Origin of the sequence: Pseudoalteromonas sp. 1_2015MBL_MicDiv (genome assembly GCF_002407505.1) — a bacterium.
Classification (GTDB): domain Bacteria; phylum Pseudomonadota; class Gammaproteobacteria; order Enterobacterales; family Alteromonadaceae; genus Pseudoalteromonas; species Pseudoalteromonas fuliginea.
On record NZ_CP012737.1, the window covers coordinates 1,211,103 to 1,326,445 of the forward strand.

A 115,343-nucleotide genomic window follows, 5' to 3' on the forward strand; every position below is an offset into this window, starting at 1 on the left:
CGCAGTCCGTACCAGTCGATTGTGCTTTAAGGAATCTAACTTTATAAAGCTTTGTTTGTAACTTTATGCGGCATATACTTCACTTGATTAGCTGTAGCCCAATGAATCCGAATAAGCTGACATAAAGTTACAGTTTACCCAAATTTCAATCGTTAATTTTAGCGTACAAAATAAAATGACATATTGCGCATTAAAAATCGTCATAAATTTGTTACCAAAAATAAATCTGCTTACCAATAAAACGACCTTTGGGCCTAATACCAACCTTCCTTTAAGCTTTACCATTAATGGCTATATTTGAAGCTTTATAAAGCGTGCCATAAGCATAATTAATTACACGATGCAGAAAATGTTTTGAATTAGCTGCAAAGCTTCAGAGGTATTTTTATAATGCGTTTAGCTAAGTTTATTTAAATAGATTATGTATGTATTGATGTTATTAGAGTCGATAATTCAATCTTGGTTACAATTTATCCTCTTGAAAATTAGTTATCTGCCCTAAGCTCTATTTGGTAAATGGTTTATAACATTTCTTAAGGAGAACATTATGAGTAATAACACAGTAAAACCCGCATCAAAACTCTCTGAGCTGATTGTAAGTAATACAGAGCGAGAACAGGTTGATATTACGCAGCGTATAACAGGTGCTCCATGGAAAATGATAGTTGTTTATCGAGGTCAGCATTGCCCTATGTGTACGAAGCAATTAAATGCTTTGGCTAAAATGACTCAAGATTTTAAAGATATTGGTGTTGAAGTTGTTGCTGTAAGTGGTGATAGCCACGCTCAGTTGGAAGCGCACTTTGAAAAGCTAGACGTTAATTTTCCTCTTTATTATAATTTAACGCTTGAGCAAATGACTGAATTAGGTTTGTATATCAGTGAGCCAAGAAGTAACACTGAGACAGATCATCCGTTTGCAGAGCCTGCAATTATTGTCCTAAACGAGCAAAATCAAGTGCAAGTTTTAGATAAATCAAACAGCCCGTTTTCACGCCCTGATATGCAGCAGTTACTTTCAGGTATTCAATATACACGCGAAAATGATTACCCTATTAGAGGAACATTTTCTTAAGTTGTTATGCATAAATTTAGGCGTGTTTAATAGCGCGCTTAAATTTATATTTTATTTTTTAATAAATTTACTTGAAAACAATTTTACCGTCCATATATAGTTAAGTAGGACGCCTGATGGGTCCTAAATTAAACTTAAACAATTGAAATTTATATTATTAATTATACTTTGCTTGAGCTTGTTCAATAGAAAAGCACATGCAAAATATCGCTTAAATATGAGGATATTATTATGCGTACAGTAGATTTATCACCACTTTATCGTTCATTTATCGGCTTCGAACATTTAGCATCACTTATGGATGCGGCAGCAAGTACAGACAAGCAGCCAAGTTTTCCTCCTTATAACATTGAAGCGCTCGATAAAGACAAATACAGAATTACTATGGCCGTTGCTGGTTTTAGTGATAACGAGTTGACCATTGAGTCAGAAAACAATACGTTGAAAGTCGCCGGTATTAAGGCTAATAAAGATGAGAATAATGAACGTAAGTTTATTCATCAAGGTATAGCGGAGCGTAACTTTGAGCGTAAATTTCAGCTTGGCGACCATGTAAAAGTACTTGGTGCAGATTTAGCTAACGGCTTATTGAGCATAGAGCTTCAGCGTGAAATCCCAGAAGCACTTAAACCTCGTAAAATCCAGATAGGGCAAGGTCATTTAATCGAAGATAAATAAACCCTGTTTAACCTTAGTTTCCCCTGATTGTTTAGCCGTCTCGCTTGAGACGGCTTTTTTATGCAATAAAGTTTTAAATGGTCTTGAATCTAGAACGTTCTCTTAATCTTGGCTAATTAACCTGAACTCTGGATAATAAATCCATCTCAAGCAGCTATTTTCAGTGCTAACTACGTTGAATTTACTGGCAATAGGCTAGCTATTGACGCGTAAATTCGCCTTATTTTCACTGAAAATCTCTTGCTAGAGAAAAAATTTAAATATCACGATTGTTCAATACGTTAGTAAATCTCTTGACCAGAGTTCAGGTTAGTTAAGTGCTTTTGTGTTTTTTTCAGCAGAGCAATTTTATCAATCGCTTCTTGAAGCTGCTCTTGCTTCATTCCTTGTTTACGCCCTTTAGCAAGTAAGTTTTCTAGCGTTGCTACTCTGCTATTAACAGCACTTACAAAGCTACTTTCTAGTGCGCGCCGCTTCTCTTGTTGAAATTGTTCGTAGGCTTTATGGTCGTCTAAATCCCCCTTGTATTGAACACTGCTTAGTTTACTTTTATTTAGCGGAGGTAAGTAATTTGGTTCGGTAATTGCCAGTTGAGCATACTCATTCAAGGTACTTTTTTTAATATTTGAAGAATGTACATCTTCAATTTTTTTTACGGTGTGTACTGTTTGCTTTATTGTAGGGCGCTCATCAGTTGGTTGTTTAATCGCTAGTACCATTTTTTTCTGCTCGGTGGAGCCAGATAAGTAGTATATGAGGGTGATACCTAAAGACATTATAATGAGTGCAGGGAGCTTTATTTTCATAACTTAATCTCATTTTGTGTGTGCCACGCAGCCCACTTTTGCTGGTATTGCTGATGCGCATTTTGTAACGCCACAGACTTAATCGCTTGATAGCGAACTGTTTGGCCCGTTGCTGCAAAATATTTATATTCATAGTCACTAGTTAACACCACAACCCATAATCCCGTTGGCGAACGAATGACTTCAGAAAGCTCATTCTCATTTTGCGTAAATGCAAGTTGTACTACCCACTCTTTTTTATGCTCTCGATTGATATTATTATTAAATTTACTATAAATATCATTCATATTAGCCGCTTTTAAAGCAACTTTGAAAGTACTCTTTGCCACTTCACTTTTAAATTTAACCGCGTCATTTCTGTTTCTAAATTCAGCACCTTGGGCTGTTATTTGGTATAAATATTTGAAGCGACTTTTATTTTTTTGGTAATACTGATTTATTTGTTGTTCGGAAACTTGTTTTTCTAATTGTTCGAGTATCGGGCTTTGTCCATGCATCATGTCTTTTACGCCAAACCAGCTTTGAATCGAAGGGCGCAAGATGTCACCTTGAGCAATGCTTTTTAAATTATCAATGTTGATATCTTTTGCTTTAAACGCGTTGGTCGCTTTTTCTAAATTTATAAAATATTGATGCTTTTTAGCTATTTCTGTATGAAATAACTGGTTATCGCCTTGATGCAATCTAAACCGTATTTGCATAGAAAGTGGTTTAATGAAGTCATAAACAGACATTGCAGGAAACGCAAAATTTTCAAGTTTTACTAAATTTAATGTGTTTTTTTGCGTTTCAGAATATTGTCCATTCGCAGGATATTCACCTAATGTGTTTGTAAGCCAGCTGGCCGTAAAATGTTTAACATTATTAGAAGCTTCGATGCTCGGTGGTAAATGTAGTTGATTTATAAAAAGGTTATTTAGGTAGCGCTCTACATGGTAACCGGTGGTAAAACCGACATCAGACAAGCGCGCTACCTTGTTGGGCATTAGGCGTTTTGCTTCACTTAGTAAAAATTGGTTCTCGTATAAACGATAACGTGTTTGCGAAAGACTAATGTCACTATTTTGCTGTTGATATATTTGATGCATCAACTGTATTTCAGCGGGTGTGTACTTTTCAACACTCGTAAATGCTTGGCTGCTGTAAAGCAGCCCAAACATTACTACACATAGGTAGACTAAATACCTCATTAGCGGGCAACCATGGCATGATTTAATAAATGTACAACCATTGCAATAGCATGAGGGATAACTTGTTTTGCGGTATCAACACGGTCGTAATGATCTTCCGAATTAAGCACAATACCGCCTTGAGCGTACGAAAAAGAGCCGCCTTGGGTTAGCAATGGACGTACATCCGTTGAGGCTTTATCTAACGGTGAAAAGGTATTTATTGCTTGACGTATTAAGCTAGGATCATTGAGTTGTTCTTGATCATAATAATCCTTTATCCAGCCTTCCCAGCTAGAGTGATTCAAATCTGAAGTTGTCCATGTGTGATGCGGCTGAAGTAAATCAGTTGTATGAAATACAAAGCCCAGTACCTGTGGATTACCACTGTCTAAATAGCTTTGAAACCAGTATTGGCCTAAGTTATCGATTGGTTGAAAAGGGATTTTTTCAAAATCATCATACATACTATAGTTTGATTGACTATCAATTCGGTAATGAGCTTCGGTAATGTCATAACTATTATATTTTGAAGAGTCAGCATTAAACCAGCCCGTTTCTCTTCCCTTTCCATCATCTAAATAGTCTCCTTTTAACCAAGCCGCAGCTAAGCTATCAATGGTGCCCCATACAGTGAGTTTGTCGTAGTTATAGCCGCCAAAATCATTACCATGCTGATCAGCGCCTTGCGTATGGTTTTGAAAGTGCCAATAGCTAGTATATTTTACAATGCTTTCAGCCGCGCCCCAAAGAGGAGCTTGGACACAAGAGCCGGTAATGGCACCACATAAAAAAGTATCTTCAAAATCATCAACATCATAGGCTGCTTGCCCTAGTAGCTCAGCCAGCTGTGAAACTGACATTTTATTTTGTAAAGCATATTGCGACAGCTCCGCATATTTCGTTGATTGTGGGTTTTGCTCCATATAACTTACAGCGTCAATAACAATCCGCTTATGGGTTTCTTGGCTAAATGCATGTGCTTGGTTGATACTTGTAAGTAATATAATTGCCGATGTTAATATTTTTTTCATTTTTATCTCATTGCTGTATTTAAAAATTAACGCTATTAAAAGATAGTGCTATTACATTACAGTGACAGAGAAATTAAACATTTAATTAACAAATTCACCTGTTTTATATATCACAAACTTTCTAAATCAATTAAATGCGCAGCTGCTTGTTTTAGCAGCGCTTTTTTTTGCTCTTCGGTTTGTCGGTCCCAGTTTTTATAAACCATGCCTATACGCGGGTTTTTTTCTAATTTACTGCGGTGGGTGTGCATAAAGTTCCAGTACAGGCTATTAAGGGGGCATGCTTTTTCTCCCACTTTTTGTTTAACATCGTATTGGCAACTCTTACAGTAATCGCTCATTTTATTAATATAGTTTCCGCTTGCTGCGTAGGGTTTTGTAGCAATAATGCCATCATCGGCAAATTGGCTCATTCCTCGAGTATTAGGCATTTCTACCCACTCGATTGCATCTATATAGACACCTAAATACCAATTATCTACGTCATCAGGATTAATTCCCGTGAGCATACAAAAGTTTCCAATAACCATTAAGCGCTGAATATGATGCGCGTATGAGGTTTCTAAACTTTGTGTAAGTGCGTGGCTTAAACAATTCATTTTAGTAGAGCCTGTCCAAAAATAGGATGGCATCTTATTATTGGCTTGTAGTTGATTTTTAGTTGCGTAGTCGGGCATGTTAACCCAATAGATGGCGCGTACGTATTCTCTCCAACCCAGTATTTGCCTTATAAAACCTTCAACTTGTGAAATGGATATTTCGTTGGGTCTTTGTTCATATTCAGCAATTACGCGTTTAATTACATAAAGCGGGTGTAGTATTTTTGTATTTAAAGCAAACGATAAACGGCTATGGTAAAGGCTAGTATTATGGTTACTCTGGTCAGTCATAGCATCTTGAAATTTGCCAAAATTAACGAGCAAATACTCACAAAAGTAATCAAGGCTACTAATTGCTTGCTTTCGCGTTGTTGGCCAAGAGAGTTGATTATCTATACTGCCAAAATAAGCGACTTTATGTTTGTTTAAGCGAGGTATAATTGACTTTACATCATTAGTAAATAGCTTTGGAGAGGGGATGTCGTGTATGTCGTTCTTAGAAAATTTATTTCTGTTGTTACTATCAAAATTCCATTTACCTCCCTCTGGCTTACCGGAGTCCATTAAAATATCAAACTGCTTGCGCATATCGCGATAAAAATGCTCCATCGTTACATGTTTGTTTTTTACAAAGCGTTTTTTAATTTGTGAAAAGGGGAACAAAAAATGTTCGCTATCCACAGCCCTCACACTTAGCATATGCGTTTTTTTAAATTGTTCTAATTGCGAGTGAAGTCTAAATTCATCAGGGTATTGATACTCTATTACCGAGCATTGGTATTGTTTTGCAATACGGTTAAGCAAATCGGGTAAATTGTTGTCGTTACAAGTCTCATCTAAGGTTAAATGCAATACATTAAAACCAGCATGACTTAACGCTGAAGCAAAGTTTTCCATAGCATGGAAAAAAGCACATAATTTTTGGATATGGTGTTTAACATAATGAGTTTCTTGTGCAAGTTCAGCAATAATATAAAGGGTCTCATTATCTTTTTGTTTAAACCAAGAATGCGATGGGTTTAGTTGGTCGCCCAAAATAAGCCTGAGTGTTTTATAGTGTTTTATAGTGTTTCATACTTAGAACCAAATATGTTTAGTACGCCAAAGTGTCGTAAAACGATCTTTTAAAGGTGTTGTAGTACCGCTTAATTATGCGTGGAGTTTTACAATAGCTGGTGTTTTTAATGCTCGATGAGCTAATTCTAAAAAGGTATTGAGCTTTGCTGGTTTTATAAGGGGCTGTTTTTTACTACTTAATGAAGCTTAACCGGCTCATTATAAACTTGAGTGTTGTTATGCTTAGCTTATATGTATTTCAATACCTACTTATATATAAGCGCATTTGTTATAAAAGAATGAGCAATAAATACAGGTTCTAATTGGTATTATTTTTTGTTTTGCTTATTCGTTGTTGAAGTGAAATAACGTTACTTATATTGAAAAGTGAACTGTTAGTGCAGTTTTCAAAAAAGGTTAGAAGTTCTTGCCATGCGGTTTGGCTTTGTAAGCAAAAATGCTGACCAAGATGAGCTTCTAAAGTAGCGTAAAAAATATCACACAATATTTTAATATCAGTTTGCTGAATATTACGTTTATTTAGGTGTTCTAAATAATGTGTTAAAAAAGGAGTGACAGAAGATGGATTATCTAAATGTTTAATTATGCGCTCTAGCACGCAGTAAAACGTATAACTTTTTTCGTTGAATTGATTTGCAGTTGGGTAATTCATTACAATACCTGATTCTGCTAATTTACGATGAAAGCGTGCTGTAAAAGCATGGAAATTCGGCTTAACAATCTGTAGGCTTTTTAATAATACTGATTGGTTTGTGTTCATTAAATGCCTCTTTGCATTAAGTGTGATTGTGATTGTTATTGCTTTCGTTGCTTTTATTATAGCTAGAGAAGTTGAAACCGCACGGGTTTATTGGCTTAAATAGAGGGTTTAATTAATAAGTTACTGATTTTATTTATTTTGTTTTTGTTAATGAGATTGATTATCTATTCATTGGGATGGCTGTTTAATATTTACTTCAATGCCACGATTGGGGTTGTTGATCTTTGAGGATTAAATCTGTTTTATCTAAGGACAGCGTATGTTTGGCATTTATGCTGTGCTATCGCTTATTTGTGAGGAATAACCACACATGATCGACACAGCCTTGCGTAGAAGCTAAACGGGTGCTTTAAATTTAGGCTCACAAGATAATGAGGCCCTAAAGGTTATTACAACAAATGTTAATTTGTAATACATTAAATTAACAACTTGACGAATTGCAAATTTTATAAACTTATTAGTTATTATGGTTGCTAATTATCCCGCACATCCTTATAATAGCCGCCATTGTTTAGTGTGTTGTATAACCGCTAACAGCGATATTAAATTAAGGTTTAATATCTATTGGCGCGGGATGGAGCAGTCTGGTAGCTCGTCGGGCTCATAACCCGAAGGTCGTCGGTTCAAATCCGGCTCCCGCAACCAATTCTACTAATAAGTGTAAGCTTATTAATTTATATCGCGCATTCTAAGTAATGCGCGTTTTGCGTTTAGGCTAATGTAGTTTAATTTGGTCAGTTACTGACTCGCAACCAAGCTCGGCCCTCGGCCACACAGTTTTATGCTTTATTGGTGTGACGCCCCGCTTGGTTCGGGGCGTTGTTGTATCTGCACCTTTCGATTTATGGCTTTTGTCATCAAATCAAAACTTAAACTCAGTATTTTAGGGCTATAAGCCCTTTTTTTGTTTGTATGGAGGATTTTCGTGACAAAACTTGAACAAGATTTAGTAACCATGTTATCGCCAGCGGTAGAAATGTTAGGCTTTGAATTACATGGTCTTGAGTTTGTACAAGCGGGTCGCCATTCTACCTTAAGAGTGTATATTGCTCATGAGGATGGGATCTCAGTTGATAACTGTGCGGATGCAAGTCGCCAAATTAGTGCGATTTTAGACGTCGAAGACCCAATTACAAATGAATATGATTTGGAAGTATCGTCTCCTGGTGTTGATCGTCTATTATTCAAACAAGATCATTACGAGCAGGCGCAAGGAGAGGAAGTACGCGTGCGTACTAAACTTCCACAGGATGGTCGCCGTAATTTTAAGGGCGACTTAGTAGCAGTTAGCAGCGATATGATCACACTATCTAGTGATGGTGCAGAGCATCTAATCATGCTTAGTAACATCGAACGTGCGAATTTAATCGCTAAGTTTTAAATTCGAGTGCGAAGGAATAGGGCAAGCGAGGCATTACCCATGGCAAAAGAGATATTATTGGTTGCTGAAGCCGTTTCCAATGAGAAAGCGGTTCCAAAAGAAAAGATTTTTGAAGCTTTAGAGTTCGCATTAGCGACAGCGACAAAGAAAAAGCATGATGGCGAAATTGAAGTACGTGTAGCAATTGACCGTAAGACCGGCGATTACGATACGTTCCGTCGTTGGCAGATTGCAGCAGTATTAGAAGATGGTTCTTTAGAGAACCCATACAGCGAAATTACGTTAGAAGCTGCGCAGGTTGAAGAACCTGATTTGCAGATGGGCGATTACGTTGAAGAGCAAATAGATTCAATTAAATTTGACCGTATAACTACACAAATGGCTAAGCAAGTAATCGTACAAAAAGTACGTGAAGCTGAGCGTGCTTTAGTAGTCGATGCATACAAAGATCAAGTTGGTGAGTTAGTAACCGGTGTTGTTAAAAAAGCAACACGTGATTCTATCGTTCTTGATTTAGGCAATAACGCTGAAGCTGTTATCTACCGTGATGATATGCTTCCACGTGAAAACTTCCGCCCGGGTGACCGTATCCGTGGTCTTTTATACGAAGTTAAGCCTGAAGCTCGCGGCGCACAATTATTTGTAACGCGTTCTAAGCCTGAAATGCTTATGGAGCTATTCCGCATTGAGGTGCCAGAAATTGGCGAAGAAATGATTGAGTTACGTGCAGCTGCGCGTGATCCAGGTTCTCGCGCTAAAATTGCAGTTAAATCTAACGACAAACGCATTGACCCAATTGGTGCATGTGTTGGTATGCGTGGCGCACGTGTTCAGGCTGTATCGTCAGAACTTGGCGGCGAGCGTGTTGATATCGTTCTTTATGACGATAATCCAGCGCAGTTTGTTATTAATGCAATGTCACCTGCAGAAGTTGCTTCAATCGTAATGGATGAAGACACTCACTCAATGGATATTGCAGTTGATGCAGATAACCTAGCGCAAGCGATTGGTCGTAATGGTCAAAATGTTCGTTTAGCAAGCCAACTAACAGGTTGGGAACTAAACGTAATGACTGTTGAAGACATGCGTACTAAAAATGAAGCTGAATCAGATAAGTTGCTTAACTTATTCACTGAAAATTTAGAAATTGATGATGAGTTTGCATCATTACTTATAAATGAAGGTTTCTCGACACTTGAAGAAGTAGCGTACGTACCAGCATCTGAATTTTTAGAAATTGATGGCTTAGACGAAGAAACAGTTGATCTGCTGCGCTCACGTGCAAAAGATGCATTAACAACTAAAGCACTTAAAACGGAAGAAAGCTTAGAAGGCGCAGAGCCGGCTGAAGACTTACTTGCGCTTGAAGGCTTAGAGCGTCACTTAGCATTTGTTATGGCAAGCAAGGGTGTTGTTACACTTGAAGACTTGGCAGAACAAGGTATTGACGAATTAGTTGATATTACAGAACTTTCATCTGAAAAAGCGGGTGAACTAATTATGGCTGCACGAAACATTTGTTGGTTTGCAGACGAGTAATTTATTAACGGAGGTATTACACACTATGGCAGAAGTAAATGTTGAAAAACTAGCCGGCGATATAGGTACAACTGTTGATAAATTGCTACAGCAGTTTTCACAAGCAGGTATCACTAAGCAAGCAACTGATAATGTAACAGAAGCTGAAAAAGCAACGTTACTTGATCATTTAAGCAAGCATCATGGCGGTACAGGTTCAGATGGTCCAGCGCGTATGACTTTACAACGTAAGAGCAAAAGCACATTAAGTGTGACTGGCTCTACGGGTAAAGCTAAAGCTGTTCAAGTTGAAGTTCGCAAAACACGTACGTACGTGAAAAAAAGCGCAATGGAACAAGAACAAGAGCAAGCACGCCTAGCCGCTGAAGAAAAAGTACGTCTTGAAGAGCAGCAAAAAGCTGAGCAAGAAGCCGCAGAATTAAAAGCGAAACAAGAGGCAGAGCGCAAAGCGAAAGAAGACGCTGACCGTAAAGCCAAAGAAGAAGCTAAACGCAAAGCAGATGCAGAGCGTAAAGCGAAACAAAAGCAGATGACCCCAGAGCAAAGTGCTAAGTCTGAGAAAGATCGCATAGAAGCTGAGCGTCTGCAAAAAGAAGCAGAAGAGGCCGCATTGAAGAAAGCTGAAGAAGAAGCGAAACGTCAAGCAGAAGAAGCAAGAAAGCTAGCTGAAGAAAACTCGGCACGCTGGAAGAAAGAAGAAGAAGAGCGTAAGAAACGCGAAGAAACAGCGGATCACCATCTTACGACTTCTACTTACGCACGTGAAGCTGAAGATGTTGCCGATGCTCGTGATGAGCAAGGTACACGCCGTGCTAAGAAAAAGAAAAAAGCGCCAGCAAAAGATAAATTTGCAGCGTCAAGAGGCCGTAACAAGTCTAAGTTAAAAGCACCAGCATCGCTGCAGCATGGTTTCCAAAAACCAACTGTTGATGTTAAAAATGAAGTGCGTATTAGCGAAACAATTACAGTAGCTGAGCTTGCATCACGCATGGCTGTTAAAGGCGCTGAAGTTGTAAAAACAATGATGAAAATGGGTGACATGGTTACCATTAACCAAGTGATTGACCAAGAAGCTGCACAATTAGTTGCAGAAGAAATGGGTCACAAGGTTATCATTGTTAAAGAAAACGAATTAGAGCAAACAGTACTTAATGACCGCCATGAAGATGGTAAGTCAGAGCCACGTGCTCCAGTAGTAACTGTTATGGGTCACGTTGACCACGGTAAAACATCGACTCTTGATTATATTCGCTCTGCAAAAGTTGCTTCAGGCGAAGCCGGTGGTATTACACAGCATATTGGTGCATACCATGTTGATGTAAACGGCAATATGATCACGTTCCTAGATACACCAGGACATGCTGCATTTACATCAATGCGTGCTCGTGGTGCTAAAGCGACAGATATCGTAATCCTAGTGGTTGCAGCAGATGATGGCGTTATGCCACAGACTAAAGAAGCGGTACAGCACGCACGTGCAGCTGGCGTTCCTTTAATCATTGCTGTAAACAAAATGGATAAAGAAGGCGCAGATCCAGATCGCGTTAAAAACGAACTAGCTGTACTTGACGTTATTCCAGAAGAGTGGGGCGGCGATACGCAGTATGTTCATATCTCAGCTAAAACTGGTTTAGGTATTGACGACCTTCTTGAAGCTGTGCTTATGCAATCTGAGCTTTTAGAATTAACTGCACCTACTGAAGGTATGGCTGCAGGTGTTGTTATTGAATCTCGTCTTGATAAAGGCCGTGGTCCAGTAGCATCAGTACTTGTTCAATCTGGTACGCTTAACCAAGGTGACATTGTATTATGTGGTCTTGAGTATGGCCGTGTTCGTGCAATGCGCGATGAAAACGGTAAAGACATTAAATCTGCTGGTCCATCTATTCCAGTTGAGATTTTAGGTCTTTCTGGTATTCCAGCTGCGGGCGACGAAGCGACTGTTGTTAAAGATGAGCGTAAAGCGCGTGAAGTTGCTTTATACCGTCAAGGTAAGTTCCGCGATGTTAAGCTAGCACGTCAGCAAAAAGCTAAGCTTGAAAACATGTTTACTAACATGACTGAAGGCGATGTTTCTGAAGTTAACGTGGTACTTAAAGCAGACGTTCAAGGTTCTATCGAGGCAATCTCTGATTCACTAACTAAGCTTTCTACTGATGAAGTAAAAGTGAAGATTGTTGGTTCAGGTGTTGGTGGTATTACTGAGACTGATGCAACCCTAGCTGCAGCGTCTAACGCAATTGTAGTTGGCTTTAACGTTCGTGCTGATGCTTCTGCTCGTAAAGTGATTGATACTGAAAACTTAGACCTTCGTTATTACAGCGTAATTTATGCCTTAATCGAAGAAGTTAAGCAAGCCATGTCAGGTATGCTAGCGCCAGAGTTTAAACAAGAAATCATTGGTCTTGCTCAAGTTCGTGACGTATTTAAGTCTCCAAAAATTGGCGCAATTGCTGGTTGTATGGTTACTGAAGGTGTTATCAAACGTAGCGCTCCAATCCGTGTACTACGTGAAAACGTGGTTATCTATGAAGGTGAGCTTGAGTCACTTCGTCGCTTTAAAGACGATGTTGCTGATGTTCGTAACGGCATGGAATGTGGTATCGGCGTTAAGAACTACAATGACGTACGTGTTGGTGACCAAATCGAAGTATTTGAAACAGTTGAAGTACAACGTACTCTATAATTGTTACTAGGGTGTATTGAACGCTTAAGGTTAACGCCCGGGCGTTCTACACGCTCTACGCTAAGATTTTAAATGGGGGCTTAGCCCCCATTTGCATATCCATTATTTAGTTAACTTATTATTTAATTTCAATAAGTTATTATTTTAGGACAAGTATAATGAGAGAATTTTCTCGCACTGATCGTGTTGCACAGCAAATCCAAAAAGAAATTGCTGTAATTTTACAACGCGAAATTAAAGATCCACGCTTAGGTATGGTGACAGTGTCAGCGGTAGAAGTATCGCGCGATTTATCTTATGCCAAAATTTTCATTACTGTGTTTAACACACAAGATGAAGATGCAGCAAAGCAAAGCGCAAAAGTACTAAATGAAGCAACGGGTTATATTCGCTCGTTACTTGGTAAGCGTATTCGTGCACGTATAATGCCTGAGTTAAAGTTTGTTGTTGATAACTCATTAATGGAAGGTATGCGTATTTCTAATTTAGTGGATTCTATTATCCGCGAAGATAACGCAAAGCATGTTGATGAAGACGTAGAAAGTGTTGATGCTGATGAAGTTTTAGATAGCGAAGAAAGTACTGAGCACGTAGACGATACAGATAGCGAAGAAGGCACTGATACAGATGGCAAAGCGCAGTAAAGGCCGTGCAGTTGACGGTATTTTGTTGTTAAACAAACCGCAAGGCATTTCATCAAATAAAGCATTACAGCAAGCAAAAGGTGTTTATTTTGCGCAAAAAGCTGGGCACACAGGTGCTTTAGATCCACTTGCTACAGGTATGCTGCCAATTTGTTTTGGTGAAGCGACTAAGTTTACGCAGTTTTTACTCGATACAGATAAAACCTATATCGTTCGTGCACAACTGGGTGAGCGTACAACAACATCAGATTCTGATGGCGAAATTGTTAGCACTAAAGATGTGAACGTAACGCGTGAACAGCTAACAAAAGAAATTGCTGCTTTTGTTGGTGAGTCTGATCAATATCCGTCAATGTACTCGGCACTTAAGTATCAAGGTAGACCGTTATATAAGTACGCTCGCGAAGGTATTGAAGTACCTCGCAAATGCAGAAAAATAAACGTGTTTAGCTTATCGTTTGACGAATTTGATGAACAAAGCAACGTATTACAAATGACGGCTCATGTATCTAAAGGGACGTACATTCGTACAATCGTTGACGATTTAGGCGAAAACCTAGGCTGCGGTGCACACGTTATTATGCTCCACAGAACCGCTGTTGGTCAGTATCCGGCAGATAAAATGGTATCGCTTGATGAAATTGAAGCATTACTTGCTAAAGCGAAAGAAGAAGAGCTTGCGCCTTCGACTTATTTAGACTCGTTGTTATTACCTATAGACACTGCTTTAACTGATTTACCCGTTGTTGAAATCACAAAAGAACAAGGGGGAATTTTTAGTCACGGGCAAGCTGTAGAATTACCAATCGCTTTACCTGATGGTGCAATTAAAGTTGTTGCGGATAATATATTTATTGGTACTGGTGAGCGCAACTCAAATGGACATTTAAAGGTTAAACGTGGTCTTGCTAGCCAGCAAGATGATTACGTAAAGCCGGAATAAGCAACTAATGTGCCCAGTAGTGGCTTATTAGTTGTAGATGGGGATAATTAACTTGTAGTTATTCCCACAGTTGGTAGAATACGCCCGCTTAATCGTTTTGGCTGAATTAGTGATCGGCTAAGACACCTTTTAAATTTAATTTTTGGAGTTACTATGTCACTAAGCAATCAAGAAAAAATCGATATCATTGCTAAATTTGCACGTGCAGAAGGCGATACAGGTTCATCAGAAGTACAAGTAGCATTACTTACTTATGATATCAACAAGCTTCAAGGTCACTTTGCTGATCACAAGCATGACTTCCACTCACGTCGTGGTCTGCTTCGTAAAGTAAGCACTCGCCGTAAACTACTTGATTACCTTAAAGGTAAAGATATCACTAGTTATACTGCACTAATCAAAGAACTTGGCCTACGTCGCTAAGAACTAGATTATAGAAAAAGGAGCTTTTTAGCTCCTTTTTTTGTGCCTGAAATTTGTGTTTTTAAATTAAGAAAATTCTTAAACCTATTGAATTGCAATATAAAACCCCCATTTCATAGCTTACCAAGAGCTATTGTATTTAACCGCTAAATAAGCCCAGCTGAAATCGAGTAGTTAGATTGAACAAATTTCAATCCGCAAAGAACAACACACCCTAGACTCGCATTTTGAAGTAGCTTTGGTATATACTATGCGCGTAGATAAAAAGGTTTATCTACGCTTATCCACATCATTGCCAATTGTAGTACTTAATTGATTTCCAACTGAATACAATTATGTACTGTAATTGGTACTTTGATGACAACTTATTAGAATACATTTAAGGAATATTTTAAGTGCAAGCAATTATTAAAGAATTTCAACTAGGTCAACACACAGTGACACTAGAAACTGGTGCAATCGCTCGTCAAGCAGACGGCGCAGTACTTGCAAGCATTGGCGATACTTCAGTTTTAGTCACTGTTGTTGGTAAGCGTGAAGCACAACCAGGCCAAGACTTTTTTCCACTAACAGTTAACTACCAAGAGCGTATGTATGCTGCTGGTCGTATCCCAGGTGGTTTCTTAAAGCGTGAAGGTCGTCCTAACGATGGCGAAACACTTATTGCACGTCTTATTGACCGTCCAATTCGTCCACTTTTCCCAAGTGGTTTTGTGAACGAAGTACAAGTTATTGCAACCGTTGTGTCTGTTAACCCTGAAATCCAACCTGATATGGTTGCGATGATTGGTACTTCAGCAGCACTTGCTATCTCTGGTATCCCGTTCAGTGGCCCAATTGGTGCAGCTCGTGTTGGTTACATCGATGGCGAATACGTACTTAACCCTACATTAAAAGAACTTGAAGAAAGCCAACTTGATTTAGTGGTAGCCGGTACTGATAAAGCGGTACTTATGGTTGAGTCAGAAGCTAATGTACTTGCTGAAGACGTAATGCTTGGTGCTGTTGTATACGGTCATGAGCAATCTCAAGCGATCATCACTGCAATCGAAGAATTTAAAGCGCAAGCAGGCAAGCCTACTTGGGATTGGACTGCACCTGAGAAAAATGTTGCACTTGAAGATAAAGTAGCAACTATCGCTGCTGATAAAGTAGGCGCAGCTTACTTAATCACTGATAAAGTAGCGCGTAAAGAAGCACTTGGCGAAGCGAAGGATGAAGTTGTTGCAGTATTAACAGCTGAACTTGCTGAAGGCGAGTCTTTAGACAAGCAAGAAATTGGCAAAATCTTCGGTTCACTTGAGAAGAAAATCGTTCGTGGCCGTATCGCTGCTGGCGAAAAACGTATCGATGGTCGTGAACCAGATATGATTCGTGCACTAGACGTAATGACTGGCGTATTACCGCGTACTCACGGTTCTGCTATCTTTACTCGTGGCGAAACTCAGGCATTAGTAACAGCGACACTTGGTACAGAACGTGATTCACAGTTAATCGACGATTTAACGGGTACTCATAAAAATCACTTTATGCTTAACTATAACTTCCCTCCATTCTGTGTTGGTGAAACTGGTTTTGTTGGTTCTCCTAAGCGTCGTGAAATCGGCCATGGTAACCTTGCTAAGCGTGGTATTTCAGCTGTAATGCCTACACTTACTGAGTTCCCTTACTCAATCCGTGTAGTATCTGAAATTACTGAATCAAACGGTTCTTCTTCAATGGCGTCTGTTTGTGGTACTTCTCTAGCACTTATGAACGCGGGTGTACCAATTAAAGCATCTGTTGCCGGTATTGCGATGGGTCTAGTTAAAGAAGACGATAAATTCGTTGTTCTTTCTGACATTTTAGGTGATGAAGATCACTTAGGTGACATGGACTTTAAAGTTGCCGGTACTGCTGCGGGTATTACTGCACTTCAAATGGATATCAAAATCGAAGGTATCACTCAAGAAATCATGCAAATTGCGCTTAAACAAGCAAAAGCTGCACGTTTACATATCTTAGAAGTGATGGATGAAGCGATTTCTGCTCCTTCTGAAGAGCTATCAATGTTTGCTCCTCGCATATACACAATGAAAATCCCACAGAAGAAAATCGCTGAAGTTATTGGTAAAGGTGGAGCAACTATTCGTCAGCTTACTGAAGAAACTGGTACAACGATTGAAATCGGTGACGACGGTACAATTAAAATTGCCGCTACAGATGGCGAAAGTGCAGCTAATGCGATTAGCCGTATTGAGCAATTAACAGCTGAACTTGAAGTAGGTACTATCTACGAAGGTAAAGTTGTACGTATCGTAGACTTCGGTGCGTTTGTAAACATTCTTCCTGGTAAAGATGGTCTAGTACATATTTCTCAAATTAGTACTGAGCGCGTTAATAACGTGGCTGATCACCTTTCTGAAGGTCAAGAAGTTAAAGTTAAAGTACTAGAAGTAGATCGCCAAGGCCGTGTACGTCTAAGTATTAAAGAAGCAATGGAATCAGCAGCACCTGCAGCTGACGCGCCAACTGACGCGTAATTGCTAATACTTCATCCAGATATTTACTGGATAATATAAAAGAGGGGCTGTTTAGCCCCTTTTTTTATGCTTTAATGAGGCTAATTAAATTTAAACAAAGATTATTCAAGGAAGCTAAATTACTCATAAATAGTGTTCAAATTTAAAAGTGACAAACTCACAACATAATTTTACCTAATTACTGAGCAGTTTACCTAGAGCAATAATAGTTCATCATTTGCTATGAACCTATTGAGACATCGTCTGTCATATTGCTACCTATCTTGGTATTAAGGATTTTAATGATACTCAAACATTTAGCTTTGGCATCTTTCGCTATTTTGTCTTTAAGCGCTTGCCAAACTACAACAGAATCAGAACCAACCCCGATTGTTAATGTGCCATTTACTGCACCTTTGGCCTCTGACTTTAGAAGTGAAATTGCTATTGCACGCTACTCAGAGTTATTGAATAGAGCAGATTTAAGCCCTGATCAACAAGCGAAGTTATATTATGACCGTGGTGTGTTATTTGATAGTTTAGGCATGACTACGCTGTCGCGTATTGATTTTAACCGCGCTGTAAAACTTAAGCCTGATTTAGCTGAAGTATATAATTTTTTGGGTATTCAACATACGCTAATGCAACAATATGAAAAAGCTTATGAATTTTTTGATTCGGCCCTTGAGCTTGATGAAGATCACGAATACGCCTATTTAAATCGAGGTATTGCACTTTATTATGGTGATAGGTCTGGTATTGCTAAAACCGATTTTAGTGCATTTTTAGCTCGCTCTCCAAATGACCCTTATCGTGTATTATGGGTTTATTTAGCAGATGCTAAGGTAAATAAGGAGCAAGCTCTTGTTGAACTTAAAACGAATGCAACAGCACTTGACGATTCACAATGGGCGTTTCAACTAATTTCGCTTTTTGCAGGTGATATGAGCGAGCATGCTTTTTTATCTGGCATTAGTGAGGGTGTTAAGTCGGAACAAGAATATGCTCAGCGTTTATGTGAAGCTTATTTTTACTTAGCTAAATTGCATCAGGCTGCTGGTGATAAATACTTAGCCGCTGATTATTTTAGATTAGCTCTAGCAACTAATATACATGAGTTTATTGAGTATAAATATGCACGTTTAGAACTTGAGTTAATGGCTGGTGACGACGCAAGTTAAGGCATTAAAATTGGCAGGTGTATTACTGTGTAGCCTTTTAATAACAGGCTCTGGTAATCACCTTGACGCGATTGGCTTTTGGCATGTTTTGAACACAAAGGCCAGTGTGTTAAAAGTCTATAGACGCTTCCCTAATTATTTTGCGGTTCATTTACCGCAACTACCAGATACCTCCCTTGCTATATTGGCTAGAAATCACATTCCCTCTGCACAATATGCTTATTCAATAAGACTTTTAAATAATAACGACAGTGATACGGCTAAACAATTTTGGTTGGCAGGTATAAATAAATTAAATGCAATTGAGCGTAAAGAGTTAGCTGTTCAGTTATTAGCTCAATCACGTTGGGATGATTTAAAGCTGTTAGCCGATATAAAGCAGTTACCAGAAGGGGATGTTTTTAATCACCTCAGGTTGCATTTATCTATAGCGGAAAATAATATACCGCGTGAATTTATACAAAATTTGGGTTTTTCTTTTTTAGAGGATATTGATGAGCCTAAAAAGCACTGTATGTTTAATGTAATTGTAATGAGCGATCACCGAAATGGTTTATATAAATTAGGTGACTTTATAACTACATACAATCGGCAGCCAGAGCCACGCGAAAATATATTTTGTTTTTCAAAGCCCGTTTATGTTGCGACTGCGCTCAATTGTAAAAGTAATATCAATAATGCTGCGCAATGTGATTGGCAGGCCTCTAGATTTAAAAATGAGCTTCTTAGCAATTATGATTTTTTAGTAATGATGCCAAAGCATGGCACTGCAAATGTCAGTAAAGGCAAAATGCTTATTAACTCACAGGCAAACTACAGTATATTTTTACACGAACTTATGCACTTTAACCGTTTTGAGGATGAGTATACTTTGCCTATATCAAAACAAGCATGGTTGTGCGCACAAAGTGGGTTTGTAGCACCAAATTTATATATTACACATGGTGAACCTGCACCAGAAGGTTGGCATAAAAGTGAAAGTTGTCAACAAGGAGGTATTGCTTATAAACCAAGTGAAAAGTGGTCTATTATGCAGTATCAACAATTAGGGCTCTCAACGCAATACAGGGAACTTTGGTTGAAGTATTTAGATATGACTAAGGGGGACTTCTACCGTCACTCAGATGAGCTTACGTCTATAAATAAGGCTATATTAAATTAACAATCGTCAGCAATGCTATATTGATTTTTTAGCTTGAAAAAATTGTTAGTTTTTGTTTTGAAAACATTCATATAACCCCGCTTTATATAGACAAAATTAGTGTTTTTCAGTATAACTATAACTATTAATGTCGTTAAAAAACAGGCAGTAAAAGCATCACTTAATCCTAAAAGAGTGACGCCCTGATAAACTTATGATTATAAAAGGCCCTACATTATGACTTTGCTCTGGATACCCTTGTTATCCTTAATTGGCAGTGTTATTTCTGCATGCACAGGTAAGTTATCCCGCAATTTAAGCACTAGTTTAACGGCTCTCGCGCCTTTGACGGCTTTGGGGATTACTCTATACCATGCACCTGCAGTTTTAGCGGGCGAAACCATTCGTTATTCATTAGCTTGGATCCCGTCAATAGGACTCGATTTATCTCTGCGGTTAGATGGCCTCAGTTTATTGTTTATGTTTATGATTTTAGGCATAGGCTTGCTCGTTATCCTCTACACGCGTTACTACCTAAGCGCTAACGATTCAATGGCCAAGTTATATAGTTACTTAATGCTATTTATGACTGCAATGCTTGGTATTGTTATGTCTAACAACGTCATTCAACTGTGGTTGTTTTGGGAATTAACCAGCATCAGCTCATTTTTATTAATTAGCTTTTGGTGGCATAAGTCCGAAGCACGCAAGGGCGCGCGCATGGCGCTTGCTGTGACTGGTGCTGGCGGTTTAGCATTACTTGCTGGCTTAATGTTATTGAGTGATATTGTTGGTAGTTATGACTTAGATGTTATTCTAGCGAGTAAAGCAATAATTCAATCTCACGATTTATACGAAGTAGCATTGGTATTGGTGCTATTGGGTGCATTTACTAAATCGGCACAATTTCCATTTCATTTTTGGCTTCCTCATGCAATGGCTGCACCTACGCCAGTGAGCGCGTATTTACATTCTGCAACTATGGTAAAAGCCGGTATATTTTTGTTAGCACGTTTTCACCCTGCTTTAGCCGGCACCGATACGTGGTTCTTGCTCGTTGGGTTAACGGGTTTAGCTACGCTGTTGTTTGGTGCTTATATAGCATTATTCAAACATGACTTAAAAGGCTTGTTAGCCTATTCAACAATAAGCCATTTGGGTTTAATAACGCTGTTACTCGGGCTTGATACTGAGCTTGCAACTGTTGCGGCAATATTCCACATCATTAACCATGCCACGTTTAAAGCGTCGTTATTTATGGCCGTTGGTATTATTGATCACGAAACAGGCACGCGCGATATGCGTAAATTAAATGGTATGTGGCGATACTTACCATACACTGCAACGCTTGCGATGGTCGCGGCGGCTGCAATGGCGGGTGTACCATTACTTAATGGGTTCTTATCTAAAGAAATGTTTTTTGCAGAAACGCTGCATCAGCAAGTACTTGGTTCTATGTCGTGGCTAATACCAGTACTGGCAACTGTTGCAGGCGCATTTGCGGTTGCGTATTCCGCACGCTTTATTCACGATGTGTTTTTTAACGGTGATCCAATTAATTTACCACGAATACCTCATGAACCACCACGTTATATGCGTGTACCAATAGAGATACTCGTTGTCATTTGTTTATTAGTAGGGATGTTTCCGCACTTTGCAATTGATGGCATCTTATCTGCGGCATCCTTAGCTGTATTAGGGCAAAAAATGCCACATTACGAATTAGCTATTTGGCATGGATTTAACTTACCTTTACTTATGAGTGCAATGGCTGTTGTTGGCGGCTTATTTATTTATGTTAATCGTAAATATCTATTTCAATTTCAAGCATCGTTACCACCTCTAAACGCTAAAAAAACGTTTGAACGTGTAATATTAAGCGTTATTGCTTGGTGTCAGTCAAAGGTAAGCAGTACAGAAAATGGATCGCTGCAGCGCTACCTTGTAATTATGTTAGCGGTAGTATTACTGTGTGCGGGTTGGCCATTATTTGAAATGCAACAACTTGCCGGTAGCATGCCACTTACGCCTGTTGATGTGCACAATGCAATTGGTGCAGGCTTATTAATTATTGGTGCTCTTGCCACCGTTATTTGGCATCGCTCTCGAATGGTATCGTTGTTAATGCTCTCAATTGTGGGGTTAATGGTGTCGGTTGTATTTACACGTTTTTCTGCTCCAGATTTAGCGCTTACGCAGCTAACCGTTGAAGTGGTTACTATTATTTTACTTATGCTGGCATTGTTTTTCTTGCCCCAACATACGCCAAAAGAATCAAGTTCATTACGTGTACTTCGAGATTTAGCAATAGCCTCTACGTTAGGTGTAGTTATAGCAAGTATTTGTTACGCGTTACTCACACGCCCATTAGATTCAATCTCAGACTTCTTTATTGCTAACGCTAAAATTGGTGGCGGTGGTACTAACGTAGTTAACGTTATTTTGGTCGACTTTAGGGGCTTTGATACGCTTGGAGAAATTACCGTATTAGGCATTGCCGCATTAGGTATATTTAAAGTACTTTCTCGAATTCCATTATTTATGCCTGCAAGTGACAGCGAAGGCCGCCCATGGGCTAAAGAACGTCATCCAATATTATTGGCGAGTATTTCACAAAGTTTATTACCGCTTGCGTTGTTGGTGTCGGCGTATATTTTCTTACGAGGGCATAACTTACCTGGTGGTGGCTTTATTGCAGGACTGGTAACGTCAATCGCGTTTATTTTACAATATATGGCGCATGGTACGGCATGGATAAACGAACGTTTTGATGTTAATTATCGTAAAATCATAGCTTCAGGCATTGGTATTTCACTGTTTACAGGTGTGGGTAGCTGGTTCTTTGATAAGCCATTTTTAACAACCTGGTTTGACTACTTTGATATTCCGTTTGTCGGTAAAACAGAGCTTGCCAGCGCGATTGCATTTGACCTAGGTGTCTACTTAACGGTTGTAGGCGCTACGTTAATGATTTTAGCAAGCTTAGGTAATATGACGGCAGATACCCAGAAAAAAGAGGTAAATATTTAATGGAATTATTGTACGCATCTTGCGTTGGAGTATTGGTCAGTTGCGGTGTGTTTTTACTGCTAAGAGCTCGTACGTTCCCTGTAGTACTTGGGCTTACTATGATTTCATATGCTGTTAACTTATTTTTGTTTTCAGCAGGTCGTCTTACTATTAATAAAGCGGTAGTACTTGGTACTGGTACAGAATACGCCGATCCTCTACCTCAAGCTTTAGTGCTTACAGCTATTGTTATTGGTTTTGCGATGACCGCATTCGTGGTTATTTTGGCAATACGTGGACGCGCCGATTTAGGTAGCGACCATGTTGATGGTTATGTGCCTAATACCTCAGCAGATAACAAGGAGCAAAAATGATCCAACATTTAGCTTCGCTACCTATTTTATTACCTATGCTTACGGCCGTTATTTTATTACTGCCACCATGTGGTAAAAGCGTTAAAATACGCCGCTTAGTTTCAATTGTAATGGCAATAGCTACTTTTGCCATTAGTGTGCTTTTACTTGTACATGTTAATAATACGGGTATGAACGTTTACGCTATTGGTAATTGGTCTGCACCATTTGGAATAGTCTTAGTAGCCGATATGTTGTCTACTTTATTGGTTACGTTAACTTCATTTTTAGGTTTGGGCGCTATTTTATATGGTAGTGCTGGCGATGATGAAAAAGGCAGCTTTTATCACCCACTTGTTCACTTTTTGATATTAGGTGTAAATGGCGCGTTTTTAACTGGCGATTTATTTAACCTATTTGTATTTTTTGAAGTGCTACTGATTGCATCATATGCATTGTTAATGCACGCAGGTGATAAACAAAACACCCGTGCGGCACTGCAATATGTAATATTAAATTTAGTTGGCTCAAGCGTATTTTTAATCGGTTTGGGTATTTTGTACGGTGTACTTGGTACGCTTAATATTGCAGATATGGCGCAAAAAGTATCACAGCTTTCGGGCGATGATGTATACCTAGCAAAAGCAGGTGGTTTATTATTACTCATTGTATTTGCTTTAAAGGCCGCACTATTACCTCTGCATTTATGGCTTCCAAATACGTATTCAAGCGCTAAACCTGTAGTTGCTGCATTGTTTGCGATTATGACCAAAGTAGGCGTTTACGCCATGCTTCGTGTTTACACGGTGATATTTGGCGAACAAGCCGGAGCGCTTGAACATATGGCGCAGCCTTGGCTTTGGGGCTTAGCAATTGCCACCATTATAGTGGGTGCCATTGGTGTTATGGCAGCGCAAGATTTACGTAAACTAACGGCTAACTTAGTATTAGTATCGGTAGGTACGTTGGTTGCGCTAATTGCATTGCAAAATGTAAATGCCACTGCTGCACTTTTATATTATTTAGTGCATTCAACACTTGTTAGTGCCGCTCTATTTTTACTAGCAGACTTAGTTTCAATCCAGCGCGGTAAAGTTGGCGATAGGCTTGTGGCGGGTCGCTCTGTTAAACAGCCATTTTTATTAGGTGTGTGCTTTATTATTGCGGCTTTAACGGTAGTTGGTATGCCGCCACTATCAGGCTTTGTAGGTAAAATTTGGATACTTAAAGCGACATTAAACAGTGAGCAAGCTTTACTATTTTGGCCAGTATATTTAGTAACAAGTTTTGCGTTGTTAGTAGCGCTTTCGCGCGCTGGCACAACCTTGTTCTGGGAGCATAAAAGTAAAAATAGTGAAAATGCTGAGTGTGTAAATGCGAACCCATTGCAAGTAATTGTAATTATAGGTTTACTTGCGTGTTCACCATTATTAGTAATTTTTGGCGGGCCCATTAGTGAATATATGCTGGGTGCTGCTGTGCAGTTACATGACATAAGCGGCGGCATTAATGCTGTACTTAAAGGAGGCATGTGATGAGATTACAAGCCCGTTTTCGTTGGTTACCAACGCCATTTCGTAGCTTATTTTTGTTTATGGTTTGGCTATTGTTAAATAATAGCGTGTCGGTAGGGCACTTAGTATTAGCGACTATTTTTGCAATACTTATCCCGATATTAAGTTTTTCGCTTCGCGAGCCTCAGCCGCTAATTTTAAAGCCGGGCTTGGCTCTCAAGCAGTTGCTTATTGTGCTGTACGATATTGTTGTAGCAAATTTACAAGTGGCTTTACTTATACTTGGGCCATCTAAAAATTTGCGTCCGGCCTTTATAAAAGTACCGATAGATTTAACCCATGATATGCCAATTACTATATTGGCCAGTTGTGTATCGCTTACACCTGGTACTGTGAGTGCAGAGGTTTACCCAATTGCTGAATCGTTACTTGAGGGTGAAGAGCCAACGCAACGCTACTTATTAATACATGTGCTTGATCTTAAAGATGAACAAGCACTTATCAAACAAATAAAACAACGCTACGAAGCTCCACTAAAGGAGATATTTCAATGTTAGATACTGTATTACTCATTGTTTTTTCGATGATTGGCTTATCATTATTACTTAATTTATGGCGATTGATCATCGGTCCGTCAGTGCCTGACCGTGTTTTAGCGCTCGATACTATGTACATTAACGTCATCGCACTGATTATTTTATACAGTATTAGTATGGATACAGGGCTTTATTTTGAAGCTGCACTGCTTATTGCTATGCTCGGTTTTATAAGTACAGTTGCAGTGTGTAAGTATTTACTACGTGGCGATATAATTGAATAAGGTGAAAACATGATCAGCGAATGGGTTGTATCAATATTATTGTTATTTGGTGGTACGTTTATTTTAATTGGCTCAATAGGCTTAATTAAACTACCTGACTTTTTTATGCGTTTGCATGGACCAACTAAAGCAACCACGTTGGGCATGGCGAGTATGTTAATTGCTGCTATGGTTTATTTTGCAAATTCAGGGCATGGCCTAAGTGTTAAAGAAATACTCATTACTATATTTTTACTAATTACGGCACCGATTAGTGGCTACATGCTAATAAAGTCAGCTATTCATCATAAGCTAAAAGCCAAAGAAGGCACTAAAGGCCTAGATAATGTAGAAGACGATTAGCATAAAAATATATTTATAAAAGGCCGAATAAATTTATTTTATTCGGCCTTTTTAATGATTACTTGTACCCTTTACAATACAAATTATTCATGTGACCATAAGTCCATTATTTATATGAAAGGATATTATTATGGGTAAGGTACTACTTTTATCATTACTGATTTTTTCTAGTAGTTTGTATGCTGAACAAAATTCTAAGCAGCAAAAAATAGATGAACTCATTAATGTAATGAACATGGATGCAATGGTTGATTCTATGTACGGCCAGGTTGAAGGTATGATGAAAGGCATGTCAGACCAAATGGGCGTTAAGCCTTCTGAACAGGCTATTTTTGATAAATACTACGGCGACATGACAACGGTATTAAAAACCGAAATGAGCTGGGCTAAAATGCAGCCAATGATGATTAGCGTGTACGACAAACATTTTAGTGAGCAAGAAATTGCCGATATGTTAGCATTTTATAAAACAGATACAGGGCAAAAAATACTTGAAAAAATGCCTGTTGTAATGCAAGAGTCTATGCAAATGTCACAAAGCTTAATGAAAGATGCTATGCCAAAAATTCAAGATATAGCAGGCAAGCTAAGCGAAGAGCTAAAAGCCTCACGCGAGCATGTTAACTAGAGACTGTTGATATTTGCTGGTTAAATTTAACCTTTAAAGAACAATAGATTCAATACTTTTACCTCTGTTATTTAAGCGCTCTAGCCAGAGCGCTTTCACTTTTTCGCTAAATCAGTTTCAGTAAATTTAAATTATGCTTTAATGCTCCTCTCTATTGACCTGTGTGTTGCACATAGGTTTATTATTGATCTATTGAAATTCCACGGGGCTAAATTATGTATGTTAAACAACTTGCCAAGTTAATGGGCGTGACTGCCGATACTGTTCGTCATTACACACGTATTGGGTTACTTAATCCAATACGCAGTGAAGAAAATGGCTATCAAGAATATACAAAGCAAGACCAGCAACGGTTAAAGTTTATTATTAGTGCGCGTCAACTTGGTTTTTCACTCAAAGATATTCAACACATTATAGGCGAGTCAGAGCAGGGGAATTGTCCTTGTCCGTTAACACGTAAACTCATTACTAAACGCCTAGAAGAAACCGAAGCACTATTTCAAGAAACATTAAAACTACGAAACAGAATGCATGCAGCTCTGAAGCAATGGGATACATTAGCCGATGGTGCAAATGCCAGTGACGTGTGTAGTTTAATAGAATCTTTTGTTGATCCAATAAACGATTCTGCAAATAAGGAGCAGCGTAATGACGACTAATACAAAAGACACCGCGCAAAACTTTATTATTGAAGGTGCTAATTGCGGCAGTTGTGTGGCTAAAATTGAAAAAGCCCTTAATAGCGTGCAAGGCGCGAAAAACGTAGAAATGAACTTTGCACAGCGTACTGTACGTGTAGAAGGTAAAGCCTGTGAAAGCACGCTTATTAAAGCAGTCGAAAACATTGGTTATTCAGCTAAGCCAATGAGTAACGAGTCTGATCAAGATGCACTTGATGAAAAAGCAAAGTCGGACGCGGCACATTATAAAAAGCTAATGCGTAATATGATATTAGCGTTAGGGGTCGGTGCGCCGTTAATGATATACGGGCTTATTTTTGACATGAGTGTGACCACCGACACACAACGAATAGCCTGGTTTTTAGTGGGTATAGTCACGCTTGTGGTTATGGCTATATCAGGTAAGCAATTTTACAACGGTGCTTGGCAGGCATTCAAAAACCATGCTGCCAATATGGATACATTAATAGCGCTTGGTACAGGTACTGCGTGGTTGTATTCAATGTTTGTGGTAATAGCACCAAACTTATTACCACAAGTTGCAAGACACGTATATTTTGAAGCATCATCGATGATCATCGGTTTAATTAGTTTAGGGCTCGCTTTTGAAGTAAAAGCACGTGGGCGCACCTCACAAGCAATTAAACGCTTAATTGGCCTGCAACCAAAAACTGCACGCGTAATTCGCGATGGGCAAGAGCAAGACATCGACATGAGTGATGTTGTAAAAAATGATGAAGTACGCGTACGCCCGGGTGAAAAAATCCCTGTGGATGGCGATGTTATTGAAGGCAGCAGTACGGTTGATGAGTCAATGCTTACTGGTGAGCCAATGGCCGTCCGCAAAAAAACGGGCGATAAAGTCGTTGCCGGAAGTATTAATAAAAGTGGCACTTTATTATTTAAAGCCACGCACATTGGTAGCGAAACCACACTTGCCAATATTATCAATATGGTAAAGCGTGCACAAAACTCTAAGCCATCAATAGGGCGCTTAGCTGATGTTATATCAGGAATATTTGTACCAACAGTCATGATTATTGCGGTGCTTGCAGGCCTTGCATGGTTAAACTTCGGACCTGAGCCATCAATTGCTTATGCCGTTGTTGCGGTTACCACTGTACTTATTATTGCTTGTCCTTGTGCGCTAGGACTCGCAACCCCTATGTCGGTTATGGTGGGTATTGGTAAAGCTGCAGAGTCAGGAATATTAATTCGAAATGGTGAGTCGCTGCAAACAACATCTAAAATCACTACCATGATTTTAGATAAAACAGGCACTATTACCCAAGGCACACCGCAAGTTACCGATGTAGTTACCTTTAATAACAGTGATGAAAATACAGTAATGCAACGTGTTGCAAGCCTTGAAAGTAGCTCAGAGCATCCACTGGCCCAAGCAATTACGGCACACGCTAAAAAGCAGGGCTTAACTTTAAGTAAAGTAGCTGACTTTAACGCAATTACAGGTAAAGGTGTAACTGGCAGTGTTGACGGGCAAACATTGTTGTTTGGCAATAAAGCGCTAATGGATAAATACGATGTAGCCGTTGATGATGCAACCGAGCAAGCTCAAACACTTGCCAGTGATGCTAAAACGCCCATGTATTTTGCAAGTAATAATAAGCTCCACGCTATTATAGCAGTAGCAGATCCTATTAAAGAGGATTCAGTTGAAGCTATTAAACGCCTGCAAGATAAAGGTATCCACCTAGTTATGCTAACAGGTGACAACAAAGCCACAGCACAAGCCGTTGCTAAGCAAGTTGGTATTGATGATTTTATTGCAGAAGTAATGCCCGATGATAAAGTAAACGAAGTAACAAAGCGCCAAGCAAACGGTGAAATAGTGGGTATGACAGGTGATGGTATTAACGATGCCCCTGCACTTGCGCAAGCGGATGTAGGGTTTGCAATTGGCACAGGTACCGATGTTGCAATAGAAAGTGCAGACATTACCTTAATGCGTGCTTCGTTACATGGCCTTGCTGATGCAATTGCAGTGAGTAGTGCAACTATTTTAAATATTAAACAAAACCTATTTGGTGCCTTTATTTATAACGTGGCGGGTATTCCGATTGCAGCCGGCGTGTTGTATCCATTTTTTGGCATACTACTTAACCCTGTTGTTGCAGGTGCAGCTATGGCACTTTCATCGCTAACAGTGGTAAGTAACGCTAATCGCTTACGTTTTTTCAAACCAAATAAATCGTAATTTAAGCTAAGGAGTACATTATGTTGATGATTAATATAGGTGGTGCACTGTTAATAGCCGCAATTATTTATTGGTTTTGGCTATACAAACCAGAGCAAACAAAAAGTGATGATAACAAAGTAACGATAGTCGTTGATAACGGTGTTTATAAGCCAGGACACATTAAAGTGGCAGTCAACAAAGAGGTTGTACTTACCTTTGACAGAAAAGACAGCGCGCCGTGCGCCGAAACCGTGGTATTTCCACAGCTTGATATAAGTAAAACGCTGGCAATGGGTGATGGCAATACAGTTAAACTACCCGCGCTTGAAGCCGGTGAGTATGACTTTCATTGCCAAATGCAAATGTACAAAGGCAAGCTAGTTGCAGAGTAATCTGAACTAAGTAGGTGTTGGGGTCGTATAGTTGCCTTATGTAAGTTACGAGTAGGAGTCGCTATATTAAATGAATAAATTAAACCCTAAAAAATTATTGAATAGTAAATGGACCGCAACACCTGCTATAAATAAAGAAAAACACTTCATTATTGTTGAGGTGGAATTTGATGAAGATGGCAACGTAATTGAATGTATTACCGAGGCTGTTATGTCAAAAAATCAATATCCAATTAGTTGGCGAGATTTAAAAGATAACCAAAAGTGGCTGCAAGGGTGGAAGTAGTTTAAATCTATATAATTTACCTCACTCCAATAGCGGCACACGATATAGGTTTGCTTAATTTAAGCAAACCTATATTTTACAATGCATTAAATTATGAGTTGAATGCTACAACTTAGCTTTAGCATTGAAACCTTCCTAAATAAATTCGCCATTTGGCAACAAAACAGTTAATTTCAAAATATCCTTCCAAAATTTTTATAATAAATCTCAAAAAATAATGTAACTTACTGATTAAAAATAAATTAATTATTTAGTAGCCGAAAATAAATCCTATGTCATTTCCATGTTCATATTCAGTTTATTTTGAAGGCTAACCTAAACGCCCCCTTTATTGGCTTTTTAGCCAAAGTGTGTCTTTTTAATTAAGCTTAACCAATTGATTTATAATGGTTTATTCTTTTTAGTCAAATGGCTGTTGCTAAATAGCAACAATAACACCTCCCCAAATTAAGCTTTTCTCGCTTTATATCATTTAACTCATTGTTTTTAAATAATAAATAAAAAGTGGCACCGAAGTTGTAATACCAAGAGTGTATTAAGCAAAACGTGATGAAAGCCAAAGGCCTTAATCGCAATAACCCAATGAAGGAATACTATTATGAAAACATTTCAATCAACATTAGTACTAATGGCGCTAGCTTCTTCATCAGCGGCTTTTGCAGCAACAGATTTTGATACGCTAGACGTAGATGGTAATGGCGCAATCAGCCAAGCCGAAGCTTCAGTAGATGCTGAGCTTTTAAGCAAGTTTAATGAACTCGATACAAACCAAGATGGTGAGCTATCTGAAGATGAGTTTTCTAAGGCCTAAAATTAAAGCCTTAAACAGTTAATGCTCTGTAATGTTATCTAAATTCTGAGTTGCCAAAGACAACCTAAGTAGGCAAGGGAGCCTACTAAAAAGAATAACCAGGAAGTGACTAGAGAGCACTATAGAGCAAATTTATTTAGGACACCGCATACTTTTGAAGGATTAAATTATGAAAAAGCTACAATCAACATTTGTACTTATGGCTATTGTTTCTTCGTCAGTAGTATTTGCAAACACAGACTTTGAAACACGCGATGCAGACGACAACGCCTCAATTAGTCGCTCTGAAGAATCGGCGCAAGTGATAGAGCAATTTGACGAGCTGAATGTTCAAAGTAGCGGTGGCCCGACAGAAAATGATTTTTTTGAATATTAATTTATAGACACTTTACCCCTAAAGGATCTTGGAAAAGGACTTCTTACCCCTAATCAGGCTCAAAGCCTAAGGAAACGATTATGAAAACATTACACAAAACTTTAGCACTTGTAGCCCTTGCTTCTTCTTCAGCGGCGTTTGCTGCGGTAGATTTTGATTCTTTTGATACAGATGGCGACGGCGTAATTAATAAAACAGAAGCCCAAGTAAACTCGCAACTAGTACAGCTTTTTGATCAATTAGATGCAGATGGAAATGGCGAGTTATCTAAAGAAGAGTTTTCGAAGGTTCAGTAATAAGCTCTATGTAGAACCTTACCAGTCATACTCACAAAGCAGCTAAGTAATTAATACTTAGCTGCTTTTTTGTGCATTTAATTTAATATATTACTTTTTAGTCACCAAAGTGGTGCAAAACTTGAGTTTGAATAGTGTCAAGTTACTGATTATTAAGTTATTTTATTGTTGGTTTTAAACTTGCAAATCTATTTATAACTTAGGTTAATGAGTATTTAAAATGGCGCGAATGAGTTATATCAGTAGTGTTGAGCGCTACCACGAATATGAGCATGTAATACACAGTTTACTTGAATCTATTTTAATGAGTATTGAGGACGGATTAACCAAAGAGCGTGATACCCGCTACCTGATTAAGCAGTACCCATTTTTAGAATTACAATATTGTTTAAATGCAGAAGGTTTGCAGCAGGGTAATAATGTCTGCTTTAAACGCGCATACAGCAAAAAACTAGGTGAAAGTGGTAATCAACAAGATTTAAGCGAGCGACCCTATTTTTTGAACGCTAAAGCAAGTGATAAAGTGTGCTTTACTGATCCCTACATTTCTATAGCGACTAACCATTTATGTATATCGGCGATTAAAGAGCTAAAAAAACCAATTAATAATCAGCATTACTTGGTCGTTGATGTGAGCTTAACGCAGCTTATTGAGTTTGTAATGGGTGATACTGCGCGCGCTAATATGTCGCCTTACTTCAAAGCAGGTTACGGTATTATTGTGGCGTGCTTATTTTGCTTAGTATTATTTTTATTGAATATCGTTTTTAGTGATATATACGCGCTATTAACCCATGTAGATACCTCATCAGACCCACTTGAGCCTTTTAGTATCATTATTTACATCACTTTGGCACTAGCAGTGTTTGATTTAGGTAAAACAATACTCGAAGAAGAAATCCTTATGCATAAGGATATTTTTAGGCACTCGTCTACGCGGCGCACTATTACACGGTTTATCTCTACTGTGTTGATTGCTATATCAATTGAGGCGCTGTTAACTATGTTTAAAGCGGCGTTGGGGCAATCGGAATATTTAATGCCTGCGATAGCGATGATGCTGGCAGTGGTAGGGCTTTTAATTGCACTGGCTATTTATGTTTATTTAGGGGCAAAGGCCGAAACGCTATTAATGCGCGCTCGTTTAAAACAAAAATCCTCCAAGTAGGAGGATTTTTATATTACATAACTCTATTTAATAGCTATTTATTGCTTATCTTGCGCGCGCTTGGCTTTAAAGTCAGACTCGCTCGTCCACTTTGGCCAATCGCCATTATTTGCAAGCTGTGTGGCTATATCAACAATAAGATCTATATCTTGCTTAACACCACCTAACGACCAATCAGCTGAGTAGTCGTCTGCTTCTTTATGGTATTTATGCGCAATGTACTCAGGATCGGTATCACCCAGACTCATAAATAATAAACTAGGCACGCCTTGCTTAGAAAGCGAGAAATGATCTGATCTAAAAAACAAGCCATTTTGCGGGCGAGGATCCATTTTAACAAAACGGCCTTGTGATTTTGCAGCTTTTGCTAAATAGTTTTCCATTGTCGATAAATCTTTACCGTATTGTAAAATGTAGTCAGTGCCATCAAGCACGTTCATGCCATCAATATTTAATAGACCGACCATTTGTTTTGTAGGTACAACCGCACCCGATGCAAATTCTTCAGAGCCAATTAACCCCGTTTCTTCTGCTGTAAAGTTAGCAAAAATAATTGAGCGTTTAAATGGCTTTTGCTTGTTCTTTTTACTCATTATACGTGCTATTTCAAGCGTGGCTGCAGTGCCTGAAGCGTTATCTACCGCGCCGTTATAAATCTTAGGGCCGGTGTCAGTTTGTTTAGTACCAAAGTGGTCCCAGTGAGCGCTAATAACAACGTATTCGTCAGGCGATTCGCTTCCTGTAATTTGTGCAACTACATTATGTGATTTGGCATGTGACACTTCGTTTTTAAAGGCAAGGTTTGCTTTTAAGTTAAGTGGCGTCGCTTTAAAGTCGTCATTTAATGCTGCTTGTTTTAAATCTTGATAGTTAAGCTTTGCGGCGTTAAACATTTTCTCAGTCGCATCAATTGTTAGCCAGCCCATAACCGGTAATTTTGACGCGTTTAAGTTGTTATCCATTAACGTGTATTTAGTGCCGGTGTTTGAACTTTCAACTACGCCCCAAGGATATGCCGCAGGGGCTGTTTCATGAACAATAAATACAGCCTTTGCACCTTGGCGAGCCGCTTCTTCATATTTATAAGTCCAGCGACCGTAGTAGGTCATTGCATTACCAGTAAAAAGCGTATCGTTTTGAGTCGCAAAGCCTGGGTCGTTAACTAGCACAACCACTGTTTTACCCGTTACATCAATATTTTTATAGTCATTCCAGTTATATTCTGGCGCATTAATACCGTAGCCCGCAAATACAACGTCAGAGCTTCTTACATCAATTAATGGCTGAAGTTGCTCGGTACGTGCGGTAAAGTCTTTACCTGATTCAAAGCTCAAATCACCTACCTTTAACTGCATATTCTGATTAGCTGTCACCATTGCCATTTTTACAGGCTGTAAGTATTTGCCTTTATAAGCGCCGGTTAACCCCAGCGCTTTGTATTGCTCGCTTAAATAGCCAACGGTTTTCACTTCACCATGAGTTAGCGGGCCTCGGCCTTGAAAGTCATCAGAGGCTAGCGTTTTAATATGCTGTTTAATATTGCTAAGGCTTACACCTGCTGTATTTTCTAATGGAGTTTGTTCGCTTGCAGGCTCTGAGCAGCCAAAGAGTGCAACTAGCAGGCTTAGGCTAGCGCTTTTTAAAAGAGTAGATGCCATAGTCTTCATATTGTTATTTAAATAGGCTTTCAATATAAAGGAAGCACCGCAGCGATGTCGAATTTTTATAGAGAACTTTTCATTCAATTGCAGATTAACTATCAGTCATTAGTAAAAAACCAGCGCAAGCTGGTTCTTTTAACTTTAAGTAATAAATTATTACTTAAGCATCCGCTAATTTCACGCGGATCTTACTTTTATCAACAGTAGATTGGTTAAGTGTAGTAATTGCGCTTTTACTTTCAATGTCGTTTGGCATTTCTACAAAGGCAAAACCTTTAGATTGGCCAGTTTCTTTATCAAGTACCAAGTTACAGGTAGTCACTTTACCGTGCTCTGCAAATAAAGTACGAAGCTCATGCTCAGTGGTAGCACGAGACAAGTTACGAACTAATAGTTTCATATTTAACCTAAATAATGGGTTCAGTAATGATTATCTCAAGTAAACGCCGATTGACCTAACGATAAATTGCGAACAGTAAAAATAGTATAAACTTAAGAGCTTAGTTTTGTAGTAAAGGGCGACTAAATGAATACGGTAATTACAGTTAGCAGTAGTGACAGCCGTTTATCAGTAATAGCGAAAAACAGATGCGCTCGGTTATATCAAGCATATTAGCATAATCCCGGGGCTAAATATTATTCACTAAAGGTTTTTGCGTGCATTTTAATGCCACTGATTGCGTGCATGAACGATACACTAAACAATTATTTTGTTGAGCTTGGAATACCTGCAGCTGCATTTTTAGATATTCCGCTAAGCCATTTTTCTTTTGAGAATGCTCTACTGGCTAAGCCTACTTTAGCGAGTGCTAATATCAGCCATGCAATTTTGTTAAGTTCGTAGTTTCACATGCAGCGTGCGCCTTATATATTTAACCATGTGCTGCCAACATTAAATCTAACTTTAGTCAGTGCTAAGGCACCATTACCAAGTATTAAATTAGTGGAGTAGGGTGCCCATTAATATGTAGTAGTGATTAGAAAGGAGGAAAATATTCGGTAGTTTATTTTACCTAAATTACCAACACTGACCATACAAGCAACTAAAGTAAGAGAATAACCTGCCGATAACTTGTAATAAATAACGAACAAGGAAAATGATATGAAAGTTAATTCAAATGATACTAATCTAGCATCGCAGTTTATATCGAACGGTTCAGAAGTGAAAGTTAATAAACCTGTAAATGGTAAAGAAAAAATAAATAGTGAAATGGAGCGACTAGCTAAGGACATATATCATAAAGAACAACCCAAAGAGCCTGAAGCGACCTATGATAAGCCAATGAATATATCAACAAATAATGTTGTATCAACAAGGGAAGCAGAAGAAAAAGCGTTAAATAATATTCGAATCGCTACTGTCAATCTTTATATGCCGGGTGGTGAAGTTTCCAACTCTGTTGAAAAAATGTTTACTCAGTATGACAATATTATGGCTGAAATAGCGGCCGAAAAACCATCATTAGCGAATAAAGACTGGGGGGTATCAATCAATCAGGTGAGCTAGAAGTTACAGGTTCCATTAATGATAAAGAGAAAAGTCTTATATCTGAAAAATTAAATGACAACGGGGATTTTGTGGCCGCAGCTAACGAGTTTAAATCGAGCTTTCTAGAGCACATTGACTTGGGAGTTAGGGGGTGGTCAAGTTACGACGTAAACGAAGGTAATTTCTCAAAAACATTTGATTTAAAAGAAATTCTGGATAATTCACAAGGAGGAGAAAGCTTTAAACAGGCTTGGAATAAGGACTTTAGTTGGCTTGAGTTAAACGATAATATCTCATCTCAACTTAGAAGAAATGCAATTAAAAATTAAAATGATTCAATTATTCTTATTACTTATGGGTAATAAACTACAACAAAAAAAGCCGTTAATGACTATTGTTCACTAACGGCTTGCCTTAATTTATAACAACGACTTATTTCACTTCTTTACCAGCTGCTTGTTGATCAGCATGGTAGCTTGAACGTACAAACGGACCAGAAGCCGCGTGAGTAAAGCCAATTTCGTCTGCATACGCTTTTAAGCCGTCAAACTCTACTGGTGGCACGTAGCGTTTAACCGGTAAGTGATGCTTAGAAGGTTGTAGGTATTGGCCTACAGTTAGCATGTCAACGTTGTGTGCACGTAAATCGCGAAGTACTTCTTCAATTTCGCTAATTTCTTCACCTAAACCAACCATTAAGCCTGATTTAGTTTTTACTTCTGGATGAGCTTCTTTAAAGCGACGAAGTAACTCTAATGACCATTTGTAGTCAGCACCTGGGCGAGCTAGTTTGTACAAACGTGGCGCAGTTTCAAGATTGTGGTTAAACACATCTGGTGGCGTCTCGATTAGTATCTCTAGTGCGCGGTCCATACGACCACGAAAATCAGGTACTAAAATTTCGATAGTGATAGTTGGATTATGTTTACGAATCTCGCGAATACAATCTGCAAAATGCTGTGCACCACCATCACGTAAATCATCACGGTCAACCGAAGTGATTACAACGTAGCTTAGCTTCATATCTTTAATAGTAAGTGCTAGCTTTTCAGGTTCAGTGGCATCAGGTTTTAATGGGCGACCATGAGCAACATCACAAAATGGGCAACGACGAGTACAAATAGCACCTAAAATCATAAAGGTAGCTGTACCGTGGTTAAAACATTCAGATAGGTTAGGGCACGAAGCTTCTTCACATACCGAGTGTAAGCCATGCTTACGTAGTGCTTTTTTAATACCGTCAATACGATCGGTTGATTTAGGTAAGCGAATTTTTAACCATTCTGGCTTACGCAACATTTCAGTTTTTTCTGTAGGTAAAACTTTTACTGGGATCAACGCCATTTTTTCTGCGTCGCGTAGTTTTACACCTGGTTCCATTTTGACTGGTTTATTCATTCGTTTTCAAACCCTTCAGTATGCTTAACCTGTGTTGCATTAAGCTTATTGATCATGTGTTTTACCAATCCTTCACCCGCACTTTCTAGGTTTTGAGGACCATCTAATTCTTTAGTTTGCACCATATTCATGCCCGCATAACCGCATGGGTTAATGCGTAAAAATGGACTTAGGTCCATGTTAACATTTAATGCTAAGCCATGAAACGAGCAGCCACGACGAACCCTTAACCCAAGGGATGCAATTTTGCTGTCGTTAACGTATACACCTGGTGCATCAGCTTTAGCATAAGCTTCAATACCATACTCGGCGAGTGATTCAATAATGCACTCTTCAAGCCACGTAACCAGTTCACGTACACCAATCTTTAAACGACGTAGATTAAATAATACATACATCATTTGCTGGCCAGGGCCGTGGTAAGTTACTTGCCCGCCACGGTCAACTTTAATCACCTCAATGTCGCCAGGAGCTAGTAAGTGTTCGTCCTTACCAGCCTGACCTTGGGTGAATACACTCTCGTGCTCTACAAGCCAAATTTCATCTGGCGTATTTTCATCACGGGTGTCGGTAAAGTCCTGCATTTTTTGCCAAATAGGCATATAACGCTGACGACCCAGTTGGCGTACGATCAAAGTGTTTTCGTTCACAACAAATCTCAACTATGGATTAAAGCATGTGGCGTACGTCATCAATATTGCTGATCACGTTGTAAATTTCTTCAATGTGTTTGCCACTAGTAACTGTTGCTACAAGGCTTACTGACTCGTAATTACCTTTGCTGCTTGGTTTTACTTTAGGGGCATAATCGCCAGGTGCTATTGGTTGTAACTTAGCTAAAATTTGATCAGTTAAGTTTACGTTAGCTAAACCCATTATTCTGAATGTAAATGGGCAAGGGTACTCTAAGTACTCATCAAATTTTGTATCTTTAACAGGTTGAACCACGACGGTGACTCCTCAAACAAATAAAGTATTGGCTCTGAGCAAAATGCTAGGCGCTAAACTGAAAGGGTTATGACAATCTTGAGCTAATGCTGCTTTTTTGGAGTGCCAAAAATAACAACTCAATATGATTGCTTTATATGGGGCGTATTCTAGCATTTTTCAAGCAAAAAAAAACGCCTCATAATAGAGGCGTCTCGTTTAACTTTCACAATAGCTGTGAGTTTATTTTTACGTCTACATTATTTGTAAACGTAAGTAGTCATAAATCTTACTAAAGAAGCTGCCTTCTTCCACTTCTTCAAGTGTTACTAGTGGGTATTGAGCAATGTCTTCACCCTCTAATTGTAAGAATAACGTACCTACTTTAGTGCCTTTAGCGAGTGGTGCTTCAAGCGTGTTATCTAGCTCAAAGTTAGCTTTAAGGTTTTTATGTTGACCACGTGGAATAGTAATTGGTGTATCTTCTAAAATACCTAAAGATACATTTTCTTTGTTACCCATCCAAATACGTTGCTCAGCAAAGCTATCGCCGGCCTTGTACGGAGTAATTGTTTCATAGAAACGAAAACCGTAGTTAAGTAGTTTTTTATTTTCCACTTTACGAGCACGTTCGCTTGAAGTGCCCATTACAACGGCAATTAAACGCATACCATTTTTAGTTGCTGAAGTGACTAAACTGTAGCCAGCTTCCGAGGTGTGGCCTGTTTTTATACCGTCTACGTCTAAGCTTTCATCCCATAATAGTGAGTTACGGTTATATTGCTTAATACCGTTATAAGTAAACGACTTTTGTTTATAAAGTGCGTATTCATCCGGTACGTCACGAATAAGTGCTGCGCCTAAGGTTGCCATATCGCGTGGAGTAGTATAATGCTCATTCGTATCAAGGCCGTGGCTATTGATAAAATGGCTGTTACTCATACCTAATTTAGTAGCATGTGCATTCATTAAATCAGCAAATGCGCTTTCACTTCCAGCAATATGTTCAGCCATTGCAACACAGGCATCATTACCAGATTGAATAATAATGCCGTGGTTAAGCTGATCAACACTAATTTGCTTACCTACTTCAATAAACATCTTAGACGATTCAGGGAAGTTTTTAGCCCATGCTTTTTCACTCACAGTTACCATATCTGTTGGTGCAATATTGCCGGCTTTAATTTCAGTACCAATTACATAACTGGTCATCATCTTAGTTAAGCTTGCTGGAGCTAGCTGCGTATCAGCTTCACCTTGGGCAATTACTTTACCTGTTGTAAAGTCTACTAAAAAATAACCTTTTGCATTAACTTGAGGTGGTGCCGGGATAATTTGGGCGCTGGCTGAAAATACGGCGGCTGTACAAACTAAGCCGCATACACCTTTGAGGATTTTATGTTTAATAGATTTCATCATACTCATTAATGGTTAAAGTTAAAGATTCGCGTTACGCCATTTTAAAGGTCTTACTGAGTGTAAAGCAAGAACGCGTTTTGAAATTGATTTTGTTTTAATTTTTTTAATACTTCGTCTGCATGAGGGGTATCTTTTATTGGCCCTAAATGCAGTCTGTAAATATCGTCTTTTTGCACGATATTTGTTGGTAATTTGTATTGCTCTCGCAATGTGCTGGCAAGCGCTTCAATATTAGCAAGTGTACTACCTGCAGCTACCTGAATATAGGTTTGACGGGCAGATGCACCCGCAAGCGTAACGGCTTCTAGCTTAACCCTTGCTGTACCATGGGTGTAATAGCCTAGTTTGTAAGCGGCAGCGTACGAAAGATCAATTATTCTATCGTCATGAAATGGGCCGCGGTCGTTCACGCGCACGATTACTGATTTACCGTTCGCTGTATTGGTTACTTTAACAAAGCTAGGTAACGGCAGTGTTTTGTGCGCAGCAGTCATGGCAAACATATCGTAGGTTTCACCATTAGAGGTGTGATAACCATGAAATTTACGACCATACCAAGAGGCAATGCCTTCCTCAGAGTAGCCTGACTCATCAAGCATTGGCGAATAACTTTTACCAAGCACTGTATATGGACGACTTGCACTGGCGCTTTTAGTAACATCAGTGATTATTGCGTCTTGCATTTCAAGTGCAGTTGGGGCTCTAAGTGGTGCTGAATCATGGCGCATATGGTAGCGGTTACTTGAACTACTACATGCACTTAAGGTGAGTATTAAAAAAACAGTTATTAGAACACGCAAAGTGAATTTCATTATTTTAAAAGCATCCTTTTATCTGTCGCTATTGACATAATAATGCCAAAGCCAGCCATGAGCGTCACCATCGATGTTCCTCCATAACTGATTAGAGGCAAAGGAACTCCTACAACAGGCAATAACCCTGATACCATACCTATGTTTACAAATACATAAACAAAAAATGTCAGAGTGAGTGCACCTGCCAGTAATTTACCAAATGCATCTTGCGCATTAACGGCAATGTACAAGCCTCGGCCAATAATAAATAAGTACAGGCTAAGTAAAACACATACGCCGAATAAGCCAAACTCTTCGCTTAAAACCGAAAATATAAAATCAGTATGACGCTCAGGTAAAAATTCTAATTGCGATTGTGTACCAAGCAGCCAGCCTTTGCCTTCAACACCACCAGAGCCTATTGCTATTTTTGACTGAATAATATGGTAACCGGAACCAAGCGGATCGCTTTCGGGGTCTAAAAAAGTAAGTACACGTTGTTTTTGGTAGTCGTGCATACCATAGTGCCAAAATGGCCATGCAGCAAGCGCAACAACAGAACTTAAAAAGCCGATTAAGCGCCAGCTTAAACCGGATAAAAACAACACAAATATACCCGAACTCGCAATAAGTATAGACGTACCTAAATCTGGCTGTTCTTTAATTAATAATGTCGGAAGCATTACAATCATAAAGCCAATAATTAAATGCAGTGGGCGAGGTGGTAAGTGGTTTCTGCCTATGTACCAAGCCACCATCATTGGGACGGCTAGCTTCATTAGTTCTGATGGTTGAAAGCGAGTGATCCCCAAGTTTAACCAGCGTTGAGCGCCTTTTGAGCTGACCCCAAATAAAAGTACACCCACCAGCATGAGTAAGCCAACACAGTAAAGTGGGATAACTAAACGTTTAAGTGTTGCTGGAGAAAATTGGGCTAGAATAATCATGCCTATAACGGCTCCGCCCATGCGAGTCATATGGCGGATCATCATTGCTGTATCTTGCCCGCTTGCACTATATACAACGGTAATACTGCCAATCATCATGATAAGCAAAGCGATGAGTAATGGTAGGTCTAGATGCATTCGCATCCATATGGATCGTTTATCGTGTAAAATGGTCATTATTTTATATTCCCTGCAAGTTCAACAGGATTAGCTGCAAAATAGTAGTCCATTAATTGACGAGCAATTGGCGCACCTACCGAGCTTCCGCCCCCAGTGTTTTCTACAACGATAGAGAGCACAATTTGTGGGTTGTTATAAGGTGCAAAACCAACATAAATGGCGTTATCACGCTGACGCTCTTTTAATGATTTAGCGTCGTAACGTTCGCCTTGGGCAATGCTAACTACTTGCGCAGTACCTGTTTTACCCGCCGGATCGTAGCTTACACCTTTAAAAGCTTTGTGTGCGGTACCTGTTACTTTTTTTACCGTGTTATGCATTGCATCAATTGCAATGCGCCAGTTATCAGGGTTTTTAAGTATTACCGGCGGTTTTTCATCACCGTTAATTTGCGTTACTTGATCTTCTTTTTTTGCAACTTGAGCTAAATGCGGTGGATGATTAATCCCTTTATTAACAAGAATATTCGTTGCGTTAGCAATTTGAATCGGGGTTGCCGTCCAATAGCCTTGTCCAATACCTACAGAAATAGTATCACCTCGCCACCATGATTCTTTAAAGCGGCCTTCTTTCCATTCTTTTGAAGGTAAAATTGCAGTGGTTTCTTCATGAATATCAATACCGGATAAATCACCAAAGCCAAATCGCGCCATAAAATCGCTTATTTTAGTAATACCTAAGCGATAAGCTGCATCATAAAAATAAGTATCGCACGACTCTTCAATCGCTTTATATACATCAACATGGCCATGACCCCAGCGTTTCCAATCGCGCCATTTATGTTCCACATTTGGTATTTCAAAAAAGCCAGGATCCCAAATAGAAGTGCTTTCACTTACAATATTTTCTTCAAGGGCTAAAATTGCCATGTGAGGTTTAACAGTCGAAGCTGGCGCGTAACGACCTTGTGTTGCTCGGTTAATTAGCGGGCGATCTTGGTTAAGCAATGCTTTGTAGTTTTTGCTACTTATACCATGTACGAATAAATTTGGATCGTAGCTTGGATTTGAATAAAGTGCGAGTACGCCACCATCTTTTGCATCCATAACGACGATAGCGCCGCGCATATCCTTAAGCGCATGTTGTGCTATTTGCTGTAGCCCAATATCAAGCGTAAGTACAATATCACTACCAGGCTTAGGTTGGATCATACTGAGTGTGCGAATAACGCGGCCGCGATTATTTACTTCTACGCGCTGGGAGCCTACTTCACCGTGTAATAATTGTTCATAATATTTTTCTATGCCTAATTTTCCAATATCGTATGTGGCTCGATAATTGGTTGCTTGACCTTCTTGATCTAGTTTATTAAGTTCTTTTTTATTAAGCTTTGCCACATAACCGAGTGCATGGGTTAGGGTATCGCCAAAGGGGTAGTAGCGGGCTAGGCGTGCTTCAATACTAAAGCCTGGGAATTTATGTTGATTTACAGAAAACTTAGCGACTTCAGTTTCGTTTAAGCGTGCTTTAAGAATTTGCGATTTGAAACGCCGAGTGTGTTTAATATCTTTTAAAAAATCTTCTTTCTCTTGCTCACTAATAGTAATTATTTTACTGACTTGATCGAGCGATTCGGTTAAATCGTTTACATCTTCGGGAATGACTTCAAGATTGTAAACTGGTTTGTTTTCAGCAAGGAGTACACCATTACGGTCGTAAATTAAACCACGGTTGGGTGCAATAGGAATAACTTTAATACGGTTGTCATTAGAGCGGGTTTGGTAATCTTGATGGTTCTCTACTTGAATTTTATATAGGTTTGACAGCAAAATAGCCACCATAGCTAATACAAAAACAAAACCCACAAATGCTCGCCTAGCAAATAAATTTGCTTCTGCGGAGTGGTCACGAATAGTGGGTCTATGTTTTAGCATGGCAAGGCATTACTCGCGATGATAAGGATGGTTGTTATTTAAGCTCCAGCCTCTGTAAAGGCTCTCTGCAACAATAATACGCACCAAGGGGTGCGGCAATGTTAAATTAGATAACGACCATTTTTGCTCAGACGCTGCAATGCACTCTGGAGCAAGCCCTTCAGGTCCGCCAATAAGTAAACTTACATCACGACCATCGAGTTGCCATTTTTCCATATTTTTAGCAAGTTGGTGAGTATCCAGTGCTTTCCCTGTTACCTCTAACGTTACAATACGATTGCCTTTTGGAATAGCCGCTAATGTTTTTTCACCTTCAATGTGTAAAATGCGCTTTATGTCTGCGTTTTTGCCACGTTTACCGGCAGGGATTTCAATTAACTCAAGGGCCATATCTTTAGGGAAACGGCGCTGATATTCTGCAAATCCCGTTTCTACCCATGCTGGCATTTTTGTACCAACAGCAATCATTTGTATTTTCACGTATTACTTCCAAGCATTGTCTAAAATGAGTGCGTGTTTAGCCCCATAGTTTTTCTAGATCGTAATAGCTACGTGCTTCGTTTTGCATCACGTGTACAACTACATCACCTAAATCAACCAGTGCCCATTCGCCATCGCCTTCACCTTCATAACCTAATGGTTCTGAATCTGCGTGACGCGCTTCTTTTGCTAAGTGATCGGCAATTGACTGCACGTGACGTTTAGAAGTACCAGAACAAATTACCATGTAATCTGTAATATCTGATGTCTTTGTTACGTCAATATGAACGATGTCACGTGCTTTCATATCGTCAATTTTATCCATTGCAAAGGCGAGTAGTTGTTTTGAATCCAAGGTTTTGTCTCAATTTAAAAATTTAATGGCGCGCATTTTAACACGCTAGGCGTTTTTAAGCATCAATTTGATAGAGCTGATGCTGTTCTATGTAATGACTCACTGCAGCGGGTAATAGTTCATTCTTTTTATTGCTTTTTTTCAGTTGTTCGCGAATTGTACTCGAAGCAGCATCGAGCATTTTACCCGGTAAAAAATAAAGTTTACCAGCAAGTGAGTGCTCAAGTAAGGTTGCTTCGTCTACATTCGCATCTTGCATATAGCCTTTTAGTTCACCACTTGCAGTACAATGTTGAGCAGGGCGCTGATATACCACAATATGACAAAGCTGCGTAATTGCCTTCCACTCAAACCATTTATCGAGATTGTTAAATGAGTCCATACCAATTAAAAATAAGATAGGTGTAGTAGGGTGCTCTTTACGAAGTTCTTGCAAGCTAAGTAACGAATACGATGGGCCGGCTCGGTTAAGTTCTCTTAAATCGAGTTTAAAATGAGGGTAGGGCACAATAGCCGCGTTTAGCATATTAATACGGTGCTGCGTACTAATACCAGGCGCTGCTTTATGCGCCGGTAATGCACAAGGCATAAAATAAAGCGTGTTTAAATTAAACGCATTAACACATTGCTGCGCCATATTTATATGGCCTAAATGGACAGGGTCGAAAGTGCCACCAAAAATTGCGATCATTTAACACCTATTAGCTATTTATTAATTAACCGCGTGGCACGGCATAGGAATGTTGAGCGGCTGGCAAAATTTAATACAAATATGAGCAAGCGCTTGGTAAGGGGCAATTAAATTACCTTGCTTATAACTGGCATCAAACAAAGCTACATCACTATTTATTTGTTCAAGTGTGTGTATGTTTAAGCGGTTAATTGCGTTTTGAACTGGCCCTTGCTGGTTTTTCCAAATAGCATTTTGTTTAAATAAATTAGCGATTGGTTCGCCATTTAATAAACCAAGTTGCACATTTATTAGCGTATTAAGCTCTTTGGTTATAGCCCATAAAATACTCACCACTTCGGTGTTATCGCTGGCAAGTTTGTTTAATACTTTTATAGCTTGTTTAGCGTGGCCATTTAATAGTGCATCGCTTAAATCAAAAATATCAAACTTGGCTTGGTTTAACAGCCCTTGCATTACTAATTGCTGAGTAATTAATGCATTGCCGTGCAGTAGTGAGAGCTTTTCAAGCTCTTGGAAGCACGCTAATAAGTTACCTTCTGTGGCATTTATTAAACTCAGTTTGGCATCGTTTTGCATGTTGAGCGATAAGCGTTGGCACTGTTCATCAAGCCATCGTTTTACATGCGTGCCGGTAAGCGGGTAGCAAGGTACAAATACGCCTTGCTTATCAAGGGCTTTAAACCATGCACCGCGTTGTACTTCTTGGCTGGCTTTAGCGCCTTTAACAATTAAAATAGTATCTGGATTAACCAGCTCAATTACTTTTTTAAAGGTGTTGCTGCCAATAACGCCTGGTTTTTGTTGGTTTAAATCAAGCTCAATAATAGTGCGCGCGCTAAATAGTGACATGCTTTGATATTGAGCTATGATTTCTTGCCAATCGAATCCTTGCATTAAAGTAAACTTAATTACTTCGTCAAAGCCTTGTGCTTTAGCACTGTCGCGAATTTGTTGTACGCACTGTGCTTCTTGAAAAGGCTCTTCCCCAAACACTAAATAAAAGGGCTTTAGCCCTTTATTTAATTCACTCGGTAGTTGATTAGCATAACAGCGCATTATAGTTGCGACAGCTCTCTAACAATACGACGACTGGCTTGCTCACGGATCTCGCTAATGAGTAGCTCAAGCTCTTTTGCTTTAGCTAGCGCATGATCTGGATCGTCTTGGTAATTACGGTAAAGCTCAAAGCGCTTTTCAATGGCTTTTTCGCCAGGGCGTTTAACTACATACGATACGCCATAAGCGAGTTCGTATTCAGCTACTTGACCATTTTGAAATAACGATAGTGTTTGACGTTCAATACTTTCTTTATACAAATATAATTGGGCTTTATCTTTAGCTGCTGATATTAGCTCTACATTACTCGCTCTTAGCTCGTTTTTAAGGCTTTCAAATAAGGCTGACTTTTCATCATCACCTACAAGAGTTAGCTGTTTTAGGTTATCAGGCATGCTAGAGGCTTTTTTTAGATGAAACCCGCAGCTAGTTATCAAAAAACAGACTAGCACTAAGGCTAGTCCGTTTTTAATGGCGTTAAATGCAGCCATATTAGTTAGCTACCACGTTAAGTAGCTTGCCTGGTACGTAAATGATTTTACGAATGGTTGAGCCATCAGTAAATTTAGTTACATTAGATTCTGCAAACGCAAGGGTTTCTACTTGCTCTTGCGTTGCATCAGCTGCAACGGTTAACTTAGCGCGGAGCTTGCCGTTTACTTGTACGATGATTAGTTTTTCATCTTCAACAAGTGCCGACTCATCAACTTTTGGCCATGCAGCATCCAAAATCTCACCTTCTTTACCTAACTCTTTCCAAAGCTCGTGCGATAAATGTGGCGTAATAGGTGCAAGCATAATAATAAGCGCTTCTAATGCTTCGTTTGCAATTGCTATATCTTGGGTATCTATTAAAGGTGCTTTTAATAATTTATTAGAAAGCTCCATAATAGCTGCAATGGCGGTATTAAAGGTTTGACGACGTTCAACATCATCAGTCACTTTAGCAATCGCTTTGTGTAAGTCGCGACGTAATACTTTTTGTGGGTTTGTTAGCGCTGATTTATCAAGTGCTTGGTAACCTACTGTTTTAACGTCTACCGCGTATTTCCATACACGTTTTAAGAAGCGATGCGCGCCTTCAACACCTGAGTCTGACCATTCAAGCGTTTGCTCTGGTGGTGCTGTAAACATCATGAATAAACGCACAGTATCTGCACCATATTGGGCAATTACATGTTGCGGGTCTATACCGTTGTTTTTAGACTTGGACATTTTGCTCATGCCTGATGAGAAAACTGGCTCACCGTCCTCTTTATGCCATGCTTTAGTCACGCGGCCTTTATCGTCGGTTTCAGTGTTTACATCACTTGGCGAGATCCAAATATCGCCGCCTTTTTCATCTTTACGATAAAATGTTTCAGCAAGCACCATACCTTGACAAAGTAAGCGGTCAAACGGCTCGTCTGAATTAACTAAACCAAAGTCACGTAATAATTTATGGAAAAAGCGCGAGTACAATAAATGTAAAATAGCGTGCTCAATACCACCAATGTATTGGTTTACTGGCAACCAGTAGTTAGCAGCCGCGGGATCTAGCATGCCTTCGTTGTAGCGTGGGCTACAGTAGCGTGCGTAGTACCAAGAAGACTCCATAAAGGTGTCAAACGTATCCGTTTCGTGAAACGCAGGTGCGCCATTAACTGTTGTTTTAGCCCACTCTGGGTCTGCTTTAAGTGGTGAAGTTACACCGTTCATTACCACATCTTCAGGTAAGCGAACGGGTAGCATATCTTCTGTTGCTGCAAGCTCTTTACCATCTTCGTCGCTAAGCATTGGGATTGGTGAACCCCAATAACGTTGACGGCTCACACCCCAGTCACGCAGGCGGAAGTTTACTTTGCGCTCACCAACACCGAGAGCTTCTAATTTATCCGCAATGGCTTTAAAACCAGCGTCAAAATCAAGGCCGTTAAACTCACCTGAATTTACAAGTACGCCTTTATCAGTAAACGCTGATTCTTTAAGGTTTACTTCAAGGTCTGAACCTTCAACCGGTGCAATGACTTGTTTTATATCAAGACCGTAAGCGGTTGCAAACTCAAAGTCGCGTTGATCGTGTGCAGGTACTGCCATTACAGCGCCTGAGCCGTAATGCATTAATACAAAGTTAGCAACCCAAATTGGTACTTGCTCGCCCGTTAATGGGTGAGTGGCGTAAAAGCCTGTTGCAATGCCTTTTTTCTCCATTGTTGCCATGTCTGCTTCGGCAACTTTGGTGTTTTTGCATTCTTCAACAAACATTGCAATAGCATCGCTATTTTTAGCCGCTTCTTGCGCAATAGGGTGACCACCGGCAACAGCAACATACGTAACACCCATAAAGGTATCTGGACGAGTTGTGTATACGCTAAATGTTTCGTCGTTATCGGTGCGTTTAAATTCAATATCACAGCCTTCAGAGCGGCCAATCCAGTTGCGCTGCATTGTTTTAACTTGCTCTGGCCAATCTTCCAACTGATCTAAGTCGTCTAGTAGCTCTTGTGCATAATCAGTAATTTTAATAAACCACTGTGGAATTTCTTTTTGCTCAACCACAGCGCCTGAACGCCAACCGCGACCGTCAATAACTTGCTCGTTAGCTAATACTGTTTGATCCACTGGATCCCAGTTAACTGTCGACATTTTTTTATACACTAGGCCTTTTTCGTAAAGCTTAGTGAAAAACCACTGCTCCCACTTGTAGTATTCTGGATGACACGTCGCAATTTCGCGATCCCAGTCATAACCAAAACCTAATTGTTTAAGCTGTGTACGCATGTAATCAATGTTTTCGTATGTCCACTTAGCTGGTGCTGTTTTGTTTTTAATAGCGGCGTTTTCTGCAGGTAAACCAAACGCATCCCAACCCATAGGTTGCATTACGTTTTTGCCTTGCAGGCGCTGGAAACGAGAAACAACATCACCGATGGTGTAGTTACGTACATGACCCATATGCAGTCGACCACTCGGATAAGGAAACATAGAAAGGCAGTAATACTTTTCTTTATTCTCATCTTCAGTGACTTTAAATACCTGGTTTTCTTCCCAGTAGCTTTGTACTTTTGACTCTATATCTTGCGGGTTATATTGCTCTTGCATCTATGGTTCCAGACTTCTTGCAAACTAATAAAAAATTGCCGTTAGGATACCCCAAATAAAACACTATTCACAGCGTCAAAAACATGCTTTTATTAAATTGTAACTTTCAGTGCAGGTTAACCTGCTTTTTTATAATGTAGTTAGCTAAATACATAAGTTACAGACTGATTTAACAGCAATTTTGAAGGAGTAAAAAATGACTGATTACAAAGCATGGCTTAGCAGTTTTACTAGTTGGCTAAAAGATGTAAAAGATCATGGTGTAAAAGATGTAGTTACTGGGTTTGTTGAATCTGAGCAAGCAATCAAAGATTTAAGTCAAGAAAGGTATGAACTTTATAAAAGTTACTTAAAGCATGATATTGAACACATTATTGAGCACGAAGCTTATTACAATTCGCTTGCATGGCAAGAACTTAAAGAATCTTTATGGTTTGAACTCTCGCACATAGAAGATAAAACACAACTAGAGTGGCAATCTTTAAGCCAAGATTTTAAGCACAATGGGGTGTATCACGCAGGCGAATGGATAGCCATGGGCACATTAGTATGTAAGAATTGCAACCATAGCCACGACATTTATCACGCAACGCAAATAATACCTTGCACGCAATGTGATGGAATCTACTTTAGTCGTAAGGCGCTGAACCCTTAAATATTGGTATTAGGTGGCTGCGTGCCACTTAATACGCCCAAAAGCCAGTGAATATGCTGGTAAACAAAGAAGTTAGAATGACGAAAAAATTGCTGCCACTATCTGTTTCAAAGCTCGCACCGAGTATTTCTAGTAATCATGTACATACATGCATGAGTAACCCGTACCCAGAGCAACTTACTTTTATAGGCCAACAACGTGCCCAAAGTGCGCTCGACTTTTCATTAGGTATGGATTTACCTGGCTATAATGTTTATGTAATGGGCGAAGCGGCTCATGGACGTTATACGCTAGTCAAAGATAAACTTAAGCAACACGCAAAAGACAGAGCAACGCCTAATGAATGGTTGTACGTAAATAATTACGCCGATCACCGTGAGCCTATCGCACTTTTTATGCAAGCAGGGCAAAGTAAGCAACTTAGCGACGACATAGACTCATTCTTAGATGAAGTGCTCGACACTTTTCCAGCGGCATTTGATAATCCAGCGTACCAACGCAAGAAAAAATCAATCGATCGCGAGTTTAACGACGCTTACGACAGCGCAATTACCGCAGTTGAAATCGCAGCACTTGAGCAAAGTGTTGCTCTAGTAGAAGAAAAAAGCTCAGTGGGTTTTGCACCACTTGTTGATGGAAAACAATTGAGCGACAGTGAATTTGGTGAGCTTGAAGAAACATTGCGCGAAGAGTTTTTTGAAAAAATCGAAAAGCTAGAAGATGCATTAATAGAAGCGTTAATAGAGCTACCACGGTGGAAACGCGAATCAAAAGAAAAACTTCGTAATCTTAAAAAATCGACCGCAGAGCAAGCCACTAAACCACTTTTAAAAGACTTAGAACATAAGTACGCGACACACATTGGCGTACTGCGTTATTTAAAAGATATTCGCGTTGAAATTATCGACGCGGTACTTGAATGGCTAGATGACGAAGACGAAAGCGAAGAAAGCAAAGAAGACTTTGACCGCAAAGGTATGCTTACCGACTTTTTTGCACCTAACATTTTAGTTGAATTTAAAGAAGACGACGCAGCGCCAGTCGTTTATGAGCCAAACCCAACCTTTGGTAATATATTTGGTAAAATTGAATACGCTACATCCCAAGGTACATTGATTACGAGTTATCGCTCAATTCAGCCCGGTGCATTGCATCGTGCCAATGGTGGTTACTTAATAATGGATGCCGAAAAAATAATGGCTAATCCACAAGTGTGGGATGGTTTAAAGCTGTGTTTAAAAACACATCAAATAAAAAATGATTTACCCTATCAAGACAGCACAGTCGGGACAAGTTTTACGCTTCGCCCGCAACTTATTCCACTTGATGTGAAGATTATTTTATTGGGCTCGCGCGAGTTGTACTACACCATAGGTGAATACGACGAAGAATTTGCTGAGCTATTTAGAGTACTTGCCGATTTTGATTACTACTTACCAAGTAGCGATAAATTACAGTACCAGTTTATTACCAAAGTGACTGAGTATTGCGAGCAAACATTAAAATGCACCGCTACAGAGGCTGCTATGGTACGGTTACTTAAATTTAGTTACCGCCAAGCTGAGCATCATAATAAACTCTCGGCGCGCTTTGCTGATGTGCTTGAATTAGTTGCTGAAGCGAGTTATTACGCGAAACAAGATAACTTAACGGTTATTGATGCATACCATATTGACGAAGCCATTGAAGGCAAACAATATCGTACCGGTCAGATCAGCGAAAACATGCTTAGCGATATAAAAGAAGGCCATACACTTATTGCAACCGATGGCCAAGCTATAGGTAAAGTAAATGGTTTAACAGTACTACACATTGGCGATACCTCGTTTGGTACACCTGCGCGTATTACGGCAACTGTTTATGCAGGAGCCGATGGCGTAATAGACGTTGAACGCGAAGCCGAACTAGGTAAAGCTATCCACTCAAAAGGCGTGATGTTGCTTACCGGCTATTTAGGCAATAAGTACGCACAGCAGTTTAGCTTAACGCTTAGTGCTAATATTGCCATAGAGCAAAGTTATGGTTACATAGATGGCGATAGTGCATCTTTAGCAGAGCTTTGTGCGCTTATTTCATCTATTACAAGCCTCCCTATTAGCCAATCTATCGCGCTGACAGGCTCTATTAACCAACATGGTGATGTACAAGCTATTGGTGGCGTAAACGAAAAAATAGAAGGCTTTTTTAAACTGTGTAAAATGCGTGGTTTAACCGGTTCGCAAGGCGTTATTATTCCTAAATCAAACCAAGTTAACTTAGTACTTGATGACGAGATCCTCAACGCGGTAGAGGCGGGTAAATTTAATATTTACGCAGTTGAAACCGTAGATCAAGCGCTTAACTTATTAATGGATATAGAAGCAGGCGATATTATTGATGACCAGTATCCAGAAAACTCAGTAAACGGTATTGCGCTTGCGCGTCTAAAAGAGATTGCCGACATTGTAAATGGCGATAATGACGACGAAAAAGACGAAGAACTAGATAACGAAAAAGGTTAATAATGATCAATATAATTTTGGCGGTGGTTATCGCCATTTTTTGTTTTTTAATATTTAAAAATAGTAAAAAAGCAAAACAACAAGCAGGCGTAAATGCGCAAATAGGGGCAGATTACTTAGCCGCTAATTCAAAAGTAGAAGGTATAGTAGAAACAGCTTCTGGCTTGCAGTACAAAGTAATGCATAAAGGTGAGAGTGAAAACACACCAAGCTCAACAAGTATGGTTAACGTGCATTATCATGGCACGCTAATCGACGGCACAGTGTTTGACAGCTCAGTAGAGCGTAAAACACCGATTAGTTTTGGTTTGCACCAAGTGATTAAAGGTTGGACCGAAGGCCTACAGTTGATGAGCCCAGGCGATAAATACACGTTTTATGTACCGCATCAATTAGCGTATGGCGAAAAACGTGTAGGCAGTATTCCACCTGCCTCAGTACTTATTTTTGAAGTAGAGTTACTGGCAATTGAATAGTAATTTTATTTGAAGTAATAAACTACTAAGCCCTACTTTAATAAAGTGGGGCTTTTTGTTTTTAGCTAACAATAAAATTTACTCAAGGATTTTAATACGAGGTCGATACCTATAAAAGAGGCAAGCTATTTTAGGGACAAAATAATGAAGATTTCAGCGGCTCCCATTCCATACCAAGTACATAGCTCAAATACTCAACCTTTAGCGCAATCAGATAAACTAGCTGTTGAAAAAGGAAGTGAGGAAGAGAATGAGGAAGAGCCAAAATATGTGTTATCAAAGTTTTTAGATACCAAAGCGCAAAAATACAGTGAAGATAACGCAACATTTGGCGATCAGTATAAAAATCTCGAAAAAGTATATAAACACTTCACTGGGCGAGTTATTGCGTTGCAAGAGCAAATTAATAAACTTAAACAAAGCCCCGTACAACGTAGTTTAACTATAAATACTTCTGTAAGTGAGCTAGATGAAAGTGATGCGAGTTTAACTTTAGACGCTGAGCACCTAGGTTCTAAAAAATATAAAAACACGCAACAGCAAGAGCAAATAGATATGTTAGAGCTGCAATTAGGGGAGTTAAAATCAGAGCAAGCGGCAATAAAGCAACAAATGGTTGAGCTGGTTATTAGTGAAATGAAAAGGCGGGGCGATCACGACTATACTGTATAGCGCCACTAACATGCTGGTGGGTTAGCTTTTAAATTCGATTTTACTCACTTCAAGTTTAAATTTACCTTCTTGCTTGCCTGCAATCATAAAGCCTAGCTGTTTTATATCATCAAAATCAATAATAGGCTGTTGCTCAAGCACTCGTCCGCGATACGTTAAAGTAAAATCACTCGGGGTAAAGTCGATTTCTACCCATTCGCTTTTTATTGTTTTAAATGAGTGGATGTACGCTGCGCCATCAAGGTAAGTAGTTGTTCTGAGCCTAAGCTGATAGATTTGCCCATCGCCTTTAACACGCAGCGCTATAGTTTTTGAGTTTTGACCTTGCGTGTCAATTTCGGTACGTATTGATGCAAAACCGCCGTTATTATCAAGCGAAACATTGCCTGTAAACAGCAAGCTATCTTGTGTTTTTGTTACTTGGCTATTAGATACGCCGCCCATTACAGAGTCGCTAATAACATACCATTGCTGATTTGCATTGGCCTCGCTTGTCGCTAAGACTAAGTTAAATACAAACAGTGACGAAAGCTGTTTAGTGGTCATGGTCGATCCTAATGAATTAACACTTTATTGATACGACTAAAAATATTAATAGTTCACAATGCTGAAAATCAAAAACTAGTATTGATATGCGCGAAATAACTTACTTTTATTTGATTAAGTCAATTTTGTTCAATACCAGCCTCTATTTAATGTAGATACTCACCATCAGTTTGAATTAATTAGAAAGTGAACCATGACTTTATCTTTAATTATGTCAATGTCGTTATTTGCATTAGCTGCGTCTTTATCGCCAGGGCCAGTTAATTTAGTTTCATTGAGCAGCGCACGGTATGGGCTAAGAAATGGCTTAATATTTATAACCGGTGCAACACTTGGGTTTATTTTTTTGTTTTTAGTTATTGGATGGGGTTTAAACTATCTTCTTGATAAATTGCAATGGATCACTGAAGTATTGCAATGGGCTGGTATTACTTTTTTACTTTATTTAAGTTATCAATTATTTGTAGATAATGGTGAATTAAACTCAGACAGTAATAAAAGTTCACCTACCTTTATTACTGGGGTAATCATGCAATGGCTAAACCCAAAAGCATGGTTAGCATCACTATCGGGAATTGCGACTTACATCCCTAATGCAGAGCTATTTGAAGTGTTTACGTTTGCCAGTGTGTATTTACCAATTTGCTGGTTGTCGCTGAGCGTGTGGGTATGGATAGGTATAGTGCTAGGGCAGTACTTTCAAAGTCCTGCAAAAATACGTTTTATGAATAAAGCATTGGCAGTGTTACTTGCCGGGAGTTGCTTTCTTATTATAAGTTAATGTGTTTTTATTCTAAATACAGCGTCGATATTGTGCTGGTGTTGCAGCAACCCGCTGTTTAAATACACGTTGAAAATGAGCTTGATCACTAAATCCTGCATTTTGAGCCACCGTTGAAATGGCATCGCCTTGCTTAAGCGCTTGTTGACTTAGTTGTATACGCAGATTTATCCGATAAGCATGTGGACTCATATTGAAGTGGCGTTTAAATGTACGTATCAAGTAGCTAGTATTAAAGCCAAATTTTTTGCTAATAACCTTAATTGGTTCGTCATCCTGACAATAAAGGGCGAGGTAGTTTGCAACTTTATACAGCCTATTAGGAGGTAGGCACGTATTTTCTTTAATATCAGTGCTATCGATGTATTCAAATAACGTAATCAAATACTGGCTAAGTAAAGACTCTTTTTCTAAAGAAGACAGCTTATTCGACATAAGGTTTCGGCAAACTAAAACAAACTGCTGGTAAAATACAGGGGTTGTTAATGTATCAGGTTGGCTATTACACCAGTGGTTACTTGCCCTTATATTAAACTTAACAAGCAATTGAGCTAACCAACTTTTATCTACATGCATCATATAATAAGCCCAGGGCGAGTTTTGGTTGGGGTTGCATGCGTGTACAGCATCGGGGTTCATTAGCACTAAAGTGCCTTTATCTATTTGGTAAAGTTTGTCTTCACAAATAAATTCACTTTGGCCCTCTAAAATAGCACCAATTGACCACTGAGCATGAGAATGGGCGGCGTAAGTTACTTTTCGACCATCCAAAACTTGCCTTAGTTCTACATAAGGTAGGGCGTTATCTCGCCAAAAAAGAGGGTATGTTGAAGGAATCATAATGAATCTTTTAATGAAGACTTACCGCCAGTATAGCAAAGTTGTAGTATGAAATTCACGCTATATAAAACACCTTTCCATAACTATTAAAAGTATGCTTAATTGCACGCAACTTGTTATGATAACTATTCTTATTAATGGTTAAGATAATAATATGCATGATCTAACTCGTGGCTCCATACCGAAGCATTTAATCAAAATGGCTATTCCTATGATGATAGGAATGATAATTCAAACATTGTATTTTTTAGTTGATTTATATTTTGTAGGTAATTTAGGTGGAAATGCTTTAGCAGGACTCAGCTTAGCGGGTAATGCAATGTTTTTAATTTTTGCACTCACGCAAATTCTTAATGTGGGAACAACCGCGTTGATTTCTCATGCAGCGGGTCGAAAAGATGCCAAAGATGCAAATGCAGTGTTTAATCAAAGTATGATGCTGGCTAGCTTAATGGCCTTGGTTGTCATGTTTTTAGGTTATTTAGGGTCTGATACATACTTAACTAGCATTTCAACAGACCTTGCAACAATTGAAGCGGGACAACGTTATTTGCATTGGTTTTTGCCGGGTATGGCATTGCAGTTTCCTTTAGTTGCAGTTAGTGCTGCGTTAAGAGGAGCCGGTATTGTTAAGCCAACTATGTTGATTCAAACCTTGTCTATTATCGTCAATATTATTTTATCTCCTATTTTAATTATAGGTTGGGGAACTGACTTTCCAATGGGTATAGCCGGAGCTGGGTTGGCAAGTACTATTTCGGTAGTTGTTGCGGTAGTAATGCTATGCGTATACTTTGTTAAGGCTGAAAAGTTCGTTACCTTTAAAGTCAGTTTATGGCGCGTAGATAGCGCTATTATAAAGCGCTTATTAGGGATTGGATTACCCGCAGGAGGTGAATTCTTTTTAATGTTTGCATATATGGGGTTAATTTATTGGTTAATTCAACATTTTGGACCTGAAGCCCAAGCTGGCTTTGGTTTAGGTTCTCGCATAATGCAGTCATTGTTTTTACCTGCAATGGCAATTGCGTTTGCTGCACCAGCCGTCGCGGGTCAAAATTTTGGTGCAAAGCAATTTGACCGTGTCCGAGAAACCTTTTTTTGGTCAGCCCTAATGACATGTAGTTTAATGGCAGTGTTAAGCGTAGTTTGCTTTTTTATTCCAGAATTACTAGTGCAAGGGTTCTCTGATGATCAAAATGTTATTTTAGTTGCAGCTACATTTTTACAAATTATTTGTATTAACTTTATTCCTACGGGCATAGTGTTTACGTGTTCGGGGCTATTTCAGTCTCTCGGTAACACACTCCCTTCACTTTATAGTACTACACTGCGGATTATTTTATTTGTTTTACCAGCTCTTTTATTAAGCCAAATGGATGGCTTTAATTTAACGCAATTGTGGTATTTATCGGCAAGCACAGTTGTTGTTCAGGCAGTTATTAGTTTTATGTTATTACGCAGAGAGTTTAGGTATCGCTTACCTAAAAGTGAGCCTATTGATGAGCGCTTAGTAATTTTAAAGTAAATAAATTTATGTAATATAAAAAAGGAGCTGTATGAAATCATAAAGCTCCTTTTTAGTTTATTTATTTACTTTATTGAAGCTATAAATTCTTCATCAGCGTATAGATTCGTAAGCAATTTTTGAACTAATTCTACATAACTTCGCTGCCCGTTTGGTATTGCAATTGCTCCGAGAAAAGAAGAGTCGAAAGTGTGTTCGGCAGATATTACCTTATCAAATAAAGTAATATCGCCATCTGATACAGTAAATTTAACTTTTATAAACGCACTGCCTTCAGAGAAACCTGTTACATCAATGTCTTGCTCAATTACTTTTCCCGAGACTTGCTTTGTTGCAACGCCAGACCATAGTTTTGCTAGTTTTAATTCTTGTATCAAAGCGCTCTCAATATATTCACCATAGCTGTTGCCTACTGATGAAACAAGAGGTGAGCCTCGAAGCGATATCTTATTTAATTTTTTTTCAGATTCAATTTTTCCGACTGAGACTGGTGTATTAGACTCTTCTTTTAGTTTAGAAACGTTGCTGATATCTGCACTATAAGGTGGAACTTGAATGGTACATGCACTTAAAAATAAAGCCGCGATTAAACCCAGTGAACTTTTATATTTCATTTTATTTCGGTCCTTATTTATAAGTTTGATTGATCAAGCTCTATAACTAGTTTGTTGAATGCTTCTTCTGTTGCACGTTTTGCAGATAAAGAAAAATCATTTTTAAACTCATCAAATTCAGCTTTGCCAAAACCTTTAACTTCACTATTCCATGCTATATCGCCATTGTTATTTAAAGTTTTACAGTTTAGCGTGAAAGTAAATTCTGTAGGAGGCCATGTGAATAAGCTATCTGAGCTAGATTCCGTTGTTATTGTCGGTATGAATACATACTCAATTTTTTTATCTTTTAAAAATGCACTATTAGTTAATGATTCAAGCTTATAAACGTTTTCAAATTTATTAGAAAGCACAGTATACAGCGCTGCTTCTGTGTCTTTATAAGGTTTGTAACTAACATTATCGCCACCACCACCAGGTGTTTTTACTTGCTTTTTTATATCATCTTCAGAAATATAATAACCTACAGCTGATGCTGATTTATTTTCTGTAACTTGAAGTTTTTCAGTGTCTGGATTTAAACTTATTTGGTGGGCACAGCCACTCAAAATAAGGACAGAAAACAAGAAAAACACGTTAGTTAATAACTTCAAAATATACTCCATGTATTTAATTTTAAGGATGAAAGAAATTCGAGCATTAATATATGTTCAATAGGTACATTTGTAAATGATGTTAACCTAAAGTTTGTAATTTGAGGATTATATTTCCTTTTATCCCATTGGCCGAGACGATACTTTTAGTAAATTGGGGTAAAAGTTAATGTTGAGCAAAAAATAAAAAACGCGTAAGTTAACCGGGTTACCTATTTTAATAACAAGAAAATAAATGAAAGCCAAAGAGATAGAACAATTAGAATTATCAAATTCTGAAACCCGAGAAGTTGTTACCCCCTACGCCTTTAAAATTGACAGTGCTTTACTGGGCTTGCCTTTAGCTACGCCAATTCGGCGTGCACTAGCGATTATTATTGATGTTGCACTGATATTTTTAGCGGCCAAGCTTAGCGCGGCTTTAATAGCATTTGTTGCTGCAATGGCTTTTTATAAAGGTACGGCACAGCAATACCTTCCAAAAATGTCGAATGTGTGGCGAAGAATCTTAAAAATAACGGCAGCAAGTATTTTATTTGTAAGCGCACTTACTGTGCTTTCAATTGGCATAGATTACCTAGAAGGCGATAACGCTGATCAAGGTTTAGCTGTTCAGGGCGTAAAAATACAAGATGAAATACAGCTTACCGCCACAGAAAAACAACGGGTAAATACTTATTTAGCGCAAACAGCCGATGACAGCTGTGAGCAACCTTGCCAACAAAACGCGCTTGATAATTTAATAGGGCAAGTTCCCAAATTAGCAGAAATGGATGACCTACAAAACCCACAACTTGCTACCGTACTTTTACAACTTTTAGTACTCAGTGAAAATAACGAAATAAAGCCTGCGCAGTTAATAGAAGAAAAACCTGCACAAACAACCACAACCAGTATTTTGCAGTGGAGCAAAGGCATTATTCAAGACTTAGGCTTAGGGTTTGGCTGGGCTGCTGTTTACTTTACGTTGTTCTCGTTACTTTGGCGCGGGCAAACACCGGGTAAAAAGGTTTGTAATATTCGTGTGGTTGCCTTAAGCGGCGAGCCATTAGGTTTATTAGATTGTTTTGGCCGGTACGGCGGCTACGGAGCAGGCTTTGCCACCGGGTTATTGGGATTTTTACAGATATATTGGGACCCAAACAGGCAAGCAATTCAAGATAAAATATCAGCGACTGTGGTTATTAAAGGTAACTTGAATCAAGTTGTGGATGTTGAAACAGTTATAGATGCAGTGAAAGAGTAAAAAAACTAACAAGATTATAAAAAAGAATAGCTATAAATAAAAAAAGGTCTAAAATTAGGACTTAATTTAGTTCTTTTTGGGTGTTTTATGAGACAAGTTTTAGCTGATTGTTCGGCAAGTATTTCAGAACTTAAAAAAAATCCAACAGCGCTTTTAAATGAAGCAGATGGCGCTGCAATAGCCATATTAAATCATAACAAGCCTGCTGCTTACTTAGTACCTGCAGCAATGTATGAGCTACTTATGGAGCAACTGGATGATTATGAACTAGCTAAAGTTGTTGAGAGCCGCAGAGGCGATTTATCTCAAGCGATTGCAGTTAGTATAGATGACTTATAAGCTAAAGTTTTTACCTGCGGCGTTAAAGGAATGGGGGAAGCTAGCGGCCCCACTTAAAAGTCAGTTTAAAAAGAAGCTCATTGAACGCTTAGACAACCCACATGTGCCTGCATCCAAGTTGCGAGGCTTTGATAATGTTTACAAAATAAAATTGCGCACGGCAGGGTATCGCCTAGCTTACGAAGTTATTGAAGACGAAATTGTGGTCTATGTACTTGCAATTGGTAAGCGCGATAAAGATGCGATATATAAAAAGCTGATGAAACGTAGTAAATAAATGTCGCAAGGATGGATGGAAATCGCATTGGATATTTCGTGCGCTTAACTTATGCGTTATTATTTTTCCAAATCAGCTTGCTAATATCACTTAAAAATTCATTAGAAATACGAAAATCCTCGCTTTGCGAGACTAGATCCTCGCGATTCATTGTAATTAGTAATGATGCAATTATCTGTCGATGTACCTTAGCATAATATAGGGGGTTATCTTTTTTAGTACAGATTCTTGCTCCACCTTGAATAGATATTAAGTCTTCTTCAGGGATTTTTAGAAATGAGTCAAATACAGGATCTTTAGGCCCCAATATAGAGAGATCAACAAAGGTTTGGTTTATCCAGCTTTCTGTTAATTGCTTTCCTTTAGTTTTATTTCTAACATCATGGCCTCTTTGAATTATGTCTTTATAAAAGACTTGAAGTATTTGATTATGCGATTTTATTTCTTCAACTTCCTGATTACTTGGTTGATATTTCCCCCTGATAAATCTGCCGGCTGATAAATACTCAAGTATTAATCCTTCAGTGTAAATGTTGACCTTCATTTCTTCTTCAATTTTTTTTATTCTTTTTTCAAACCTTTCATATAACTGATAAAACTCTTGAGATTGAAGTTGCTCAGCTTGCGATTGAAAGACTTTTTCACTTAAGTCATTTGCTTGTTTTGAAATTAAGTAAGATTTATTCGCAATCAATATCGAAATCACAGACGTTAAAAACATTAACACGCTAATAATTGCTGAAAGAATATGCTCAGGTTTAAGTCCAAGTTCATTATCCACAATTAAGGCACTTGGGAAAAATGCAGCAATAAATACCAACATCAGCGCACAGCACATCAGCAGTGAAATGGTATTAGAGTTTTGAGCAATTGATTTAAAATACGGCACTTCTTCCATCCTTGAAAACGATGATTATTATCCATTAACTTGTTGGGTTTCGTGGCACTCAACCCAACCTACGAATAAACTGGCTTACGGCTTACGGCTTACGGCTTACGGCTTACGTCTTCTAGCAATACCTATAACTCCCAACAACAACACAAATCCCCACACAAACATGTTTCCGTATTGGCTGTACACGCTGTCGCCTTTTATAAGCTTAATGTTGGCTTTTAATATGGTAGCTTCAAACTGAGGCATAGTTTGTTGTGTGTGGCTTATAGGGTCGTATACGGCGCTTACCCCATTGTTGGTAACGCGCACAAGAGGGCGTTGTAGTTCGAGCGCGCGCATGCGGGCTATTTGCATGTGTTGCAATGGCCCAATAGAGTCACCAAACCAGGCATCGTTACTTACTGTAAAAAGTAGGTCTGAGTCGCTTTTGTAATTACCGCGTACTAAATCGGCAAATACTATTTCGTAGCAAATAGCGGGTAGTAGGTTAAAGCCATTGGCGCGTAAGTTGTTTTGCACTTTGTCGCCACGGGTAAACGACGACATAGGTAAATCGAATAATGGGGCAATAGGGCGCAAAAAATCTTGAAACGGTACAAATTCGCCAATAGGTAACAGCTGGTGTTTTTGATAGCGGTTTTTATCAAGGTAATGATAATGCCCGTGCTCGTCGGCGCGCTCTTTATTACCGACAACAATTAAGGTGTTAAAGATATTTTTGGTATCACGCTGGTAATCAACAATACCGGTTACAAGGGCGGTTTGATTAAACGAGGCGGCGCTGTCTAAATTGGCTAGGTAGGAATCAGCAAGCATTTCTATTTCAGGCACTGCGGCTTCTGGCCATACTATTAAATCGGCATCCCAATGTGGGCGTGTCATGTCTTGGTATTTGCTCATTGTGGTCCAAAACTCACTTGGCTCAAAGCGCAGGTGTTGCTGTATGTTCCCTTGTACGAGCAATACTGACATGTTTTTATCAGTGTAATGAATACTGCCGGTGGTGCTTGCGCCTGCAAAAATAAGCGCAACAGCTGTCGCAGTAACCGCCGGGGTTTTAAAATCCTTTTGGGTAAGTCTATACAGTGCAAAGCCAATAGCGACACAAGTAAGTGTTAAGCCAAACTCGCCAATATAAGGGGCAAGCAACCTTAAAGGTCCATCGGTTTGTGTGTAGCCAAAACTTAACCACGGGAAACCGGTAAGTACGGTGCCACGTAAATACTCACTAATTGCAAAGCTGGCAATTAGTAATGCGCCAAAGCTTTTAGGGCCTGTGGCAAAGCGAGTAGTTGCCCAAAAGGCAAGTGCGGGAAATAACGCTAAGTATGAACACAGTAAGGCCATTAACGAGAGCGACGCAATAAGCGGCATGCCGCCAAATGTGGCAATAGAGACATGTACCCAGCTTATACCTGCACCAAACCAGCCCAGGCCAAATATAAAGCCATATTTAGCAGCGGTTTTTGCGTGTGCTTTACCGGTATTATTTGGGTTGATGCAAAAAATTATGGCTGCAAGGCTAATAAATACGATGGGCCAAATTTCAAAGGGGGCATAGCCAAAAGTTAAAACAAGGCCCGCAACGAGTGCGAGCCATGCTTTTTTATCTTTTGCTAATACGGTAAGCCTAGTTAGCAGTTTCTTCACTGTCGTTATCATCAGCCTTAGGAACGGTGACTTGCAGTTGCAAAATACGACGATTGTCGGCGTTGGTTACTTTAAATTGGTAACCTTCTATGTCAATCGTTTCACCACGGCTTGGCATGTGGCCAAATGCGTGCAGTACAGTTCCGCCAATAGTGTCGGCTTCGTCTGTGCTGTAACCTGTTTTAAAGTGCTCGTTAAAGTCATCTACAGGTGTGAGTGCTTGCACTACGTGAACATGTTTAGCAAGTTGACGAATATCTTGATGTTCTTCTTCTTCGTCGTGCTCATCTTCGATTTCGCCAACAATTATTTCAAGAATATCTTCAATCGTTACTAAGCCCGATACGCCGCCATATTCGTCAATAACAACGGCCATATGGTAGCGCTGCTGACGGAATTCATTTAGCAATGTATCAACACGTTTGCTTTCTGGCACTACCATAGCTGGGCGTAAATAATCGCGTATTGATGGTAAGTGCTCGTCTTTATTTAAGATAAGCGGTAGCAAATCTTTAGCGAGTAAAAAACCTTCTACATGGTCTTTGTCTTCAATCACCACTGGAAAACGTGAGTGAGTTGAATCGACCATCATTGGAATTAGCTCTTCAAGCGGGCTGTCGATCTCAAGAGTGATCATTTGTGAGCGCGGAACCATTATGTCTCGCACTTTAAGCTCAGACACGCCAAGCACACCTTCTATCATCTCTTTTGTTTCAGGATCGATTACGTCTCGTTCTTGCGCATCGGCAATAACTTCGACCAGCTCTTCTCTATTCTGGGGTTCCCCTTGCAACATTTGGGCTATTCTGCCCAACCACGTTTTGCCAGAAGAACCCTGGCTAGATTGCGAGTTACCGTCGCTCATTGCGTCTAATTGCTCCGTTAATTTAAATATCGTCCCGGTATGGGTCTGCTATGTTTAGCTCTGCAAGTAATTGCTTTTCGATGCTTTCCATCTCTAAAGCATCGTCACTCTTTATATGGTCAAATCCAAGCAAATGCAAGCATCCGTGAATAACCATGTGGGCAAAGTGGTCATGAAATGACTTCTCTTGCTCAATTGCTTCAGCTAATACAATGGCTGGGCAAATAATTAAATCACCAACCAAAGGAATATCTATTCCCGGTGGTGCTTCAAATTCGAACGACAGTACGTTGGTCGGTTTATTTTTACCGCGATAGTCGTTATTAAGTTGTTGCGATTGCGCTTCGTCGCTAATAACGATGCTGAGTTCTGACTCGTCACGGTATTGGCTAAGGGCTTTGTCGGCCCATAGTGCAAATTGTTCTTCGCTTGGGAGGTTGTCAAACTCACAGGCTATTTGTAAATCAAGTTCGGTTGTCAAAGTATTACTCTTTAGTAGTAGGCTGTTGAAGAGCTGCAAGTGCGTCTTTTGCATTTTGCTTTTCAATGCGCTTTAGTCGCTCGCTTTCGTCGTTACGCTCGTAGGCTTCAACTATACGAGCTACAACAGGGTGGCGTACTACGTCTTGGGCTTTAAAGTAGTTAAAGCTAATTTCGTTTACGCCATCAAGTACTTCCATTGCATGGCGAAGACCTGAACGTGTACCACGAGGTAAATCAACCTGTGTTATATCGCCAGTAATAACCGCTTTTGAGTTAAACCCTATACGGGTTAAAAACATTTTCATTTGCTCGGCGGTGGTATTTTGGCTTTCATCTAAAATAATAAAGGCATCGTTTAAAGTACGTCCGCGCATATAGGCAAGCGGGGCAACTTCAATGATATTTTTTTCGATGAGTTTTTCTACTTTTTCAAAACCTAGCATTTCAAAAAGAGCGTCGTAAAGAGGGCGCAGGTATGGGTCTATTTTTTGACTTAAATCACCGGGTAAAAAGCCAAGCTTTTCGCCCGCTTCTACAGCAGGACGCGTTAATAATATGCGGCGTATTTCTTGGCGCTCAAGGGCGTCAACGGCGGCAGCAACTGCAAGGTAGGTTTTACCAGTACCAGCAGGGCCAATACCAAAGGTAATGTCGTGGTTTAAAATATTAGCCACATAAACACCTTGGTTGTCGTTACGTGGTTTAATAACACCACGGCGGGTTTTAATCACCATTTCTTTGCCGTAAGCGCTGCTGGATGCATCTTGCTCTAAGGCTTTTGATTCGGTAATAGCTAAATGAACGGCGTCGGGTTCTATTTCGCCTAAAACACCACGAACTGGCTGAGTATCAACATAAAGGTTTTTTAAGATTTCTACAGCGCCGGCGCAGTTGTGTAGCTTACCCGTAACTTTAAAAAAGTTGTCACGGTGAATTATTTCAACAGCCAGGTGGCGTTCAATTTGTTTGATGTTTTCGTCAAACGGGCCACATAAAGAAGAAAGGCGTTTGTTATCGGCAGGTTCTAAATAAATCTCTAATGTTTTTAACTGATTACTCAAAATTGCTTCCTATCGTACTGCGCCAGCGTTAACTGGCGCTAATTGTGTGACTAAGGAACGAAAGTAGCTACGCCAATTTCGTTAACAGTATCTGGTTTTGGCTCTGCAGCTGCGGCTTTAGTTAAAATAGCTGAAGGAGCGACTTCACGTCGTAAGTTCATTTCTGATTCTGTACGAATTAAGTCACCACGTAAAGAGTTAGGCAGTGCTTCGGTAATACGTACATCAACAAACTGTCCGATCACTGTGTGCGGGCCAACAAAGTTTACTACACGGTTGTTTTCGGTACGGCCACGTAATTCCATTGGGTTCTTCTTAGAAGGACCTTCAACAAGGATACGTTGCTCTGTATCGAACATTTGACGGCTAATTTGCTGCGCCATTTGTGTAATACGGTTTTGTAGTAAGTATAAGCGTTCTTTTTTCTCTTGCTCTGTTACGTCATCTGGCAAATCTGCCGCTGGCGTACCTGGGCGCGCACTGTAAATAAAGCTAAAGCTCATATCAAAACCAATGTCGCTAATAAGCTTCATGGTTGCTTCAAAGTCTTCTTTACTTTCGCCTGGAAAACCAATAATGAAATCTGACGACATGCTTAAGTTAGGGCGAATTTTACGTAACTTACGAATTGTCGATTTGTATTCAATTGCCGTATGGCCACGTTTCATTAGGTTTAATATACGGTCTGAACCACTTTGTACTGGTAGGTGTAAGTGATCTACAAGCTCTGGTACATCGGCGTAAACCTCGATTATATCTGGGGTAAATTCTACCGGGTGCGATGTGGTGTAACGAATACGGTCAATACCATCAATAGCAGCAATAAGACGAATTAAATCTGAGAAGTAACAAATTTCGCCATCGTGCGTGTCTCCGCGGTAGGCGTTTACGTTTTGGCCTAATAGGTTAACTTCACGTACGTTTTGCTCAGCAAGCTGTGCAATTTCAAGTAATACGTCATCGACTGGGCGACTAACTTCTTCGCCGCGAGTATAAGGTACAACACAAAAAGTACAGTATTTAGAACAGCCTTCCATAATTGATACAAACGCAGATGGGCCATCAGCTTTTGGCTCAGGCAGGCGGTCAAATTTTTCAATCTCTGGGAATGAAATATCAACTACCGATGAGCCTTTGTCGCCTTGCACTTGTTTAATCATTTCTGGTAAACGGTGTAGTGTTTGTGGGCCAAAAATAACATCTACAAATGGCGCACGTTGGCGAATAGAATCACCTTCTTGTGAGGCAACACACCCACCTACACCAATTATTAAATCTGGCTTGTCGTCTTTTAATAACTTCCAGCGACCTAATTGGTGAAATACTTTTTCTTGTGCTTTTTCACGAATTGAACAGGTGTTGAGTAAGATTACGTCGGCATCTGTTGCATCTTCAGTTAGCTGGTAGCCGTTAGTGGCATCTAAAAGTTCAGCCATTTTCTGAGAGTCGTATTCGTTCATCTGACAACCCCAGGTTTTAATATGCAGCTTTTTGCTCATTGAAATATAGCCTCGTGTTCAATTCGATAGTGGCACAAAAATGTGCTTGAAACAGGATTAAGGAGCAAGCATGCTCACTTAAAGGACGCGTATTTTAGCTGGATACCCGCCCAGATCCAAGTATAGTTTTCATGTTTGTGATCTCAAATCAATACGAGGCCAGTTTAATGTGCTGTTAGGGATATCCTCTGGTATAAAACAAATTAATTTTGATACAATCAAAACAGACTCAAGTAATAATAAAATGATGAAAAACATGACTAAAAATAATGTGATAGTGGTTGGTGGGGGCATGGTTGGCGCGGCTATGGCGATAAAGCTTGCTCAGCAAGGCTTTGGCGTACGAATAATCGAAAAACACCTAATAGACCCATCACAGCTTCTTAGTAGTGATAAGGTGGATATTAGAGTGTCGGCTATTAATCGTTTTTCAGAAAATTTGCTTGATGAATTAGGTGCCATGCCGCTTTTAAGACAAAACCGCATAGCGCCTTATCAGCAATTAGAGGCATTTGAGCGCGGTGGTGACAATTTGTTATTTGATTGCGCCGATATAAATACCACGCATTTAGGTCATTTGATTGAAAATAATTTAATTCAAGCCTGTTTGTGGCAGCAATTTGCACAATACAATATTGAAGTTATTGAGCAAGCCACACCGATTACTAAAATAGAGCAAACCAGTGATTTAATTACGCTTGTGTATGGAGCTCAAACCTATACCGCTGATTTAGTAATTGCAGCCGATGGTGGGCAGTCGCAATTGCGTGATAAGGCGAATATTGGTATTACGGGGTGGCAGTACCAGCAGCATTGCATGGGGGTGTTAATTAAACTCGATGCGCCGCAACAAATTAAAACCTGGCAGCAGTTTACGCCAAGTGGGCCACTCGCATTTTTGCCAATGCAGGCACCGTACGCTAATTTAATTTGGTACGACGATGCAAATACACTGCAAGCATTTAAAGGGCTAAGCCCAACTCAGTTAAAAACGCACATACTTAATAAATTTCCAGAGCTTGCTGGAGACTTTGAAGTACAAACCCATGCGATATTTCCGCTTACTCGCCAACATGCTAACAATTATTCGCAAGGGCGTTTGGTTTTAGTGGGCGACGCTGCACATACAATTAATCCGCTTGCAGGGCAGGGTGTAAATTTAGGTTTTCAGGACGTAGTGGCACTTGCTGAGGTTTTAGACAATGCAGGGGATATAGGGTGCCCGCTAAAACTTAAAGAATATGAGCGAGCTCGCCGTAAGGCTAATTTGTTAATGATGAGCATGATGGATGCCTGTTACTTTGGCTTTTCTAACCAAGTAGCGCCGCTTAAATGGGCACGTAGCCAGTTTTTAAAAATGGCTAATAATACAGGGCCAATAAAAAACTGGGTGTTAAAATATGCCATTAGCGGAGAGCTAAGTTAGTTTCTAAAAAGATTACCCCCCTAATAAAGCGATTAACAATACTGTTAATCGCGCCCTTAAAAGTTATAACCTCTTCATAAAACAACAATCATATTTGGTAAGTGGGCTACCCTGAGCTTTTTAATGTATTTTATTTCGTTATTAGATTTATTAGCCATACTAAATGTATAACAAATTGCATTTAAAGAGTGTCTGTGGATAGGCCATTTATTTTTATGATTATAATAGGGATATTACTGTTAACTGTAAGTATCAAACCAACAATACAAGTATGCAAAAAAACGAATCGGTTTGCATGGAGCTTATTGCTTATTTTAATTGTGCTGTTTATTTTTGGCTACTGTTGGGTACTTTATTATTTTATTTTTTATGGTAGTGAACCGTTTGTAACAACTAGTGTTTCATTTATTTTAGTTGGTGGCGGCACATTTGTTTATTTAGTTGTTAGGTTAAGCCTCAAAAGTATCTTAGAGCTAGAGCGCTCAGCTCAACACCAACAATTTCTAGCTGAACACGATAGTTTAACTAACCTACCTAAACGTAAAAAATTCTTTAATGTACTCAATGAGAACATAGAATATAACCAACCTTTCATTTTGTTTTTAATAGATTTAAATAACTTTAAACGTGTAAACGATACTTATGGAAATAATTTTGGGGATTTGTTGTTGTGTGCATTTTCCAAAACATTAAGCCAACACTTATCCGAGATTGCTAAGTTATATAGGATTGGGGGAGACGAATTTGCATTGCTTTTAAACTCAGCCACTCAGGATAAGTATGATTTATGTATTCAATTAATAAATAAGGCTGTACAAAAACCTTTTTTAATTTATGAACAAACTATACGCGTTAAGCTAAGAATTGGAGTGAGCTATTACCCCAAACATAGTATGCAAAATAACGAACTATTCAAACAGGCTGATTTAGCGCTGCATGAAGCAAAAAAGACACAGCAACAGATTGTTATTTATTTTAAGGATTTGAGCATTAGGGCGGATAATTTATTTGATATGTCCTTACTTATAAAGCAAGCATTGAAAAATGAAGAGTTTGAGCTTTATTTACAACCAATATTTTCTTCTAACCTTAATGAAATGCATGGAGCTGAAGCATTAATACGCTGGCCACAAAGTGATGGTTCATTTATTAGCCCTGAGGTGTTTATTAAAACAGCTGAGCAAATGGGGTTAATTTTAAATATTTCCAAGTGGGTGGTGTTAGAAACTATAAATCATTTAAAGTCGTTAAAAGCTTTGGGGTTTATCGGGGCTATTCACGTAAATTTATCAACAAGGGATTTAGAGAGCCAAGATTTTTATGAGCTTATTGAGCAATTAATCAGTGTCGATCCGACGCTGAGTGACTCAATAATTTTTGAAATCACAGAGGGTGCTATGATGACAAATATAGAAGCCGCTCGCACTATGATGTACAAGCTTAACGACCGCGGTTTTGAGTTTAGTGTAGATGATTTTGGGACTGGATTTTCTTCGTTATCATTACTAAGAGAGTTACCAATCAACCAAATAAAAATAGACCGGTCATTTATTAAAGATATGCTAACACAACCCGCTGACTATGCGATTGTAGAATCAACGTTATTTTTAGCTAGCAGACTTAATTGTAAAGTAGTGGCAGAGGGCATTGAAAATAAAGCGCTTAGAAATACACTCACAGAAATGAAATGTGATTATTTACAAGGGTATTATTATAGCAAACCTATTAAAATTAATGATTTTATACTGAAGTACTTAAATTAAGAAATAGGTGGGGTAGTTTAACAAATTGGCTGGGATACCAGGATTTGAACCTGGGAATGCCAGGATCAAAACCTGGTGCCTTACCGCTTGGCGATATCCCAACTATAAATTTGCATTAGTTTTAGTTCTTAATAAGAACATGGTGCGGAAGGAGAGACTTGAACTCTCACAACCTAAGTTACTGGAACCTAAATCCAGCGCGTCTACCAATTCCGCCACTCCCGCATCACTAATTTGCTCGTTTAAACTCTAAGTGAGAGCTATTCTTTTATCCAACTTTCCTTGGTATAAGAAGTTGGCTGGGATACCAGGATTTGAACCTGGGAATGCCAGGATCAAAACCTGGTGCCTTACCGCTTGGCGATATCCCAACAAAGAATTATTTGATAGGTTTAGTTCGTATCAAGAACATGGTGCGGAAGGAGAGACTTGAACTCTCACAACCTAAGTTACTGGAACCTAAATCCAGCGCGTCTACCAATTCCGCCACTCCCGCATCAACAATTTGCTCATTTAAACTCTAAGCAGAGCTATTCTTTATGTCCAACTTTCCTTGGTAGAAGAAGTTGGCTGGGATACCAGGATTTGAACCTGGGAATGCCAGGATCAAAACCTGGTGCCTTACCGCTTGGCGATATCCCAACAAAGAATTAATTGATAATTTTATTTCTTATCAAGAAATGGTGCGGAAAGAGAGACTTGAACTCTCACAACCGAAGTTACTGGAACCTAAATCCAGCGCGTCTACCAATTCCGCCACTCCCGCATCGTTTGTGTAATAAAACACAGGTAGTTATTTTAAACTCTTCATTGAGTGCAATTTAACTCTTGCAGAGCCACTTCTAAAATAAGAAATGGTGGCTAAGACGGGATTTGAACCTGTGACCCCATCATTATGAGTGATGTGCTCTAACCAGCTGAGCTACTTAGCCATTGTTGGCTGGGATACCAGGATTTGAACCTGGGAATGCCAGGATCAAAACCTGGTGCCTTACCGCTTGGCGATATCCCAACAATAACAATTGATAGTTTTAATTCTTATCAAGAATTATGGTGCGGAAGGAGAGACTTGAACTCTCACATCCTAAGATACTGGAACCTAAATCCAGCGCGTCTACCAATTCCGCCACTCCCGCACACAAGGTAGTTATTTTAAACTCTTCATTGAGCAACAAAAAAATAATGGTGGCTAAGACGGGATTTGAACCTGTGACCCCATCATTATGAGTGATGTGCTCTAACCAGCTGAGCTACTTAGCCATCTTTTTTTGTTAGCACTTCATCGCTGAGTGCGGGGCGTATTATGCTGATATGACCCAAATTCGTCAACACCTTTTTTGCAAAAAAACACTTAACAGTGTTTGTTTGCAGGAAAATTAAGCTAAGCGGCTAACTTTTAATAAAAATGATGATTTTTTGACTGCAATTCACATACAAAATTTACCGTCAAATAAAAAAGAGCAAAAGCCTGTAATTTAAAACTGTTTGATAATCAAACAAATTATTGGGAGCTAAGCATTAACTTGTCGATGAGGTATTTTTTATTGAGGTTAAATCTTCGCCGCAGTGTCTTTTTTAGATTAAACGCTGGCTTTTAGCTTGTGATTACATCAATTTTATAAGTTTATAAAGCTGGGGGTACAAAAAAGGCTCGTAAAAACGAGCCTTTAAAAATTATTACCAATCTAAATTGGTTTAATTTGTACTTATACGTTGAACAAGAAGTTCATTACATCGCCATCTTTAACAATGTACTCTTTACCTTCTTGACGCATCTTGCCTGCTTCTTTTGCGCCACTCTCACCTTTAAAGGCAACAAAGTCGTCAAAAGCAATAGTTTGCGCACGAATAAAGCCACGCTCGAAGTCAGTATGGATTTTACCCGCTGCTTGTGGCGCTGTCGCACCTACAGGGATTGTCCATGCACGCACTTCTTTTACGCCAGCTGTGAAATAAGTTTGTAACTGTAGTAATTCATAACCACCACGAATAACAAGGTTAAGACCTGGCTCTTCTAGACCAAGATCAGCCATAAACTCAAGCTTGTCTTCGTCATCTAGCTCTGAAAGTTCAGACTCGATAGCGGCACATACAGGAACAACAATCGCATCTTCAGCTGCAGCAATAGCGCGTACACGATCAAGGTATGGGTTATTTTCAAAACCATCTTCAGCAACGTTTGCAATATACATTGTTGGTTTAATCGTTAAGAAGTTAATAGAGCTGATTGCTGCTTTTTCTTCTTTAGTAAGTGCTAGACCACGTAAAGTTAAGCCTTCATCAAGATGTACTTTTACTTTTTCAAGGACAGCATTTTGCTCTTTAGCGTCTTTATCGCCACCTTTTGCTTTTTTTGCATTACGGAAAAGGGCTTTTTCAGCGCTATCCATATCAGCAAGTACTAACTCAGTGTTGATTACGTCAATATCGTCAGCAGGGTCAATAGTACCTGCTACGTGGATGATGTTTTCATCTTCAAAACAGCGAACTACGTGGCCAATTGCATCGGTTTCACGAATATTAGCTAAAAACTGGTTACCAAGGCCTTCACCTTTAGATGCGCCTTTTACTAATCCTGCAATGTCTACAAATTCCATACTAGTGGTAAGAATTCGTTGAGGATTAACAATTTTAGCAAGTTCGTCTAGACGAGGATCTGGCACAGGTACCACACCTGTATTAGGCTCAATGGTACAAAAAGGAAAGTTAGCGGCTTCAATACCCGCTTTAGTTAGTGCATTGAAAAGCGTTGATTTACCAACGTTAGGCAAGCCAACGATGCCACATTTAAAACCCATAGTAAGATACCTTGTTTAGAATTCGTTTAAACGGTGTACTTGGACCCAAGTTACTAGGGTTTAAACGAATGTAGTCTGTTTTGTGCTTTTAACACACCATCTTTTGCAAGTATTTCCATGCAACGAACTGCTTCATCAACAGCAGCATCCATTTTTTCTTGGTCTTCTTTGGCCGCTTTTCCAAGCACCCAACCAGTTACCATTTCACGATGCCCCGGATGACCTACACCAATGCGCAAGCGCATAAAGTCTTTTTGATTTGCCATTTTTGCAATAATGTCTTTTAAACCATTATGACCGCCATGCCCGCCGCCTTTTTTTAATTTGGCAACGCCTGGGTCTAAATCCAATTCGTCATGGGCAACTAAAATGTCCTCGACAGGGATTTTGAAAAAATTAGCTAAACTACTGACCGCTTTACCACTTAAATTCATGTAAGTAGTGGGGATCAATAATTTGAATTCTTGGCCTTGAATTATCACTTTGCCTGTAAGGCCGTGATACTTAGGATCGTGTTTTAGAGTGCAGTTATAGCGTGCAGCGATTTGCTCGATAAACCAAGCACCTGCATTGTGGCGTGTGTTTGCGTATTCGGGGCCTGGATTAGCCAGGCCCACAAGCATTTGAATAGAATTCAAGGTTGCGAGACCTTAAAAATTATTCTGCTGCTGCAGCGTCGTCTTCAACTGGAGCTGCTTTGTTTGCTTTGATAGTCAGGATAGACTGATCATGGCCTTCGCCTTTACCTAAATCTACAGAGCTAACGCCTTTAGGGAAAGTAAGGTCAGAAATATGAACAGAATCGCCAACAACAAACTTAGAAACATCTACTTCAATGAATTCTGGAAGTGCTTTTGGAAGACACGTAATTTCAACTTCAGTTAACTGGTGAACAACAGTTGCGCCAGCTTTAGTTACAATCTCTTCACCGATGAAGTGTAGAGGAACTTTAGTTTGAAACTTATGAGTAGCATCTACACGTTGGAAATCAAGGTGAGTAAGCTTAGGCTTGAATGGGTGACGTTGGATATCTTTTAAGATTACTTCAACAGCTTCGCCATCTACGTTAAGCGTAAGGATATGCGTGTAAAAGCCTTCGTCTTCTTGTGCTTTGATCATATCTTTATGAGCAAAAGTAAGTGATAAAGCTTCTTTATCAGCTCCGTAAAGGATTGCTGGAACTTTGTCTTCGCGACGTAGGCGGCGGCTCGCACCAGTACCAGTTTCTACGCGAAGTTCAGCGTTATAAGTGTAAGTTTTGTTAGACATGATGTCTCCAATAATTAAATGTGTAGGGCCTTTGCGACCAAGGACCCCAGCCAAAAGGCGCGCTATCATACCACCACACGATTTTAAAATATACATCGCTTACAAAAAAAGCGCCTAAAGGCGCTTTTATATTCAGAAATGTTTGATTTTAGTGCTCGAACATCGCTGAAATAGATTCCTCGTTACTAATACGACGAATAGTTTCCGCTAACATATCTGCAAGCGTTAATACCTTAATTTTATCAAGGGCTTTAAGTTCCTCAGATAATGGAATTGAGTCAGTTACAATAACTTCATCAATTACTGAGTCACGTAAATTTTCTGCTGCTTTACCTGAAAGAATCGGGTGGGTAGCATAAGCAAATACACGCTTTGCACCATGTTCTTTAAGTGCTTCAGCTGCTTTACACAAGGTACCACCGGTATCAATCATATCATCGACGATAATACAATCACGGCCTTCAACGTCACCAATAATATGCATTACTTGAGAAACGTTTGCTTGTGGGCGGCGTTTATCAATAATAGCTAAATCAGTATCATTTAGTAATTTTGCAATAGCGCGAGCTCGTACAACACCACCGATATCTGGAGATACAATCACAACATCATCAAAATGACGCTCTTTCATATCTTCAAGTAATACAGGGCTGCCGAATACGTTATCCACTGGTACATCAAAGAAGCCTTGGATTTGCTCTGCGTGTAAATCAACCGTAAGAACACGGTCAACACCAACGCTTGATAAGAAATCTGCAACAACTTTAGCAGTAATTGGTACACGGGCAGAACGTACACGACGATCTTGACGGGCATAACCAAAATAAGGAATGACGGCAGTAATACGACCTGCAGATGCACGACGTAGTGCATCAACCATAACGATAAGTTCCATAAGGTTATCGTTTGTAGGGGCACAGGTTGATTGCAATATAAAAACATCCGAGCCACGAACATTTTCATTTATTTGAACACTGATCTCACCGTCGCTAAAACGGCCAACAACAGCATCGCCTAATTCAATATATAAACGTTTTGCAACTTTTTGAGCTAACTCAGGTGTTGCGTTACCAGCGAAGAGCTTCATGTCAGGCACGGTTGGGTTCCTCAGGCACTGAAATTTTGGACTAACGGGCAATGATAAATACCACTGCGAGTTAACTTATTATTACTTGTACGTTACTTCATTGATCGAATATGGCGGCTAACTCCGTATGAGCAGGGGAGATATTAACGCTTGAGGCGATAAATCCCTGCCAAGTATGGGGGAGATTAGCAAGTACATCTTGTGCTTGAACCTGACTCGCAAATTCTACAAAACAACATGAACCTGTTCCGGTCATCTTCGACGGAGCGTATTTTAGCAACCACTGGAGGGTCTTTTCAACCTCGGGACAGAGCTTTTTAACTAAAGGCTCACAATCGTTGGTCAAAGTATGGTGTTTCCAATCGCCTAAAATTTTTGGTGTATCGCGTTTTAAATCCGGATGCGTAAATATTGTAGCTGTACTTACATGTTGATTTGGGTGTACGACGCAGTACCATTTTTGCTCAAGTTCTACTTGGTGTAATTCTTCGCCAATCCCATGTGCTATGGCGCTTTGACCTCGAACAAATACAGGAACATCAGCCCCTAGTTGTAACCCTAAACGTGCTAATTCATCTAAACTACGCTCAATTTTCCAGAGTTTATTTAAGGCCAATAACGTGGTCGCAGCATCAGACGAACCACCGCCAACACCGCCACCCATTGGTAAACGTTTTATTAAATTTATTTTTACACCCAGTCGTGTTTTACTCTGAGTTTTTAATAATAAAGCAGCTTTATAGATTAGATTATCGGTTAATGGTATGCCTTTAGTATCACCTGTTATAAAAATGTCGGGTGTATCTATCAGCTCAAAAGTCAGTTCGTCACCAAAATTTAAAAAAGTAAATAACGTTTCTAACTCATGATAGCCATCTTCACGGCGACCATTAATGTGTAAAAATAAGTTGAGTTTTGCCGGAGCAATAAGTGTAAAAGACGTCGTGTTATTCATATTTAATTAAATTGCCAATCGTAGAGTTGAATTTTGATTTTAATTTTTTGGTGTTTTAATGTTATTTTTGTTGGCAGCCAATATCCTGCACTTTGTATATAGCTGGCATACTCTATTTGCCACTTTTTACCTATGTCATCGAACCACAGTACTTGTGTGGCACGACCAAGTTCATCGACTTTTAAACTTTGCGCGTCAATTGTGCCTTTTAACCAATTTTCAGCATTATTAACAGGGAGAGTAAAACCAGTTAAACGCTTAAGAAGTTGTGCGGCATTTGTGTCGTAATACTTATCGCCATCAAATTCTAGTTCTGCGCCTTCGCTTGTTTGTTTGAGTTGCAAAATACGCGTACCAATAAATGAGGTAAGCACTAAATTGTTATTGTTTTTGGTTTGTTGCCAATTTAAATTTGCAGATCGGCGCTCATCTGGGCTTATAAAAGCCAATTTACCTTTTACATGCCAAGTTTTTTGATCTGCTAGGTGAGCTTTCCAATTGTCATAAAGTATTGTTTTAGATGTTATTTGTTGGGCGCAACCGCCTAAAAATAAAAAAAACATGAGTAAAATAAAATATTGTCGAATCAAATGTTGTTCCTTACTTTCCATATTCCGCTGATTTTTGATAAAATTGCCGCCTTTGAAGTAGGGCTCAGCAATATTTGGCACATATGACCATAATAGCACTCGGTATTAATCACAAAACCGCTTCCGTAGAATTACGTGAGAAAGTGGCTTTTTCGCCTGAGCAAATTTCAGAGGCGTTGCAACAATTAAGTGGCCACGCCGACTTTAATGAAGCTGTAATTGTTTCTACCTGTAATCGAACTGAAGTCTATTGTAGCCTTGCTCAGCAAAATTCCCAAACACTGTTGAGTTGGCTTGCCAGTTTCCATGGTTTGGATGAACTTGAACTGATTAAGAATATATATTGCTATGAAAATAACGAGGCAATAAAGCACTTAATGCGTGTTGCTTGCGGGTTAGACTCTTTAGTTTTGGGTGAACCGCAAATTTTAGGGCAAATTAAGCAAGCCTACAATAGCGCCAAAACGCATGATGCTGTAGGTGTTACATTTGATCGGTTGTTTCAAAAAACATTTTCGGTTGCTAAAGAAGTTCGTACAGAAACCAACATTGGTGCAAGCGCTGTTTCAGTGGCGTTTGCCGCCGTTAACTTGGCAAAACATATTTATGGCAAACTCGACAAAACCAATGTTTTATTAATTGGTGCAGGCGAAACAATTGAACTGGTAGCTAAACACTTATACCAAAATGAGCCGCAAAATATCACCGTTGCCAATAGAACAATTGAACGAGCGCGTAGCTTAGCTGATGAAGTGTCTGCGGATGTTATTGCATTAGCGCAACTGCCTGAACGTTTATATAAAGCGGATATCGTGATTAGTTCTACCGCCAGTACATTACCAATTATTGGTAAAGGGGTTGTTGAGCAAGCGCTTAAACAGCGACGCCATAAACCTATGCTATTTATTGATATTGCGGTTCCGCGCGATATAGAAAGCCAGGTAGGAGAACTTGATGCGGCCTATTTATATTCCGTTGATGACTTACAAACCATTGTAAGCGAGAATATGGCGGCACGAGAACAAGCGGCTGAACAAGCACAAATAATTATTACTGAACGCACCAAAGAATTTGCAATGTGGATGCGCTCACTCGATTCGGTAGATTTAATTCGCCATTATCGAAATGATGTACAAACAATAAAGTCGGAATTAGTAGAAAGAGCCGTTAGTCAGCTTTCTAGTGGTAAAGACGCAGAAAAAGTAATTTTAGAGTTGGCCAATAAATTAACCAATCGCTTAATGCACGCGCCTACCCGTGCAATACAAGATGCAGCGAAAAAAGGTGAAGTGGCGCAGCTAAACCAGTTGAAAAAAATGTTAGGTATTGATCAGGAATAACCGTTAAATGAAAGAGTCTGTTTATAATAAATTAGAAACCTTAGTAGAGCGTTACGAAGAAGTACAAGCGCTGCTAAGCGACCCGTCGGTCATTAGTGATCAAAATCGTTTTCGTGGGCTTTCAAAAGAATACTCCGAGCTTGAAGAGATTGTAAAAACGTTTTTAACTTATAAAGAAACGCAAGACAATTTAGCCAGTGCAGAAGAGATGCTTAAAGATTCTGACCCTGAAATGCGTGAAATGGCGCAAGAAGAATATAAAGAAGCTAAAGCACAAATTTTGGTAATTGAGGATCAAATTCAAGTATTAATGTTGCCAAAAGATCCGCGAGATAACAATAATGTGTTTGTTGAAGTACGCGCTGGAACAGGCGGTGATGAAGCGGCTATTTTTGCTGGCGATTTATTCCGTATGTACAGCCGCTATGCAGAAACTAAAAAATGGAAAGTAGAAGTTGTGAGCACCAATGAAGGTGAGCACGGTGGTTACAAAGAAGTGATTGCGAATATCAGTGGCGAAGGCGTCTACGGTCAATTAAAGTTTGAATCAGGTGTACACCGTGTACAACGTGTGCCAGAAACTGAATCACAAGGGCGAGTGCATACCTCTGCGTGTACTGTTGCGGTAATGGCGGAAGTACCAGAGGCCGAAGCGATACAAATTAATACCGCAGATTTAAAAGTTGATACATTTCGTGCATCAGGCGCAGGTGGTCAGCACGTTAACAAAACCGATTCTGCTATTCGACTTACACATATACCTACCGGTGTTGTGGTTGAGTGTCAGGATCAGCGTTCGCAGCATAAAAACCGCGCTAAAGCGATGTCAGTACTTGCAGCACGTTTGCAACAAGCTGAAGATGAAAAGCGCCATGCGGCAGAAGCATCTGAACGTCGTGACTTAGTTGGTAGTGGCGATCGTTCTGAACGTATCCGTACTTATAACTACCCGCAAGGTCGTATTACCGATCACCGCATTAACTTAACACTTTATCGTTTAAACGAAGTGGTAGCGGGTGATTTAAGCTGCGTTATTGACCCATTAATGCAAGAGTATCAAGCTGACTTATTAGCGGCTATGGGCGACGAGTAATCGTGAGCCAAACTCTTGAACAAGCAATTGCTGCAGGCGCTAATTTATTAGCACCTAGCAGCGAAAGTGCTAAATTAGACGCACAAGTTTTACTTCTACATATTCTTCAAAAACCTCGCAGTTACCTTTTTACTTGGCCAGAGCATGAACTTAACGCTAAGCAACAACAGCAATTTAATACATTTTGCCAACGACGTTTAAACGGTGAACCTGTTGCACATATTACAGGGCAACGTGAGTTTTGGAGTTTATCGCTTGAAGTTAACGCAACAACCTTAATACCTCGCCCTGATACTGAAACATTAGTAGAACAAGCACTTGAAGTGGCTGTTCCTGCTACAGCTAAAGTACTTGATTTAGGCACGGGTACTGGTGCAATTGCGTTGGCACTGGGTAGTGAAATGCCTGATTGGCAAATTATTGCAGTAGATAGAGTAAGCGATGCCGTTGCACTTGCTACACGTAACCAGCAGCGATTGGCAATTAATAATGTGCACGTTAAACAAAGCAACTGGTTTAGTGAGTTGCACGGTGAAAAGTTTAATCTAATAGTCACAAACCCACCTTACATCGAAAGCAACGATATACATTTAAATCAGGGCGATGTGCGTTTTGAGCCTTTATCGGCATTAGTGGCTGATGATTGCGGAATGTCTGATATTAAACAAATAATTACACAATCACGTGACTATTTGCTATCTAATGGCTATCTTTTAATAGAACACGGTTTTGAGCAAGGTGAAGCTGTTCGTCATTTCTTTGAAAAAATGGCGTTTGTTAATATTAAAACAGTGAAAGACCTTGGTAATAATGACCGTGTAACGCTCGCACAGTGGCCTTAAATAGTAAAAATTGTCTACTTGTGTATTAAAAAATGCTGCGAGGAAATTTTAGCTATGATGGATGATTTCTTATTTTCAGATGAGCCTCAAGAGCCTGTTAGTAAAATAGAACAGGGCACCTGGAAAGTATTAATCGTTGACGACGAACCTGAGGTTCATGCTGTAACAAAATTGGCATTAAGCGATTTTGATTTTCAAAATAAACGATTGGAGTTTGTAAGTGCATACTCTGGTGCAGAAGCGAAAAAGTTAATAGACGAGCATTCTGATGCCGCCATAGTTTTGCTTGATGTAGTAATGGAAACGGATGATGCGGGTTTGCAAGTCGCTAAATACATTCGTGAAACAGCTAAAAACAATCATATTCGAATTATTTTACGAACGGGTCAACCGGGTCAAGCACCTGAAAGACAAGTTATTGTTGATTATGATATTAATGATTATAAATCGAAAACGGAATTAACGGCGCAAAAACTATTCACTGTTATTATGTCTAGTCTTCGTTCATATCGCGATATTATTTCTATTGAACAATCACGCGAAGGGCTAGAGAAAATAATAAAAGCCTCAAGGGATATATTTTCGGCTCATTCAATAGATAGTTTCACTGAGGGCGTAATGCAGCAACTTACCTCGTTATTAGGTATTGCAGATCAAGCAATGTACGCCACTACATTAGTTGCTCAAAATCCAGAAGAAAACAATAACAAAAAGCTTATTGTTCGTTCAGGTACAGGGGACTTTGAACAAAGTGAAGGAAAAGAGTTAGAGCTGGTTCTTAAAAGTGAACAACTTGCAGCGTGTCAACAAGCATTAAGTGACAAAACAATCGTATATAAAGATAATTACCTATTTGCTTACTGCAGTAGTCAATATAATCATAACTCAATGTTATTTATATCAGGTATCCCAAAATTATTAACGGATACGCAACGTCATTTAATTGAGATTTTTTCGCAAAATGTGCAATTAGCATTTGAAAATGTGCAGTTACAATCAGAAATAGAAGCAACTCAGCAGGAATTAGTTTATAGATTGAGTGAAGCGGTAGAGCAGCGCTCAAGTGAAACAGGTAATCATGTTAAGCGTGTGGCTAATATTTGTCATATATTGGCTGAGGGTTATGGCTTATCTAAGCGAGAAGCCGATTTAGTTCGATTAGCATCGCCTTTGCATGATGTTGGAAAAGTAGGTATACCGGATGCTATTTTAAATAAACCAGGAAAGCTCGACGGCCAAGAGTGGGAAGTGATGAAAACCCACACAGATAAAGGTTATAGCATTTTAAAAGATTCACCGAGGGAAATTGTTAGTGCTGGTGCAATTATAGCAAAAGAACACCATGAAAAATGGGATGGCTCTGGCTATCCGAATGGATTGAAAGGTGAAGAAATAAATGTATTTGGCCGAATAGTCTCTCTTGCTGACGTTTATGATGCACTTCGCCATAAACGCTGTTATAAAGAGCCTTGGTCACTGCAACGAGTGGTTGATGAAATCAATTCACAAAAAGGATCGCATTTTGAGCCTAAACTTGTTGAAGTGCTTAACGATAAGCTTAATGAAATAGAAATAGTATTAACTCGTTTTCCAGATTAATATCAAAAATATAGAAGTACAGGGGCATATGGATTATTTAGCAGTAAAGCACTCACACATGGCAATTGCTATGCTCAGTGTTATTTTATTTTATGTTCGCTCTTTTTCGCGAATTGGTAGTGGCAAAATAGCTAAGAATAAGTTGGTACTTATTGGTAGTCATAGCATAGATACACTACTGTTGGTTTCTGCTCTTACACTTGTTTTTATGGCTAAAATTAACCCTTTTGAGCAGCTATGGTTGTTAGAAAAGATAATTTTAGTTGTTGTGTATATTGCGATAGGGGTTAAAAGTTCAAAGCAAACTAACACCCTTGCTAAAATTATTTACATTGTAATTAATACCGTTGTTGTTTTAGCGATAGGTTATTTAGCGACGTCTAAATCAGCTTTGTTGTTCTAATAAAGTAAACCTTAATAATTTGAGCTTTACGGTATTGTCTGTAAAGCTCGTTCTTCCACCTCGCTGCAAATATTCAAAAACATCACTATATTGGTATATAGCTTTAAAGTTAGGTAAACTACGCCTTCGTTTTCTAAAATGTTGCAGTATTGATGACCACCCTCGGGTTTGATGAACACGATGAATCTTATGTTGATGATGCTTTTGATGAATTTACCCCTGTGGCAATTTATCGTTGTATTAAAGCTGAGTCTAAATGGGATCCTCAATTAGATTTAACAGCAAGTTTTGACATTCTCACCGACTTTGAGCAACAAATAAATGTTTTGTGCTTAAAAGTCAGCGACGATCACGATCGCTTAGAAAAATTATTAGATACTTTTTATAGTACCTGGCTATTTAGTGCCTCAAGCTTAAAAGTGCCTGAGCATAAACTAAATAGTTTAAGTTATACCTTAACCATGCGTAGTGGCTCCCCAACTACATTAGCTATTTTACTGTGCCACTTTTTACAACACGCTAAACTCGATGCTAGCATGAGCTTAAACCAAGGCGATATTGGTGTGCATGTCGCTATTAGCGATGAGGAAGGCTACATAATTGAACCAAGTAGCGGTCAACAAAGTTGGTATATTATCCCTGAAAATGCGGATGAGGATGATGGGCAAGAACAGGAACCACTAGAACTTATTTTTGATGATGAAGTATATAAATTGTTCTTAGCTCAACAAAAATGGTCTTTTATTAGCGAAAATAAATTTGGCCATGCTTTAACGTGTGTAGAAATGTTGATGGAATTAATTGGCAACGACCCGTATGAAAGACGCGACAGAGGCTACTTATTAAATCAACTCGATTGTCCTAAAATGGCACGAGATGATTTACAATTTTTTGTCGATGAATGTCCTGACGATCCTGCTATTGAGATTATTCAACATCAGATAGAAGAATTAGAAGATAATAATAAAACTCACCATTAAGAATAGGAAAAATTATGGTTGAAACTCAAAGTGCATTAATAACCAATGATGCCGTTGTACTTGGTTTACTTGCTGTTATTTTGGGGTTTATATTTAAAACCTCAAACAGTGAACGCCCAGCACTAAAAAGATTTTATAAATACGTACCGGCCTTGTTACTTTGTTACTTTTTACCGTCACTACTGAATACATTTGGTATAGTTGATGGCAATAAGTCCAATGTTTATTACGTAGCTTCGCGCTACTTACTGCCAGCTTGTTTAATACTTCTTACCATTAGTATTGATTTAAGAGCCATACTTAATTTAGGCCCTAAAGCACTTATTATGTTTTTAGTAGGTACCTTGGGTATTGTTATTGGTGGACCTTTGGCTATTTTAGTCGTCAGTGCTGTTGATCCTAGTATTGTTGGTGGCCATGGTCCTGATGCGGTATGGCGCGGTATGACAACTGTTGCGGGTAGCTGGATTGGTGGCGGTGCGAATCAAGCTTCGATGAAAGAGATGTTTGAAGTTGGCGGCGATATATTTTCGGTGATGGTTACTGTTGATGTAATAGTCGCTAATATTTGGATGGCTGTTTTATTGTTAATGGCAGCAAATCATAAGAAAATTGATGCGGCAACAGGTGCCGATACTAGCGCAATTGAAGATTTAAAACGCCGAGTAGAAACATATCACGCAGAACATGCTCGCATGCCTACTCTTAACGACTACATGACATTACTTGCTATTGCATTTGGTATTACTGGTTTAGCACATTTTTGTGCTGATTTTTTAGGTCCTTATTTTGGCACTACTTATGAGTGGGCAAAAGAGTACAGCCTAAACAGCAAATTCTTTTGGTTGATTGTCATATCGACTACGATTGGTATTAGTTTATCTTTTACTAAAGTGAGACAAATAGAGGCGTTTGGTGCTTCAAAAGTGGCCTCTAGCTTTTTATATATTTTAGTTGCATCGATTGGTTTGCATATGAATGTAACCGCCATTTTTGATAATCCCGGCTTATTTTTAGTGGGTGCTATTTGGATGCTTGTACATGCAAGTTTAATGTTGCTAGTTGCTAAACTAATTAAAGCACCGTTATTTTATATGGCAGTGGGCTCGCAGGCTAATGTGGGCGGTGCAGCGTCTGCACCTGTTGTAGCATCAGCGTTTCATCCGTCATTAGCGCCTGTTGGTGTTCTGTTAGCTGTACTGGGCTATGGTGTGGGTACGTATATGGCTTATATTTGTGGATTAATGATGCAAGCAGTTGCACCGTAAGGAATTTAAATGAAAGACCAAATTATTAAAATTAATGAAATTGAACTAGCAAACAACAAACCGTTTGTATTGTTTGGTGGTATTAACGTATTAGAATCTCGCGATTTAGCTATGCGTGTTGCAGAGCATTACGTAGAAGTAACCACTAAATTAAATATTCCTTATGTATTTAAAGCGTCATTTGATAAAGCTAATCGATCTTCAATCAATTCGTACCGTGGTCCAGGTATGGAAGAAGGTTTAAAAATATTTGAAGAGATTAAAAAAACGTTCAATATTCCGCTTATTACCGATGTACATGAACCACATCAAGCGGCCCCTGTTGCTGAAGTTGTCGATGTTATTCAGTTACCTGCATTTCTAGCACGTCAAACTGATTTAGTGGTTGCTATGGCAAAAACAGGCGCGATCATTAACGTGAAAAAACCACAGTTTTTAGCACCACACGAAATGCGTCACATCATTACTAAATTTAATGAAGCGGGTAATAACAACGTAGCACTTTGTGAACGAGGCTCTAGCTTTGGGTATAATAATCTAGTGGTTGATATGCTTGGCATGGATGACATGAAAGCAATGGCTCCTGTGATTTTTGATGCAACACATGCGCTACAACGTCCAGGCGGTCGTACAGATTCGGCTGATGGTCGTCGTGCACAAGCAGCTGAGCTTGCTCGAAGTGGTATGGCATTGGGTATTGCTGGTTTATTTATAGAAGCGCACCCAAATCCTAACGAAGCGAAATGTGATGGCCCTTGCGCGCTAGCACTTAGCAAGTTAGAAGGTTACTTATCGCAAATGAAAGCGGTAGACGATTTAATTAAAAGCTTTGAACCGCTTGATACAAGTGCAAATGACTTATAATTAAAAGCTTAACAATTAAGTGAAATGTTAGAAAAGCGACTTAGGTCGCTTTTTTTACACCTTAAATATACTCTTTCTCAGCATAGGTATATAATTCACCGCATAAGAAAAACTAATTCTAAGCTTGGTCATCATGTCAAGACGAGTACCTCCATTAAACGCATTAAAAGCTTTTGAAGCCGCTGCGCGCCATTTAAGTTTTACAAAAGCTGCGGAAGAGCTTTATGTAACTCAAGCGGCTGTCAGTCATCAAATAAAAACACTTGAAGAACATTTAGGTTTGAAATTGTTTTTACGTAAAAATCGTTCGTTATTATTAACCGAAGAAGGGCAAGGCTACTTCCTCGATATTAAAGAGATTTTTACGCAACTAATTGATGCAACCGAAAAACTATTAGCGCGTGGTGCTAAGGGCTCATTAACAGTTAGCTTAACACCAAGTTTTGCAATTCAATGGCTTGTACCTCGTTTAAGCTTATTTAATGAGTTACATCCTGAGATTGACGTGCGGATCAAAGCGCAAGACCAAGACGAAAACTCATTAACAGATGATGTTGATGTGGCTATTTATTACGGGCGAGGTCATTGGAGTGGTGTGCAAGCTTATAAATTACATACCGAGTATTTAGTCCCTTTATGTAGCCCGATGTTGTTAAGTGGGATAAAACCGCTTGACCAACCAAGCGATTTAGTACATCACACTTTACTACATGACACTACCCGTAAAAACTGGAAAACATGGATGAAAACGGCTGGTGTGCGCAATATTCAAGTTAACCAAGGTCCTATATTTAGTCATTCGTCGATGGTGCTGCAAGCAGCAGTGCATGGCCAAGGTGTGGCAATTGGTAACAGCGTGCTGGCAAAGCCTGACATTGACGCTGGTCGCTTAGTGATCCCATTTAATCACAGTCTTGAAAGTAAAAACGCCTATTATTTAGTCCTTAGAGAATCACAAACAGAGCTAGGTAAAATAGTATCCTTTAAAGAGTGGATGTTGAGCTTAGTAGAGCAAGAGCAAGAGTATTAATATGATTGAGTGGGTTAAAAGTAGTCAGCAGCCAGCAATAGCGCAATTTATATTTGCCCATGGAGCTGGTGCCGGTAGTGATTCAGACTTTATGCAGCATGTGGCAAAACTAATCAGTGAACAGGGTGTTGATGTTGGCCTATTTGATTTTGAGTATATGCAAATAGCCAAACAAACGAATAAGCGTAGGCCTCCTGAGCGAGCACCTAAATTACTTAGTTATTACGAGCAAATACTTAACCATACACAGCCAAACATTCCGCTATTTATTGGCGGGAAATCAATGGGCGGACGAATGGCATCCATGCTTGCTTGTACGACAGAACAACCTGTTTTAGGTGTTCTTGCTTTTGGCTATCCGTTTCATCCACCATGCAAACCTGAAAAGCTGCGTACCGATCACTTCGCAGATATAGTCTGCCCTTTTTTAGTATTACAAGGTGAGCGAGATACGTTTGGTACTCGCCAAGAGCTTGCAACAATGGTTATGCCGAAACAGCCACAATACATATGGCTTACAGATGGGGACCACTCACTTAAACCTCGTAAAAAAAGTGGTATGACTGAGCTACAAAATAGAGAAACAGCTGCTTTGGAGGCTGTTGAATTTATTAAAAACTGTGTGGATTTAAATTTAGAGGGTAATTAATGATTAAAGTATTTTTAATGATGGGCAGTATTTTTTGTATGCTTTCGGTCATGTTAGGTGCATTTGCAGCACATGGTTTAAAAAGCCGTTTAACAGAGTATTCGCTTGGGGTTTTTAAAACTGCTGCTGAATATCAAATGGTGCATGGACTTGCGCTTATTGCGGTTGCTATTTTAATTAAATGGGGCATAAATCTGAGCTGGGCTGGTGGTTTTTTTATAACAGGCACACTACTTTTTAGTGGCAGTTTATATTTACTCGCATTAACTGGTATGAAGTGGCTGGGGCCAATAACACCAATTGGTGGGCTGTGCTTTATTATTGGTTGGGTAGTTATTTTAGTGCAAGTTGCACGATTTAAGTTTTAAAGAGTTTAAGGGTTTATATGTCTAGTGTTGTGATTTACTGTCGTAGTGGGTTTGAAAACGATGCCGCTGCTGAAATAACGTTTCACGCTGCAGAGCAAGGCTTTGCGGGTTATGTAAAAGCAAAGCCAAATACGGGTTACGTTGTTTATGAATGTTTTGAAGCGCATCACAGCGACGAAATAATCAAAAAAGTTGATTTTAAAAATATGGTGTTTGCACGCCAATGGTTTGCCGGTACATTACTTGAAAACATGCCTGTGGAAGATCGCGTTGGCGCGGTAGTTGAAGCTGCAAAAGAGTTTACATTGTGCTCAGAGCTACGTGTAGAAACCCCTGACACAAATGAAGGAAAAGAGCTTTTAACGTTTTGTAAAAAAATCTCAACACCACTTAAAAAAGCCCTCGAAAAACAAAATACAGTATTGCGCGAACCCAAAGCAAACCGTCCTGTAATGCATGTCATGTTTTTAACAAACAACACAGCTTATGTAGGTTACTCATATAGTTTTAATAATTCTCCATTTTTTATGGGTATTTTACGTCTTCGCATGCCAAGCGATGCACCGAGTCGATCAACATTAAAGCTTGATGAAGCGTTTAATGTATTTATTCCTGAACAACAGCGCGAATCTCGTGTTGCAGCAGGTATGCGCAGTGTCGATTTAGGCGCTTGCCCTGGGGGCTGGACATATCAGCTTGTTCGCCGTGGTATGTTTGTAAGTGCAATTGACAATGGTCCGATGAATGATGATTTGATGGAAACAGGCCAGGTTAAACATTTTAGAGCTGACGGTTTTAAATATCGCCCTGAAAAAAGAAATGTTACCTGGTTAGTATGTGATATGGTGGAAAAACCCACTAAAGTGACGACCTTAATGATTGATTGGGCTGTGAGTGCCTACGCTAAAGAGTTTATATTTAACTTAAAACTTCCAATGAAAAAACGTTTTGACAGTGTCTACGAATGCCTTTCGATGATTAGAAAAGAGCTAGATAAACAAGGTATTAACTACGAGTTGCAAGCTAAGCATTTGTATCATGATCGTGAGGAAATAACCGTTCATTTAAACGTTACTAAGGTGCCACAAAATCTATACAGCTAAGTTTTATTAGTAATAAAAAATGGGTCTGATGACCCATTTTTTGTATATTTAACTTCGATATTTGGGCCTGTAATTATCAACCCATAAACGCGTAGCCCCACACACAGCGACAGGCATTACTATTAAGTTTATAAATGGTATTGCTGTTAATAGCATAACGGCAAAGCCAAACCCATACGATAGACCTTGTTTACTTTTTAAATCGTCTTTCATCTGTTTAAACCCAATTTTATGGTTATCGAACGCATAGTCTTCGTATTGCACTGCGAACATCCAACATGTAAATAGGACCCATAATATTTGACCAATGACGGGGAGTATCCAAAGCAGTATAAAAAAACCTATAGCGCGAGGAAGGTAATAGCATAACTTTGTCCACTCGCGGGCTAGCATACGAGGTATGTCTTTTACTAATTCAGCAAAGCCATCATCGTTAATCTTTTGGCCTGTTAAATAAAGTTCTACTTTTTCGCTTAACAAAGCGTTGAAGGGGGCTGCGATAAAATTAGTGATCACTGTAAAGAGCATACTGTAGCTAAATAAAACCATTAATATAGCAATTGGCCACATTAGCCATTCAAGCCAACTTAACCATTGTGGCAACATATCATTGATGTAGCTAAAACTGTCACTTAGCCAACCGAATAAGAAAAATAGCGAGCTACCAAAAAGTAAAATATTAATTAATAATGGAATAAAAACAAAACGTTTTAACCCCTTTTGAGTAATTAATTTAAAACCTGAAAAAAAATATTCCATACCTTGTACTATCTGCACAGTAACCTCAATAAATGTTTACCACTGTAGCTAGTATAAATAGCTGAATTTTTTTGAACAGCGTTTTTAGGTAACAAAGTGTTTAAATACTAGGCTTGTTTATCTTTCGAGGTTAAGTTTTCAGCAGTGTGCTTGGTATTTAGGCAAAGCAGAGCCTATGTAGTGTGGTTATTCTCCATAAATAGGCGATAACGTAGAATAAATGCCAAGTATGCGCTGCCCGCGGAAGCTTGGCTCGGTTTTTACTTATTCTTACATGGATGTAAGCCAGTAGATTAATACAGGAGCAGTTACCGAGCCCACTAGGTTACAAACCTCACGCCGCGATTAAATAGCCCATAGATTGAATGAATTTTAATTCTGAAAGGTCAACAGGCACTAATAATGCTATAAAGTGGCTTAACTTAATGGTGATTTATCTATGGCAGGGAATTAAGTTACTTTTTTATAGAGAGCTTAGGCTGATTCTGTTCAGCTCCCTAACGCATGCAGTTTTAGTGACATTATTTTAAAAGCGAGTAATTATAGATGGCTAAGATCTTTGTGATTGGGTTGCCCAGAACTGGCACTACTAGCATAAGTGTTGCGCTACTAGAAATGGGCTTTTCGGTGGCGCATACCGCTTTTACAAAGCAAGCATTTGAAATGTCTGATGCAATATCTGACGCACCTTGCTTTAGTGACTACACATAGGTTGGATCTTAAGAAAACTTGAAGTTGAACTCTGTTAATGATCAAATAGTTACGCCAATAAAAACATGACTAAAAACAGAGTTCACATGCAGATTAACCAAGTTTCAAACCAATTAAAAGCCCTTATCTCAGAAAAACACCTCATTGAGCTTGCAAAAACCTCTGGATTTCAAGTTCGACACCGTTGCCTGTCGATCGTTTCTCTGCTCAAAGCCGTGTTTAAAAGCTTATCTTGCCTGCAAGACGCTAACTTGTCAGATATCCATCAAAACTTGCGAACGCAGGCTAATTGCACGATAAGTTATAAACCCTTTCATAATCAAATTCGAAAACCAGCCTTGACTGAGCTTGTCCGTGAGCTCGTTATTCAAGCGATGTCTAAATTGACTGTAAACACGCTGGATAAAACCTTTTTTACCCAGCGAGGAGTACAGCGAGTGTTATTGCAAGATGGTTCTTCATTTGCTCTACATGATGAATTAGCGCAGGTTTTTGCTGGTCGTTTTACTGCTGTAAGTCCTGCCGCAATTGAGTTGCACGTTACCTATGACCTATTTAATGAACAACCCTGCGAAATAGATATTCGTCCTGATGTTGAAACTGAGCGCGCCTTTTTACCAGGTAGCCACACACTTGAAGATACGTTATTACTTGCTGATGCTGGGTATTTTGACTTAGATTACTTTGAGCAAGTAGCTCAAGATGGCGGATATTTTTTGATCAGAGCAAATAAAAACATTAACCCAATCGTTACATCAGCTTATTGCGCGGGTATAGAACTTAAAGAAAAGAACATTAAAATCAAAACGTTACTCGATAAATTCGCAAGCCAACCACTTGAATTAACAGTACGTTGGAAGAAAAATGGGCCCGAGTACAGGCTTATCTATTTACCGAATGAAAAGCGCCCCGTTTTCCTTGTTACTAATTTAAAAGAGGCACAGTTTAGCTTTGACGAACTACTCGATATATATGCAACTCGTTGGCAAATTGAGTTGTTTTTCAAAGAACTAAAGTCATGGAATAACCTTAAAGGGTTCATCACACGAGATCCTCATATTGCCGAATCATTGGTTTGGCTGAGCATACTGCAAACACTTATCAAGCGTTTTATCTGCCATAGTGCAGCGGGTATGTTTAAGTGTGCGATCTCGACATTTAGAGCGAGTAAGTGCAGTTATCTTTGGTTGGATGATATTCTGGATTGCATAGAACAAACACGGTGCAGCCATAAGATACATCGTGTATTTGAGCTACTAGCGGTAAATTGTAAGCGGCAAAGCATTGAGAAAAACAATGATATTTGCCGTTTTAAGATAGGAAGTCACACGGTCTGTGTTCCTTAAGAACTAAGCTATGAGTGACTACATGCATTTAGACGAGTTATTCCCAAATGCTAAATTTATATACTTAAGTCGAGAGCTAAATAAATGGGTGCCTTCAATTACTATGTTGCTCGAAAAAATGGCGCCTCATTTAGATTTAAATACAGGTAAGTTTAATCCTATTTTAAAGCGTAGTTTTCATCGTACGTTCTCTGATGTATTACCCTTATCATCGACAGCGTTAGCTGGTTGTTATTTAAAGCATGAACAAGCTGTTTTTTCGTATTTCAAAAATAGTGACAATTTTTTAGCAATAGATATTAGTGAACCTGATAGTTTGTTAAAACTAAAACAGTTTTTAGGCGTGGAGATACAAGGAAATACCTGTTTCCCTAAATTAAATATAGGACGTCAAGTCGCCAACTGGAAAGAATATAAACATCCAAATAAAATTAACTCTAATTTAGCTGGAAAAGAACATAGAAAATACTTTGACTATTCGCTGACCCCATTAAAGTGAATACGAAATATGACTTTTCTGTTATTAAAATTTTTGCATCGACCAAATAAAATAATTGAGCTGGTAGCATGTGCTATTTTTAGAGGCCTACACTGAATTTAGCAAGTAATTGCGTTTAATCATGAGGGCATTCTTTATTCACGTAAATTACTGGGTTTATTTAAACGTTTAAATAAGTAGAACGAGGTTGTTCATTTTTTACAATTCGGTATAGTTTGCCAACACATATTTTTAATATATATTGAGATGTTCTATGCAGTTAGTTGATTTAAAACCGAATGACCAGGATGTGATTAATGTTTTTTCTGATATCGACCGACTAATAAACTCTCTATATCCAGTTGCCACTGCACAGTCTCTTACGTTAAATGAATTAAATGAGCCAAGTGTGTATGCGATTGGTTTAAAGAATGATGATGGTATTATTGCGTGTGGCGCTATTGTAAAGCTGTTTGATAAAACGCCCTATGGTGAAATTAGACGGCTTTATGTAAGCCCTAGTTATCGTGGTAAAGGGTTATCTAGGCGTATCATGCAGATACTTTTACATCACGCAGGTGAGGAGAAAATCCCACTGATCAGGCTAGAAACAGGGCCAAAGCAAATTCAATCGATTAAGCTATATGAAAATCTTGGTTTCAAACGATGTGCTAGTTTTGGGCCTTACCTCGAGAATCCACAAAGTGTATTTATGGAGTTAGGCCTAAGCCAGTAACAAAGCGCATAAAGGTTAACAGCTTCACTCTAAGTGACCACACTAAATTATTTAAGTAGCTATTAATTATAGTTTTTTATAGCGTATAAATTAAACTATAATGAATTGCTACTTTCAAATATACCCAAAGTTCATTAGTACTATTATATATTGTCTGTTAAAGATCATTTCAAAAATGCCCTCTTAAAATTAACAAAAGCAGAATACTGTTTTTGTTGGCTATAATCGTATAAAATCCGTCATTTACTATGCTCCTTAAAATACTTCAAACCATAACGTTTAAATAGCGAGACTTTCTTATCCTTTCTAAAAATGACACTAAACCAATGACAGACATAACAGTAGTAACCCACAATGGTAATTTTCATGCAGATGACGTTTTTAGTATTGCGGTACTTAAACATGTTTTGCCAACGTTTAAACTGGTACGTACTCGCGATAAAGCGCTTATAGAGAGTGCCGACTTTGTAATTGATGTAGGTGGGGAATACGACCCTGAAACTAATCGCTTTGATCATCATCAACGCGGTGGTGCAGGCGAGCGAGAAAATGGCATTCCTTTTTCATCATTTGGATTAGTGTGGAAGAAATACGGCTTAGCGCTGTGTGATGATAACCAAGCCGTTGCTGATAGAGTGGATTCAGGCTTAGTTTCAACTATTGATGCCATTGATTGTGGTCATGTTGAAGGTGTATCAAAAGGGATAAGCTTGAGCCAAACAATTTCAATGTTTAACCCTACATGGGAAGAAGAAAGTAACTTTGATACCTGCTTTGATGAAGCCGTTGAATTTGCAGCTCGCATGCTCATTCGTTTTATCGCCTCAGCTCACGGTAGTGTTAATGCAAAAGAGATTGTCGCCAAAGCAATTGAAAATGCAGAAGATGCTAGAGTAATCGTGCTTGAAAAGTACACACCGTGGAAAAAAACAGTGCATATTTTATCAAGTGAGGCGCTATACATGGTTTACCCATCGCATTCTGGGCAATGGATATTGCAAACAGTACCCGTTGAGCCTGGCTCGTTTGAAGATAGAAAACCGCTTCCTAAAGCGTGGTCTGGTTTATCTGATCAAGCGTTTGTAGATGAAACAGGTATTGCCGATGCCGTGTTCTGTCACAACGGTTTATTTATAGCGGGTACCAAGTCGTTTGAAAGCACAATGAAACTTGCCACTATGGCGCTTAGCGAATAACAACGCACTAAGCATAACAATTTATATAGATTGTTATGCTTGTTATTTTTGCGCGGAGCATTATGTTTGAATTAAAAACAATCGCACTTTTTATTATTACAGCCTTAGCTGAAATAGTGGGGTGCTATTTGCCCTACCTTTGGCTAAAACAAGATAAAAGCATTTTACTTTTAATTCCTGCAGCTTTAAGTTTGGCACTATTTGCATGGTTGCTATCTTTACACCCTACTGCAGCAGGGCGGGTATATGCAGCTTATGGCGGCGTATATATTTGTGTTGCGCTATTATGGTTATGGGTTGTTGATGGCGTAAAGCTTACTATGTGGGATATTATTGGTGGTCTAGTTGCACTGCTAGGTATGGCAATAATTATGTTCGCCCCAAAGTCTATTTAATTCAAATGCATGCCAAAGCTTACTCATAATGAAATTACCCTTGAACTACCCGAAAGCCGATTTTTTGAAGATATGTTTGGAGTAGACTATCCAGGTTATCTCCCTTATTGGCTTGCCTATATGAGCCCAAAAGACAGGCAAGCGTACCTCCTAGCTACAAAATCTGAGTATATGGATATAGTTGATGAAACGTATAGCGAAAGTTTTAATTGACAGGAATGGCTACCTTACCCTTATTAAAACATCGCAAATTGTAATACCAAACCAGCACTCATATTTTAATGGAATAAAAGATTGAATATTTTATACCTTGTGATTATTTTTATATTTATAGCAGCTAGCTTCCTATTTTTTGCATTTTTAATTTATAGACTACCAAAATCCCAGCAGCAAAAATGTATTGAAGGTGAAATTGTATTTGTTTTTATTGATAAAAATACATGTTTTAGACACTTTCTTGAAACTGTTATTTTAAGAAATAAAGTAGTTACTTTAGCTGATAATAATACGGCCTTTTATGTAAGTGTAAATGACTATAAAAAACTCTGGGAAGTTAGCCCACATAAATTATCTACAATAGGCAATACTTACAAGTTGAGGTTAATTACTACGACTTTACTGTTTGGTGGGTATGGTTTATCTACGGTTGAAAATATGACAGAGATAGATAAAAAGCCAATAATAGTTAAATAAAGAGTCAGTTATACAATACTCATAAGTAGTTGTGTGCGGTTATTGGTGCTGGTGGATGTATGCTAAGCGTTTTTGACGTGCAGTTTTTATTCACTTTGCAGAATACATAGGTAATACTTGGTCACAACACGTTGGCTAAATAGCAGTAATTTGAGGTGTTGAGAACACCTTACTCTAATCCATCAAAAGTAAATTTTATAAACAAAGTAACTCAAGATGAATTTTATTGAATGAGCTAACTCATTTTTGCTAATAAAATTTATAATGAGTCATTTAAAAACAGCCATTTTTTATAACTTTTCTTATCTTTAAAAATCATCAAAGTCCTGTTTTATATATGCTAGCGGGCAATAGTTGTTTGGTTATTTTTTTAACATCAAAAATCACTCGTTACGAGTAAAAATACTTGTTGGACTTGAATCTCTATTTTTCTTTTAATGCGCGGCACTAGCCGAGTCGGCGTTAATTAAATAAAAGAGAAAGATAAATGAAAGAAACAACATCACTAGAACAAGCTCGTACGAGCTACAATGTTCGTCATTGGAGCCAAGGTTTTTTTGGTATTAATGATCAAGGTGATGTGTATGTTGCGCCCAAGGCTCATGCCCCAGAGCAAACCATTGCATTAACTGATATCGCAAAGCAGCTCCAAGATAAAGGTTTAAGCTTACCTGCTTTAGTTCGTTTCCCGCAAATTTTACACCATCGTGTACACAGCTTATGCGGCGCATTTAATACTGCGATTGAAAACTATGGTTACCCTAAAGACTACCTATTAGTTTACCCAATAAAAGTAAACCAACAACGTGAAGTGGTTGAAGAAATAGTAGCAAGCCAAGCACAAGTAGAAAAAAAACAACTTGGTTTAGAAGCAGGCAGCAAGCCTGAATTACTAACGGTACTAGCACTGGCTGAAAAAACCAGCGCTGTTATTGTATGTAACGGCTACAAAGATAAAGAGTACGTACGTTTAGCACTTATTGGCGAAAAGCTAGGTCATAAAGTGTATATCGTACTTGAAAAGCTTTCTGAGCTAGACATGGTGCTTAGCCAAGCAAAAGAGCTTAACGTAAAACCACGCATTGGTATTCGTGTACGTTTAGCGTCGCAAGGTAAAGGTAAGTGGCAAGCGAGTGGCGGCGAAAAATCAAAATTTGGTTTATCTGCATCGCAAGTTTTACATGTAGTTAATCGTTTAAAAGGCGCAAACCAGCTTGATTTATTGCAGCTTGTGCATTTTCACTTAGGGTCACAAATGGCGAACATTCGTGACGTACGTTTAGGTGTAAGCGAAGCTGCGCGTTTTTACTGTGAGCTACGTAAACTAGGCGCAGAAATTGAGTGTCTTGATGTAGGCGGTGGTTTAGCTGTTGATTACGACGGCACACGTAGCCAGTCGCATAACTCTATGAATTACAGCTTAGCTGAATATGCGAATAACATTGTGTACACCATTGGTGATACATGTAAGCAATATGAGCAACCAATGCCGACTATTATTTCTGAGTCAGGTCGTGCGCTTACGGCGCATCATGCTGTGCTTATTTCTAATGTTATTGGTACTGAAAGTTACACGCCAGAAGAGTTAGTAGCGCCAGCGGCAGATGCACCTCTGTTATTAAAAAATATGTGGGCATCGTTTGTACAGCTAACTGATTTAACGGATGACCGTGCGTTAATTGAGATTTATCACGACAGCCAAGGTGACTTAGCTGAAGCGCATAACCAATTTGCACTCGGGTTACTTGATTTATCGCAACGTGCATGGGCTGAACAAATTAATATCCGTATTTGTTATGAACTCAACAAGCACATGGATAATAAAAACCGTTTTCATCGTCCGATTATTGACGAGTTAAACGTACGTTTAGCCGATAAGTTTTTTGTAAACTTCTCGTTATTTCAATCGCTTCCAGATGCATGGGGCATTGATCAAGTGTTTCCGGTATTGCCATTAAGTGGCTTAACTGAAGCACCAAAAAAACGTGCCGTATTACTTGATATAACCTGTGATTCAGATGGCGCACTTGAGCATTACGTAGATGGACAAGGTATTGAAAGCACATTACCTGTACCAGAATTTAGTGCTGATAAACCTTATTTAATGGGCTTTTTCTTGGTGGGTGCTTATCAAGAAATTTTAGGTGATATGCATAACTTGTTTGGTGATACGCACAGCGCAATTGTTAATATGGATGAGCAAGGCGTTGCAAGTATTACCGAGATAAACCAAGGTGACACTGTTGCCGATATGATGCGCTATGTACATTTAGATGTTGAAAGTTTTCAGCAATCATACGAGCAGTTAGTAAGCACTAAAATTGAAAAACACGAACAGCAAAGCGTTTTAGACGAGTTGCAAAGCGGCCTTGATGGCTACACTTATTTAGAAGAGTTATAAGCAATGTCAACTTTGTTTGGTCACGCAGATCACTCATTGTACTCAAATGGGATGACGTTTTTACGTCGTCCTATGGTGCAAAACATTAATGCAATTGATGCAGACGTAGTGGTTTTAGGCTTACCATTTGATTTAGCGACCTCGGGCCGCCCTGGTGCGCGCTTAGGCCCTGATGCAATTCGTCGTGCATCGGTTCATTTAGCATGGGAAGACACTAAATATCCGTGGACTTTCCCGTTGTTTGAGCGCTTAAAAGTGGCAGATGCAGGGGACTTTACTTACCCTGTCGGGGATCCTGAGTATTTTACTGCGCAACTAGAAATGGCTGCTGATCAAATACTTCGCCAAGGTAAAACACTATTAGGTTTAGGGGGCGATCACTTTGTAACGCTTCCGCTATTACGTGCTCATGCAAAAATACATGGCAAAATGGCGTTAGTGCATTTTGATGCGCACACCGATACCTATAGCAATGGCTCGCGTTTTGATCACGGCACTATGTTTTATCATGCACCAATGGAAGGGCTGATTGATGTTGAGCACAGTATACAAATAGGTATCCGTACAGACTTTGATCAAAGTAAACATGAGTTTGCTGTGATTGATGCAATGCAAGCCAACGATTTACATGCTAATGATATTGCAGCGCAAATACTTGAGCGAGTAGGAGACCTACCTGTTTACTTAACGTTTGATATAGATTGTTTAGATCCTGCGTTTGCGCCTGGTACAGGCACTCCTGTGTGTGGTGGTTTAACGTCAGATAAAGTACTTAAAGTACTGCGTGCGCTTAAAGGCATAAACATGGTAGGTATGGATGTGGTAGAAGTATCACCTTCGTACGACCAAAGTGAGCTTACCGCTATTGCCGCAGCAACCATTGCGAGCGAATTACTGCATTTGTGGACGCATAAAAATAAGTACTAATTATATAACTTAAGTACTACAAAAAAGGGTATGCGCTTGCATACCCTTTTTTTATTTAGAGGTATCGATTATTCAACTGCTTAATTTCTTTTAACCAAATAACGCTTAGCCCAATAAGAGGCAGGTTAGTAGTTACAGGGTTAAATGCTTCAATAAGCAATTGTGGCTGCACTGCAACTACAGCGAGTAGAAGGCCAATTAATGCTAAAATATTTAAAATTACTAGGTGTTTATTTTTATAAAACACAAATAAACACAAGCCAAATATAATTTCGCCGACTCCCGCTGAACGTGTAATTAAATCAGACACTTCTGCTGAAAAACCAGCACTGCCAGTCATTAATTTTTCAAGTGGAGCTACGTGATAAAGCTTTGGGAAAAAGCCGTGAATGATACTAACCCAAATAACTATTTGAACAATTTAACGATCTAAATCAATTACTAACGTCGTTAAAAAACTTTTATTTAGAACCACTAAACACAAAGTTTTTTGCCTAGTTACTAAATGATTTATTTAACGTTAAAATAGCCCCCATAGTTAATTGAATTAGTATATCCAACTTAAACTCACTGTAGCGAGCAAGTTGAATATAACCGCGATTATTTCCTAGCATTGTCAATACGCTCTTGTGCACTTGGGTGGCTAGATAAGTACTCTAATAAGTTATTCACTTTTTCGAGGTGCTCGTTTTCGCTAGTATGACTTTCTTGCAGGGCTTCTATTGCATCAGCAAAGTCATTACTCGAATACCCAAGCGACTCTAATTGAGTGAGTGCAAAGGTATCTGCCTCGCGTTCCATATCTCGTGAAAACCCTTGCTGAGCAAACGATGCACCTGTACCTAACGCAACTTCTGCAACCCCCTCTAAATCACCAAATATAACCGCTAACACAATAGTACTTGCGGCAGATTGTGCTGTAATGCGTACGCTATGCTGGTGGACTACATGGCCCATTTCGTGTAGCAATACCGCTTTTAGTGCATTGGGTTTATCGGCAAGTAAATTTGCTAAATCATCGGTGACCACGATACGGCCATGGGGTAGTGCAAACGCGTTAGCACCAAAGCTGCCTGATTTATAAAACGATAATCTATAAACCGATTGATCAAGCGATAACGCATTAAGCATACTTGTAAAATGTGCTTGTACTTTAGCTTGCTGCTCTGCGGGCAGCTCACTTGGGTCAAGCGCAATCTTTTTAATTAGTGTAAAGCTTTGCTCCCCCATTTGTTCCACAACATTACGTGGCAGAGTATCAACACTGTAAACAGCAATGGCGGGTACTGCTTTATAAAGTACTAACCACATAAAAAGTGGTGTAAATATGACTGCGGCTAAAATTACCCATTTACTTTTTTCAAGGCGCTCCATTATGTGATGGTTATTTTCTTTAAATGGCCATCTGTAATTTACATCAAGAGGGATAAAACGACTGCCATCTTCAAAGTTTAGTTCGTCGGCAAGTCCGGCCATTCCCGAACTTAAATTAAGACTTGAGATTGCGTGGCGAGCTATAACGTGTTCATCGTTGATAATTTCAATGTGTGTGTCGCTAATAGTTGCAACACACACCTGATAATTACTCGATGCGATGGGAAAAAAATGTCCCTTTACATGCATAGTGAGCTCTTAAGTTAGAGAAAGGTCAATATCAAATACGTTTGCAGCTTCTTCAGCAAATGATGATTGCTGTTCTTGCGCGGTATCGATTAGGTTTAATGCACCAGGATAAATAGTGACGTTAGTTACATCAGCGAGCATTTTTGATGTACGTACTTTTGTCCATGGGTATGCAAGGCCTAGCGAAAATACGATAGCCAACATATTAGTTAATAGTAAAACAGCGAAAGGAATTGGTTTTAGCTCTGATTTAAATGTGGCAACGCCTTCAAAATGGCTGTTATCAAAAATGTGATTTCTAATAGCGGCGTGCCATACAGCAGAAACAATGGCAATCATTAGTACATAGGCAATCATCATAAAGATAGGAAGCATAACCATAGCAGCGGAGTTTTCTAAATTTTGTTGATTTTCAACATCTATTAAGTTGAGGCCAAATAACCCTAAAATTCCCATAAAGAGCACCATGGTGATAGAGCTCACTACAAAACAAATAAGCGCTGTTAGGTAATAGGTTTCGCCTTTTAGGTTTACAGTAAGTGGTTTGTCACCGTAACTAATATTGCTATGGATATAGCTATCAATACGTTTTATAACATAAGGCATTAATAAATAAAGCGTAAATATGCTGGCGATAGGCAAAAGTATAAAGTTAATAAAGGCTTCGCCGTAATTGCCTTTAAAAGTAAAACGAACATTACGATGGCGCGTCATACGCAGATTAAAACGTAAACCTTGATTAATAATCCATGGCATTAAAAAGATAAAACCAAGAGCAATAAACAGCCCCAAAATAGGCAAAAAGCTAATAGAGAATGTGTAAATAAAAAATACAACAACCGCTAAAATCCGACCTTTTAAAATTTGTATTGGTGTTGCTAGGTAGTCAAAGCTATGACCATCTATACGAGTGTGGCCGTAAAAATAGCGATGCGTACGTACTTTAGCCCACGCTGAATATATGCCAAGCGTAATAACGCTAAGTAATATATTTACAATCCAAATTCCAAAAAACTCACCGCCTTTACCACTAAATTGCACTTTTCCGCTAAAAATTGGTTCAGCAGGCTCATTTATTGGTGGGCTTGTTTCAGAGAGGGTAGGGTGTATTGATTCCATTAAAATTATGTCCATATTTTTTTTGTTAATTTACCTATTTTTAGCGCAATATTCAATATTTATAATTATTTAAGTTCCCTATAAGTAGCTGCAAATAAACGTTTTTTAGGTATTTAGTTAAGTTAATCCACTACTTTTTATAAATAAATCTCGTTGATTTGCCTATTTAGCTAGCAACTAAGGTATTTAGCTTTTTAATATGCGATTTGGCTACTATACATAGTTAATACTGCTTAAATGTAATGGCATTAATTATGTATTAAGCACACCTAAGTACAATAAACGCAATTGATTTATATGCCAAAATAATAGACTGTAATAGTAGTGGGGATGTAAATTTATTTAGGTTTTACAGCTTTTATCACCGCTTTAAATAACATTAGGATATTTATTATGTTTCAAGCAGTCGTGTTAGGGGGATTAGAATTTAGTCCGCTGATAGTTTACTTCCCAATTGCATTTATTTTAACGGCGTTGACTCGTTTTGTTTTGCATCAATTAGATTGGCACGATCGTATTTGGAAAGTGGCTTGGTTTGAAGTGTCACTATTTGTTTGTTACTTGGCACTCGCCGTCTATTTATACCAATCTGTTTAATTAAGTGAGCTATTTTGAGGCAAGAAAACCGTGTCGATAACAAGGCAAAAACTTCGTTATTTAGTTGTTCTATATCAGAAATTTTTAACACAGTTAGCGTCAGGTTTAAGCCCTCAAATTACTCAAGTATTATTGCGGGTTGGTATTACTAAGTGGAAGATAAATTGAATGATTAAATATCTGCGTATTACTTTTACTATCTTGGTTGTTATAGCCGCGGTTTTTGCTGGGCGTTGGGTATGGACTGACTACATGCATACTCCATGGACGCGTGATGGGCGTATTCGAGCCGATATTGTCACGGTTGCTCCAGACGTGTCGGGTTGGGTAACTGCTTTAAATATTAAAGATGGTCAAAACGTACAAAAAGGCGAAGTACTTTTTAATGTTGATAAAAAGCGTTATCAAGCAGCGCTTGATAAAAGTAAAGCAAACACAGAAAACGCATTGTATACATGGGAACTTGCCAAGCACAAATACGAAAGACGTGTTGAGCTAAACACTCAACAGGCAATTAGTGAAGAAACTTTAGAATCAACTCGTATTAATACTAAAATTGCTGAAGCAAATTATAACCTAGCTAAAACAGAGCAAACAATTGCGCAGTTAAATGTTGATAGAACTAAAATTGTTGCGCCTGCATCAGGGCAAATAATTAATCTGAATTTACGCCAAGGTAACTATGTAGCTCAAGGCACACCTGTGTTTGCTATTGTTCAGTCAGATTCATTTTATGTAACGGGTTACTTTGAAGAGAGTAAAATACCGCTTATTTATCCTGATCAAAAAGCTCAAATAGCCCTTTTAAGTGGTGGTAAGCAATTAACAGGGCATGTAGTGAGTGTAGGTAAAGCAATTGCAAATACGAATACACAAAGTAACGGACAACTTTTACCGCAAGTGCAACAAACATTTAATTGGGTACGTTTATCACAGCGTATACCTGTTGATATTAAGTTAGATTCATTGCCCGAAAATACACAGCTTAGCGCAGGAATGACCGCCACTATACATCTCGCTACGCGCTAAGGGGAATACAGTGGGCGTTGTATTACAAAATTTGTTTTTTCCTAAAAAACAGGCAATTATTTTTGCGACTAAGGGCGTTATAGCCATGGTGATGGCGCTGACTATTGCTATGTCGCTTAATCTTGAAAGGCCTTATTGGGCGTTAGTCTCGGCTATATTTTTGCAATTACGCCCGCAAAGCGGATTAGTTATTGAAAAAGCAATTTGCCAAATAATAGGCACCATAGTGGGTGGTTTATTTGGCATATTGCTTTTAACTCAGCTAATTCTTTACCCTTATTTAGCGCTCGGTGCACTTGCATTATGGTTGGGGGTAAACTCTGCGTTATCGGCAATGGTACGCCAAGCAAACTTTGTGTATGCGTTTGCTATGGCCGGTGTAACAGCCGCTATTATTGTACTTTTAGTCATGGTTACTCCGGCAATGGTGAGCAGCCAAAGTATATTTGATATTGCACAAGCGCGAGTAAGCGAAATAATAATAGGTTCTGTATGTGCTGGGCTTGTGAGTCATCTATTTTGGCCTGTAAAGGTTAAACATTTACTGCAAGTACAAGCACGGTCAGTTATAAATCAAACGTTACATTATTTAGTTATTGAGCTTGATTCTAAGGGCTCGCACGAAAATCGCCATCAGCAAATAGATGGCATTATGGCAACATTGGGATCAATAAACGAAGATTCCAGCGCAGTAAGGTACGAAGGACCAAAAGGTCCAGGGCGCTCGCGTGCTGCAAATCAGTTGTCGCAAAAAGTACTTTCTTTATTGGCCTTAATTCAAATAATTGGCCGTCTACAGCGAAACCACGAAGATCTTATTACACCTACTTTAGATAAATTAATAACTCAACTTAAGCGGGTATTTGCGCAAATTAAAGAGTCTGACGATTTTGATTACTGCGCCGAACAAGTTAAAACGCTGCGTAAAGAGCTAACCGACTATAGAGCAAATACGGTGTGTGATTCGCCATTTGAATCTCACATGCTCAATGTGAGCTTAGAAGTAGCAGCCGACTTAACAATTTTACTACGCGCATACAGAGCGTTAGAAGAGCGTGATAAAACATTATTAAATGCACCGAGTATGCTTACATATCGTGACCCATTAGCTGGCATTATTGTTGGATTTAGAACTGCTTTGGTGTTTTCTATCGGCGCATTTATTTGGATTAATACAGGCTCTTCTGCTGCATTATTAATTATGATTTTACCGGTCATATTTTCGATAATGTTGGCGAGAATACCGTTAGCTATTTTACAGGTGGTAATAAAGCGTTTATTGGTAGGCGTGGTGGTTGCTGCTATTGTAACTATTTTTTACGCACTCAATTTATTATCACAAAGTGGTGGGCAATTAGAAATATTGCTACTTGTATTAGCAGGGCCTTATTTTTTGGGTTTACTGCTGCTAGCTGATCAACAAACATTGCCATATGGCTTGGGGTTTTGTATCCCATTTACGATTTTGGTAAGACCCAGTACCGATATGAGCCTTGCGTTTTCAATCGATTACACACTTAGCTCTGCAATGGCAATTTTTGCGGGGGTGAGTATTTTATTTTGGATTTTTCAGTTATTCACAGGCCCGAGTGTGCAATTACTTGTTCATCGTGTTTTTAAGGCCACTTATAAAGATTTACTCGAAATAAATAACCATCCAACCCCAAGTATTTGGTATAACCGCCGCATGGCCGATAGGTTAATTCGCTTAACTAATTACGATCAAGGTTCACACTCACGCGTAATTACTGATCTTGCACTAACCGCTCTAAATTTAGGGCATGCGTCGGTTCGATTAAACTCAATTTGTGAAAATTTGGCTGGTAATACAAAGCTAAAGTATTTAAATGAGTGGCAGCGTACATTAGCCGATGCATTTATGTTGGCAACCAAGGGCAAGTTTAATAATAAGTTTAAGCAAGCGTCAGATAATCTTTATGAGGAATTGGCTCAGACGGTTGACGATTCAAATCAATTAGAGGCAATAAAAGGCATGTTTATTCGAATTAATCTGACCTTCGAAAGAAGTGCGAGTAAGATAAATTAGCCCCATTCGCTGCTTTTCGAGTTCAGATGTTATAACGAAATCTGTTATACTTGCTGGATAATTTTATGGGGCTGTTATGATTTCAAAAAACCAACTCAAACTTATTCGCCAACTTGGCCAAAAAAAGTACCGAAAGCAATATAATCAATACCTTGTACAGGGTGAGAAAAACGTACTTGAGTTATTAAACAGCCCATTAAATGTGGTTAATATTTTTGCTACAAACGAATTTATAAATGCGTACCAAGGTAAGTATCCGCACGCTAATTTTATTGAAGCGGATGAAGAAGCCCTCACCAAAGCCAGCACGCTAGTTAGCAATAATGCAGCCATTGCTATTGTTGATATGCCAACGGCGGCTTTACCACACGCAAATGGCTTAATACTCGCACTTGATGGCGTATCAGACCCCGGTAACTTAGGCACAATAATTAGAGTAGCTGATTGGTACGGTATTAAACATATAGTAACTAGCACCGACAGCGCAGACCCTTACAACCCTAAAACAATTAGCGCTACAATGGGCTCGTTTGTAAGGGTATCGGTAAGCCAAGTAGATTTACCTGATTACTTACAGTCTTTAAATTTACCTGTTTACGGTGCTTTTTTAGATGGGCAAAGCGTGCATAAAACCCAATTTACGGGCTCAGGCGTTTTACTAATGGGCAGTGAGTCGCATGGAATACGCGAGACATGTGCAAAGTTAGTGACCGATAAAATCACCATTCCCGCTTTTGGCGGTGCAGAGTCGCTTAATGTGGCAATGGCGACCGGTATTATTTTAGATAATTTTAAACGACAAGCTTAACAATTTAACTGTTAATGAGTTAAATTGTTTGTAATCAATAACAATAATAATCGGTAATAACAATAAGATGCGCTTAAGCACTATTAAATTAGCGGGCTTTAAATCGTTTGTAGAGCCCACTAAAATTCCATTTCCTGATCAAATGACGTGTGTTGTTGGCCCCAATGGCTGTGGCAAATCTAACGTTATTGATGCAGTACGATGGGTGCTAGGTGAAAGCTCTGCTAAAAATCTGCGTGGCGACGCCATGACCGACGTTATTTTTAATGGCTCAACTAATCGTAAAGCCATATCACAAGCCTCTGTAGAGCTTGTTTTTGATAACGATAAAGGAAGTCCTTCAAACACATTTGCCGATCGAAACCAAATTGCTATTAAGCGTTTAGTAACGCGCGACGGACAGTCACTGTATTTTTTAAATGGCAGTAAATGCCGTAAACGTGATATTACCGATATATTTTTAGGCACTGGCCTTGGTCCGCGTAGTTACGCAATTATTGAGCAAGGGATGATCTCGCGCTTAATAGAGAGTAAACCACAAGAGCTGCGCGTATTTTTAGAAGAAGCCGCTGGCGTTTCTAAATACAAAGAGCGTCGCCGCGAAACACAAACTCGTATAAAAAGCACTCGCGAAAATCTTGAACGCTTGTTAGATGTGCGTAAAGAACTACAAAGCCAGCTCGATAAATTGGCTGTGCAGTCGGTTGATGCAAAAAAATACCGCGAATTAAAAGCACAAGAACGCACGCTAAAAGGCCAAATTGCGGTTTTAAAATGGCAAAAGTTACATCAGCAGCAACTTGAAAAAAGTGCCCAAATTAAAAAACTTAATGATCAAATTTTGTTTTTTAAAACCGCTAACTCAGGGCATGACGATGTACTTGCAAGCTTAGAAGGGCAAGTACAAGCTCAGCAAGATAAACTAAGCGATGCACAGCATCAGCAACATGTAATACACACAGAGCTTACTCGCGCTGAGCAACAACAAATCAATGTAAAGCAGCAAACCCAAACGCTTAAACAAAGTTTAATTAAATTACAGCAACGCCAAATTCAAAGTGCTGAGGTGAAATCGCAGCAGCAAATTGTGTGCGAGCAACTCAACGAAGCCCTGCAAGAGGCAAGTGAAAATGCCTTAATATGTGAAGAGCAAGTTAGTGGGTTAACGCATGAACTTGAGGAATTATTAGCACTTAAGCAGCGCCACCATACTCATTGGCAAGCTTTGTGTGAGCAACAGCAACAACTTAATAATAATGTGCAACTACATGGTAGTCACATTAAACAAACTCAGCAGCAAATTGATCATGTTAACGAGCAAATTGATCAGTTAACTGTTCAGCTTAGCGAGCTACAAAGTAGTGATGTAGAGCAGCAATTAACGCAGCAAAAACAGCAAACACAAACCTTAACTCAAGAACTTGCCGCTAAACAAACAGCACATACGAAGTGCACTGCTAAGCTTGAAATGCAAAATGAGCTTGTTAATAACTCACAAACACAATATTCGACGCTCACTCAAACAATAAACGAGTTAAAAGCCAGTATAACGGGGCTTAAAAGTACATTAGGGCTTGATGAAAAAAGTGAACGTACTAATGGTTTGTTTAATCAGCTAAGTGTTAAAGAGGGCTTTGAGCTTCTGATAGAGCAAGCACTTAAATCTTTAGAGCATTTAAATGTAAGTGAGCAGCAAGCTGATAACAGTGTGTGGCCAAATAGTGATAAAAGCATGCCAACAAATAGCTTAGCTACATATATAACAAGCGGTGTTTATCCAGAGCATTTAGCACGTATTGCTTATAGCAAGAGCGGTGATTTAGCAATACTAAAAGATAGTTTTTATACAGCCGTTATGGATAAAAACGGTGCTCTATATGGTCGTAATTGGCATGTAAGTGCCGAATGTAATGCAGAAAACTCATTACTGTTAAAGCATAAGCAATTGCAAGATAAAGCTCAGCAATTAAATAATACCGAGGAAGAGTTACAACAAGTAACACACACTCGTGACGAACATACAGCTGAGCAAATAAAATTAATTAACGAGCAAAGCGAGCTAAAAGAAGCCATACATGAGCTTGCGCAAAATATAGCGGTAGCCAGTACGCGCAGCGACATGCTTGTGCAGCAAGTAGCACAATTTAAGTTACAACTAGAAAAGCTACAACAACAAAAACAGCAATTAACCACTGCGCTTTTACAATTAAATACCGTGCTTGGTGAGCAAACAGAGCAATTTGAAGTGTTAAATGAGCAGCAACTTAACTTAGCGGATGAAGTAGACGCTGCAAATAGCTTGCGCTCACAAAGTGATAAAAGTTATAGCGAAGCATTAAGCATGCTTGAGCAATATAAAACACAAGCACATAAGGCAACGCTATCAGAGCAAAAGGCACGCAGTGAATGGCAGTTAAGCCAAACCAAATTGAGCCATGCAGAGCAAGAGCACGTTAGTGCATCAGAAGGTGCGCAAGAACTACTTAGTGAAATAGAAGAGCTGCTGATACCAGAGCAAGAACTTAGCGATAAAATTACGCAGCTCTTAGCACAGCATCAAAAAGGTGAGCAGGCATTAGTATTGCTACAAAAAGAATTAGCTCAGGCCAAAGAAAGCTTAAACACTAAGCAAGTAAGCCTTAAAAATTCACAAGGTGAGCTGGTGGGCTTGCAACAGCAGCACCAAAAGCTAACAATTGAAGAGCAAAGCTTACTGATAAAAGCACAAGCTGCGCTTGAACCATTAGAAGAATTAAAACAAAGCTTAAAAGCGATACTTGATGAATTACCAGATTCATTAAATTTGAGCGCAGCGCAAAATCAGTTAACCGGATTTACTAATCAGTTAGATAAATTAGGTGCAGTAAACTTAGCGGCAATAGAAGAGTTTGATTTAGCCAAAGCTCGTAGTGATTATCTTGATAATCAATTAGATGATTTAACAAAAGCGTTAAATACCCTTGAAGGTGCTATTCGTAAAATTGATATTGAGACCAAAACACGCTTTAAAGCGACGTTCGATCAAGTTAACGAAGACTTTGCTGAGCTATTTCCTAAAGTTTTTGGTGGTGGCAGTGCGTATTTAGAATTAACCAGTGACGATTTACTCGAAAGTGGTGTTAGTATAATGGCACGACCACCGGGTAAGAAAAATTCAACAATTCATTTGTTAAGTGGTGGAGAAAAAGCGCTGACCGCATTATCATTAGTGTTTTCTATATTCAGGCTCAATCCAGCTCCTTTCTGTATGCTGGACGAAGTAGATGCACCACTAGATGATGCCAACGTTGTGCGTTTTTGCCGTTTGGTTGAAGAAATGTCACAATCAGTGCAGTTTATTTATATTAGTCATAATAAAATTGCGATGGAAATGGCAGGTAGATTAACAGGTGTTACTATGGCAGAACCTGGCGTATCGCGTATGGTTGCTGTAGATATAGAACAAGCTGTGCAACTTGCACACGCATAAATTTTTATAACAAGTGTATTAGTTTTTCATTAATATACAGGTTTTAGGCATATCAAATAATAAAAGGTGAGGGGATGGCCGAACAATTAAGATGGGTTTTAATCATTATCAGTGTAGTTGTCATTGGTGGTTTATTAATACATGGATTGTGGTCTGTTAGAAAAAAAGACCGCCCAGAAGTGTTAAATAACGAACGGGTTGAACCATTGCAAGAAAGTGCACCAGCTTCATCTAAATCATTTCCTACAGAGGCAGAGCTAAAAGAGCCTGTGGTAGAAGAACGTGATGAACCACAATTCGGTGAGCTTAACTTTGATGAGAATGAGCCACAAATTGATACAAGCGTACCAGCAGTGCCCATTGAAGATGACCTAGAAGTAGTTGATGATCTAGAAGCAAAAGAGCAAAATGATGAAAAATCATCTGCGCAAATGCCTGACTTTGTTATTGTGCATATTCAAATGCCAGAAGGGCTTAGCATGCAGGGCAGTAAATTATTACCAGCCGTTAACACGTTAGGTTTTAAATATTCTGAGGAAGGCTTTTTTAATCGCCACTTAGATCCGGCAGGCCAAGGCCCTGTATTATTTAGATTAGTAAATATGTACAACCCAGGTACGTTTGATATTGATAATATGGAACAGTTTAGTACCGCAGGGGTTAGCTTATTTATGACATTGCCGTGCGACGGTGACGGCCTAGCTGCATTTAACATGTTGCACAGTGCAGCTAAAAAGTTAGCTGACGAGTTTGGTGCGCAAATTTTAGATGCAGAGCGAAATGAAATGACCGTAGAACGCGTCAGGCAGTATGTTGAGCAGGTCCGTTCTTTTTCAGCGTAAATAGCGCACATATTATATTTTTATAAGCCACTGGATGATTATTCATCAAAGTGGCTTTTTTTATGTTTATTGAGGTTTAAATGTCTAGCAGCATTAGTGAGCAAGTTAATCATCTTCGTACTACATTAGAGCAACACAATTATAACTATTATGTGCTTGATACCCCCAGTATTCCTGACTCTGAATACGATAGGTTATTACGCGAACTAAGCGCACTAGAAACCGAGCACCCTGAATTTTTAACCGCCGACTCCCCAACACAAAAAGTAGGCGGTGCAGCACTGAGTAAATTTGAGCAAGTAGCGCATCAAGTACCCATGCTTTCACTTGATAACGCCTTTAGTGAAGAAGAGTTCACTGCGTTTAATCGCCGTATAAAAGAGCGTTTAATGAGTACCGATGAGCTTACTTTTTGTTGTGAGCCAAAACTTGATGGTTTAGCTGTATCAATTATTTATCGTGATGGTGTACTTGTACAAGCGGCTACGCGAGGTGATGGTTTTACCGGTGAAAACATTACTCAGAATGTAAAAACAATTCGTAATGTACCACTTAAGTTACGTGGCGATTACCCAAAAGAGCTTGAAGTGCGCGGCGAAGTATTTATGAACAGCGCCGGCTTTGACAAACTAAATTCGGAAGCGCAAAAACGTGGAGACAAAGTATTCGTTAATCCGCGTAACGCAGCGGCAGGTAGCTTACGCCAACTCGACTCTAAAATTACCGCTAAACGCCCATTGATGTTTTATGCTTACAGTACTGGACTTGTTGCTGATGGCAGCATTCCAGAGGATCACTATCAGCAACTAGAAAAGCTGACTGACTGGGGGTTGCCACTGTGCCCAGAAACAAAATTAGTTGAAGGTCCAAAAGCCGCGCTTGAGTACTACAGCGATATTTTAACGCGCCGTAGCGAGCTTAAATATGAAATTGATGGCGTAGTAATCAAAATAAACCAAAAGGCCTTACAAGAGCGTTTAGGCTTTGTAGCACGTGCTCCTCGTTGGGCTATTGCTTATAAGTTTCCGGCGCAAGAAGAAATAACTCAATTACTTGATGTTGATTTTCAAGTAGGGCGCACAGGGGCAATTACGCCAGTTGCGCGTTTAGAGCCTGTTTTTGTCGGTGGTGTAACCGTATCAAATGCAACACTTCATAATAGCGATGAAATTGCACGTTTAGGTGTAAAAGTAGGCGACACGGTTATTATTCGTCGCGCAGGAGATGTAATCCCGCAAATAACACAAGTTGTACTTGAACGCCGTCCTGATGATGCTAGAGATATTGAATTTCCAGTGACTTGTCCGATTTGTGATTCGCATATTGAAAAAGTGGAAGGTGAAGCTGTAGCCCGTTGTACTGGCGGGCTTGTGTGTCCTGCACAACGCAAACAAGCGATAAAACATTTTGCTTCACGAAAAGCGCTAGACATAGATGGCCTTGGCGATAAGATTGTTGATCAACTTGTAGATAGAGAGCTTATAAAAACGCCCGCTGATCTATTCGTTTTAAAACAAGGGCATTTTGAATCACTTGAACGTATGGGACCTAAGTCAGCTAAAAACTTAGTAACAGCACTTGATGAAGCTAAAGGCACTACGCTCGCTAAGTTTTTATACTCACTAGGTATTCGTGAAGCGGGGGAAGCGACAGCACAAAATTTAGCTAATCACTTTTTAACCCTTGAAAATGTAATTAATGCCAGCATTGATAGTTTAACGCAGGTAAGTGATGTCGGTGAAATAGTTGCAGCGCATGTTCGCGGTTTTTTTGCTGAAGAGCATAATTTAGCGGTAGTAAACGCATTAATAGAGCAAGGCGTAAATTGGCCAGCGTTAAGTGCGCCTTCTGAGGAAGAGCAACCACTCGCAGGACTTACATATGTACTTACCGGCACGCTTAATACACTTAACCGTAATGATGCTAAAGCTCGCTTGCAGCAATTAGGTGCTAAAGTCTCGGGTAGCGTATCGGCTAAAACAGATGCGTTAGTCGCAGGTGAAAAAGCAGGTTCAAAACTAACTAAAGCGCAAGATTTAGGTATCGACATACTCACGGAAGATGAATTAATTGAGCTGCTTAAAAAGCATAATGGCTAGGAAAACGACAATGAGCCGATATGGGCCAGAATACTGGGATAAGTACGGAAGTTACCGTACACCTATAGCATTTCATTTAAGTTTGCTGGTGCTTTTACGTGGCTATTTTATTTGGGTTATTGCGGCTTTAAGCCGCAGGCCTGAACTGGATTTAATGTCGTTATTTTTTAAAAATAAAAATGATTTTTTTATCGCAATAGCAATTGGAAGTATTGCAATAATACCGACTATTTTATTTTGTTTACGTCGGCCGCGAGACTCCCACAGTGCGAGCGACAGGTTAGCAAAAGTATGGCGACATATGCGCTGGCCTCTTATTTTATGTGCTGTCGTTGATTTAACATGGTTAAGTATTCAAGCCGCGCATAGCCATTATCGATTTTCATCATTTTTAGCAGTACAAATGATGATTGTTTTATGGGTATTGTGGTATTTGGTGAAAAGCCGTTATTTAACCGTTTTTTTTAATGATTGGCCTGAGCCGACAGAAAAAGCATCAGAAGAAAAAAAGCGACTTAAAAGGGATTAGTTGTGGACGCTGTAAATAAAAAAATAGCGATAGCTATATCGTTAATAGGGTTAGTGCTTATTATTTTAATGATTAGCACTGAGCTTTTAGAATTTATGTGGTTTAAAGCGTTATTTGGTTTATGGGTATTTGTTTTTTGCTCAAGCGTTTATAGGCTAACGCCTCTATTTAAATCAAGAAACCGGTTAGAGGATTTTATTCAGCGAGACGCCCAACACTTATTACTTTTTAGTTTAATGGGTTTTTTTGATAAAAAGCACGGTCCAGATTGGTTAGTAATTGAGAGTATTGAACGCATAACGACGAAGGATGACGAGCTAATAATTTACAGTAATAACGAGCGCCAAATGAGTGTTAGCTTACCTGCAAAAAAAGCAGAACTAGATAGTTTTATTAAACGAATATTTACCGACTCAGAAAAACAAAATATTACCTTTAGCTAGGAAAATCACCTTAAAACTGAACAAGTTTTAGTTTTAAACGGTCAACACTCTTTAGCTGATCTTTAGTGTATTCAATAACGTAATAACTAACCGTACTTTTTATAATTTTATTAAGTACGGTTAATTAACTATTCAATGAGGTTATCATGTTGAAGTGGAATGATGTTATTAACTTTGCCACCAACGGCAATCCTACTCCAAGTAAAAAAGTAGTCAAAACGGACGAGCAGTGGCGGATGCAACTATCAGAAGATGAGTATTACATAACACGTAAAAAGGGAACCGAACGTCCAAGTAGTTCTGGTAGTTGCACATTATTGGAACCTGGTAAGTATGTGTGTATTTGCTGCGATAATTTATTGTTTGATGCAGATGAAAAGTTCGATAGTGGCACTGGTTGGCCGTCATTTACACAACCGGCGACAATTGAAGCAATTGGCTACGTAAGTGATACAAGTCATGGTATGGAGCGCATAGAGGTGGTTTGCAACGTGTGTGATTCACATTTAGGCCATATTTTCCCTGATGGTCCATTACCGACCGGTCTACGCTATTGCGTTAATGCGGCATCAATGAAAAAGCTTTAACTTCCAATATCTAAATTCATTTCTTTTGCTATGTGCAAAATTTTATCTAACCGCTGCGTCTGATCTGCTGGTAATTGAGTTTTGGTAAGTAAGGCGTAGCATTTTTTAGCAAGTTCAAGGTTAAATGAGCCATTGTGTTGCTTAGTGGAATCAAATAAACACTGCAATAAATTAAGCGCAATACTCTGATTACGAGGCATAACCCTAAATGCTTGCGTAAAAGCTTCAAGTGCAGTGTTTAACTGTCCTCTATTAAATTGAGTAACAGCATGGTTGTTGAGCTCCTTTGGCCCCATTTTAATATCGCGTCGCTCACTTTGCTGTTGCTGGATATAACGTAAGTAAGTTGTGTCGCTAACACTTGGATGGCGTTCACAGTGTCCAATAATTTGAGTGAAGAGAGTTTGCGCTTTTTGATGAAAGCCCAGCTCATGGAACGCTTTCGCTTTATCAAGTGCACCATCGACAGAGCGAATATGTGTATCATCATCTTCGAGTTGCTCAATGAGTTTTTTCGCTTTTTTATGCTCATCTTTTAAATAATGAAGCCGTGCGTTAAGCACATCAATTTGAGCTTGATTGGCATTGTTAGGAAACTGCTTTTTTAAATCGCTTATATATTGATTAGTTTGTCTAGATATTCTCTGTATTTGATCTGTTTGATCTGTTGTTAATGCAAAGTCGATACCGGCACGTGCAGCATTTAAATACACATCGGGGTGGTCATGTATTGAGTGCTTTGCAAAACTTGCAATGTCTTTTTGAGTTAAGTAGCTTTTTTCGTAGTCGTGATTAATTAATGACACATTACTTAGTGATTTTTGGCGTGAAATATTTCGCGGTGCAATGTCGGCTGCTTGGCTTAAAAAACTTTGCGCTAGTTCAAACTGATTAAGTTTTATTTCTAAACGGCCGAGTAAATCAAGCGCAACTAATCGAGTTTCTTGTCGTTCAAGCATCGTTTTTAGCATACGCTGAGCTAAAATATGTTCATTATTTGCTATAAGTGCTTCTACTAAACCTACTTTTGCCCAAGCAAATTTTTGTATATCGAGAACAGATTTAAAAAAGTCTTTTGCATTTTCGCTGCGATTTAAACGAAGAAGAGCATCACCTTTTAAACGCAGTAAGATAGGGCTATAACTATTGTTTTTTTTATTTAGAACGGTGTCGATGTATTTAATTGCTTTTGAATCGTTACCATCATCAATTAGAGTATAAACCGTTTGCAAATCGTGTTTGCGTCTTAAAATACGCTCAATACGTACTTGTAGTTCCTGAACGGTAAAAGGTTTCACTAAAAAATCATCAGGTTGTAACTCAAGAACACTATGAACTAGCGAGCCATTTGTTTCAGCAGATATAAAAATGAAGCCTGTAGAGCTTTTTATGAGGTGCTTAACACGTAACTCTTCGTAAAGTTGGTAGCCGTCTTGTTGTTTGCTTAAATTAAATGAACAAACGATCAAATCAAATTCTTCACTTAAACACTGCTCTTTTGCTGAGTTTGCATGATCAGCGAAGTGCAATTGCTGAAAGCCAAGCCTTTCTAACGATTGTTTCATATAGCTTTGAGCAAGTGGTTGCTCCTCGACTATAAGTATTTTTGCTTTTGAATAAATCTTAGTTGGCATTGGCTTAACAGTTATTATGTTTAGTACTGACTATAATCAACAGTTTAGCTGCTTACAAGAAAATTCAAATGATAGCAGTATTTATTAGGTATTTAACTTTTCCTAATACGTTTTTGCTAACTATAAAAGCAAGGATCTAAATAACATAATTAAATGATGAGTGTTTTGATATGAAAATTTATATTTTTAAAGAAACTATCGAATGGGATTTATGTGTGATGGTTGATTACTTGGCTTGATACCTGTGACCCTCGCCATTATTTGTAAAGGGTGGCGATGCTCTTTTTCTTACGGCTAAGTTAATTACATACGACTTATATATTGAGTTTTTATAAAGTTCTTAAATGTATTTAATATGGGAAGAAAGAGTTATTACTAGAGAAGTTATTATTAAAGGAGTTATCTAATAGTACTTATATGTGGTGGGTGATACTGGACTTGAACCAGTGACCCTCGCCTTGTAAGGGCGATGCTCTCCCAACTGAGCTAATCACCCACATATAATAGGTATGCCTGTTATTTAATTCTTTGTTATCAATTAACCGCTTGATGTAATTTGGTGGGTGATACTGGACTTGAACCAGTGACCCTCGCCTTGTAAGGGCGATGCTCTCCCAACTGAGCTAATCACCCAAATTACATTTTAATATGCACCATTCTAGGAATGGTGGGTCGTACTGGACTTGAACCAGTGACCCTCGCCTTGTAAGGGCGATGCTCTCCCAACTGAGCTAACGACCCATATTAAATTTTAAAACGCGACTATTAACATAATAATAGGTTTATATGTGGTGGGTGATACTGGACTTGAACCAGTGACCCTCGCCTTGTAAGGGCGATGCTCTCCCAACTGAGCTAATCACCCACATATAAATTAAAACGCTACTATTAAGATAAATAGTACTGGACTTTAACCAGTGAACCTCTCCGTTACTTGTAAATAGCGGTTATGCTCTCTTTTTTCTAACTGAGCTAACGACCTGTAATATGCACCACTTAAAAAATGGTGGGTCGTACTGGACTTGAACCAGTGACCCTCGCCTTGTAAGGGCGATGCTCTCCC

The 115,343-nt window shown here is 39.1% G+C and carries 112 protein-coding genes, 16 tRNA genes and 1 pseudogene (1 of these 129 only partly in view); 73 read left to right on the forward strand and 56 right to left on the reverse strand.

Features of this window, described 5'->3' with window-relative positions:
- The first annotated feature begins 547 nt into the window (after nucleotides 1–547).
- Nucleotides 548–1,075 carry a redoxin domain-containing protein gene (locus AOR04_RS05440; protein ID WP_096792724.1) on the forward strand — a complete coding sequence of 176 codons (528 nt, stop codon included), beginning with the start codon at nucleotides 548–550 and terminating at the stop codon, nucleotides 1,073–1,075.
- A 231-nt stretch (nucleotides 1,076–1,306) separates the two neighbouring features.
- Complete coding sequence (locus tag AOR04_RS05445; protein ID WP_096792725.1) at nucleotides 1,307–1,753, forward strand: Hsp20 family protein; 447 nt, start codon at nucleotides 1,307–1,309, stop codon at nucleotides 1,751–1,753.
- Between the two features lie 281 nt (nucleotides 1,754–2,034).
- On the opposite strand, the gene AOR04_RS05450 is transcribed toward AOR04_RS05445, so the two are convergent.
- The 5 genes from AOR04_RS05450 to AOR04_RS05470 all read right to left on the reverse strand — a co-directional run bounded on the left by AOR04_RS05450 (nucleotide 2,035) and on the right by AOR04_RS05470 (nucleotide 7,198).
- Nucleotides 2,035–2,559 carry a hypothetical protein gene (locus AOR04_RS05450; RefSeq protein ID WP_232525515.1) on the reverse strand — a complete coding sequence of 175 codons (525 nt, stop codon included), beginning with the start codon at nucleotides 2,557–2,559 and terminating at the stop codon, nucleotides 2,035–2,037.
- Nucleotides 2,556–3,719: a peptidyl-prolyl cis-trans isomerase gene (locus tag AOR04_RS05455; RefSeq protein ID WP_096792726.1), complete on the reverse strand. Its 1,164-nt coding sequence runs from the start codon at nucleotides 3,717–3,719 to the stop codon at nucleotides 2,556–2,558. Before AOR04_RS05455 ends, AOR04_RS05450 begins: the two co-directional genes overlap by 4 nt.
- Nucleotides 3,720–3,748: 29 nt before the next feature.
- Complete coding sequence (locus tag AOR04_RS05460) at nucleotides 3,749–4,762, reverse strand: phospholipase (protein WP_096792727.1); 1,014 nt, start codon at nucleotides 4,760–4,762, stop codon at nucleotides 3,749–3,751.
- A gap of 110 nt (nucleotides 4,763–4,872) precedes the next feature.
- Entirely contained in the window at nucleotides 4,873–6,426 is a 1,554-nt protein-coding gene (locus AOR04_RS05465; RefSeq protein WP_096792728.1) for a cryptochrome/photolyase family protein, read from the reverse strand.
- Between the two features lie 310 nt (nucleotides 6,427–6,736).
- The gene (locus AOR04_RS05470) at nucleotides 6,737–7,198 is read right to left on the reverse strand and encodes a globin (RefSeq protein ID WP_096792729.1); all 462 of its coding nucleotides are present in this window, start codon (nucleotides 7,196–7,198) and stop codon (nucleotides 6,737–6,739) included.
- A gap of 568 nt (nucleotides 7,199–7,766) precedes the next feature.
- Here AOR04_RS05470 and AOR04_RS05475 point away from each other — a divergent pair.
- From AOR04_RS05475 to AOR04_RS05595, 25 genes are all read left to right on the forward strand, one after another.
- A tRNA-Met gene (locus AOR04_RS05475) sits at nucleotides 7,767–7,843 on the forward strand.
- 280 nt (nucleotides 7,844–8,123) lie between these two features.
- Nucleotides 8,124–8,579, forward strand: a complete 456-nt coding sequence (gene rimP / locus AOR04_RS05480) for a ribosome maturation factor RimP (RefSeq protein ID WP_007378505.1) — start codon at nucleotides 8,124–8,126, stop codon at nucleotides 8,577–8,579.
- 39 nt (nucleotides 8,580–8,618) lie between these two features.
- Complete coding sequence (nusA, locus tag AOR04_RS05485) at nucleotides 8,619–10,118, forward strand: transcription termination factor NusA (protein ID WP_007378504.1); 1,500 nt, start codon at nucleotides 8,619–8,621, stop codon at nucleotides 10,116–10,118.
- A 25-nt stretch (nucleotides 10,119–10,143) separates the two neighbouring features.
- Nucleotides 10,144–12,804 carry a translation initiation factor IF-2 gene (infB, locus tag AOR04_RS05490; RefSeq protein WP_007378503.1) on the forward strand — a complete coding sequence of 887 codons (2,661 nt, stop codon included), beginning with the start codon at nucleotides 10,144–10,146 and terminating at the stop codon, nucleotides 12,802–12,804.
- Nucleotides 12,805–12,962: 158 nt separating this feature from the next.
- Entirely contained in the window at nucleotides 12,963–13,448 is a 486-nt protein-coding gene (gene rbfA, locus AOR04_RS05495) for a 30S ribosome-binding factor RbfA (protein WP_007378502.1), read from the forward strand.
- Complete coding sequence (truB, locus tag AOR04_RS05500) at nucleotides 13,432–14,391, forward strand: tRNA pseudouridine(55) synthase TruB (RefSeq protein WP_033028531.1); 960 nt, start codon at nucleotides 13,432–13,434, stop codon at nucleotides 14,389–14,391. Before rbfA ends, truB begins: the two co-directional genes overlap by 17 nt.
- Before the next feature lie 153 nt (nucleotides 14,392–14,544).
- Complete coding sequence (gene rpsO, locus AOR04_RS05505; protein ID WP_002958490.1) at nucleotides 14,545–14,814, forward strand: 30S ribosomal protein S15; 270 nt, start codon at nucleotides 14,545–14,547, stop codon at nucleotides 14,812–14,814.
- 395 nt (nucleotides 14,815–15,209) lie between these two features.
- Nucleotides 15,210–17,336, forward strand: a complete 2,127-nt coding sequence (pnp, locus tag AOR04_RS05510) for a polyribonucleotide nucleotidyltransferase (protein WP_096792730.1) — start codon at nucleotides 15,210–15,212, stop codon at nucleotides 17,334–17,336.
- A gap of 281 nt (nucleotides 17,337–17,617) precedes the next feature.
- A complete protein-coding gene (gene nlpI / locus AOR04_RS05515; protein WP_096792731.1) occupies nucleotides 17,618–18,496 on the forward strand; it encodes a lipoprotein NlpI in 879 nt (292 codons plus the stop codon).
- 10 nt (nucleotides 18,497–18,506) lie between these two features.
- A complete protein-coding gene (locus AOR04_RS05520; protein ID WP_007378498.1) occupies nucleotides 18,507–19,658 on the forward strand; it encodes a hypothetical protein in 1,152 nt (383 codons plus the stop codon).
- Between the two features lie 216 nt (nucleotides 19,659–19,874).
- Nucleotides 19,875–22,667: a monovalent cation/H+ antiporter subunit A gene (locus tag AOR04_RS05525; protein ID WP_007378497.1), complete on the forward strand. Its 2,793-nt coding sequence runs from the start codon at nucleotides 19,875–19,877 to the stop codon at nucleotides 22,665–22,667.
- Nucleotides 22,667–23,020, forward strand: a complete 354-nt coding sequence (locus AOR04_RS05530; RefSeq protein ID WP_010554685.1) for a Na+/H+ antiporter subunit C — start codon at nucleotides 22,667–22,669, stop codon at nucleotides 23,018–23,020. The genes AOR04_RS05525 and AOR04_RS05530 overlap by 1 nt, the downstream gene beginning before the upstream one ends.
- Nucleotides 23,017–24,534 (forward strand): monovalent cation/H+ antiporter subunit D, encoded by a 1,518-nt coding sequence (locus tag AOR04_RS05535; protein WP_096792732.1) that lies wholly within the window; start codon nucleotides 23,017–23,019, stop codon nucleotides 24,532–24,534. The genes AOR04_RS05530 and AOR04_RS05535 overlap by 4 nt, the downstream gene beginning before the upstream one ends.
- A complete protein-coding gene (locus tag AOR04_RS05540; protein ID WP_008134633.1) occupies nucleotides 24,534–25,070 on the forward strand; it encodes a Na+/H+ antiporter subunit E in 537 nt (178 codons plus the stop codon). Before AOR04_RS05535 ends, AOR04_RS05540 begins: the two co-directional genes overlap by 1 nt.
- Entirely contained in the window at nucleotides 25,064–25,333 is a 270-nt protein-coding gene (locus AOR04_RS05545) for a K+/H+ antiporter subunit F (RefSeq protein WP_007378493.1), read from the forward strand. Before AOR04_RS05540 ends, AOR04_RS05545 begins: the two co-directional genes overlap by 7 nt.
- A 9-nt stretch (nucleotides 25,334–25,342) precedes the next feature.
- Nucleotides 25,343–25,675, forward strand: coding sequence for a Na+/H+ antiporter subunit G (locus AOR04_RS05550; RefSeq protein ID WP_007378492.1), 333 nt, complete (start codon nucleotides 25,343–25,345; stop codon nucleotides 25,673–25,675).
- Nucleotides 25,676–25,805: 130 nt separating this feature from the next.
- On the forward strand, nucleotides 25,806–26,303 hold the full coding sequence (locus AOR04_RS05555; RefSeq protein WP_096792733.1) for a DUF2059 domain-containing protein: 498 nt from the start codon (nucleotides 25,806–25,808) through the stop codon (nucleotides 26,301–26,303).
- Nucleotides 26,304–26,518: 215 nt separating this feature from the next.
- Complete coding sequence (locus AOR04_RS05560) at nucleotides 26,519–26,962, forward strand: MerR family transcriptional regulator (protein WP_096792734.1); 444 nt, start codon at nucleotides 26,519–26,521, stop codon at nucleotides 26,960–26,962.
- Entirely contained in the window at nucleotides 26,952–29,198 is a 2,247-nt protein-coding gene (locus AOR04_RS05565) for a heavy metal translocating P-type ATPase (protein ID WP_096792735.1), read from the forward strand. Before AOR04_RS05560 ends, AOR04_RS05565 begins: the two co-directional genes overlap by 11 nt.
- 20 nt (nucleotides 29,199–29,218) lie before the next feature.
- The gene (locus tag AOR04_RS05570; RefSeq protein WP_096792736.1) at nucleotides 29,219–29,572 is read left to right on the forward strand and encodes a cupredoxin domain-containing protein; all 354 of its coding nucleotides are present in this window, start codon (nucleotides 29,219–29,221) and stop codon (nucleotides 29,570–29,572) included.
- 70 nt (nucleotides 29,573–29,642) lie between these two features.
- The gene (locus AOR04_RS05575; RefSeq protein WP_002958506.1) at nucleotides 29,643–29,858 is read left to right on the forward strand and encodes a TIGR02450 family Trp-rich protein; all 216 of its coding nucleotides are present in this window, start codon (nucleotides 29,643–29,645) and stop codon (nucleotides 29,856–29,858) included.
- A gap of 598 nt (nucleotides 29,859–30,456) precedes the next feature.
- Nucleotides 30,457–30,669, forward strand: coding sequence for an EF-hand domain-containing protein (locus AOR04_RS05580; protein WP_002958507.1), 213 nt, complete (start codon nucleotides 30,457–30,459; stop codon nucleotides 30,667–30,669).
- A gap of 169 nt (nucleotides 30,670–30,838) precedes the next feature.
- Nucleotides 30,839–31,045, forward strand: coding sequence for a hypothetical protein (locus AOR04_RS05585; RefSeq protein WP_007378760.1), 207 nt, complete (start codon nucleotides 30,839–30,841; stop codon nucleotides 31,043–31,045).
- 80 nt (nucleotides 31,046–31,125) lie between these two features.
- Nucleotides 31,126–31,341, forward strand: a complete 216-nt coding sequence (locus AOR04_RS05590; protein ID WP_096792737.1) for an EF-hand domain-containing protein — start codon at nucleotides 31,126–31,128, stop codon at nucleotides 31,339–31,341.
- A 220-nt stretch (nucleotides 31,342–31,561) separates the two neighbouring features.
- Nucleotides 31,562–32,509, forward strand: a complete 948-nt coding sequence (locus AOR04_RS05595) for a PDC sensor domain-containing protein (protein WP_024603579.1) — start codon at nucleotides 31,562–31,564, stop codon at nucleotides 32,507–32,509.
- Between the two features lie 38 nt (nucleotides 32,510–32,547).
- On the opposite strand, the gene AOR04_RS05600 is transcribed toward AOR04_RS05595, so the two are convergent.
- Complete coding sequence (locus tag AOR04_RS05600) at nucleotides 32,548–34,167, reverse strand: M28 family metallopeptidase (protein ID WP_096792738.1); 1,620 nt, start codon at nucleotides 34,165–34,167, stop codon at nucleotides 32,548–32,550.
- Between the two features lie 163 nt (nucleotides 34,168–34,330).
- The gene (locus AOR04_RS05605) at nucleotides 34,331–34,570 is read right to left on the reverse strand and encodes an RNA recognition motif domain-containing protein (protein ID WP_096792739.1); all 240 of its coding nucleotides are present in this window, start codon (nucleotides 34,568–34,570) and stop codon (nucleotides 34,331–34,333) included.
- A 285-nt stretch (nucleotides 34,571–34,855) separates the two neighbouring features.
- Between AOR04_RS05605 and AOR04_RS21565 the strand changes: the two genes are divergently transcribed.
- The 3 genes from AOR04_RS21565 (at nucleotide 34,856) to AOR04_RS05615 (ending at nucleotide 35,988) form a co-directional block, all read left to right on the forward strand.
- Nucleotides 34,856–35,014 carry a hypothetical protein gene (locus AOR04_RS21565; RefSeq protein WP_157770534.1) on the forward strand — a complete coding sequence of 53 codons (159 nt, stop codon included), beginning with the start codon at nucleotides 34,856–34,858 and terminating at the stop codon, nucleotides 35,012–35,014.
- Between the two features lie 258 nt (nucleotides 35,015–35,272).
- Nucleotides 35,273–35,677 carry a hypothetical protein gene (locus AOR04_RS05610; protein ID WP_096792740.1) on the forward strand — a complete coding sequence of 135 codons (405 nt, stop codon included), beginning with the start codon at nucleotides 35,273–35,275 and terminating at the stop codon, nucleotides 35,675–35,677.
- A 71-nt stretch (nucleotides 35,678–35,748) separates the two neighbouring features.
- Nucleotides 35,749–35,988, forward strand: a complete 240-nt coding sequence (locus tag AOR04_RS05615) for a hypothetical protein (RefSeq protein WP_096792741.1) — start codon at nucleotides 35,749–35,751, stop codon at nucleotides 35,986–35,988.
- Nucleotides 35,989–36,091: 103 nt separating this feature from the next.
- On the opposite strand, the gene lipA is transcribed toward AOR04_RS05615, so the two are convergent.
- The 13 genes from lipA to leuS form a co-directional block, all read right to left on the reverse strand.
- Nucleotides 36,092–37,057, reverse strand: coding sequence for a lipoyl synthase (lipA, locus tag AOR04_RS05620; RefSeq protein ID WP_002958515.1), 966 nt, complete (start codon nucleotides 37,055–37,057; stop codon nucleotides 36,092–36,094).
- Nucleotides 37,054–37,707: a lipoyl(octanoyl) transferase LipB gene (gene lipB / locus AOR04_RS05625; protein ID WP_096792742.1), complete on the reverse strand. Its 654-nt coding sequence runs from the start codon at nucleotides 37,705–37,707 to the stop codon at nucleotides 37,054–37,056. Before lipB ends, lipA begins: the two co-directional genes overlap by 4 nt.
- A 19-nt stretch (nucleotides 37,708–37,726) precedes the next feature.
- Nucleotides 37,727–38,005: a DUF493 family protein YbeD gene (gene ybeD / locus AOR04_RS05630; protein WP_002958517.1), complete on the reverse strand. Its 279-nt coding sequence runs from the start codon at nucleotides 38,003–38,005 to the stop codon at nucleotides 37,727–37,729.
- A 234-nt stretch (nucleotides 38,006–38,239) separates the two neighbouring features.
- Nucleotides 38,240–39,400: a serine hydrolase gene (locus AOR04_RS05635; RefSeq protein ID WP_007378250.1), complete on the reverse strand. Its 1,161-nt coding sequence runs from the start codon at nucleotides 39,398–39,400 to the stop codon at nucleotides 38,240–38,242.
- A gap of 53 nt (nucleotides 39,401–39,453) precedes the next feature.
- A complete protein-coding gene (locus AOR04_RS05640; RefSeq protein ID WP_096792743.1) occupies nucleotides 39,454–40,215 on the reverse strand; it encodes a septal ring lytic transglycosylase RlpA family protein in 762 nt (253 codons plus the stop codon).
- Nucleotides 40,215–41,321 (reverse strand): rod shape-determining protein RodA, encoded by a 1,107-nt coding sequence (rodA, locus tag AOR04_RS05645; RefSeq protein WP_033015254.1) that lies wholly within the window; start codon nucleotides 41,319–41,321, stop codon nucleotides 40,215–40,217. Before rodA ends, AOR04_RS05640 begins: the two co-directional genes overlap by 1 nt.
- Complete coding sequence (gene mrdA, locus AOR04_RS05650) at nucleotides 41,321–43,198, reverse strand: penicillin-binding protein 2 (protein WP_033028520.1); 1,878 nt, start codon at nucleotides 43,196–43,198, stop codon at nucleotides 41,321–41,323. Before mrdA ends, rodA begins: the two co-directional genes overlap by 1 nt.
- 9 nt (nucleotides 43,199–43,207) lie before the next feature.
- A complete protein-coding gene (gene rlmH / locus AOR04_RS05655; RefSeq protein ID WP_002958522.1) occupies nucleotides 43,208–43,678 on the reverse strand; it encodes a 23S rRNA (pseudouridine(1915)-N(3))-methyltransferase RlmH in 471 nt (156 codons plus the stop codon).
- Nucleotides 43,679–43,715: 37 nt separating this feature from the next.
- Nucleotides 43,716–44,033, reverse strand: coding sequence for a ribosome silencing factor (rsfS, locus tag AOR04_RS05660; RefSeq protein WP_007378254.1), 318 nt, complete (start codon nucleotides 44,031–44,033; stop codon nucleotides 43,716–43,718).
- 55 nt (nucleotides 44,034–44,088) lie between these two features.
- On the reverse strand, nucleotides 44,089–44,724 hold the full coding sequence (gene nadD / locus AOR04_RS05665) for a nicotinate-nucleotide adenylyltransferase (RefSeq protein WP_096792744.1): 636 nt from the start codon (nucleotides 44,722–44,724) through the stop codon (nucleotides 44,089–44,091).
- Nucleotides 44,725–44,745: 21 nt separating this feature from the next.
- Nucleotides 44,746–45,783 carry a DNA polymerase III subunit delta gene (gene holA, locus AOR04_RS05670; protein ID WP_007378256.1) on the reverse strand — a complete coding sequence of 346 codons (1,038 nt, stop codon included), beginning with the start codon at nucleotides 45,781–45,783 and terminating at the stop codon, nucleotides 44,746–44,748.
- Nucleotides 45,783–46,274 (reverse strand): LPS-assembly lipoprotein LptE, encoded by a 492-nt coding sequence (locus AOR04_RS05675; RefSeq protein ID WP_033028517.1) that lies wholly within the window; start codon nucleotides 46,272–46,274, stop codon nucleotides 45,783–45,785. The genes holA and AOR04_RS05675 overlap by 1 nt, the downstream gene beginning before the upstream one ends.
- Before the next feature lies 1 nt (nucleotide 46,275).
- Complete coding sequence (gene leuS / locus AOR04_RS05680) at nucleotides 46,276–48,864, reverse strand: leucine--tRNA ligase (protein ID WP_096792745.1); 2,589 nt, start codon at nucleotides 48,862–48,864, stop codon at nucleotides 46,276–46,278.
- A gap of 196 nt (nucleotides 48,865–49,060) precedes the next feature.
- On the opposite strand from leuS, the gene AOR04_RS05685 reads away from it, so the two are divergent.
- The 4 genes from AOR04_RS05685 (at nucleotide 49,061) to AOR04_RS05700 (ending at nucleotide 53,168) form a co-directional block, all read left to right on the forward strand.
- A complete protein-coding gene (locus AOR04_RS05685; RefSeq protein ID WP_007378259.1) occupies nucleotides 49,061–49,519 on the forward strand; it encodes a zinc ribbon-containing protein in 459 nt (152 codons plus the stop codon).
- A gap of 77 nt (nucleotides 49,520–49,596) precedes the next feature.
- The gene (locus tag AOR04_RS05690) at nucleotides 49,597–52,020 is read left to right on the forward strand and encodes a Lon protease family protein (protein WP_007378260.1); all 2,424 of its coding nucleotides are present in this window, start codon (nucleotides 49,597–49,599) and stop codon (nucleotides 52,018–52,020) included.
- A 2-nt stretch (nucleotides 52,021–52,022) separates the two neighbouring features.
- Entirely contained in the window at nucleotides 52,023–52,496 is a 474-nt protein-coding gene (locus AOR04_RS05695) for an FKBP-type peptidyl-prolyl cis-trans isomerase (RefSeq protein ID WP_096792746.1), read from the forward strand.
- A 144-nt stretch (nucleotides 52,497–52,640) separates the two neighbouring features.
- A complete protein-coding gene (locus AOR04_RS05700; protein ID WP_096792747.1) occupies nucleotides 52,641–53,168 on the forward strand; it encodes a hypothetical protein in 528 nt (175 codons plus the stop codon).
- 21 nt (nucleotides 53,169–53,189) lie between these two features.
- Here AOR04_RS05700 and AOR04_RS05705 read toward each other — a convergent pair whose 3' ends face one another.
- Nucleotides 53,190–53,714 carry a CIA30 family protein gene (locus AOR04_RS05705; RefSeq protein ID WP_096792748.1) on the reverse strand — a complete coding sequence of 175 codons (525 nt, stop codon included), beginning with the start codon at nucleotides 53,712–53,714 and terminating at the stop codon, nucleotides 53,190–53,192.
- A gap of 193 nt (nucleotides 53,715–53,907) precedes the next feature.
- On the opposite strand from AOR04_RS05705, the gene AOR04_RS05710 reads away from it, so the two are divergent.
- Nucleotides 53,908–54,495, forward strand: a complete 588-nt coding sequence (locus AOR04_RS05710; protein WP_096792749.1) for a LysE family translocator — start codon at nucleotides 53,908–53,910, stop codon at nucleotides 54,493–54,495.
- Between the two features lie 12 nt (nucleotides 54,496–54,507).
- Here the strand turns inward: AOR04_RS05710 and AOR04_RS05715 are convergent, their stop codons facing one another.
- A complete protein-coding gene (locus AOR04_RS05715) occupies nucleotides 54,508–55,335 on the reverse strand; it encodes an AraC family transcriptional regulator (protein ID WP_008134662.1) in 828 nt (275 codons plus the stop codon).
- Nucleotides 55,336–55,489: 154 nt separating this feature from the next.
- Between AOR04_RS05715 and AOR04_RS05720 the strand changes: the two genes are divergently transcribed.
- Entirely contained in the window at nucleotides 55,490–56,863 is a 1,374-nt protein-coding gene (locus AOR04_RS05720; protein WP_232525516.1) for an MATE family efflux transporter, read from the forward strand.
- A 65-nt stretch (nucleotides 56,864–56,928) separates the two neighbouring features.
- Here AOR04_RS05720 and AOR04_RS05725 read toward each other — a convergent pair whose 3' ends face one another.
- On the reverse strand, nucleotides 56,929–57,477 hold the full coding sequence (locus tag AOR04_RS05725; RefSeq protein WP_096792751.1) for a hypothetical protein: 549 nt from the start codon (nucleotides 57,475–57,477) through the stop codon (nucleotides 56,929–56,931).
- 17 nt (nucleotides 57,478–57,494) lie between these two features.
- Entirely contained in the window at nucleotides 57,495–58,070 is a 576-nt protein-coding gene (locus AOR04_RS05730) for a hypothetical protein (protein WP_008134668.1), read from the reverse strand.
- A gap of 235 nt (nucleotides 58,071–58,305) precedes the next feature.
- Here AOR04_RS05730 and AOR04_RS05735 point away from each other — a divergent pair, with 235 nt between their 5' ends.
- From AOR04_RS05735 to AOR04_RS05745, 3 genes are all read left to right on the forward strand, one after another.
- The gene (locus AOR04_RS05735; protein ID WP_096792752.1) at nucleotides 58,306–59,316 is read left to right on the forward strand and encodes an RDD family protein; all 1,011 of its coding nucleotides are present in this window, start codon (nucleotides 58,306–58,308) and stop codon (nucleotides 59,314–59,316) included.
- Nucleotides 59,317–59,403: 87 nt separating this feature from the next.
- The gene (locus AOR04_RS05740; protein ID WP_096792753.1) at nucleotides 59,404–59,655 is read left to right on the forward strand and encodes a type II toxin-antitoxin system Phd/YefM family antitoxin; all 252 of its coding nucleotides are present in this window, start codon (nucleotides 59,404–59,406) and stop codon (nucleotides 59,653–59,655) included.
- On the forward strand, nucleotides 59,645–59,932 hold the full coding sequence (locus AOR04_RS05745; RefSeq protein ID WP_096792754.1) for a type II toxin-antitoxin system RelE family toxin: 288 nt from the start codon (nucleotides 59,645–59,647) through the stop codon (nucleotides 59,930–59,932). Before AOR04_RS05740 ends, AOR04_RS05745 begins: the two co-directional genes overlap by 11 nt.
- A gap of 49 nt (nucleotides 59,933–59,981) precedes the next feature.
- Here AOR04_RS05745 and AOR04_RS05750 read toward each other — a convergent pair whose 3' ends face one another.
- From AOR04_RS05750 to miaB, 6 genes are all read right to left on the reverse strand, one after another.
- A complete protein-coding gene (locus tag AOR04_RS05750; RefSeq protein WP_157770535.1) occupies nucleotides 59,982–60,821 on the reverse strand; it encodes a hypothetical protein in 840 nt (279 codons plus the stop codon).
- 105 nt (nucleotides 60,822–60,926) lie between these two features.
- Nucleotides 60,927–62,477, reverse strand: a complete 1,551-nt coding sequence (gene lnt, locus AOR04_RS05755) for an apolipoprotein N-acyltransferase (protein WP_198403009.1) — start codon at nucleotides 62,475–62,477, stop codon at nucleotides 60,927–60,929.
- Entirely contained in the window at nucleotides 62,458–63,342 is an 885-nt protein-coding gene (gene corC / locus AOR04_RS05760; RefSeq protein WP_002958541.1) for a CNNM family magnesium/cobalt transport protein CorC, read from the reverse strand. The genes lnt and corC overlap by 20 nt, the downstream gene beginning before the upstream one ends.
- 22 nt (nucleotides 63,343–63,364) lie before the next feature.
- Nucleotides 63,365–63,823 carry an rRNA maturation RNase YbeY gene (gene ybeY / locus AOR04_RS05765; RefSeq protein WP_002958542.1) on the reverse strand — a complete coding sequence of 153 codons (459 nt, stop codon included), beginning with the start codon at nucleotides 63,821–63,823 and terminating at the stop codon, nucleotides 63,365–63,367.
- 4 nt (nucleotides 63,824–63,827) lie between these two features.
- A complete protein-coding gene (locus AOR04_RS05770; protein WP_096792757.1) occupies nucleotides 63,828–64,886 on the reverse strand; it encodes a PhoH family protein in 1,059 nt (352 codons plus the stop codon).
- 50 nt (nucleotides 64,887–64,936) lie between these two features.
- Complete coding sequence (miaB, locus tag AOR04_RS05775; protein WP_007378278.1) at nucleotides 64,937–66,385, reverse strand: tRNA (N6-isopentenyl adenosine(37)-C2)-methylthiotransferase MiaB; 1,449 nt, start codon at nucleotides 66,383–66,385, stop codon at nucleotides 64,937–64,939.
- Nucleotides 66,386–66,554: 169 nt separating this feature from the next.
- Here miaB and AOR04_RS05780 point away from each other — a divergent pair, with 169 nt between their 5' ends.
- Both AOR04_RS05780 and AOR04_RS05785 read left to right on the forward strand, forming a co-directional pair.
- Nucleotides 66,555–67,811 carry an FAD-dependent monooxygenase gene (locus AOR04_RS05780; RefSeq protein ID WP_096792758.1) on the forward strand — a complete coding sequence of 419 codons (1,257 nt, stop codon included), beginning with the start codon at nucleotides 66,555–66,557 and terminating at the stop codon, nucleotides 67,809–67,811.
- 194 nt (nucleotides 67,812–68,005) lie between these two features.
- Nucleotides 68,006–69,574, forward strand: coding sequence for a putative bifunctional diguanylate cyclase/phosphodiesterase (locus tag AOR04_RS05785; RefSeq protein WP_096792759.1), 1,569 nt, complete (start codon nucleotides 68,006–68,008; stop codon nucleotides 69,572–69,574).
- Nucleotides 69,575–69,600: 26 nt separating this feature from the next.
- Here AOR04_RS05785 and AOR04_RS05790 read toward each other — a convergent pair.
- From AOR04_RS05790 to lolB, 16 genes are all read right to left on the reverse strand, one after another.
- Nucleotides 69,601–69,675, reverse strand: a tRNA-Gln gene (locus tag AOR04_RS05790).
- A gap of 39 nt (nucleotides 69,676–69,714) precedes the next feature.
- Nucleotides 69,715–69,799, reverse strand: a tRNA-Leu gene (locus AOR04_RS05795).
- Between the two features lie 71 nt (nucleotides 69,800–69,870).
- Nucleotides 69,871–69,945, reverse strand: a tRNA-Gln gene (locus tag AOR04_RS05800).
- Between the two features lie 40 nt (nucleotides 69,946–69,985).
- Nucleotides 69,986–70,070 (reverse strand) — tRNA-Leu (locus tag AOR04_RS05805).
- A 71-nt stretch (nucleotides 70,071–70,141) separates the two neighbouring features.
- Nucleotides 70,142–70,216, reverse strand: a tRNA-Gln gene (locus AOR04_RS05810).
- A gap of 39 nt (nucleotides 70,217–70,255) precedes the next feature.
- Nucleotides 70,256–70,340 (reverse strand) — tRNA-Leu (locus AOR04_RS05815).
- An 89-nt stretch (nucleotides 70,341–70,429) separates the two neighbouring features.
- Nucleotides 70,430–70,506 (reverse strand) — tRNA-Met (locus AOR04_RS05820).
- A gap of 5 nt (nucleotides 70,507–70,511) precedes the next feature.
- A tRNA-Gln gene (locus AOR04_RS05825) sits at nucleotides 70,512–70,586 on the reverse strand.
- Between the two features lie 39 nt (nucleotides 70,587–70,625).
- A tRNA-Leu gene (locus AOR04_RS05830) sits at nucleotides 70,626–70,710 on the reverse strand.
- A 47-nt stretch (nucleotides 70,711–70,757) separates the two neighbouring features.
- Nucleotides 70,758–70,834: transfer RNA gene (locus AOR04_RS05835), tRNA-Met, on the reverse strand.
- A 446-nt stretch (nucleotides 70,835–71,280) separates the two neighbouring features.
- Nucleotides 71,281–72,372 (reverse strand): redox-regulated ATPase YchF, encoded by a 1,092-nt coding sequence (ychF, locus tag AOR04_RS05840; RefSeq protein WP_007378123.1) that lies wholly within the window; start codon nucleotides 72,370–72,372, stop codon nucleotides 71,281–71,283.
- Between the two features lie 53 nt (nucleotides 72,373–72,425).
- Nucleotides 72,426–73,010, reverse strand: coding sequence for an aminoacyl-tRNA hydrolase (gene pth, locus AOR04_RS05845; RefSeq protein ID WP_002958548.1), 585 nt, complete (start codon nucleotides 73,008–73,010; stop codon nucleotides 72,426–72,428).
- A 19-nt stretch (nucleotides 73,011–73,029) separates the two neighbouring features.
- On the reverse strand, nucleotides 73,030–73,641 hold the full coding sequence (locus tag AOR04_RS05850) for a 50S ribosomal protein L25/general stress protein Ctc (protein WP_033029113.1): 612 nt from the start codon (nucleotides 73,639–73,641) through the stop codon (nucleotides 73,030–73,032).
- A 148-nt stretch (nucleotides 73,642–73,789) separates the two neighbouring features.
- Nucleotides 73,790–74,737, reverse strand: coding sequence for a ribose-phosphate pyrophosphokinase (locus AOR04_RS05855; RefSeq protein ID WP_007378121.1), 948 nt, complete (start codon nucleotides 74,735–74,737; stop codon nucleotides 73,790–73,792).
- Nucleotides 74,738–74,825: 88 nt separating this feature from the next.
- On the reverse strand, nucleotides 74,826–75,683 hold the full coding sequence (gene ispE, locus AOR04_RS05860; protein WP_096792760.1) for a 4-(cytidine 5'-diphospho)-2-C-methyl-D-erythritol kinase: 858 nt from the start codon (nucleotides 75,681–75,683) through the stop codon (nucleotides 74,826–74,828).
- 2 nt (nucleotides 75,684–75,685) lie between these two features.
- Nucleotides 75,686–76,273, reverse strand: coding sequence for a lipoprotein insertase outer membrane protein LolB (lolB, locus tag AOR04_RS05865; RefSeq protein WP_096794090.1), 588 nt, complete (start codon nucleotides 76,271–76,273; stop codon nucleotides 75,686–75,688).
- A gap of 83 nt (nucleotides 76,274–76,356) precedes the next feature.
- Between lolB and hemA the strand changes: the two genes are divergently transcribed.
- From hemA to rlmM, 12 genes are all read left to right on the forward strand, one after another.
- Nucleotides 76,357–77,613: a glutamyl-tRNA reductase gene (hemA, locus tag AOR04_RS05870; RefSeq protein WP_007378118.1), complete on the forward strand. Its 1,257-nt coding sequence runs from the start codon at nucleotides 76,357–76,359 to the stop codon at nucleotides 77,611–77,613.
- 7 nt (nucleotides 77,614–77,620) lie between these two features.
- The gene (gene prfA, locus AOR04_RS05875; RefSeq protein ID WP_007378117.1) at nucleotides 77,621–78,706 is read left to right on the forward strand and encodes a peptide chain release factor 1; all 1,086 of its coding nucleotides are present in this window, start codon (nucleotides 77,621–77,623) and stop codon (nucleotides 78,704–78,706) included.
- A 2-nt stretch (nucleotides 78,707–78,708) separates the two neighbouring features.
- Nucleotides 78,709–79,548, forward strand: a complete 840-nt coding sequence (gene prmC, locus AOR04_RS05880; RefSeq protein ID WP_033029070.1) for a peptide chain release factor N(5)-glutamine methyltransferase — start codon at nucleotides 78,709–78,711, stop codon at nucleotides 79,546–79,548.
- A 54-nt stretch (nucleotides 79,549–79,602) separates the two neighbouring features.
- Nucleotides 79,603–81,147, forward strand: coding sequence for a DUF3369 domain-containing protein (locus AOR04_RS05885; RefSeq protein ID WP_008138270.1), 1,545 nt, complete (start codon nucleotides 79,603–79,605; stop codon nucleotides 81,145–81,147).
- A 28-nt stretch (nucleotides 81,148–81,175) separates the two neighbouring features.
- Nucleotides 81,176–81,550, forward strand: a complete 375-nt coding sequence (locus tag AOR04_RS05890; protein WP_007378114.1) for a SirB2 family protein — start codon at nucleotides 81,176–81,178, stop codon at nucleotides 81,548–81,550.
- Between the two features lie 152 nt (nucleotides 81,551–81,702).
- Nucleotides 81,703–82,530 carry a tetratricopeptide repeat protein gene (locus AOR04_RS05895; protein ID WP_096792761.1) on the forward strand — a complete coding sequence of 276 codons (828 nt, stop codon included), beginning with the start codon at nucleotides 81,703–81,705 and terminating at the stop codon, nucleotides 82,528–82,530.
- Nucleotides 82,531–82,544: 14 nt separating this feature from the next.
- Nucleotides 82,545–83,798, forward strand: coding sequence for a DUF819 family protein (locus AOR04_RS05900; RefSeq protein ID WP_007378112.1), 1,254 nt, complete (start codon nucleotides 82,545–82,547; stop codon nucleotides 83,796–83,798).
- A 9-nt stretch (nucleotides 83,799–83,807) separates the two neighbouring features.
- A complete protein-coding gene (kdsA, locus tag AOR04_RS05905; protein WP_008138268.1) occupies nucleotides 83,808–84,662 on the forward strand; it encodes a 3-deoxy-8-phosphooctulonate synthase in 855 nt (284 codons plus the stop codon).
- A gap of 133 nt (nucleotides 84,663–84,795) precedes the next feature.
- Nucleotides 84,796–85,692 carry a transcriptional regulator GcvA gene (locus AOR04_RS05910; RefSeq protein WP_007378110.1) on the forward strand — a complete coding sequence of 299 codons (897 nt, stop codon included), beginning with the start codon at nucleotides 84,796–84,798 and terminating at the stop codon, nucleotides 85,690–85,692.
- Between the two features lies 1 nt (nucleotide 85,693).
- Entirely contained in the window at nucleotides 85,694–86,341 is a 648-nt protein-coding gene (locus AOR04_RS05915; RefSeq protein WP_096792762.1) for an alpha/beta family hydrolase, read from the forward strand.
- Nucleotides 86,341–86,709 (forward strand): DUF423 domain-containing protein, encoded by a 369-nt coding sequence (locus AOR04_RS05920; RefSeq protein WP_033029060.1) that lies wholly within the window; start codon nucleotides 86,341–86,343, stop codon nucleotides 86,707–86,709. The genes AOR04_RS05915 and AOR04_RS05920 overlap by 1 nt, the downstream gene beginning before the upstream one ends.
- A gap of 17 nt (nucleotides 86,710–86,726) precedes the next feature.
- Nucleotides 86,727–87,812, forward strand: a complete 1,086-nt coding sequence (gene rlmM, locus AOR04_RS05925; RefSeq protein ID WP_007378107.1) for a 23S rRNA (cytidine(2498)-2'-O)-methyltransferase RlmM — start codon at nucleotides 86,727–86,729, stop codon at nucleotides 87,810–87,812.
- 48 nt (nucleotides 87,813–87,860) lie between these two features.
- On the opposite strand, the gene cysZ is transcribed toward rlmM, so the two are convergent.
- Nucleotides 87,861–88,571 (reverse strand): sulfate transporter CysZ, encoded by a 711-nt coding sequence (gene cysZ, locus AOR04_RS05930; RefSeq protein WP_188085232.1) that lies wholly within the window; start codon nucleotides 88,569–88,571, stop codon nucleotides 87,861–87,863.
- 546 nt (nucleotides 88,572–89,117) lie between these two features.
- Here cysZ and AOR04_RS05935 point away from each other — a divergent pair.
- The 10 genes and pseudogenes from AOR04_RS05935 to speB all read left to right on the forward strand — a co-directional run.
- Nucleotides 89,118–89,276 (forward strand): annotated as a pseudogene (locus tag AOR04_RS05935) (sulfotransferase); the annotation flags it as partial.
- A 92-nt stretch (nucleotides 89,277–89,368) separates the two neighbouring features.
- Complete coding sequence (locus AOR04_RS05940) at nucleotides 89,369–90,628, forward strand: IS4 family transposase (RefSeq protein ID WP_157770536.1); 1,260 nt, start codon at nucleotides 89,369–89,371, stop codon at nucleotides 90,626–90,628.
- Between the two features lie 10 nt (nucleotides 90,629–90,638).
- Nucleotides 90,639–91,127, forward strand: coding sequence for a sulfotransferase (locus AOR04_RS05945; RefSeq protein WP_232525517.1), 489 nt, complete (start codon nucleotides 90,639–90,641; stop codon nucleotides 91,125–91,127).
- 253 nt (nucleotides 91,128–91,380) lie between these two features.
- Entirely contained in the window at nucleotides 91,381–91,842 is a 462-nt protein-coding gene (locus AOR04_RS05950) for a GNAT family N-acetyltransferase (RefSeq protein WP_096792764.1), read from the forward strand.
- Nucleotides 91,843–92,168: 326 nt separating this feature from the next.
- Nucleotides 92,169–93,038: an MYG1 family protein gene (locus AOR04_RS05955; RefSeq protein WP_096792765.1), complete on the forward strand. Its 870-nt coding sequence runs from the start codon at nucleotides 92,169–92,171 to the stop codon at nucleotides 93,036–93,038.
- A 62-nt stretch (nucleotides 93,039–93,100) separates the two neighbouring features.
- Nucleotides 93,101–93,433, forward strand: a complete 333-nt coding sequence (locus tag AOR04_RS05960) for a YnfA family protein (protein WP_096794091.1) — start codon at nucleotides 93,101–93,103, stop codon at nucleotides 93,431–93,433.
- Nucleotides 93,434–93,442: 9 nt separating this feature from the next.
- Nucleotides 93,443–93,646, forward strand: a complete 204-nt coding sequence (locus AOR04_RS05965) for a hypothetical protein (protein ID WP_096792766.1) — start codon at nucleotides 93,443–93,445, stop codon at nucleotides 93,644–93,646.
- Nucleotides 93,647–93,727: 81 nt separating this feature from the next.
- Nucleotides 93,728–94,126, forward strand: a complete 399-nt coding sequence (locus AOR04_RS05970; protein ID WP_096792767.1) for a hypothetical protein — start codon at nucleotides 93,728–93,730, stop codon at nucleotides 94,124–94,126.
- A 487-nt stretch (nucleotides 94,127–94,613) separates the two neighbouring features.
- Nucleotides 94,614–96,527, forward strand: a complete 1,914-nt coding sequence (gene speA, locus AOR04_RS05975) for a biosynthetic arginine decarboxylase (RefSeq protein WP_096792768.1) — start codon at nucleotides 94,614–94,616, stop codon at nucleotides 96,525–96,527.
- 3 nt (nucleotides 96,528–96,530) lie between these two features.
- Nucleotides 96,531–97,454: an agmatinase gene (gene speB / locus AOR04_RS05980; RefSeq protein WP_024597470.1), complete on the forward strand. Its 924-nt coding sequence runs from the start codon at nucleotides 96,531–96,533 to the stop codon at nucleotides 97,452–97,454.
- 55 nt (nucleotides 97,455–97,509) lie between these two features.
- Here speB and AOR04_RS05985 read toward each other — a convergent pair whose 3' ends face one another.
- The 3 genes from AOR04_RS05985 to AOR04_RS05995 form a co-directional block, all read right to left on the reverse strand.
- Nucleotides 97,510–97,875: a DoxX-like family protein gene (locus AOR04_RS05985; protein ID WP_232525531.1), complete on the reverse strand. Its 366-nt coding sequence runs from the start codon at nucleotides 97,873–97,875 to the stop codon at nucleotides 97,510–97,512.
- A gap of 179 nt (nucleotides 97,876–98,054) precedes the next feature.
- Nucleotides 98,055–99,077, reverse strand: coding sequence for a M48 family metallopeptidase (locus AOR04_RS05990; RefSeq protein WP_096792770.1), 1,023 nt, complete (start codon nucleotides 99,075–99,077; stop codon nucleotides 98,055–98,057).
- A gap of 9 nt (nucleotides 99,078–99,086) precedes the next feature.
- Nucleotides 99,087–100,196, reverse strand: coding sequence for a YjgN family protein (locus AOR04_RS05995; RefSeq protein WP_008138245.1), 1,110 nt, complete (start codon nucleotides 100,194–100,196; stop codon nucleotides 99,087–99,089).
- A 393-nt stretch (nucleotides 100,197–100,589) separates the two neighbouring features.
- On the opposite strand from AOR04_RS05995, the gene AOR04_RS06000 reads away from it, so the two are divergent.
- From AOR04_RS06000 to msrB, 10 genes are all read left to right on the forward strand, one after another.
- Nucleotides 100,590–100,793: a DUF1656 domain-containing protein gene (locus tag AOR04_RS06000; protein ID WP_096792771.1), complete on the forward strand. Its 204-nt coding sequence runs from the start codon at nucleotides 100,590–100,592 to the stop codon at nucleotides 100,791–100,793.
- A 168-nt stretch (nucleotides 100,794–100,961) separates the two neighbouring features.
- Nucleotides 100,962–101,822 (forward strand): efflux RND transporter periplasmic adaptor subunit, encoded by an 861-nt coding sequence (locus AOR04_RS06005; RefSeq protein WP_096792772.1) that lies wholly within the window; start codon nucleotides 100,962–100,964, stop codon nucleotides 101,820–101,822.
- 10 nt (nucleotides 101,823–101,832) lie between these two features.
- A complete protein-coding gene (locus tag AOR04_RS06010; protein WP_096792773.1) occupies nucleotides 101,833–103,869 on the forward strand; it encodes an FUSC family protein in 2,037 nt (678 codons plus the stop codon).
- Between the two features lie 76 nt (nucleotides 103,870–103,945).
- The gene (locus AOR04_RS06015; RefSeq protein ID WP_096792774.1) at nucleotides 103,946–104,677 is read left to right on the forward strand and encodes an RNA methyltransferase; all 732 of its coding nucleotides are present in this window, start codon (nucleotides 103,946–103,948) and stop codon (nucleotides 104,675–104,677) included.
- Between the two features lie 67 nt (nucleotides 104,678–104,744).
- The gene (locus AOR04_RS06020) at nucleotides 104,745–108,146 is read left to right on the forward strand and encodes a chromosome segregation SMC family protein (RefSeq protein ID WP_096792775.1); all 3,402 of its coding nucleotides are present in this window, start codon (nucleotides 104,745–104,747) and stop codon (nucleotides 108,144–108,146) included.
- Between the two features lie 74 nt (nucleotides 108,147–108,220).
- Nucleotides 108,221–108,988 (forward strand): cell division protein ZipA, encoded by a 768-nt coding sequence (gene zipA / locus AOR04_RS06025; RefSeq protein ID WP_008138233.1) that lies wholly within the window; start codon nucleotides 108,221–108,223, stop codon nucleotides 108,986–108,988.
- A gap of 80 nt (nucleotides 108,989–109,068) precedes the next feature.
- Nucleotides 109,069–111,087, forward strand: a complete 2,019-nt coding sequence (gene ligA / locus AOR04_RS06030; protein WP_033040369.1) for an NAD-dependent DNA ligase LigA — start codon at nucleotides 109,069–109,071, stop codon at nucleotides 111,085–111,087.
- Between the two features lie 10 nt (nucleotides 111,088–111,097).
- A complete protein-coding gene (locus AOR04_RS06035) occupies nucleotides 111,098–111,616 on the forward strand; it encodes a DUF2919 domain-containing protein (protein ID WP_008138231.1) in 519 nt (172 codons plus the stop codon).
- 2 nt (nucleotides 111,617–111,618) lie between these two features.
- Nucleotides 111,619–112,059 (forward strand): hypothetical protein, encoded by a 441-nt coding sequence (locus AOR04_RS06040; RefSeq protein WP_007378088.1) that lies wholly within the window; start codon nucleotides 111,619–111,621, stop codon nucleotides 112,057–112,059.
- Between the two features lie 146 nt (nucleotides 112,060–112,205).
- Nucleotides 112,206–112,646 carry a peptide-methionine (R)-S-oxide reductase MsrB gene (msrB, locus tag AOR04_RS06045; RefSeq protein ID WP_007378087.1) on the forward strand — a complete coding sequence of 147 codons (441 nt, stop codon included), beginning with the start codon at nucleotides 112,206–112,208 and terminating at the stop codon, nucleotides 112,644–112,646.
- Here msrB and AOR04_RS06050 read toward each other — a convergent pair.
- The 6 genes from AOR04_RS06050 to AOR04_RS06075 all read right to left on the reverse strand — a co-directional run.
- The gene (locus AOR04_RS06050) at nucleotides 112,643–114,280 is read right to left on the reverse strand and encodes a response regulator (RefSeq protein WP_096792776.1); all 1,638 of its coding nucleotides are present in this window, start codon (nucleotides 114,278–114,280) and stop codon (nucleotides 112,643–112,645) included. The two genes, msrB and AOR04_RS06050, sit on opposite strands and share 4 nt — an antisense overlap.
- A gap of 420 nt (nucleotides 114,281–114,700) precedes the next feature.
- Nucleotides 114,701–114,776: transfer RNA gene (locus AOR04_RS06055), tRNA-Val, on the reverse strand.
- 61 nt (nucleotides 114,777–114,837) lie between these two features.
- Nucleotides 114,838–114,913 (reverse strand) — tRNA-Val (locus tag AOR04_RS06060).
- A gap of 32 nt (nucleotides 114,914–114,945) precedes the next feature.
- Nucleotides 114,946–115,021: transfer RNA gene (locus AOR04_RS06065), tRNA-Val, on the reverse strand.
- Nucleotides 115,022–115,069: 48 nt separating this feature from the next.
- Nucleotides 115,070–115,145: transfer RNA gene (locus AOR04_RS06070), tRNA-Val, on the reverse strand.
- A gap of 139 nt (nucleotides 115,146–115,284) precedes the next feature.
- Nucleotides 115,285–115,343: transfer RNA gene (locus AOR04_RS06075), tRNA-Val, on the reverse strand (it continues 17 nt past the right edge of the window).

Coding starts and splice junctions, on each gene's coding strand:
- AOR04_RS05955 (WP_096792765.1), top strand. CDS start 92,169: ATGACAGACATAACAGTAGTAACCCACAATGGTAATTTTCATGCAGAT.
- AOR04_RS05695 (WP_096792746.1), top strand. CDS start 52,023: ATGATCAATATAATTTTGGCGGTGGTTATCGCCATTTTTTGTTTTTTA.
- AOR04_RS05910 (WP_007378110.1), top strand. CDS start 84,796: ATGTCAAGACGAGTACCTCCATTAAACGCATTAAAAGCTTTTGAAGCC.
- AOR04_RS05960 (WP_096794091.1), top strand. CDS start 93,101: ATGTTTGAATTAAAAACAATCGCACTTTTTATTATTACAGCCTTAGCT.
- zipA (WP_008138233.1), top strand. CDS start 108,221: ATGGCCGAACAATTAAGATGGGTTTTAATCATTATCAGTGTAGTTGTC.
- AOR04_RS05690 (WP_007378260.1), top strand. CDS start 49,597: ATGACGAAAAAATTGCTGCCACTATCTGTTTCAAAGCTCGCACCGAGT.
- nadD (WP_096792744.1), bottom strand. CDS start 44,724: ATGATCGCAATTTTTGGTGGCACTTTCGACCCTGTCCATTTAGGCCAT.
- AOR04_RS05595 (WP_024603579.1), top strand. CDS start 31,562: ATGGCGCGAATGAGTTATATCAGTAGTGTTGAGCGCTACCACGAATAT.
- AOR04_RS05945 (WP_232525517.1), top strand. CDS start 90,639: ATGAGTGACTACATGCATTTAGACGAGTTATTCCCAAATGCTAAATTT.
- prfA (WP_007378117.1), top strand. CDS start 77,621: ATGAAAGAGTCTGTTTATAATAAATTAGAAACCTTAGTAGAGCGTTAC.
- AOR04_RS05530 (WP_010554685.1), top strand. CDS start 22,667: ATGGAATTATTGTACGCATCTTGCGTTGGAGTATTGGTCAGTTGCGGT.
- AOR04_RS05540 (WP_008134633.1), top strand. CDS start 24,534: ATGAGATTACAAGCCCGTTTTCGTTGGTTACCAACGCCATTTCGTAGC.
- AOR04_RS05525 (WP_007378497.1), top strand. CDS start 19,875: ATGACTTTGCTCTGGATACCCTTGTTATCCTTAATTGGCAGTGTTATT.
- ligA (WP_033040369.1), top strand. CDS start 109,069: ATGTCTAGCAGCATTAGTGAGCAAGTTAATCATCTTCGTACTACATTA.
- hemA (WP_007378118.1), top strand. CDS start 76,357: ATGACCATAATAGCACTCGGTATTAATCACAAAACCGCTTCCGTAGAA.
- AOR04_RS05725 (WP_096792751.1), bottom strand. CDS start 57,477: ATGAAATATAAAAGTTCACTGGGTTTAATCGCGGCTTTATTTTTAAGT.
- infB (WP_007378503.1), top strand. CDS start 10,144: ATGGCAGAAGTAAATGTTGAAAAACTAGCCGGCGATATAGGTACAACT.
- AOR04_RS05560 (WP_096792734.1), top strand. CDS start 26,519: ATGTATGTTAAACAACTTGCCAAGTTAATGGGCGTGACTGCCGATACT.
- AOR04_RS05605 (WP_096792739.1), bottom strand. CDS start 34,570: ATGAAACTATTAGTTCGTAACTTGTCTCGTGCTACCACTGAGCATGAG.
- rodA (WP_033015254.1), bottom strand. CDS start 41,321: ATGACCATTTTACACGATAAACGATCCATATGGATGCGAATGCATCTA.
- AOR04_RS05895 (WP_096792761.1), top strand. CDS start 81,703: ATGACCACCCTCGGGTTTGATGAACACGATGAATCTTATGTTGATGAT.
- AOR04_RS05600 (WP_096792738.1), bottom strand. CDS start 34,167: ATGGCATCTACTCTTTTAAAAAGCGCTAGCCTAAGCCTGCTAGTTGCA.
- AOR04_RS06000 (WP_096792771.1), top strand. CDS start 100,590: ATGTTTCAAGCAGTCGTGTTAGGGGGATTAGAATTTAGTCCGCTGATA.
- kdsA (WP_008138268.1), top strand. CDS start 83,808: ATGAAAGACCAAATTATTAAAATTAATGAAATTGAACTAGCAAACAAC.
- AOR04_RS05610 (WP_096792740.1), top strand. CDS start 35,273: ATGAAAGTTAATTCAAATGATACTAATCTAGCATCGCAGTTTATATCG.
- AOR04_RS06035 (WP_008138231.1), top strand. CDS start 111,098: ATGAGCCGATATGGGCCAGAATACTGGGATAAGTACGGAAGTTACCGT.
- AOR04_RS05890 (WP_007378114.1), top strand. CDS start 81,176: ATGGATTATTTAGCAGTAAAGCACTCACACATGGCAATTGCTATGCTC.
- AOR04_RS05940 (WP_157770536.1), top strand. CDS start 89,369: ATGCAGATTAACCAAGTTTCAAACCAATTAAAAGCCCTTATCTCAGAA.
- truB (WP_033028531.1), top strand. CDS start 13,432: ATGGCAAAGCGCAGTAAAGGCCGTGCAGTTGACGGTATTTTGTTGTTA.
- AOR04_RS05455 (WP_096792726.1), bottom strand. CDS start 3,719: ATGTTTGGGCTGCTTTACAGCAGCCAAGCATTTACGAGTGTTGAAAAG.
- AOR04_RS21565 (WP_157770534.1), top strand. CDS start 34,856: ATGAACGATACACTAAACAATTATTTTGTTGAGCTTGGAATACCTGCA.
- AOR04_RS05850 (WP_033029113.1), bottom strand. CDS start 73,641: ATGTCTAACAAAACTTACACTTATAACGCTGAACTTCGCGTAGAAACT.
- rbfA (WP_007378502.1), top strand. CDS start 12,963: ATGAGAGAATTTTCTCGCACTGATCGTGTTGCACAGCAAATCCAAAAA.
- AOR04_RS05740 (WP_096792753.1), top strand. CDS start 59,404: ATGAGACAAGTTTTAGCTGATTGTTCGGCAAGTATTTCAGAACTTAAA.
- AOR04_RS05450 (WP_232525515.1), bottom strand. CDS start 2,559: ATGAAAATAAAGCTCCCTGCACTCATTATAATGTCTTTAGGTATCACC.
- AOR04_RS05900 (WP_007378112.1), top strand. CDS start 82,545: ATGGTTGAAACTCAAAGTGCATTAATAACCAATGATGCCGTTGTACTT.
- AOR04_RS05535 (WP_096792732.1), top strand. CDS start 23,017: ATGATCCAACATTTAGCTTCGCTACCTATTTTATTACCTATGCTTACG.
- leuS (WP_096792745.1), bottom strand. CDS start 48,864: ATGCAAGAGCAATATAACCCGCAAGATATAGAGTCAAAAGTACAAAGC.
- nusA (WP_007378504.1), top strand. CDS start 8,619: ATGGCAAAAGAGATATTATTGGTTGCTGAAGCCGTTTCCAATGAGAAA.
- AOR04_RS05445 (WP_096792725.1), top strand. CDS start 1,307: ATGCGTACAGTAGATTTATCACCACTTTATCGTTCATTTATCGGCTTC.
- mrdA (WP_033028520.1), bottom strand. CDS start 43,198: ATGCTAAAACATAGACCCACTATTCGTGACCACTCCGCAGAAGCAAAT.
- AOR04_RS05965 (WP_096792766.1), top strand. CDS start 93,443: ATGCCAAAGCTTACTCATAATGAAATTACCCTTGAACTACCCGAAAGC.
- ispE (WP_096792760.1), bottom strand. CDS start 75,683: ATGAATAACACGACGTCTTTTACACTTATTGCTCCGGCAAAACTCAAC.
- AOR04_RS05470 (WP_096792729.1), bottom strand. CDS start 7,198: ATGAACACAAACCAATCAGTATTATTAAAAAGCCTACAGATTGTTAAG.
- AOR04_RS06005 (WP_096792772.1), top strand. CDS start 100,962: ATGATTAAATATCTGCGTATTACTTTTACTATCTTGGTTGTTATAGCC.
- nlpI (WP_096792731.1), top strand. CDS start 17,618: ATGATACTCAAACATTTAGCTTTGGCATCTTTCGCTATTTTGTCTTTA.
- AOR04_RS05720 (WP_232525516.1), top strand. CDS start 55,490: ATGCATGATCTAACTCGTGGCTCCATACCGAAGCATTTAATCAAAATG.
- AOR04_RS05715 (WP_008134662.1), bottom strand. CDS start 55,335: ATGATTCCTTCAACATACCCTCTTTTTTGGCGAGATAACGCCCTACCT.
- AOR04_RS05710 (WP_096792749.1), top strand. CDS start 53,908: ATGACTTTATCTTTAATTATGTCAATGTCGTTATTTGCATTAGCTGCG.
- AOR04_RS05885 (WP_008138270.1), top strand. CDS start 79,603: ATGATGGATGATTTCTTATTTTCAGATGAGCCTCAAGAGCCTGTTAGT.
- cysZ (WP_188085232.1), bottom strand. CDS start 88,571: ATGGAATATTTTTTTTCAGGTTTTAAATTAATTACTCAAAAGGGGTTA.
- AOR04_RS05550 (WP_007378492.1), top strand. CDS start 25,343: ATGATCAGCGAATGGGTTGTATCAATATTATTGTTATTTGGTGGTACG.
- AOR04_RS05950 (WP_096792764.1), top strand. CDS start 91,381: ATGCAGTTAGTTGATTTAAAACCGAATGACCAGGATGTGATTAATGTT.
- rlmM (WP_007378107.1), top strand. CDS start 86,727: ATGTCTAGTGTTGTGATTTACTGTCGTAGTGGGTTTGAAAACGATGCC.
- AOR04_RS05580 (WP_002958507.1), top strand. CDS start 30,457: ATGAAAACATTTCAATCAACATTAGTACTAATGGCGCTAGCTTCTTCA.
- AOR04_RS05575 (WP_002958506.1), top strand. CDS start 29,643: ATGAATAAATTAAACCCTAAAAAATTATTGAATAGTAAATGGACCGCA.
- AOR04_RS06015 (WP_096792774.1), top strand. CDS start 103,946: ATGATTTCAAAAAACCAACTCAAACTTATTCGCCAACTTGGCCAAAAA.
- AOR04_RS05990 (WP_096792770.1), bottom strand. CDS start 99,077: ATGCATGTAAAGGGACATTTTTTTCCCATCGCATCGAGTAATTATCAG.
- AOR04_RS05590 (WP_096792737.1), top strand. CDS start 31,126: ATGAAAACATTACACAAAACTTTAGCACTTGTAGCCCTTGCTTCTTCT.
- AOR04_RS05570 (WP_096792736.1), top strand. CDS start 29,219: ATGTTGATGATTAATATAGGTGGTGCACTGTTAATAGCCGCAATTATT.
- AOR04_RS05545 (WP_007378493.1), top strand. CDS start 25,064: ATGTTAGATACTGTATTACTCATTGTTTTTTCGATGATTGGCTTATCA.
- AOR04_RS05685 (WP_007378259.1), top strand. CDS start 49,061: ATGACTGATTACAAAGCATGGCTTAGCAGTTTTACTAGTTGGCTAAAA.
- rpsO (WP_002958490.1), top strand. CDS start 14,545: ATGTCACTAAGCAATCAAGAAAAAATCGATATCATTGCTAAATTTGCA.
- AOR04_RS06050 (WP_096792776.1), bottom strand. CDS start 114,280: ATGCCAACTAAGATTTATTCAAAAGCAAAAATACTTATAGTCGAGGAG.
- miaB (WP_007378278.1), bottom strand. CDS start 66,385: ATGAGCAAAAAGCTGCATATTAAAACCTGGGGTTGTCAGATGAACGAA.
- ychF (WP_007378123.1), bottom strand. CDS start 72,372: ATGGGTTTTAAATGTGGCATCGTTGGCTTGCCTAACGTTGGTAAATCA.
- AOR04_RS05555 (WP_096792733.1), top strand. CDS start 25,806: ATGGGTAAGGTACTACTTTTATCATTACTGATTTTTTCTAGTAGTTTG.
- AOR04_RS05920 (WP_033029060.1), top strand. CDS start 86,341: ATGATTAAAGTATTTTTAATGATGGGCAGTATTTTTTGTATGCTTTCG.
- AOR04_RS05440 (WP_096792724.1), top strand. CDS start 548: ATGAGTAATAACACAGTAAAACCCGCATCAAAACTCTCTGAGCTGATT.
- AOR04_RS05735 (WP_096792752.1), top strand. CDS start 58,306: ATGAAAGCCAAAGAGATAGAACAATTAGAATTATCAAATTCTGAAACC.
- lipA (WP_002958515.1), bottom strand. CDS start 37,057: ATGAATAAACCAGTCAAAATGGAACCAGGTGTAAAACTACGCGACGCA.
- AOR04_RS05585 (WP_007378760.1), top strand. CDS start 30,839: ATGAAAAAGCTACAATCAACATTTGTACTTATGGCTATTGTTTCTTCG.
- corC (WP_002958541.1), bottom strand. CDS start 63,342: ATGAGCGACGGTAACTCGCAATCTAGCCAGGGTTCTTCTGGCAAAACG.
- AOR04_RS05640 (WP_096792743.1), bottom strand. CDS start 40,215: ATGAAATTCACTTTGCGTGTTCTAATAACTGTTTTTTTAATACTCACC.
- AOR04_RS05460 (WP_096792727.1), bottom strand. CDS start 4,762: ATGAAAAAAATATTAACATCGGCAATTATATTACTTACAAGTATCAAC.
- AOR04_RS05635 (WP_007378250.1), bottom strand. CDS start 39,400: ATGAAATCTATTAAACATAAAATCCTCAAAGGTGTATGCGGCTTAGTT.
- speA (WP_096792768.1), top strand. CDS start 94,614: ATGAAAGAAACAACATCACTAGAACAAGCTCGTACGAGCTACAATGTT.
- AOR04_RS05705 (WP_096792748.1), bottom strand. CDS start 53,714: ATGACCACTAAACAGCTTTCGTCACTGTTTGTATTTAACTTAGTCTTA.
- AOR04_RS05700 (WP_096792747.1), top strand. CDS start 52,641: ATGAAGATTTCAGCGGCTCCCATTCCATACCAAGTACATAGCTCAAAT.
- AOR04_RS05675 (WP_033028517.1), bottom strand. CDS start 46,274: ATGGCTGCATTTAACGCCATTAAAAACGGACTAGCCTTAGTGCTAGTC.
- AOR04_RS05565 (WP_096792735.1), top strand. CDS start 26,952: ATGACGACTAATACAAAAGACACCGCGCAAAACTTTATTATTGAAGGT.
- AOR04_RS05745 (WP_096792754.1), top strand. CDS start 59,645: ATGACTTATAAGCTAAAGTTTTTACCTGCGGCGTTAAAGGAATGGGGG.
- speB (WP_024597470.1), top strand. CDS start 96,531: ATGTCAACTTTGTTTGGTCACGCAGATCACTCATTGTACTCAAATGGG.
- holA (WP_007378256.1), bottom strand. CDS start 45,783: ATGCGCTGTTATGCTAATCAACTACCGAGTGAATTAAATAAAGGGCTA.
- AOR04_RS06020 (WP_096792775.1), top strand. CDS start 104,745: ATGCGCTTAAGCACTATTAAATTAGCGGGCTTTAAATCGTTTGTAGAG.
- AOR04_RS05995 (WP_008138245.1), bottom strand. CDS start 100,196: ATGGAATCAATACACCCTACCCTCTCTGAAACAAGCCCACCAATAAAT.
- AOR04_RS05915 (WP_096792762.1), top strand. CDS start 85,694: ATGATTGAGTGGGTTAAAAGTAGTCAGCAGCCAGCAATAGCGCAATTT.
- msrB (WP_007378087.1), top strand. CDS start 112,206: ATGTTGAAGTGGAATGATGTTATTAACTTTGCCACCAACGGCAATCCT.